Source organism: Pedobacter sandarakinus, from assembly GCF_026240095.1.
Taxonomy (GTDB): Bacteria; Bacteroidota; Bacteroidia; order Sphingobacteriales; family Sphingobacteriaceae; genus Pedobacter; species Pedobacter sandarakinus.
The window spans coordinates 115343-230685 of record NZ_JAPIVG010000004.1 but is presented as its reverse complement, the minus strand read 5'-3'; the positions used below and the strand labels follow the sequence as shown (position 1 = coordinate 230685).

The 115343-nt window shown below is 38.7% G+C and carries 112 protein-coding genes and 5 tRNA genes (2 of these 117 running past the window's edge); 65 read left to right on the top strand and 52 right to left on the bottom strand.

What is annotated here, in order from left to right:
- Positions 1 to 735, bottom strand: the 5' portion of a protein-coding gene (gene hisD, locus OQ268_RS12380; RefSeq protein ID WP_265856455.1) for a histidinol dehydrogenase. The gene continues 561 nt to the left of window position 1, outside the view; the window shows 735 of its 1296 coding nt (coding positions 1–735); its start codon is at positions 733 to 735; its stop codon lies off the left edge, out of view.
- Positions 736 to 795: 60 nt separating this feature from the next.
- Positions 796 to 1647 (bottom strand): ATP phosphoribosyltransferase, encoded by an 852-nt coding sequence (hisG, locus tag OQ268_RS12375; RefSeq protein WP_265856454.1) that lies wholly within the window; start codon positions 1645 to 1647, stop codon positions 796 to 798.
- Between the two features lie 273 nt (positions 1648 to 1920).
- Between hisG and OQ268_RS12370 the strand changes: the two genes are divergently transcribed.
- From OQ268_RS12370 to msrA, 17 genes are all read left to right on the top strand, one after another.
- A complete protein-coding gene (locus tag OQ268_RS12370) occupies positions 1921 to 3486 on the top strand; it encodes a L,D-transpeptidase family protein (RefSeq protein ID WP_407674005.1) in 1566 nt (521 codons plus the stop codon).
- Positions 3487 to 3591: 105 nt separating this feature from the next.
- Positions 3592 to 3909, top strand: a complete 318-nt coding sequence (locus tag OQ268_RS12365) for a hypothetical protein (RefSeq protein ID WP_265856452.1) — start codon at positions 3592 to 3594, stop codon at positions 3907 to 3909.
- A 59-nt stretch (positions 3910 to 3968) separates the two neighbouring features.
- Entirely contained in the window at positions 3969 to 6008 is a 2040-nt protein-coding gene (locus OQ268_RS12360) for a BatA domain-containing protein (protein ID WP_265856451.1), read from the top strand.
- Complete coding sequence (locus OQ268_RS12355) at positions 6005 to 7261, top strand: dihydroorotase (RefSeq protein WP_265856450.1); 1257 nt, start codon at positions 6005 to 6007, stop codon at positions 7259 to 7261. Before OQ268_RS12360 ends, OQ268_RS12355 begins: the two co-directional genes overlap by 4 nt.
- A gap of 92 nt (positions 7262 to 7353) precedes the next feature.
- Positions 7354 to 8022, top strand: coding sequence for a hypothetical protein (locus OQ268_RS12350; protein WP_265856449.1), 669 nt, complete (start codon positions 7354 to 7356; stop codon positions 8020 to 8022).
- A 10-nt stretch (positions 8023 to 8032) separates the two neighbouring features.
- Complete coding sequence (locus OQ268_RS12345; RefSeq protein ID WP_265856448.1) at positions 8033 to 8635, top strand: DUF4199 domain-containing protein; 603 nt, start codon at positions 8033 to 8035, stop codon at positions 8633 to 8635.
- Between the two features lie 129 nt (positions 8636 to 8764).
- On the top strand, positions 8765 to 9715 hold the full coding sequence (locus tag OQ268_RS12340) for a glycosyltransferase family 2 protein (protein ID WP_265856447.1): 951 nt from the start codon (positions 8765 to 8767) through the stop codon (positions 9713 to 9715).
- Between the two features lie 62 nt (positions 9716 to 9777).
- On the top strand, positions 9778 to 10761 hold the full coding sequence (locus OQ268_RS12335; protein ID WP_265856446.1) for a glycosyltransferase: 984 nt from the start codon (positions 9778 to 9780) through the stop codon (positions 10759 to 10761).
- A 50-nt stretch (positions 10762 to 10811) separates the two neighbouring features.
- Entirely contained in the window at positions 10812 to 11639 is an 828-nt protein-coding gene (locus OQ268_RS12330) for a hypothetical protein (protein WP_265856445.1), read from the top strand.
- A gap of 114 nt (positions 11640 to 11753) precedes the next feature.
- On the top strand, positions 11754 to 13253 hold the full coding sequence (locus tag OQ268_RS12325; protein WP_265856444.1) for a GH3 auxin-responsive promoter family protein: 1500 nt from the start codon (positions 11754 to 11756) through the stop codon (positions 13251 to 13253).
- Between the two features lie 353 nt (positions 13254 to 13606).
- Positions 13607 to 14767, top strand: coding sequence for a 1-deoxy-D-xylulose-5-phosphate reductoisomerase (locus OQ268_RS12320; protein WP_265856443.1), 1161 nt, complete (start codon positions 13607 to 13609; stop codon positions 14765 to 14767).
- A gap of 29 nt (positions 14768 to 14796) precedes the next feature.
- Positions 14797 to 16188 (top strand): RIP metalloprotease RseP, encoded by a 1392-nt coding sequence (gene rseP / locus OQ268_RS12315; protein ID WP_265856442.1) that lies wholly within the window; start codon positions 14797 to 14799, stop codon positions 16186 to 16188.
- Positions 16189 to 16267: 79 nt separating this feature from the next.
- Positions 16268 to 16807, top strand: a complete 540-nt coding sequence (locus tag OQ268_RS12310) for an iron-sulfur cluster co-chaperone HscB C-terminal domain-containing protein (protein ID WP_265856441.1) — start codon at positions 16268 to 16270, stop codon at positions 16805 to 16807.
- A gap of 98 nt (positions 16808 to 16905) precedes the next feature.
- The gene (locus tag OQ268_RS12305) at positions 16906 to 17211 is read left to right on the top strand and encodes a DUF3817 domain-containing protein (protein ID WP_265856440.1); all 306 of its coding nucleotides are present in this window, start codon (positions 16906 to 16908) and stop codon (positions 17209 to 17211) included.
- Positions 17212 to 17291: 80 nt separating this feature from the next.
- A tRNA-Leu gene (locus OQ268_RS12300) sits at positions 17292 to 17371 on the top strand.
- Between the two features lie 439 nt (positions 17372 to 17810).
- A complete protein-coding gene (gene msrB, locus OQ268_RS12295) occupies positions 17811 to 18311 on the top strand; it encodes a peptide-methionine (R)-S-oxide reductase MsrB (RefSeq protein WP_265856439.1) in 501 nt (166 codons plus the stop codon).
- A gap of 10 nt (positions 18312 to 18321) precedes the next feature.
- The gene (msrA, locus tag OQ268_RS12290) at positions 18322 to 18984 is read left to right on the top strand and encodes a peptide-methionine (S)-S-oxide reductase MsrA (protein WP_265856438.1); all 663 of its coding nucleotides are present in this window, start codon (positions 18322 to 18324) and stop codon (positions 18982 to 18984) included.
- Between the two features lie 31 nt (positions 18985 to 19015).
- Here msrA and OQ268_RS12285 read toward each other — a convergent pair whose 3' ends face one another.
- Positions 19016 to 19807 carry a molybdopterin-dependent oxidoreductase gene (locus OQ268_RS12285; protein ID WP_265856437.1) on the bottom strand — a complete coding sequence of 264 codons (792 nt, stop codon included), beginning with the start codon at positions 19805 to 19807 and terminating at the stop codon, positions 19016 to 19018.
- Positions 19785 to 20507 carry a cytochrome b/b6 domain-containing protein gene (locus OQ268_RS12280; protein WP_265856436.1) on the bottom strand — a complete coding sequence of 241 codons (723 nt, stop codon included), beginning with the start codon at positions 20505 to 20507 and terminating at the stop codon, positions 19785 to 19787. The genes OQ268_RS12285 and OQ268_RS12280 overlap by 23 nt, the downstream gene beginning before the upstream one ends.
- An 841-nt stretch (positions 20508 to 21348) precedes the next feature.
- Here OQ268_RS12280 and OQ268_RS12275 point away from each other — a divergent pair.
- On the top strand, positions 21349 to 21633 hold the full coding sequence (locus tag OQ268_RS12275; protein WP_265856435.1) for a hypothetical protein: 285 nt from the start codon (positions 21349 to 21351) through the stop codon (positions 21631 to 21633).
- Between the two features lie 234 nt (positions 21634 to 21867).
- On the opposite strand, the gene OQ268_RS12270 is transcribed toward OQ268_RS12275, so the two are convergent.
- On the bottom strand, positions 21868 to 22194 hold the full coding sequence (locus tag OQ268_RS12270; RefSeq protein WP_265856434.1) for a nuclear transport factor 2 family protein: 327 nt from the start codon (positions 22192 to 22194) through the stop codon (positions 21868 to 21870).
- Between the two features lie 461 nt (positions 22195 to 22655).
- On the opposite strand from OQ268_RS12270, the gene OQ268_RS12265 reads away from it, so the two are divergent.
- The 4 genes from OQ268_RS12265 (at position 22656) to OQ268_RS12250 (ending at position 28682) form a co-directional block, all read left to right on the top strand.
- Positions 22656 to 24317, top strand: coding sequence for a 2,6-beta-D-fructofuranosidase (locus OQ268_RS12265; RefSeq protein ID WP_265856433.1), 1662 nt, complete (start codon positions 22656 to 22658; stop codon positions 24315 to 24317).
- A 420-nt stretch (positions 24318 to 24737) separates the two neighbouring features.
- Positions 24738 to 25535: a 2Fe-2S iron-sulfur cluster-binding protein gene (locus OQ268_RS12260; RefSeq protein WP_322973996.1), complete on the top strand. Its 798-nt coding sequence runs from the start codon at positions 24738 to 24740 to the stop codon at positions 25533 to 25535.
- 5 nt (positions 25536 to 25540) lie between these two features.
- Entirely contained in the window at positions 25541 to 26533 is a 993-nt protein-coding gene (locus OQ268_RS12255; protein WP_265856432.1) for an FAD binding domain-containing protein, read from the top strand.
- A gap of 22 nt (positions 26534 to 26555) precedes the next feature.
- Positions 26556 to 28682, top strand: a complete 2127-nt coding sequence (locus OQ268_RS12250) for a xanthine dehydrogenase family protein molybdopterin-binding subunit (protein WP_265856431.1) — start codon at positions 26556 to 26558, stop codon at positions 28680 to 28682.
- Positions 28683 to 28752: 70 nt separating this feature from the next.
- Here OQ268_RS12250 and moaCB read toward each other — a convergent pair whose 3' ends face one another.
- From moaCB to OQ268_RS12200, 10 genes are all read right to left on the bottom strand, one after another.
- On the bottom strand, positions 28753 to 29661 hold the full coding sequence (gene moaCB, locus OQ268_RS12245) for a bifunctional molybdenum cofactor biosynthesis protein MoaC/MoaB (protein ID WP_265856430.1): 909 nt from the start codon (positions 29659 to 29661) through the stop codon (positions 28753 to 28755).
- A 1-nt stretch (position 29662) separates the two neighbouring features.
- Positions 29663 to 30106: a molybdenum cofactor biosynthesis protein MoaE gene (locus OQ268_RS12240; protein ID WP_265856429.1), complete on the bottom strand. Its 444-nt coding sequence runs from the start codon at positions 30104 to 30106 to the stop codon at positions 29663 to 29665.
- Positions 30103 to 31206, bottom strand: a complete 1104-nt coding sequence (locus OQ268_RS12235) for a HesA/MoeB/ThiF family protein (protein WP_265856428.1) — start codon at positions 31204 to 31206, stop codon at positions 30103 to 30105. Before OQ268_RS12235 ends, OQ268_RS12240 begins: the two co-directional genes overlap by 4 nt.
- 1 nt (position 31207) lies before the next feature.
- Positions 31208 to 31441, bottom strand: coding sequence for a MoaD/ThiS family protein (locus tag OQ268_RS12230; RefSeq protein ID WP_265856427.1), 234 nt, complete (start codon positions 31439 to 31441; stop codon positions 31208 to 31210).
- Between the two features lie 163 nt (positions 31442 to 31604).
- Positions 31605 to 32345: a sulfite exporter TauE/SafE family protein gene (locus OQ268_RS12225; RefSeq protein ID WP_265856426.1), complete on the bottom strand. Its 741-nt coding sequence runs from the start codon at positions 32343 to 32345 to the stop codon at positions 31605 to 31607.
- A gap of 5 nt (positions 32346 to 32350) precedes the next feature.
- A complete protein-coding gene (locus OQ268_RS12220) occupies positions 32351 to 33529 on the bottom strand; it encodes a molybdopterin molybdotransferase MoeA (protein WP_265856425.1) in 1179 nt (392 codons plus the stop codon).
- A gap of 3 nt (positions 33530 to 33532) precedes the next feature.
- Positions 33533 to 34513: a GTP 3',8-cyclase MoaA gene (gene moaA / locus OQ268_RS12215; RefSeq protein WP_265856424.1), complete on the bottom strand. Its 981-nt coding sequence runs from the start codon at positions 34511 to 34513 to the stop codon at positions 33533 to 33535.
- Entirely contained in the window at positions 34506 to 35099 is a 594-nt protein-coding gene (locus tag OQ268_RS12210; RefSeq protein WP_265856423.1) for a nucleotidyltransferase family protein, read from the bottom strand. Before OQ268_RS12210 ends, moaA begins: the two co-directional genes overlap by 8 nt.
- Before the next feature lie 10 nt (positions 35100 to 35109).
- Positions 35110 to 36210 (bottom strand): XdhC family protein, encoded by a 1101-nt coding sequence (locus tag OQ268_RS12205; RefSeq protein WP_265856422.1) that lies wholly within the window; start codon positions 36208 to 36210, stop codon positions 35110 to 35112.
- Positions 36211 to 36484: 274 nt separating this feature from the next.
- Complete coding sequence (locus OQ268_RS12200; protein WP_265856421.1) at positions 36485 to 40213, bottom strand: transglutaminase domain-containing protein; 3729 nt, start codon at positions 40211 to 40213, stop codon at positions 36485 to 36487.
- Between the two features lie 406 nt (positions 40214 to 40619).
- On the opposite strand from OQ268_RS12200, the gene OQ268_RS12195 reads away from it, so the two are divergent.
- From OQ268_RS12195 to OQ268_RS12185, 3 genes are all read left to right on the top strand, one after another.
- On the top strand, positions 40620 to 41072 hold the full coding sequence (locus OQ268_RS12195) for a GNAT family N-acetyltransferase (RefSeq protein WP_265856420.1): 453 nt from the start codon (positions 40620 to 40622) through the stop codon (positions 41070 to 41072).
- Positions 41073 to 41353: 281 nt separating this feature from the next.
- A complete protein-coding gene (locus OQ268_RS12190; RefSeq protein ID WP_265856419.1) occupies positions 41354 to 42175 on the top strand; it encodes a hypothetical protein in 822 nt (273 codons plus the stop codon).
- Complete coding sequence (locus tag OQ268_RS12185) at positions 42176 to 44926, top strand: CHAT domain-containing protein (RefSeq protein ID WP_265856418.1); 2751 nt, start codon at positions 42176 to 42178, stop codon at positions 44924 to 44926.
- A gap of 12 nt (positions 44927 to 44938) precedes the next feature.
- On the opposite strand, the gene OQ268_RS12180 is transcribed toward OQ268_RS12185, so the two are convergent.
- The 7 genes from OQ268_RS12180 to OQ268_RS12150 form a co-directional block, all read right to left on the bottom strand.
- Positions 44939 to 45691, bottom strand: a complete 753-nt coding sequence (locus OQ268_RS12180; RefSeq protein ID WP_265856417.1) for a hypothetical protein — start codon at positions 45689 to 45691, stop codon at positions 44939 to 44941.
- Between the two features lie 64 nt (positions 45692 to 45755).
- Positions 45756 to 46511, bottom strand: a complete 756-nt coding sequence (locus tag OQ268_RS12175; protein ID WP_265856416.1) for a tol-pal system YbgF family protein — start codon at positions 46509 to 46511, stop codon at positions 45756 to 45758.
- A complete protein-coding gene (locus tag OQ268_RS12170; protein WP_265856415.1) occupies positions 46504 to 47115 on the bottom strand; it encodes an RNA polymerase sigma factor in 612 nt (203 codons plus the stop codon). Before OQ268_RS12170 ends, OQ268_RS12175 begins: the two co-directional genes overlap by 8 nt.
- Before the next feature lie 391 nt (positions 47116 to 47506).
- Entirely contained in the window at positions 47507 to 47923 is a 417-nt protein-coding gene (locus OQ268_RS12165; protein WP_265856414.1) for a hypothetical protein, read from the bottom strand.
- 361 nt (positions 47924 to 48284) lie between these two features.
- A tRNA-Leu gene (locus OQ268_RS12160) sits at positions 48285 to 48368 on the bottom strand.
- A gap of 71 nt (positions 48369 to 48439) precedes the next feature.
- Positions 48440 to 48512: transfer RNA gene (locus OQ268_RS12155), tRNA-Gly, on the bottom strand.
- A gap of 207 nt (positions 48513 to 48719) precedes the next feature.
- Positions 48720 to 50147 (bottom strand): PQQ-dependent sugar dehydrogenase, encoded by a 1428-nt coding sequence (locus OQ268_RS12150; protein WP_265856413.1) that lies wholly within the window; start codon positions 50145 to 50147, stop codon positions 48720 to 48722.
- A gap of 313 nt (positions 50148 to 50460) precedes the next feature.
- On the opposite strand from OQ268_RS12150, the gene OQ268_RS12145 reads away from it, so the two are divergent.
- The 3 genes from OQ268_RS12145 to OQ268_RS12135 are packed head-to-tail and all read left to right on the top strand — an operon-like array spanning position 50461 to position 56164.
- Positions 50461 to 51543, top strand: coding sequence for an efflux RND transporter periplasmic adaptor subunit (locus tag OQ268_RS12145; RefSeq protein WP_265856412.1), 1083 nt, complete (start codon positions 50461 to 50463; stop codon positions 51541 to 51543).
- 24 nt (positions 51544 to 51567) lie between these two features.
- Entirely contained in the window at positions 51568 to 54738 is a 3171-nt protein-coding gene (locus tag OQ268_RS12140; RefSeq protein ID WP_265856411.1) for an efflux RND transporter permease subunit, read from the top strand.
- A complete protein-coding gene (locus OQ268_RS12135) occupies positions 54731 to 56164 on the top strand; it encodes a TolC family protein (RefSeq protein WP_265856410.1) in 1434 nt (477 codons plus the stop codon). The genes OQ268_RS12140 and OQ268_RS12135 overlap by 8 nt, the downstream gene beginning before the upstream one ends.
- 737 nt (positions 56165 to 56901) lie before the next feature.
- On the opposite strand, the gene OQ268_RS12130 is transcribed toward OQ268_RS12135, so the two are convergent.
- Complete coding sequence (locus tag OQ268_RS12130; RefSeq protein WP_265856409.1) at positions 56902 to 57858, bottom strand: GlxA family transcriptional regulator; 957 nt, start codon at positions 57856 to 57858, stop codon at positions 56902 to 56904.
- A gap of 123 nt (positions 57859 to 57981) precedes the next feature.
- Here OQ268_RS12130 and OQ268_RS12125 point away from each other — a divergent pair, with 123 nt between their 5' ends.
- The 8 genes from OQ268_RS12125 (at position 57982) to OQ268_RS12090 (ending at position 62244) form a co-directional block, all read left to right on the top strand.
- A complete protein-coding gene (locus tag OQ268_RS12125; protein WP_265856408.1) occupies positions 57982 to 58476 on the top strand; it encodes a DinB family protein in 495 nt (164 codons plus the stop codon).
- A gap of 1 nt (position 58477) precedes the next feature.
- Positions 58478 to 58987, top strand: a complete 510-nt coding sequence (locus OQ268_RS12120) for a DinB family protein (RefSeq protein ID WP_265856407.1) — start codon at positions 58478 to 58480, stop codon at positions 58985 to 58987.
- 12 nt (positions 58988 to 58999) lie between these two features.
- On the top strand, positions 59000 to 59404 hold the full coding sequence (locus OQ268_RS12115) for a hypothetical protein (protein WP_265856406.1): 405 nt from the start codon (positions 59000 to 59002) through the stop codon (positions 59402 to 59404).
- Positions 59404 to 59799: a DUF1801 domain-containing protein gene (locus OQ268_RS12110; protein WP_265856405.1), complete on the top strand. Its 396-nt coding sequence runs from the start codon at positions 59404 to 59406 to the stop codon at positions 59797 to 59799. Before OQ268_RS12115 ends, OQ268_RS12110 begins: the two co-directional genes overlap by 1 nt.
- Positions 59800 to 59825: 26 nt before the next feature.
- Positions 59826 to 60245 carry a VOC family protein gene (locus OQ268_RS12105; protein ID WP_265856404.1) on the top strand — a complete coding sequence of 140 codons (420 nt, stop codon included), beginning with the start codon at positions 59826 to 59828 and terminating at the stop codon, positions 60243 to 60245.
- A gap of 66 nt (positions 60246 to 60311) precedes the next feature.
- Positions 60312 to 60692 (top strand): DoxX family protein, encoded by a 381-nt coding sequence (locus tag OQ268_RS12100; RefSeq protein WP_265856403.1) that lies wholly within the window; start codon positions 60312 to 60314, stop codon positions 60690 to 60692.
- A 97-nt stretch (positions 60693 to 60789) separates the two neighbouring features.
- Complete coding sequence (locus tag OQ268_RS12095) at positions 60790 to 61221, top strand: DUF2147 domain-containing protein (RefSeq protein ID WP_265856402.1); 432 nt, start codon at positions 60790 to 60792, stop codon at positions 61219 to 61221.
- A 6-nt stretch (positions 61222 to 61227) separates the two neighbouring features.
- A complete protein-coding gene (locus tag OQ268_RS12090) occupies positions 61228 to 62244 on the top strand; it encodes a WD40/YVTN/BNR-like repeat-containing protein (protein ID WP_265856401.1) in 1017 nt (338 codons plus the stop codon).
- A gap of 48 nt (positions 62245 to 62292) precedes the next feature.
- Here OQ268_RS12090 and OQ268_RS12085 read toward each other — a convergent pair whose 3' ends face one another.
- The 4 genes from OQ268_RS12085 to OQ268_RS12070 all read right to left on the bottom strand — a co-directional run bounded on the left by OQ268_RS12085 (position 62293) and on the right by OQ268_RS12070 (position 64133).
- The gene (locus OQ268_RS12085; RefSeq protein ID WP_265856400.1) at positions 62293 to 63156 is read right to left on the bottom strand and encodes a dienelactone hydrolase family protein; all 864 of its coding nucleotides are present in this window, start codon (positions 63154 to 63156) and stop codon (positions 62293 to 62295) included.
- A gap of 164 nt (positions 63157 to 63320) precedes the next feature.
- Positions 63321 to 63404, bottom strand: a tRNA-Leu gene (locus OQ268_RS12080).
- Between the two features lie 74 nt (positions 63405 to 63478).
- Positions 63479 to 63551, bottom strand: a tRNA-Gly gene (locus tag OQ268_RS12075).
- Positions 63552 to 63644: 93 nt separating this feature from the next.
- Positions 63645 to 64133, bottom strand: a complete 489-nt coding sequence (locus OQ268_RS12070; protein WP_265856399.1) for a regulatory protein RecX — start codon at positions 64131 to 64133, stop codon at positions 63645 to 63647.
- Positions 64134 to 64206: 73 nt separating this feature from the next.
- On the opposite strand from OQ268_RS12070, the gene OQ268_RS12065 reads away from it, so the two are divergent.
- A complete protein-coding gene (locus OQ268_RS12065) occupies positions 64207 to 66654 on the top strand; it encodes a bifunctional UDP-N-acetylmuramoyl-tripeptide:D-alanyl-D-alanine ligase/alanine racemase (RefSeq protein ID WP_265856398.1) in 2448 nt (815 codons plus the stop codon).
- Positions 66655 to 66729: 75 nt separating this feature from the next.
- Positions 66730 to 67320 (top strand): DUF502 domain-containing protein, encoded by a 591-nt coding sequence (locus OQ268_RS12060; RefSeq protein ID WP_265856397.1) that lies wholly within the window; start codon positions 66730 to 66732, stop codon positions 67318 to 67320.
- A 60-nt stretch (positions 67321 to 67380) separates the two neighbouring features.
- Here the strand turns inward: OQ268_RS12060 and OQ268_RS12055 are convergent, their stop codons facing one another.
- The 3 genes from OQ268_RS12055 to OQ268_RS12045 form a co-directional block, all read right to left on the bottom strand.
- Entirely contained in the window at positions 67381 to 67875 is a 495-nt protein-coding gene (locus tag OQ268_RS12055) for a hypothetical protein (RefSeq protein WP_265856396.1), read from the bottom strand.
- Between the two features lie 309 nt (positions 67876 to 68184).
- Positions 68185 to 68892, bottom strand: coding sequence for an LOG family protein (locus OQ268_RS12050; protein ID WP_265856395.1), 708 nt, complete (start codon positions 68890 to 68892; stop codon positions 68185 to 68187).
- Positions 68893 to 68911: 19 nt separating this feature from the next.
- Entirely contained in the window at positions 68912 to 70420 is a 1509-nt protein-coding gene (locus OQ268_RS12045) for a sodium:solute symporter (protein WP_265856394.1), read from the bottom strand.
- A gap of 202 nt (positions 70421 to 70622) precedes the next feature.
- Between OQ268_RS12045 and recR the strand changes: the two genes are divergently transcribed.
- The 8 genes from recR (at position 70623) to tsaB (ending at position 75608) form a co-directional block, all read left to right on the top strand.
- A complete protein-coding gene (gene recR / locus OQ268_RS12040; protein ID WP_265856393.1) occupies positions 70623 to 71240 on the top strand; it encodes a recombination mediator RecR in 618 nt (205 codons plus the stop codon).
- Positions 71241 to 71978 (top strand): PI-PLC domain-containing protein, encoded by a 738-nt coding sequence (locus OQ268_RS12035; RefSeq protein ID WP_265856392.1) that lies wholly within the window; start codon positions 71241 to 71243, stop codon positions 71976 to 71978. It abuts the gene before it with no gap.
- Between the two features lie 30 nt (positions 71979 to 72008).
- Positions 72009 to 72827 (top strand): SDR family oxidoreductase, encoded by an 819-nt coding sequence (locus OQ268_RS12030; RefSeq protein WP_265856391.1) that lies wholly within the window; start codon positions 72009 to 72011, stop codon positions 72825 to 72827.
- A 164-nt stretch (positions 72828 to 72991) separates the two neighbouring features.
- Positions 72992 to 73846 (top strand): alpha/beta hydrolase, encoded by an 855-nt coding sequence (locus OQ268_RS12025; protein WP_265856390.1) that lies wholly within the window; start codon positions 72992 to 72994, stop codon positions 73844 to 73846.
- Positions 73847 to 74032: 186 nt separating this feature from the next.
- Complete coding sequence (rpmH, locus tag OQ268_RS12020; protein ID WP_010601723.1) at positions 74033 to 74191, top strand: 50S ribosomal protein L34; 159 nt, start codon at positions 74033 to 74035, stop codon at positions 74189 to 74191.
- 65 nt (positions 74192 to 74256) lie between these two features.
- Positions 74257 to 74655, top strand: a complete 399-nt coding sequence (locus OQ268_RS12015) for a ribonuclease P protein component (RefSeq protein WP_265856389.1) — start codon at positions 74257 to 74259, stop codon at positions 74653 to 74655.
- Positions 74639 to 74869 (top strand): membrane protein insertion efficiency factor YidD, encoded by a 231-nt coding sequence (gene yidD, locus OQ268_RS17885; protein WP_265856388.1) that lies wholly within the window; start codon positions 74639 to 74641, stop codon positions 74867 to 74869. The genes OQ268_RS12015 and yidD overlap by 17 nt, the downstream gene beginning before the upstream one ends.
- Before the next feature lie 52 nt (positions 74870 to 74921).
- Positions 74922 to 75608, top strand: coding sequence for a tRNA (adenosine(37)-N6)-threonylcarbamoyltransferase complex dimerization subunit type 1 TsaB (gene tsaB, locus OQ268_RS12005; protein WP_265856387.1), 687 nt, complete (start codon positions 74922 to 74924; stop codon positions 75606 to 75608).
- A 1-nt stretch (position 75609) separates the two neighbouring features.
- Here tsaB and OQ268_RS12000 read toward each other — a convergent pair whose 3' ends face one another.
- Entirely contained in the window at positions 75610 to 77016 is a 1407-nt protein-coding gene (locus OQ268_RS12000) for a DUF5723 family protein (RefSeq protein ID WP_265856386.1), read from the bottom strand.
- A 27-nt stretch (positions 77017 to 77043) separates the two neighbouring features.
- A complete protein-coding gene (locus OQ268_RS11995) occupies positions 77044 to 78612 on the bottom strand; it encodes a hypothetical protein (protein WP_265856385.1) in 1569 nt (522 codons plus the stop codon).
- An 89-nt stretch (positions 78613 to 78701) separates the two neighbouring features.
- On the opposite strand from OQ268_RS11995, the gene OQ268_RS11990 reads away from it, so the two are divergent.
- The 3 genes from OQ268_RS11990 (at position 78702) to OQ268_RS11980 (ending at position 82314) form a co-directional block, all read left to right on the top strand.
- Positions 78702 to 79088, top strand: coding sequence for a DUF423 domain-containing protein (locus tag OQ268_RS11990; RefSeq protein WP_265856384.1), 387 nt, complete (start codon positions 78702 to 78704; stop codon positions 79086 to 79088).
- Complete coding sequence (priA, locus tag OQ268_RS11985; protein WP_265856383.1) at positions 79088 to 81568, top strand: replication restart helicase PriA; 2481 nt, start codon at positions 79088 to 79090, stop codon at positions 81566 to 81568. Before OQ268_RS11990 ends, priA begins: the two co-directional genes overlap by 1 nt.
- Positions 81569 to 81657: 89 nt before the next feature.
- On the top strand, positions 81658 to 82314 hold the full coding sequence (locus OQ268_RS11980; RefSeq protein ID WP_265856382.1) for a protein-L-isoaspartate(D-aspartate) O-methyltransferase: 657 nt from the start codon (positions 81658 to 81660) through the stop codon (positions 82312 to 82314).
- A gap of 37 nt (positions 82315 to 82351) precedes the next feature.
- On the opposite strand, the gene smpB is transcribed toward OQ268_RS11980, so the two are convergent.
- Positions 82352 to 82801, bottom strand: coding sequence for an SsrA-binding protein SmpB (smpB, locus tag OQ268_RS11975; RefSeq protein WP_265856381.1), 450 nt, complete (start codon positions 82799 to 82801; stop codon positions 82352 to 82354).
- 214 nt (positions 82802 to 83015) lie between these two features.
- On the opposite strand from smpB, the gene OQ268_RS11970 reads away from it, so the two are divergent.
- Complete coding sequence (locus tag OQ268_RS11970) at positions 83016 to 83498, top strand: TlpA family protein disulfide reductase (RefSeq protein WP_265856380.1); 483 nt, start codon at positions 83016 to 83018, stop codon at positions 83496 to 83498.
- On the opposite strand, the gene OQ268_RS11965 is transcribed toward OQ268_RS11970, so the two are convergent.
- Positions 83499 to 85361, bottom strand: coding sequence for an Nramp family divalent metal transporter (locus tag OQ268_RS11965; RefSeq protein WP_265856379.1), 1863 nt, complete (start codon positions 85359 to 85361; stop codon positions 83499 to 83501).
- Positions 85348 to 86010, bottom strand: a complete 663-nt coding sequence (locus OQ268_RS11960; protein WP_265856378.1) for a metal-dependent transcriptional regulator — start codon at positions 86008 to 86010, stop codon at positions 85348 to 85350. Before OQ268_RS11960 ends, OQ268_RS11965 begins: the two co-directional genes overlap by 14 nt.
- 126 nt (positions 86011 to 86136) lie before the next feature.
- Here OQ268_RS11960 and OQ268_RS11955 point away from each other — a divergent pair, with 126 nt between their 5' ends.
- Positions 86137 to 86607 carry an Lrp/AsnC family transcriptional regulator gene (locus tag OQ268_RS11955; RefSeq protein ID WP_010602066.1) on the top strand — a complete coding sequence of 157 codons (471 nt, stop codon included), beginning with the start codon at positions 86137 to 86139 and terminating at the stop codon, positions 86605 to 86607.
- A gap of 33 nt (positions 86608 to 86640) precedes the next feature.
- Here OQ268_RS11955 and OQ268_RS11950 read toward each other — a convergent pair whose 3' ends face one another.
- From OQ268_RS11950 to OQ268_RS11940, 3 genes are all read right to left on the bottom strand, one after another.
- A complete protein-coding gene (locus OQ268_RS11950; protein ID WP_265856377.1) occupies positions 86641 to 87297 on the bottom strand; it encodes an alpha/beta fold hydrolase in 657 nt (218 codons plus the stop codon).
- On the bottom strand, positions 87297 to 87977 hold the full coding sequence (ung, locus tag OQ268_RS11945) for a uracil-DNA glycosylase (RefSeq protein WP_265856376.1): 681 nt from the start codon (positions 87975 to 87977) through the stop codon (positions 87297 to 87299). The genes OQ268_RS11950 and ung overlap by 1 nt, the downstream gene beginning before the upstream one ends.
- 70 nt (positions 87978 to 88047) lie before the next feature.
- Positions 88048 to 88566, bottom strand: coding sequence for a TlpA family protein disulfide reductase (locus OQ268_RS11940; protein WP_265856375.1), 519 nt, complete (start codon positions 88564 to 88566; stop codon positions 88048 to 88050).
- Positions 88567 to 88682: 116 nt separating this feature from the next.
- Between OQ268_RS11940 and OQ268_RS11935 the strand changes: the two genes are divergently transcribed.
- Positions 88683 to 89222, top strand: coding sequence for a DUF2892 domain-containing protein (locus OQ268_RS11935; RefSeq protein WP_265856374.1), 540 nt, complete (start codon positions 88683 to 88685; stop codon positions 89220 to 89222).
- Positions 89223 to 89507: 285 nt separating this feature from the next.
- On the top strand, positions 89508 to 90062 hold the full coding sequence (locus tag OQ268_RS11930) for a pyridoxamine 5'-phosphate oxidase family protein (protein ID WP_265856373.1): 555 nt from the start codon (positions 89508 to 89510) through the stop codon (positions 90060 to 90062).
- A gap of 33 nt (positions 90063 to 90095) precedes the next feature.
- Here OQ268_RS11930 and OQ268_RS11925 read toward each other — a convergent pair whose 3' ends face one another.
- The 7 genes from OQ268_RS11925 to OQ268_RS11895 form a co-directional block, all read right to left on the bottom strand.
- Positions 90096 to 90308, bottom strand: coding sequence for a hypothetical protein (locus OQ268_RS11925; RefSeq protein ID WP_265856372.1), 213 nt, complete (start codon positions 90306 to 90308; stop codon positions 90096 to 90098).
- A 114-nt stretch (positions 90309 to 90422) separates the two neighbouring features.
- Complete coding sequence (gene lysS, locus OQ268_RS11920; protein ID WP_265856371.1) at positions 90423 to 92132, bottom strand: lysine--tRNA ligase; 1710 nt, start codon at positions 92130 to 92132, stop codon at positions 90423 to 90425.
- Positions 92133 to 92287: 155 nt separating this feature from the next.
- Positions 92288 to 92746: a MaoC family dehydratase gene (locus tag OQ268_RS11915; RefSeq protein ID WP_265856370.1), complete on the bottom strand. Its 459-nt coding sequence runs from the start codon at positions 92744 to 92746 to the stop codon at positions 92288 to 92290.
- A 350-nt stretch (positions 92747 to 93096) separates the two neighbouring features.
- Positions 93097 to 95013: an AMP-dependent synthetase/ligase gene (locus tag OQ268_RS11910; protein WP_265856369.1), complete on the bottom strand. Its 1917-nt coding sequence runs from the start codon at positions 95011 to 95013 to the stop codon at positions 93097 to 93099.
- Between the two features lie 201 nt (positions 95014 to 95214).
- Positions 95215 to 95541, bottom strand: a complete 327-nt coding sequence (locus tag OQ268_RS11905; RefSeq protein ID WP_265856368.1) for a HesB/IscA family protein — start codon at positions 95539 to 95541, stop codon at positions 95215 to 95217.
- 74 nt (positions 95542 to 95615) lie between these two features.
- Complete coding sequence (iscU, locus tag OQ268_RS11900; protein ID WP_090496050.1) at positions 95616 to 96029, bottom strand: Fe-S cluster assembly scaffold IscU; 414 nt, start codon at positions 96027 to 96029, stop codon at positions 95616 to 95618.
- A gap of 121 nt (positions 96030 to 96150) precedes the next feature.
- Positions 96151 to 97362 carry an IscS subfamily cysteine desulfurase gene (locus OQ268_RS11895; RefSeq protein WP_265856367.1) on the bottom strand — a complete coding sequence of 404 codons (1212 nt, stop codon included), beginning with the start codon at positions 97360 to 97362 and terminating at the stop codon, positions 96151 to 96153.
- 208 nt (positions 97363 to 97570) lie between these two features.
- Here OQ268_RS11895 and mce point away from each other — a divergent pair, with 208 nt between their 5' ends.
- Both mce and OQ268_RS11885 read left to right on the top strand, forming a co-directional pair.
- Positions 97571 to 97978, top strand: coding sequence for a methylmalonyl-CoA epimerase (mce, locus tag OQ268_RS11890; protein ID WP_265856366.1), 408 nt, complete (start codon positions 97571 to 97573; stop codon positions 97976 to 97978).
- A 242-nt stretch (positions 97979 to 98220) separates the two neighbouring features.
- Positions 98221 to 98496, top strand: coding sequence for a hypothetical protein (locus tag OQ268_RS11885; protein WP_265856365.1), 276 nt, complete (start codon positions 98221 to 98223; stop codon positions 98494 to 98496).
- Positions 98497 to 98519: 23 nt separating this feature from the next.
- Here the strand turns inward: OQ268_RS11885 and OQ268_RS11880 are convergent, their stop codons facing one another.
- Complete coding sequence (locus tag OQ268_RS11880; protein ID WP_265856364.1) at positions 98520 to 100142, bottom strand: amidase; 1623 nt, start codon at positions 100140 to 100142, stop codon at positions 98520 to 98522.
- A 242-nt stretch (positions 100143 to 100384) separates the two neighbouring features.
- On the opposite strand from OQ268_RS11880, the gene OQ268_RS11875 reads away from it, so the two are divergent.
- From OQ268_RS11875 to OQ268_RS11850, 6 genes are all read left to right on the top strand, one after another.
- Entirely contained in the window at positions 100385 to 100633 is a 249-nt protein-coding gene (locus tag OQ268_RS11875) for a type B 50S ribosomal protein L31 (protein WP_010601831.1), read from the top strand.
- 156 nt (positions 100634 to 100789) lie between these two features.
- On the top strand, positions 100790 to 101956 hold the full coding sequence (locus OQ268_RS11870) for a GlmU family protein (protein ID WP_265856363.1): 1167 nt from the start codon (positions 100790 to 100792) through the stop codon (positions 101954 to 101956).
- A gap of 43 nt (positions 101957 to 101999) precedes the next feature.
- Positions 102000 to 102761 (top strand): triose-phosphate isomerase, encoded by a 762-nt coding sequence (gene tpiA, locus OQ268_RS11865; protein WP_265856362.1) that lies wholly within the window; start codon positions 102000 to 102002, stop codon positions 102759 to 102761.
- Positions 102761 to 103600, top strand: a complete 840-nt coding sequence (gene prmA, locus OQ268_RS11860; RefSeq protein ID WP_265856361.1) for a 50S ribosomal protein L11 methyltransferase — start codon at positions 102761 to 102763, stop codon at positions 103598 to 103600. Before tpiA ends, prmA begins: the two co-directional genes overlap by 1 nt.
- A 94-nt stretch (positions 103601 to 103694) precedes the next feature.
- Complete coding sequence (locus OQ268_RS11855; RefSeq protein WP_265856360.1) at positions 103695 to 105050, top strand: UDP-N-acetylmuramate--L-alanine ligase; 1356 nt, start codon at positions 103695 to 103697, stop codon at positions 105048 to 105050.
- A 60-nt stretch (positions 105051 to 105110) separates the two neighbouring features.
- Complete coding sequence (locus OQ268_RS11850; protein WP_265856359.1) at positions 105111 to 105428, top strand: helix-turn-helix domain-containing protein; 318 nt, start codon at positions 105111 to 105113, stop codon at positions 105426 to 105428.
- Between the two features lie 88 nt (positions 105429 to 105516).
- Here OQ268_RS11850 and OQ268_RS11845 read toward each other — a convergent pair whose 3' ends face one another.
- The 5 genes from OQ268_RS11845 to OQ268_RS11825 form a co-directional block, all read right to left on the bottom strand.
- Entirely contained in the window at positions 105517 to 106635 is a 1119-nt protein-coding gene (locus OQ268_RS11845) for a GNAT family N-acetyltransferase (RefSeq protein WP_265856358.1), read from the bottom strand.
- 72 nt (positions 106636 to 106707) lie between these two features.
- On the bottom strand, positions 106708 to 106899 hold the full coding sequence (locus OQ268_RS11840; RefSeq protein WP_265856357.1) for a hypothetical protein: 192 nt from the start codon (positions 106897 to 106899) through the stop codon (positions 106708 to 106710).
- 88 nt (positions 106900 to 106987) lie between these two features.
- The gene (gene scpB / locus OQ268_RS11835; RefSeq protein ID WP_265856356.1) at positions 106988 to 107554 is read right to left on the bottom strand and encodes an SMC-Scp complex subunit ScpB; all 567 of its coding nucleotides are present in this window, start codon (positions 107552 to 107554) and stop codon (positions 106988 to 106990) included.
- Positions 107555 to 107807: 253 nt separating this feature from the next.
- Positions 107808 to 110732, bottom strand: a complete 2925-nt coding sequence (locus OQ268_RS11830; protein WP_265856355.1) for a ligand-binding sensor domain-containing protein — start codon at positions 110730 to 110732, stop codon at positions 107808 to 107810.
- Positions 110733 to 110802: 70 nt separating this feature from the next.
- A complete protein-coding gene (locus tag OQ268_RS11825) occupies positions 110803 to 111588 on the bottom strand; it encodes a LytR/AlgR family response regulator transcription factor (protein ID WP_265856354.1) in 786 nt (261 codons plus the stop codon).
- 124 nt (positions 111589 to 111712) lie between these two features.
- On the opposite strand from OQ268_RS11825, the gene OQ268_RS11820 reads away from it, so the two are divergent.
- The 4 genes from OQ268_RS11820 (at position 111713) to OQ268_RS11805 (ending at position 114750) form a co-directional block, all read left to right on the top strand.
- Positions 111713 to 112435, top strand: coding sequence for a ferritin-like domain-containing protein (locus OQ268_RS11820; RefSeq protein ID WP_265856353.1), 723 nt, complete (start codon positions 111713 to 111715; stop codon positions 112433 to 112435).
- 19 nt (positions 112436 to 112454) lie between these two features.
- Entirely contained in the window at positions 112455 to 113315 is an 861-nt protein-coding gene (locus OQ268_RS11815; RefSeq protein ID WP_265856352.1) for a ferritin-like domain-containing protein, read from the top strand.
- Positions 113316 to 113678: 363 nt separating this feature from the next.
- Complete coding sequence (locus OQ268_RS11810; RefSeq protein ID WP_265856351.1) at positions 113679 to 114251, top strand: nitroreductase family protein; 573 nt, start codon at positions 113679 to 113681, stop codon at positions 114249 to 114251.
- A gap of 46 nt (positions 114252 to 114297) precedes the next feature.
- On the top strand, positions 114298 to 114750 hold the full coding sequence (locus tag OQ268_RS11805) for a 3-oxoacyl-ACP synthase (protein WP_265856350.1): 453 nt from the start codon (positions 114298 to 114300) through the stop codon (positions 114748 to 114750).
- A 22-nt stretch (positions 114751 to 114772) separates the two neighbouring features.
- On the opposite strand, the gene OQ268_RS11800 is transcribed toward OQ268_RS11805, so the two are convergent.
- Positions 114773 to 115343, bottom strand: the 3' portion of a protein-coding gene (locus OQ268_RS11800; RefSeq protein WP_265856349.1) for an RsiV family protein. Its footprint extends 599 nt past the window's final position; only the last 571 of its 1170 coding nucleotides appear in the window; its start codon lies off the right edge, out of view; its stop codon occupies positions 114773 to 114775.

Below are 115343 nucleotides of genomic sequence, written 5' to 3'. Positions count from 1 at the left end.
ATTGGCAGTCTCATCTGCTACCACTAAAACCTCTGATGGTCCCGCCGGCATGTCGATTGCAACCTTACTTTGTACCATTGTTTTTGCTGTGGTAACGTAGCGGTTTCCAGGTCCGAAAATTTTGTATACTTGCGGAATTGTTGCTGTTCCGTACGCCATTGCAGCTACTGCCTGGGCACCACCAACAAGGTAAACCTTTTCGATCCCAAGCAGTAAAGCACAGTAAGCCAAATAGCAGTTCGTTTTGCCGTCTGCCTGTGGTGGCGAACAAACTACAATTTCCTTGCATCCTGCAATAACTGCGGGAGTCGCTAACATTAAGAATGTACTGGGTAATACCGCTGTACCGCCTGGAATATAAAGCCCTACCTTTTCGATTCCTCTAGATTCTCTCCAGCAAACTACGCCAGGCATGGTTTCAACCTTGTCTTCATTTTTAAGTTGTGACTGGTGGAACTTTTGGATATTAGCATACGCCGTTTCTATAGCCTTCTTCGCTTCAGCTGGAATAGTCGATGCAATCTGCTTAATTTCAGCAGCATCAAGAAACAACTTTCCTAATTCGACCTTATCAAATTCTTTTGCAAATTTTAGAAGCGCCAAATCGCCTTCTTTTTTAACCTCTTTTATGATCGCTAAAACTCGCTCTTCGATCAATTTATCATCTCCGATTTGCCTGGAACAGATTTCCTCTACGTTGTCTTTAGATAAATCCTTGTAATTATAGACTTTCAATGCTTTATATTTTATAATTAACTATTAGTTAATTGATATTTTCATGAATTTGACTGAATTTTAAGTAATAATCTTCTCAATTGGCATTACTAAAATGCCTTCAGCGCCAGCTGCTTTTAGACTGTTTATTTTATCCCAAAAATCGGCTTCGGCAATTACAGAATGTACCGCAACCCAGTTGGGTTCATAGAGCGGAACCACCGTCGGACTTTTAACCCCGGGTAGTAAATCAACTACTTTTTGTAAATTATCTTTCGAAACATTTAGCACGACATATTTATTCGATTTGGCACTTAAAACCGAACGAATTCTTTGCAACAATTCTGCAACTTCCGGGTTATCTAAAATGGATTTATTTCCGATTAAAACAGCTTCCGATTGCATCACATCTGCGAAAGGTTTCAGGCCATTACTTTTCAACGTTCCGCCTGTAGAAACAATGTCAAAAATGGCGTCGCTTAACCCCAAGCCAGGTCCAATTTCTACCGAACCGGAGATGGTTCTGATTTCTGATTTTATTCCTTTTTCAGTCAAGAATTTTTCGAGTATTACAGGATAAGAAGTGGCGATTGCCTTCCCGTTTAAATCTTCCAGATTTTGAATTTCGCTTCCGGTTTGCACAGCTATTTTTAGGGTGCATTTTCCGAAACCTAAACGCTGTAGATATTCCACCCCAGCCTTAGTTTCAGTGATAACGTTTTCCCCAACAATCCCCAAGTCGGCGATGCCATCTTGTACATATTCTGGGATATCATCATCTCGAAGAAAAAGAATTTCCAAAGGAAAATTTTGGACAGTTGAAATTAGTGAGCTCTTATAATTCTCGAAAGAAAGACCACAGTTCTTTAATATTTCTACAGATTTTTCGTTTAACCTACCCGATTTTTGGATAGCAATTTTGAGTGTTTTCAAAGTATTGAATATAGAGTGAACAGAAAATAATTTTACGGAAAAAAAGTTTTGAAGTACAAAACAAACATATCATATCGCCTATCGGCGATGGTGTAAATGTAAGTGATGGTTCAAAGTTAAATTCATAAATTTATTTCTGCCAGTATCAATCCTTTAGCTGACTAGCGTCGGCAAATATAGTGTTTGAAACTGGAAATCAAAAAATAATGGCACTTAATTTGCCTTATTGGGTTTTAAAATTGCAATTAATTTATCTTTGTGTTAAATACCTACGTGTTGAAGAACTTACGATACATCCTTATACCCTTTATCATTACCATTTCTGCCTGTAACTGGTTTAATTCGCCCCCAGAAATTGGAAAAATTTTAGCAGAGCATTACCAAAATAAAATTTATAAAGACTTTGATACGCTTGCTTACGATAGCGTTTTTACCAAAATATTTGCCCAGCACGCTAATCATTTTATCAACCCTAAAACGATAAAGAACTTTTATGCTGGCAATAATAATGAACCTGAATTTGTAAGCAAATTTTTGATTGACGGACAGCTTGATTCGCTGACCTCTTATCTGCAAAATAGTAGAAGACATGGCATTAATCCAGCTGTATTCGATACGGAAGAGATTCAATCGCTGTTAGATACCTTAAATGCTAACCACTTTAAAACTGTTGCTGAAGCATATCCTGTTATTGCCAGACTGGAGGTTTTGAGCGCAAATGCTTATCTAAATTACACTAATTTTATGCGCTACGGACTGGTGAACCCTAGAAATATTTTCGCCAGATATTATATAAAAGTTAAGCGCCCGGATAGTGCAGGCATGGCTAGTCGCCTTGCCACCGAAAATCTTATAGATTCATTAAAGGCTGCTGAACCAAAATCCCTCCAATATAAGGCGCTTCAGGCTGCATTTTTAAAAGCAAGTGGCGCTCAGGAAAAGCGAATTCTTTCCTTGAACATGGAACGGTTCAGGTGGAAAATGCCAGTTTCTGGAAACAACTTTGTACAAGTTAATATTCCTGATTTTAGACTTACTTGGCTTGATGACCAAGACACCATTATCAGCATGAAAGTTTGTGTAGGTGGAAAGCGGGAAAACGGCTATGATGAGAAGCTTAAAACTTTTGTGAAATCTGGTAACTTAGATGATAAGCCTAAGAATCATGAAACGCCGCTCTTAGTGAGTAAAATTAATGCCATACAGGCTAATCCAATATGGAATATTCCGGTAAGTATTGCCCAAAGTGAAATTTATTGGATGGCTCGGAAAGACCCTTATTATCTTTCTAATAGCAACATTAATGTTTATTACAAAGACAAGTTGATTGGCGAGCCTGATACCATCAATTGGAATCGTTACACAAGAGATAAGTTACCATTTAAATTTAAACAAGGCTCTGGAGGGGGAAATGCTTTAGGGAAATTCAAGTTTATTTTCGATAATAGTTCCAGCATCTACCTTCACGATACAAATAATAAAAGTGGATTTGGTTTAGCCAACCGGGCCATCAGTCATGGGTGCGTACGCGTAGAGAAGCCACTCGAACTTGCAGAAAAGTTGGTTAACGATGATTATACTTACGATAAGCTTAGGGCAGAGGTAGATTTGCCACCTGTAGATACTACCCGTAGTAAATGGTATAAAAAACGTTTGGCCGCAAAAGCAGATACAACTAAAACTTTCAAACTTAAGCCTGCCTGGTTTGGTCCGAAGAAACCCGTTCCTCTAATTATTACCTATTTTACTGCATGGGCAGAAAATGATCGCATTCAATACCGTCCGGATGTTTATGATATGGACGAAAAACTTTGGACGGCAATGAAAAAATTTCGATAGAACATGTAGCTTTGCCCAATGCAGGAAAATTTAGGATTTAACCATCAAGCTGATATTGTTAATAGTGCTGTCAGATTTATCAATGCATGGTTTAAGCAATCCAAAATGATTGTAAGCGAGTTAAACGACTTTTTTATGCTCCCTGGGAATAAGATTGTAGATAAAAATCTTATCATAGCCAGGTTAAAAGGAATTTTTGGAAAAGCTGATGAATTTGTAGGTGGCAGATATGATATTATCGATGTAAATTTCGAATTACTGGATGAAGGAAAAGGAATGGGCGTTGTTGAAGGGGTTGCCGGATATAGGGCGATGATTCGTAAGCAAGGAAAAATTGTAAGTGGACCATTCAAACTTTATTTCGCATTGAGCCAGGCGGGCTGGAAGATTGTCAATATAGAATTTCCAGGTTTCGAATATTAGGTGGCAATTTATTCTTCACATTCGCCCCTTTTGAATATTTTTTCTAACTTTGGTTTTTAATGAATTTCCTTTATCCGGGCTTTCTTTTCGCGCTATTATCGGTTGCAATCCCGGTTATTATTCATTTATTTAATTTTCGTAGGTTCAAGAAAATTTATTTCTCAAATGTCCAGCTCCTGAAGGAAGTAGAACAGCAACATTCTTCAAGGGAAAAGCTAAAGAATTTACTGATTTTACTGACCAGAATTGTTGCCATTATTTTTCTTGTGTTGGCTTTTGCGCAACCATATATTCCACTGTCAGAACAAAAAAATGTTTCCTTAAATAATGTTGTCAGCGTGTTTATCGACAATTCATATAGCATGGAAACGATTAACCAAGATGGTAGTTTGCTCGATGAGGCCAAGAAAAGGGCGCAGGAAGTGGTTAAGGGATTTGGGGTAAATGACCGATTTCAATTATTAACTAATGATTTTGAAGGCAAACATCAACGGCTGTTAAACAAAGAAGCATTTATAAAGGCCCTGGAGGGGGTAAAAATATCGGCTGCAAGCCGCACATTGCAACAAATTATCAATAGGCAAGGAACTTTGCTCAGTGGTTCGTCAAATAAATATTCCTTTATCATTTCCGATTTTCAAAACAACATGGCCAGCGCAAGAAAATTAGATACCAAAAATGATACCCAATATGCACTATTAAAATTGAATGCCACTACCTTACCTAACATCGGGGTAGATAGTGTTTGGAATTTATCTCCTAACCATCAACCAGGTGGCTCCGAGAAGCTTGTTGTGCAGTTAAGAAATTATTCTATTGAGCCGGCCAACAATATCCCGATTAAGTTAACAATCAATAATCAGCAGAAAGCGTTAAGCAGTGCCAACATAAGCGGAGGAAAAACTTTTAACGATACGCTCAGCTTTTCTGGCTTGGTACCAGGCTGGCAAAAAGGTATTGTAAGCATAAAAGACTTTCCAATCACGTTTGATGACACACTGTCGTTTGCATTTAAGGTTGATCAAAATTTGCCAGTTTTAAGCATCAATGGCGCAGCCAGCGGAAATTATGTTAAGGCACTTTTTGCTGCAGATCCTTATTACCAATTAACTGAAAATCCTGAAAGCAGCATTAACTACAATGGTTTTGCGGGCTACAAGTTGATTATCCTGAACGGACTTAAAAATCCATCAACAGGGTTGGCACAGCAGCTTGCAACTTACCTTAAAAGTGGCGGTTCGGTTGTAATTTTCCCAGATTTGGATGCCGATATTGTAAACTACAATGCTTTTTTAAGCAGCCTGTCGTTGCCCTCGATTCAATCCTTAGTTACAAATGAAACAAGGGTTGATCAAATCGATCTTCAAAACCCCATCTTTAAAACAGTTTTCGAGGAAGTTCCAAAGAATATCGATTTGCCGGTTGCTAAACGTTTCTTTGCTTTCGCGGAGAATAATGCCGCCAATAAGGAATCTATTTTAACCTTTCCAGGCAGGAAGTTATTCTTAGCCAAATTTGGAATTGGCGAAGGCGCTGCTTACTTGTGCGCAATAGGCTTAAACGATAGCGATGGCAATTTGCCACGCCACCCGGTATTTGTTCCTGTTATGTATCGCATGGCGCTAAACACAGGCTACGATCCAGCGCTTTATTACCATGTGGGGGTAGATAACGCCTTACATAGTAGCAAAATAGCGGTAGGAAAAAATCAGACATTGAGATTAAAAGCGCCAGGGTTTGATGCCATTCCTGAGATAAGACAGGCTGGAGGAAAAACGTTCATTTACATTTCGGACCAAGTTAAGCAGGCTGGTTTTTATCAACTTAGTCAAGCCGATTCTATTTTAGCCGTTTACGCTTTCAATGCTGGTAGATCTGAATCTGATTTGCATTATTTAAGCAAACCAGCATTAGGCAAATTAGCAAATCAATCCAATTTTAAAGTTTTTGATACCGAGAAAGACCCTGTGAAATTAATTTCCGGTAACGATAGAATCGGACAAACTTTGTGGAAACTTTGTCTAATTTTGTCGCTGATTTTTATTGCAGCAGAAATTTTGCTTATCAAATTTTTTAACCATCCTAGAAAAACAATATGAATCTCTTAGTTAAAAATGCAACCATTGCCGATCCGCAAAGTAGTTTTAATCATCAAAAATGCGATGTAAGGGTAATAGATGGCAAAATTCAAAGCATAGGGAAACTATCTGCAGGAGAGAACGAGACTGTTTTTGATGCTGAAGGTGCGTTTTTGACACCAGGTTTTTTCGATCTGAACTGCGCTTGTGGTGATCCTGGTTTTGAGACCAAAGAAGATATTGAAACCTTAACTGCTACAGCAATGGCAGGCGGCTTTACCGGATTAGCGTTGTTGCCGCAGGCAAATCCTGTGGTGCAGTCAAAATCTCACGTAGCCTACATCGTTAACAGGGCCAAAAATAATTTGGTTGACGTTTTGCCCGTTGGAGCCATCAGCCAAAATAGGGAAGGCAAAGAACTCGCAGAGCTTTTTGATATGCAAAGGGCAGGAGCCGTTGCATTTTCTGATGGCGATAAACCTTTACAAGATGACGGCTTTATGAGCAGGGCACTCCAATATGCTAGAGGCATCGACACTTTATTGATGGTTTACCCGGAAAACAAATCGATTGCAGGCAAATCTCAGATTAATGAGAGTAAAAACGCTGTACTTTTGGGGATGAAAGGTTTGCCAGCACTGGCAGAAGAAATGCAAATTGCCAGAGATATTTTTTTGGCTACTTATAATGAAACTAAAATCCATATTAGCAGTGTTTCAACCGCCGGATCGGTTGCCCTTATTCGCAAGGCAAAAAAAGATGGCGTAAAAATATCCTGCGATGTAACTGCGCATCACCTTGTTTTTACGGAAGAACTTTTAAACGATTTTGATAGCAATTATAAAGTTAAGCCACCTTTACGCGGTAAATCTGATGTTAAGGCGCTTATTGCAGGTTTGAAAGATGGTACCATCGATGCCATAACTTCGCAACACCGACCAGAAGAAATTGAATACAAAAATGTAGAATTTGAAATTGCACATTATGGTATCATTGCGTTGCAAACGGTTCTTCCATTGTTGTTGCGTGCTGGTTTAGACGTTGGCTTAATTGCCGAAAAACTAGCCATTAATCCACGTAAATTATTAAATTTATCTATTCCAGAAATTAAGGAAGGAGCAGAAGCAAATTTTACGGTTTATCACCCTAACCAGAAATGGATGTATAATGAAGCAAGTAACTATTCAAAATCTGCAAATAACCCACTTTTAAATACAGAATTAACGGGTAGAGTGACGTTGGTGTATAATAATAGTCAGTACAAAAAAAGCTAGAGGATTATATGGAACGAACCCAGTTTATTGGATAGGAATAAATTTTTGTTCTTAAACTAAATAATTGATACTAGATACTTAATATTAAACTTATGGACAATAGAGTAAAGACGGCGCTAAGCGCATCAATCAATAAATATGCTGAAGTTGCGAAGATAAATGTTGACGGTTTTGATACGGCTTTGATTGCTACATTCGAGCTCGACATCAATTTCCTAGAAAAGGTAAAGGCTTTTGATGATGTTTTCGATTCTCATCAGAAGTTTGAAGAGCTGAGAGAAATATTTTTCGATCTTTTAATGGTGAATTTCTTCAGTAGTGATGTTCAGAAACTAGAAGATGACTATTTAGAAAGCGATGAATGGGCGAATATTGAAGAGGAAACCATTGAGCGTGGTACCGAGTTGCTTAATTTGCTGCTGTACATCAAAGAGTGTAAAGACGAAGATATTGAGCCAGAGTTAGGCGATTTCTTGAAAGAATTTTTATTGGTAGAGGATGATGAATTTCAAGATGAGTTTGAGATATACGAGGAAATGATTAGCAACCAACAACTGGCAGAAAGTAGCATCGAAGAAATTTGCAAAACTGCTCCTACTCTAAATTTAAGTGAAGAAATGCAAGAACTTTTTGTGCCATTTATGGCGTTTTTTTTAGATGTGGAGGGAAGTGCAACAACTGGGAAAGAATTAGTCCAATTTAGTAGTAACAAAGCCTTCGATGCTGCATCTTACACATTGATTACAACAATCAATAACTAAACTCAATATTATGATAACATCTAATGAAGGCAACGCTCAGCCTAAAGTTTACGAAGAAATTTTTAAAAGCGGATTAATACTTGGCATCGCCATGTTTATCTTGGGTATTTCCTTACTTTTTGTAATGCAAGGTGCAGATTCATTTTGGTCACTGGTCATTATCTATCCTGCAATATTCTTGTTTTTAGCGCCTGTTACTTTGTCGGTTTTTGTAATTAGAAGTTTAAGAAAAAATATTGGTGGATACTGGACATTTAGGCAGGCATTAAAGTCGATCTTTATTGTGTTTTTTGTAGGTTGGCTTGTATCTTTCGGGCTTAACCTCTTATACACAAAAGTAATTGATACTACTGCAACCGAGAAGATGCAAGATCACATTAAGGAACGAACGCTTACCTTTATGAAAGATAAAAATGTAGACCAGGAAGAATTAGATAAGCAGCGTGCTAATATGGATGAGCAATTTGCCAAACAGAACGAATTAACCGCAGGATCGTTATTCAAGAACATCACTATCGGTATTTCAATAATTTTTGTGTTTGCACTAATTTTTGCAGCAATTTTCAAAAAAGAGAGACCATTAAGGTTCGAAGAATTTCCGACTACAGTTTAATTATTCTAGTAATATTTTCAACGTGCAGGTTTTATCATTTAATTTGATGAAATTTGCACGTTTTATTTTAAAAGTTTTTTGTTTGAAGATGTATTCTTTTTACTTTCCACTTTTTACTTTCTACTTAAAATGGATATATCAGTTGTAGTACCCTTGTTTAATGAAGATGAATCTTTACCCGAATTAACGGCTTGGATTGACAAAGTTATGCTCGAAAATAATTTCAGCTATGAAATTATTTTGGTTGATGATGGGAGTACAGATCGCTCTTGGGAAGTGATAGAGGCACTCAGGATACAGAACCAAGCTATAAAAGGCATTAAGTTCAGAAGAAACTACGGCAAGTCGGCGGCTTTAAATGTCGGTTTTGAGGCTACAAAAGGCGATGTCATAATTACCATGGATGCCGATTTGCAGGATAGCCCAGACGAGATACCTGAATTGTATCGCCGCATTAAGGAAGAAAAGCTTGATTTAATTTCTGGCTGGAAAAAGAAACGTTACGATCCGATCACCAAAACTGTACCTACAAAATTATTTAACGCTGCCACACGTAAAATGAGCGGGATTGAATTAAATGATTTCAACTGTGGTTTAAAAGCTTACCGTAGCGACGTTGTTAAGACAATAGAAGTGTATGGCGAAATGCACCGATATATTCCGGTAATTGCCAAGTGGGCAGGTTTCAACAAAATTGCAGAACAAGTGGTGGAGCACCGTGCCCGCAAGTACGGCACTACCAAATTTGGTTTTAGCAGATTCATCAATGGGTTTTTAGATTTACTCTCCATATTTTTTGTCGGGAAATTCGGCAAGCGACCAATGCATTTTTTCGGTTCGCTAGGGGTACTCAGTTTTTTTATTGGGATTGTAATGTCCGTATATGTGTTAATTGAAAAGCAAATTCTCATTTGGAAGGGATTACCCTACCGAGATGTAACCCAACAGCCGTTATTCTATCTATCTCTTGTAGCCATAGTTGTAGGTTCACAAATGTTTCTGGCGGGTTTTATTGCGGAGCTCCTGTCGCGTAACGCACCAGAACGAAATCAATATCTAATAGAAAAGGAATTAAAGTAGGAGGTTGAAAGGTATATCCGGCCAACCTTCCAGCTTCTGTCCTCAACCCTCAAGCTTTAGCAATGTTTTTTTCCATCATTATTCCCCTTTATAATCGTCCGCAAGAAATTGACGAGCTTTTGTACACCCTAACCAAGCAAACTTATTTGCAGTTTGAGGTTTTGGTTATTGAAGATGGGTCTAAGCTCGATGCAGAAGCCATTGTAAACACTTACGCCGATAAACTGGATATCAAATACTATGTAAAGGAAAATGCTGGTCAGGGCTTTGCCCGCAATTATGCCTTTGAGCGAGCTAATGGAGATTACTTCATTATTTTCGATTCCGATATTCTAGTGCCTCCCGATTACCTGGAAATTGTAAAAAATTATTTGTACGAACACGATCTAGACGCCTTTGGCGGCCCCGATGCGGCCCATGAGAGTTTTACGCCAGTACAAAAAGCCATAAGTTATGCCATGACTTCACCTTTTACCACAGGTGGTATTCGTGGTAATAAAAAACATATGGGACAATTTCACCCACGCAGTTTTAACATGGGTCTATCCCGACAGGTATGGGAAAAAGTTGGTGGATTCATCTTAACTAGATTGGGCGAGGATATTGAATATAGCATTCGCATCCACGAAAACGGTTTTAAAATTGGCCTCATTCCAGAGGCAAAAGTTTTTCATAAGCGCCGAACAAGTTTTAGCCAGTTCTATAAACAGCTGCACTTCTTTGGAAGAGCCAGAATCAATATTTACAAACATTTTCCAAAAGAATTAAAATTGGTACATTTTTTTCCGTCAGCTTTTACAATGTTTCTGTGCTTTAGTATACTGTGCAACTTGTTCTATCTACCGCTTGCATATGTTTGTAACTTCTTATTGCTAATCTACTTTTTGTTAATATTTTTTCATTCCTGGGCTGTAAATAAAGCTGTAAAAGTTGCATTTTTGAGCATTATTTCTTCATTCATCCAACTAACAGCGTACGGCTTAGGGTTTATACAAGATTTATTTAAGCGGGTGGTTTTTAGTTGGAAGGAGAAAGTGAAAAGTTAAAAGTTTGAAACACTACTAGAAAACCAACGTCCAGAAAATTAAAAACAATAATGATCAACTATCTAAAAGAAAGTACTTTTGCAGTTAATGATGTGATTCAAAGGGCATGGGGAATCACCAGAAAACATTACTTTTCTATCGCTACGTTATGCTTTCTAATGTTTATTACCGCTAGCGCATCTAGCCTGATGGCTTTTTTTATTAAAGATGTAAGCAAAATTTTAAGTGTGGTAATGGCTATTGTATTTGTATTCTTATATTTTACTATCAATCTATCGCTTTTTAAATATATTTTTCATTTAATGGATGATGAAGAGCACGACGTTAAAATTGTAGATACCTTACCCACCAGGCAGCAAATTATCAGATTTTTAATTGCGACACTTTACTTTATCGGTTGTATATTATTCATTGGTTTAATATTATTTCCGGTGCTTTATATTTTAGATCCTGTTTTACGCTATTTGGTGCAAATTGGATGGGTAGCAAGCTTCAAAGCGACTGGAGTAATCATTACACAAGTTGCAGTAGGCGTTGCTATTTTGGCATTATTTATCACCTGGCTACGAATTTCTTTTTTCCCCTTTTTTATTATTGATAAGAATGCGGCGCCTTTCGAGTCGATTAAACTTAGCCTGGCAATTACAAAAGGCAACTTTACAAAAATTCTGTTGCTGCTACTGGTATTGGGAGGTGGATATCTAATTTACCTGCTCTTCAATTTATTGCACTGGCCTTTTATTGCGTTTATTGTTAACATTTTGAGTTCATTTATTATTGTTCCGTTATCTAGCGTGGCTTTAACGGTTGCCTATCGTAAAATTGCATCAGAGTACAAAGGCGAGCAGCACCCAGATATTTTGCATAATATTGTTTAAGCCCAAAGACTCCTAAACAGGAGATGGCCAAAATCATTTAGGGCTATGCTGGTACACAATTATAAAGTAAATATTCATATTAGAAAGGAGAAACCTGTTTAAGGTTTGTGGATTATGGGATTAAAATCGGCATTAAGTAAACCATTTGCAGCTTTTGCGGTCTGGCAGATTAATAAATGGAAGTATAACGCAGTAAATGCCCAACAACAAATCTTAAAAAGACTGGTTGCCACAGCAGCTCTTACTGCTTTCGGTAAAGACCACGATTTTTCTCATATAAAAGATTATACTGATTTCAAAAAACATGTTCCTATTCAGGACTATGAGGGATTAAAGCCTTACGTTGATCGGGTAGTGGCGGGGGAGTCTGATGTGCTTTGGACGGGCAAACCCTTGTACTTTGCCAAAACTTCTGGTACAACATCTGGCGTAAAATACATTCCACTTACTAAAGAATCGATGCCTGAGCACATTAAGGCAGCTCGAAACGCGATCTTAACTTATATTAACGAAACAGGTAAGGCAGATTTTGTTAACGGCAAAATGATTTTTCTACAAGGAAGTCCCGTACTTACCGTAAAAAATGGTATCAACGTAGGTCGCTTGTCGGGCATTGTGGCCCACCACGTTCCTGCCTATCTACAGAAAAACAGGCTTCCTTCCTATCAAACCAATATCATAGAAGATTGGGAACAGAAAGTAGATGCGATAGTGGAAGAAACCATCAGCGAGGACATGACGCTTATTTCGGGAATTCCTCCCTGGGTGCAAATGTATTTCGATAAACTTAGCGCTAAGGCTGGCGGTAAAAAGATTGCAGATTTATTTAAGAATTTTAGTCTGTTCATTTATGGCGGCGTAAATTTTGAGCCATATCGGGCGAAGATAGAACAAAGTATAGGCAGGCGGATAGATTCAATAGAGACTTATCCTGCATCCGAAGGTTTTATTGCCTACCAAGATCAGCAAGGCGATAAGGGCTTACTACTGTTAGCAAATGCGGGTATTTTTTATGAATTCATTCCGGCTGATGAATATTACAACGATCAGCCGACAAGATTATCATTAGGCGAAATTGATCTAAACACCAATTACGCTCTAATTTTAAACACTAATGCCGGCCTCTGGGGATATAGCATTGGCGATACCGTGAAGTTTGTATCTAAAAACCCCTACAAAATTGTGGTTACCGGCCGTATTAAACATTTTATTTCTGCCTTCGGCGAGCATGTTATAGGAGAGGAAGTAGAGCATGCGCTTTTAACGGTAGCCAATGAGGAAAAGGTTGAGATTACGGAATTTACTGTTGCCCCACAGGTAAACCCTAAGGCAGGAGAATTGCCTTATCACGAGTGGTTTATTGAGTTTTCTAAACCTCCACAAGATGTAATGGCATTTAGTAAAAAGGTAGATGAAGCTTTGCAAAAGAAAAATATTTATTATTTTGACCTCATTGAGGGAAGTATTTTGCAGCCGTTAATTGTTCGCACTTTACAGAAAGATGCTTTTGTAAACTACATGAAGCGTGTGGGCAAACTAGGTGGACAGAATAAAGTGCCGAGATTAAGTAATGATCGAAAATTGGCGGATGAATTAGAAAGGTATATTGTCTGATCATCAAATTGTTGTGTGAAGGCATAGCGTGATGATCTGATGATGTTTTGTTCTAGCAAAGTGTAGTTTTAAGATAAAAATAGACAGTAGATGTGGGAGAGTGGGTATTTATCACTTACATTGCTGAATAAACCCGATGGGAGTGAAAATACTTTTTTATTGTAGCGACCCTGAATAAGCTGTGATGCTGAAGTACACCTTCTTCCAATTTAGGGAAAGTATGACAGGAAGTTAAAAAAGATTGAAACGTACAGCGGGGCTTTCGAAACCGATGAGCAGCAAATTGCTTTTCTAAATATAGAAACCCAGGTATTGAAATTTATTTCCATTGAGGAAAATTGAAAAAATAAGAATTGAAAAACATAACCATATTAGGTTCAACAGGTAGCATTGGTACGCAGGCGCTCGAAGTGGTTCGGGATAACCCTGGCATATTTAAGGTTTCTGTATTATCTGCATTAAGAAATGCTGAATTACTGATTCAACAGGCAAAGGAATTTAAACCTGAGCTGGTTGTAATTTGTGATGAGACCAGGTATCTGTATGTTAAGGATGCATTATCATCTTTGAGTATTAATGTTTTGGCTGGAGAGGAAGCATTAACCGAGGTGGCTGCTTACCCCGCGAGTGATATCGTATTAACGGCTTTAATGGGTTCGGTGGGTTTAAGGCCTACTATTGCTGCTATTAAAGCAGGCAAGAACATTGCGCTAGCCAATAAAGAAACCTTGGTGGTGGCTGGCGAGTATATTACCACTTTGGCTGCGGAACACCAGGTGAAAATTCTTCCTGTTGATTCGGAGCATTCGGCTATTTTCCAGTGTTTGGTAGGAGAGGAGCAAAATGAAATTGAGAAAATTTACCTCACTGCATCTGGAGGTCCCTTTTTAGGAAAGACAAAAGAGTTTCTATCATCGGTGACTAAAGAACAGGCCCTGAAGCACCCTAATTGGGTAATGGGTGCCAAAATTACCATAGATTCGGCATCCTTAATGAACAAGGGTTTAGAGGTGATAGAGGCGAAGTGGCTTTTTAACCTGGATGTAGATCAGGTGGATGTCATTGTACACCCGCAGTCTATTATCCACTCTATTGCGCAGTTTACCGATGGCTCTATGAAAGCGCAAATGGGGGTGCCAGATATGAAACTTCCGATTCAGTATGCTTTAAATTATCCCGATAGGCTAAAAAACAATTTTAAGCGTTTTAATTTCTTAGATTATCCAAATTTTAGCTTTCAAAAGGCAGACATAGACACATTCAGGAATTTGAGTTTAGCCTTTAAATCGTTAAGAAAGGGCGGTAATATGCCTTGTATTTTAAATGCGGCGAATGAAATTGTGGTGGAAGCATTTTTACATGATAAAATAGGTTTCTTGCAAATGAGCGATGTTATTGAGCGATGCATGGAGGAAATTAGCTTCATAGAAAAACCACAATTGGCCGATTATTTAGAAACTGATAAACATAGCCGTATCTTAGCCGGCGAATTAGTAACAAAAAATATAGTTTAACATCTAACCTAAAAATTTTATAATAGAATATGAATGGATTGATTATGGCGGGGCAGTTGTTGCTCGGATTGTCTTTATTGGTAATACTCCACGAATTAGGGCATTTCCTGGCGGCTAGGGCGTTTGGTATTAAAGTAGAAAAGTTCTATTTGTTCTTCGATGCCTGGGGTTTTAAGCTATTTAGTTTTAAAAAGGGTGATGTAGAATACGGTGTGGGCTGGCTTCCTTTAGGCGGCTACGTAAAAATTGCTGGAATGATTGATGAGAGCATGGATACTGAACAGATGGCTTTGCCTGCGCAGCCCTGGGAATTCCGCTCTAAACCGGCCTGGCAGCGTTTAATTGTAATGCTTGGTGGTATTATCGTAAATGTAATTGTGGGAATCTTTATTTTCTGGATGCTTACTTTTAAATACGGACAAACCTATACGGTAAACGAAAAATTGACAGATGGAATCTCTGTAGGCAATATTGGTAAGGAAATAGGCTTGCAAAATGGCGATAGAATTTTGGCAATTAACGGCAGTAAACTGATTAAGTTTGAGGATGCCATCTCGAGCAAGGTGCTTTTCGACGGCGCCCAGCTTACTGTGCTTCGTGACAATAAAACGTTGTACGTAACGGTTCCAGATACCATTTTAAACAAAATATCTAAAAACGATAAGGAGAATTTTATTACCCCGAGGTACAAAATGGGGAGCATATCTACGGTATTGGCACCAGATGAGAAAGCAGATCGCCAGTCGTTCTTAGACAAAATCTTTGGAAGGAAGTTTGAGAAACCTGTATATCCGGCCTATGCCGCGGGAATAAAACCTGGAGATAGCATTCTAGCTGTAAATGGAAAGCCCATTACTTTTTTCGATCAGTTTAAAGAAGAGGTTGCGCAAAATAAAAATAAGCAAATTGCGATTAGTGCATTGCGTAAGGGTAAACCAATTACTTTTAACGTAAAGGTGAGTAAAGAAGGTACTGTTGGTGTAGCACAGAACTTTAGCAACATGCCTGAAACTGCGCATGTAGATTTCAACTTTGCCGAATCGTTACCAATTGGTGCCGGAATGGCTTGGAGTACTTTTGTAGATAATGCTAAAGGTATCGGGAAAATGGTTACCGGCAAGCTTAGTGCTCGGAATATTAGCAGTCCGATTGGTATTGCTAAGGTATATGGCAGCACTTTCGACTGGGTTAAATTCTGGACGCTAACTGGACTAATCTCAATGGCACTTGCATTTATGAACTTGCTTCCAATACCTGGCTTAGACGGCGGGCATGTGGTATTCTTATTAATTGAAATGGTACAACGTAAACCGGTGAGCGAAAAAGTGCTTGAAAAGGCACAAATTGTAGGTTTTGTAATTTTAATTTGTTTGATGGTATTTGCTTTTGGTAACGATATTTTAAAATCTTTCGGAAAGTAACGTCCTAGATAGTTTTATGCCGCAGGTGTGTAGGTTAATTGTAACCTAAACTACTGCGGCATTTTAATTTAATCTCTTTATGAGCGAAGAACAACAACAACCAAATTACTTTGATTTTTACGAATTGCCTGTGCAATTTAATCCAGATCAGCAGCTTATTAAAACCAAGTTCTATGCGTTAAGTAAGCAATTTCACCCCGATTTTTATGCTAACGAAAGCGAGGAAAAGCAGCAGGAGGTGTTGGAACTATCTACGCTTAACAATAAAGCGTTCCAGACTTTAAGCAATAAGCAAAAGCGCTTGAAATATGTTCTGGAGATCAATAATATTGTGAAGCCAGATGAAAGCTATCAGCTGCCGCAATCTTTTTTAATGGATATGATGGAGGTGAATGAAGCGCTGATGGATTTAGAATTCGATCCAGACCCGTCCAAAATGACCGCTATTGTTATGGAGGTTGATGAGATTGATCAATCCTTGAAAGAAGAATTAAATTCATTGATGGAACAATCTGATGCCCAGCCCAAACAGTCTGAAACTTTTTTTGCGTCTATCAAAGATTTGTATTACCGGCAAAAATATATTGCCCGCATTCGCGAACGCCTACCCAAGGTGTAGCATGGTGATAGGTTTTGCCTAACACAACATTGTCAAAACATCGCGGCCGGTTTTGTTTGGTTGTAACTAAGCACTACATTCGCACGAAAATAGTATCTATGAGTTCACTTTCATTATTTCGAAAAGTTGCTGTAGCAGAGGGTATTTCGTACCTCGCTTTGCTCTTTATTGCTATGCCCATTAAATACCTTTTGCATTACAATGAAGTGGTAAAATATACCGGGTGGGTACACGGAATATTATTTATTGCCTATGGTTCAACTTTGATTATGGCTTGGCAAGAGCAGAAATGGAAGTTTACCAAAGCACTCACCATCTTTGTGGCTTCACTTTTACCGTTTGCCCCATTTATTGTTGATAAGCGGTTGAAAGACGAACGCCCTAGAAATGCAAGTGGCATATAGTGAAAGGATTACATTTTATTTGAAAATAATTTTGTGATTTTGATAACCGTTATCTACATTTGCAACCCCGTCCAACACATGCCCAGCTGGCGGAATTGGTAGACGCGCTGGTCTCAAACACCTGTGGGAAACCGTGCCGGTTCGACTCCGGCGCTGGGTACGGTTCTTTTCTTACTTAGAAAAGAAAAAATTTAAAAGCGGCTTTAAACACTTTTAGAGCCGCTTTTATCTTAGCACAAATAATAAAAAACTAGAGTTTTGTTTAAACATTGTTCAAACACCGCGAAAAGCTTTAGTTAATCTTATTATCCTGGTTGCCATTTGCTTCACAAAAACATATAATCAGGTACGTTCATATTGGTTTTTTGAATAAAATCGCCGTAATCCCAGGCACTTGATGCTGTTATCCTTAAATCTTCCTGGAATAAATCTTCCCCAAAATACAAATCACTTATCGATCTCTTACGTATTAGGTTTACAGTTTCATGAAGAACCGCCACATAAGTTTATTCGTAACTTAATGTAGGTGAGCGCAATTAATTAAATATTTTTCGCTTGCTGTTGTAAGGATTTAAGTTTTATAACTACCAATGGGAGATATGAGAAATTTAAGATTATTAAGCACCCTTTTTCTGGGACTGGCATTAAATGCCTGTGGACAGAATAAAAGCACAGAAGCACAGACCATGTCTAGAGATATTAAAAAATATCCCGAGGCTAAAACATCAGCCGACTGGAGGAAGATACTCTCTGCAGAGGCCTATGAGATCATGGTAAATAGCGGAACGGAAACGCCATACAAAAATCCTTTTTGGAATAATCATAAGAAAGGAATTTATGTAAGTGCCGCCACGGGTAAGCCACTATTCAGTTCAGATACCAAATTTGAATCTGGTACGGGCTGGCCCAGTTTTTTTAAACCTATTGATCCGAGTGCCATCAAAATTGTTGGTGATACATCTGATGGCATGGTTAGAGACGAAGTGGTTGAGGCAAGTACTGGCCTGCATTTGGGCCACGTATTCGACGATGGTCCGAAACCTACCGGCTTACGATACTGCATGAATTCGTATGCACTTAAGTTTGTTCCTTCCAAATAATTTTAATGCCATGAAAATATATAAATTATGGTTGCTTGGATTTGTTTTCCTTGCTTCATGTACAGATGCGCAGACCACCAGAAGTCAGAAAGGGTTTGCTACGTTACCTGAGCCCAATGCCGGTGAGCAAGTGGCCACTTTTGCTGGCGGATGCTTTTGGGCCTTATCTGAAGGTATGAGCGAATTGAAAGGAGTAAATAAGGTGGTGTCTGGCTATGCTGGTGGAACCTTGAAAAATCCTACTTACGAAGAAGTTTGCTCAGATAAAACCGGCCATGCAGAATCGGTGCAGGTTTACTACGATCCAACGGTAATTAGCTATGCACAGCTTTCAGAAGCATTCTTTTATGCCCACGACCCCACCACATTAAACCGACAAGGTCCTGATGAAGGGGAGGATTATCGTTCGGTAGCATTTTATAGAACTCCTGAAGAAAAGAAAATACTACAACAGGTGGAAGCCAAGGTAAATGCCAGTCACCATTATGGTGATAAAATCGTAACGGAGATTGTACCCATCAAAGTGTTCTATCCCGCGGAAAAGTACCATCAAGATTACTACAAGCTGAATCCCAACAGCGGGTACATTCAAAATGTGTCTAGGCCGAAAGTTTTGAAATTAAGAAAAAGCATGAGCGAGCTGATTAAGCCCGCGTTTAAAGAAAAAAGTTAATACATATGGGGGATTTTTGGATCCCCCTTTTTTATAAACCGGAATAGTAATCGTAGCCCTGTTCTGCCCAGTAGTCCTTAGGCCGTTGGTCGCTAAAAGACATCACTCCAATTCTTTTCAGATTTTTAATACCATATTTTACCGGAATGATTAATCTCAATGGCGCACCATGATCATTGGTTATAGGCTTTCCGTTCATTTCATAGGCTAAAATTGTTTGAGGATGGAGCACACTGTCACGCTCAAGCCCAACATAATAGTCGCCATTTGGCGTTCCCAGTCCCATGTAGTTTTTCTTCGCCAGATTATCTAATTTATGATGGCTTAAAAACTCGCTCATTTTGACTCCACCCCAGTGCTGGATCTGATCCCAACCTTCCACGCATTTGAAACTAAAAATAAGCTCAGTTTTTGGTAATGCTTTAATCTCATCTATACCAATCTTTAGTGATTCCAGTCTATTGAGTTTAACTTCCAGTTTCCAAGTGCCGATGTCGAAATCTTGGTCGTTATTAATGCCAATTAAACTATTAACCCTAACCGTTTTTGCCGCCCGCTCTTTTGGATAGGTTTTAACCAAATGATTATTGCTAAAAAAATTCCGGAAGAAGACCTCAGTTTTATTTAGCGCCTTTCTAAGCGGTGCCTTCGCTCCACCAGTTATGCCCGCATTTTCTTCGGGCGAGTTTAGAAGCCACTTCCAGCCTGCCGCAGCACCTCCACCAAGGGCGATGAAAGCACCAAAGGAAATAAAATTTCTTCGCTTTATTTTCTCCTCGATGCTGAGGGGTTTTTTGATTTTATCTTGGTCTGTTGCTTTCATTATCTTCGTTATTTGGTATTAATGTTTCTTGCTCCTTGATGGCAGGTTCGGTTTCTACAACCTCAAATCCGGATATTACAGAACGGAAATTGTTCCATCCAGCCAGAACCACCTGAAGGATGTGTATCACGAAAAATAGGACATAGCCAATGGTTAGTGCAAAATGAATAATCCTGGCAAAGTGATAGCCACCACAAATCCAACAGAGCCAGTAGAATTGCACAGGCTTATAAATGGCCAGGCCTGTAATGATAGAGCCAGCACCCATTAAGATGATAGCACTGTAGGCAATCCGCTGGGCTGCATTGTATTTTTTTTGAGGTGGGATGGTTTTTCTGATGTGTAAGTCGTGGAGTAGTACTTGCCAAGCTTCCTTAAACGAGTTTTTGTTAGGAAGAAGTGATCTCCATGCGCCAGAGAAAATGGTGTAACTAATGTAGAGTAATCCGTTTATAAAAAAGAACCACATAAAAAGAAAATGGAATGCCATACCCTCGGCAAGCCGGTGGGGGATATGAAAATACTTATAAAACCATTCAGGAAAAAATTTGATCAGCGTAAACCCAAAAATAGAAATGCCATAAGCATCATTTGCCCAATAGATAAATAGCCCACTCCAGATCATTATTGTGAGCACTGGGAAGTTCACCCAGTGTGTCCAACGCATTAGAAATGCATGCTTTTCTTTAATTTCTTTCATCTAAATATGTTGTATCAAATTTACCTGCCTAATTTTTATTTTTTCAAACCGTTATCTGGTTGCTAATTCTTGAAGTTCTTTAAAATTTCGCATCAATTAGGCAATAACCCTATTCTTTTTGCTAAACTTGCTGGTATAGGCAAGGCCTTGGTTGTATCTTAAACTTTCACTAATAAATCTACCAGATATTCTATAATTGTTTAGGCTCTTCCATCCGCTTTACGAACATGGGTGTTCTACGCATAATAAATCCATCAGAAACATAATCTTTTTATCGATATCAAACGTTCAATTTTTCAATCCAATTTAAAGCAATCTTGCAGCAAGCAACGATGCAGCTATTTTGAACATATGCCCATGACGCATTTGTCGTTGTAATCAGAAATTCCTTACAGAAAAATAAAAAATATTTGGTGTTATTTACGTAAATAGTTGGTTGTTAGCTGCTATCTCATACGTAAGGTAATCAAATTAATAGAATAAGAAAAAATCATTATTTATAGTGGCCCAACAAGCGCCGCTAGCGTAGGTTATAGCTAACCCTGCTTTGATTGCAACTTATTGGTGAAGTGTTACCACAAGCAAATTTCACCTCATTTATTTGAAATCCGATGTATAACCCCAACATCGGATTCAATAAGGTTAATAGATTTACCAATTGCCTCTGCAATTAAGATTTGAAGTCATCGGTTGCAGCTTTGGTTCACTGGTCTGATTTAGAAAAATCGAATTGCATAGCAAATTATTGTAAGTGGACGTATCACCGAAGACAAAGTTCATAATTTTTTTTGTAAGGACCTAGCAGACGATTCGACTACGAGAGAAACAAAAACATAACAACATGGAAAATCACATTTTAAAATCGTTAGGTAAATTATTTCTTTCAGCTATGGTAGTAGTAACACTTTCTACATCAACTTTCGCAAGCAATCCGCAACAGGAGAAAGAGAAAATGTCTAAAATGAAACAAGATAAGATGGGCAAGGATAAAATGGATAAAAGTAAGATGTCTAAAATGAAAGCTGATTCAATGAAAAAAGCTAAAATGGAAAAAGCAAAAATGTCTCACAGCAAAATGTCCGACGGCAAAATGTCTGATAGCAAAGACGCTAAAGGAAAAATGTAGAAAGCGGGTAGGGAAGGTTCGCCTTTCCTACCTAAGTTTCATCAATGAAAAATGTTTAGGCTGATGTCTGGATTCATTGCAATAGACAAGCCTTCTCCATGTTCAAGTTAAGTAGATCTGATGATACCTTTAGCCAGCATGCCGCAATGATAAGCCTTTCAACCTACCCAGTATTTTTGAGTTCATTACTTTGCGGTTGTTACGATGTTATTTTCCTTCGATCTCCATTTTTCGTTATAGGCCATTTACCACGGTGTAAATATGCTTCACAAGTCCATCGAAAATGATATTATTTTCGAGATCTTTTACCTTTTGATGTACGGTAATTTCCATGGTTCCATCTTCTCTTTCCGAAAATTGTATTGGATCAACGGTTGGATTAATGGAACTCCACTGTCTGGTCCAGTAAGATCTTACTTGGCTATGCCCCTGCACATAACCACCTTCAAATGCTTTTGGCCATTCCACATCTGGGTGAAAGGTCATAAGTGCCTCGTCAATATCTCTCCGGTTAAAAGCAGCGTAAGCTTTCTCAATTAATTCCTGTTTCCCTGTTTTCATTCGTAAAGGTACTAAATGTTAGTATTGAATAATTGGTGAACCACGCAAAGTCGAACAGATTTCATATTCCTTAACGCTAAATGTCGCTCGAATATAATAGGGATCAAATCATCAATACTTCGCTATTTTGAATCTAATGATTGTATCATCTTTGTTGTTGTTATAAGAACCTGTATCATAAAATTCTATGCATAATATTTAGGCTAACAATGTTTAAGGTGCATTTTAGTTACAATCTACCGAATCAAAAACAGGAAATAAATGTGTCTAGCAAAACCCAGGTGTTTTTGATTACTATAACAAAGATTTATATTTAAAAATTAGTAGGTGTTTAATCTCGCCAAAGACTTAAAGTTGTACTGACAGCAATCAACCCTTTGGATTAGCTATTACACTATGCATTAATACAATGATATTATATTCAAAAGAAATTTTATCAAACAGGAAATAAAAAAAGTCAGATGATGATAAATACCTCAATTCTGCCGAAAGCAGTATTACTTTCCATTATTGCCTTATGCACCAGCTTTGTTGGATCTGCTTCAGAGATTAGCATAGCAATTAGTAAGAGATATCTAAACCTACCGGTTTCACACCAACAGGAGCGTAAAAAGATGGTTTTTGAAGTTAACGGTAAGCAGGAACGGTACTTTGTAATCCGTTTGGCAGCTGGCGAACCAGAATATTGGGTTTTTTGTGATGTTTCTGCGTTGAAGGGGGAAACGGTTAAAATTTCTTATGAAGGAGACGGAGCTGCTTTGAGCAAGATTTATCAGGCTGATGAAATTAACGCCCAGGCTATGCTTTATCATGAAGAAAACCGGCCTCAATTTCATTTCACCTCTAAGAGAGGATGGATTAATGATCCAAATGGAATGATTTACTATGAGGGAGAGTATCACCTTTTCTATCAACATAACCCTTTCGAAAGAGAGTGGGAAAACATGTCGTGGGGACATGCTGTAAGCAAAGACATGGTTCATTGGGAAGAATTACCAACCGCCTTGCTTCCTGATGAACATGGTACGATGTTTTCTGGTTCTACAGTTATAGATTATAACAATACTGCCGGATTTAATAAAGGTAAAACACCTGCAATGGTGGCCACATATACTGCAAATACAGCAGATAAACAAACGCAATGTATAGCATATAGTTTGGATAAGGGTAGAACATGGACTAAATATACTCAGAATCCAGTTATCGATTCGAAAGCAAAATGGAACAGTGTAGATACCCGAGATCCAAGGGTTTTTTGGTATGCGCCAGGAAATCATTGGGTAATGGTTTTAAATGAAAGGGATGGGCATTCAATCTATAATTCAACTAATTTGAAAGAATGGAATTACAAAAGCCACACAACAGGGTTTTGGGAATGCCCCGATTTATTTGAACTACCAATTGATGACGACCCCAAAAAAACAAAATGGGTAATGTATGGCGCCTCCAATACCTATATGATCGGTTCTTTTGATGGACAGAAGTTTATCCCGGAGTCTGGTAAACATTACTACGTTACCGGTTCCATCTATGCGGCCCAAACTTTTACCAATATCCCCAAGTCTGACGGCAGAAGGATACAGATAGGATGGAGTAGAATTAGTCATAAGGGGATGCCTTTCAATGGCATGATGCTGATGCCGACTGAACTTAAGCTAAAATCGACAAAAGATGGTGTTCGTTTATTCAGTGAGCCTATCAAAGAAACAAATCAGCTTTTCTCGAGCGTGAACAAATGGACCAACCTAAAAAGTGATGCTGCAAATGAGCATTTAAGAGCCTATAATAACGTGGCAACATGTCGTATCAGAACCAAGATAAAACTTTCTCATGCTACCAGTGCAGGCATCAGTTTAAACGGACAGAAGATTTTGGATTATGATATGAATTTTAACCTGGTCAATGGTGTGTTTTATTCACCGGAAGAAATGACGAGTATGGAAATTAGCGCTGACATATATATCGATAAAACTTCCATCGAAGTATTTATTGATGGCGGTGCCTACTCGTATTCAATGGAAAGGAAAGTAGACGGGAACAATAAAGATGGGTTTAAATTTTGGGGCAATAACATTAACGTTGAAACGCTGGAAGTTTTTTCAGTCAAACCCATTTGGAAATAAATCAATAAGGAAGCAGGAAGACCTGATAGGTAAAAATTGATAGTGGGATAATGTTAGCTTGTTGATAGTTTCTCCATCTGCCCTTTTCATCTCTTCAATCCATACTGAACTTTAATGTGCTTTATTTCGAAGGAAAACCAATTTAGTACTATTGTAGTACACTATCTATGCTTTATCCCTACTTAAGCTATGCTTATACTATGCTGATAGTACCCATCTCCAACTAAGACTCGGAAGCTGGTTGCACCCGAATTTTTTTCCAAACCTTTGCCAATAGCGGTGGCATTGTGCCGAAATGCATCCATCTAAATGCATTGATTAGTTACAATGCTTGGTGCCCATTTCAAAAACTAATTGCCTGAAGCCTTGTTATGATAAGGTATATTATGCCATGTGCTAAACCTACTTTCTTTGATTGATATGAACGATGAATACAAAAAAACCAAGTTGACTGAAGAGGAGAAACAACTCTTTAGTGAACTTATGCCTGAAGACCTCACAGAGATCATTGAGAAAGGTGTTAACCGCAGGCATTTTATGAAGTTAATGGGCTTTGCAGCCGGCGGTGCCCTAATTACACACCTCATAGGTGCTGAGCAAGCTTTTGCCAGATCCATTGAGTCTACAAACCCTTCAAAGCTTAACCCTTTGGCTATAGAAAACGGTGTAGATGTTACGTTTAAAGTTAACGGCGTTAGCAAAAAGGTTACGGTAGATTCACGAATGAGCCTATTAGATACACTTCGGGAAAGATTAGAACTAACAGGCTCGAAAAAAGGATGTGATCATGGTCAGTGTGGCGCATGTACCGTAATTGTTGATGACAGAAGAGTGCTCTCATGTTTAACACTGGCGGCTACTTGTACAGGAAAAGAGGTGGTAACAATTGAGGGCTTGGCAGAAGGAAATGAACTTCATCCGATGCAAATGTCATTCTTAAAACATGATGGATTTCAATGCGGTTTTTGTACTTCCGGACAAATTTGCTCAGCAGTTGCCTTAATAAAAGAAGCGAAGGATGGGCATGCGAGCTATGTAACTAAAGATGTGCGTAAACCTGTAACGACTGCGCTTTCTAAGGAAGAGATTAGAGAACGGATGTCTGGAAATATATGCCGCTGTGGTGCATATCCAAACATTGTTGCTGCAATACAAGAAATTAATAGTGGCATGCCGGTGGAACAAACCTGGCAATTTGCCGGACAATTTAAAGCATAAATGCCATGAGACCTTTTAAATTTACACCGGCGAAAGCAGTCTCCGAAGCGACAAGACTTGCCTCCAATAATTCGAACGCAAAATTCCTGGCGGGCGGAACAAATCTTATTGATCTGATGAAGGAAGATGTAGAGCGACCAGATGAATTGGTTTCTATCGACGGTATTCAATTAGATTACGTTAAAGAGTTGGCTGGCAATGGCGTTGAGCTTGGTGCTTTGGGCAAAAATACGGAAACGGCAAACCATCCACTCATCAGGCAACATTTTCCTTTACTCACACAGGCGATACTTGCCGGTGCTTCTGCGCAGATTAGAAACATGGCTACAAATGGTGGCAATTTAATGCAGCGCACTCGTTGTAGTTATTTTTACGATGTAAATATGCCCTGCAACAAGCGAGCGCCAGGTACGGGATGTGGCGCTATCGAAGGCATTAACCGCATGCATGCAATATTTGGGTGGTCAAATCAATGTATTGCGGTGTACCCATCAGACATGGCCGTTGCTTTATCTGCTTTAGAGGCTGTAGTCCATGTCCAAGGAGCGGACGGCCAAGTAAGGGCGATTGCCATCGGCGATTTTCATCGCCTTCCAGGTGATGCACCTGAAAAGGACAATTCCTTAAAATCGGGAGAAATCATTACTTCAATTAGCATTCCCAAAAATGAGATGGCAAACCATTCTTATTACCTTAAGGTGAGAGACCGGGCATCTTATGCATTCGCATTAGTTTCTGTTGGGGCTGCTCTTGCAGTTGTAAATAACAAGATTACCAAGGTACGCATAGCGATGGGTGGTGTAGCACATAAGCCATGGCGAGCATTAGCGGCGGAGAAGATGCTGATAGGAAAGTCGCCATCTGCTGCAAATTTTAAACTTGCTGCAGATGCAGAGATGAAACAGGCTAAAGGCTTTGAGCACAATCGTTTCAAGATAGAATTGGGAAGAAAGAGCATTGCGCTGGCGCTAGAAATGGCGATGAGAAAAATGGCTTAATCGTTCACATAAAAGAAATTTCATGCAAAACTTAGATCAAGTAACTGGTACCCCAATTAGCCGCATAGATGGTATCCTAAAAGTAACAGGAAAAGCTACATATGCAACAGACTACCCGATGAAAGACATGGCATATGCCGTGATTTTCAAGAGTACGATTGCTGCAGGTAAAATCACGAGCATAGACAGTTCCGCGGCAAAGGCCACTCCGGGTGTTCTGGCGATCATCACACATGAAAATGCGCCGAAATTAAATGAGAAGGGAGGTTTGAGGGGCGGGGCCTTACTGCAAAGTCCGGAGATTGTTTTCCATGGTCAACATATTGGTATGGTAGTAGCAGAAACTTTCGAGCAAGCCACACATGCTGCTAAGCTAATCAAGGTAGAATATCAAAAAGCCAACGGAAGAACTGATTTTGATGAACTGGCCAAAACAGCTGTAATGCCCAAGGATAAAGCGATGGCAGATCTTGTGAGGGGCAATGTGAAACAAGCCTATGCAAATGCAACTTATAAGATTTCTGAAGTTTATCAAACACCAATAGAACACCACCATCCCTTAGAACCTCATTCAAGTATTGCCGTGTGGGAACGTGAGAAGCTCACTTTGTATAATGCTTCTCAGATTGTAAATGGCGCACAAATGGCTGCTGCGGCAACGTTGAATATTAAACCTGAAGATGTGCGAATTATTTCTCCATTTATTGGGGGCGGATTCGGTTCAAAAGGGGGGCAATGGGCAAATATGGTGTTGGCAGCGGTTGCTGCAAAAATGGTTGATCGACCTGTTAAGCTTGCCCTTACCCGTCAGCAAATGTTCAATTCAGTAGGATTTCGTCAAAGAAATTTTCAACGCATTAGTCTGGCAGCAACCAAAGAAGGTAAATTGTTGTCTTTAGCGCATGAAACCACCACACATACCGCGATTGACAACGAGTATATAGAAGGGTGTGGCGACGGTTCGAAGATTATGTATGACACTCCCAATTCGCTAATCAGCTATCGTGTAGTGCCAATGAACTTGATTCTGCCTACATACACTCGCGGGCCGGGAAAATCTACAGGAAGTTTTGCGCTTGAATCTGCTATGGATGAACTGGCTTATCAACTCAAGATTGATCCGATTGCATTTCGAATTAAAAATGAACCCAGTAAAGATCCATCTAACAATAAGCCATGGTCATCACGCACTACGGTGCAATGTTTAGAAGAGGGGGCTAAGGCTTTCGGTTGGGAAAAACGGAAGTTCCAGCCGAGGCAGCAGCAGTCGGGTGATGAATGGATAGGCTATGGCGTTGCCTGTGGTACCTATCCGGCGAGACAGCGAGAAAGCTCGGCACTTATAAAATTAAAACGCAATGGAGATGTGGTTCTGGCAAGTGTAGCGCTGGCAGCTTCAGACTTGGGTACGGGTACGAATACAATATTGGCTCAAACTGCTGCGGATGGCTTGGGTATACCGCTGGCTAACATAACCATTTCTATTGGAGATTCTGACTTGCCCCCTGCGGCAGGTTCTGTCGGTTCTGTTGGTGCGTCCAGTTTTGCAAATGCAGTAAACGATGCCTGTATTAAAATAACAGATGAACTTTTGGCCAAATCAGATAAGCAGTTTTTCGTCCGCCCAACGGCAGCGCAGTTGATGTTGAGTGAAAACTTTCGTGAATTTGAATCGAGGGTAGATGCTAAGCCTCCTGTTAATGCAGGCGATTATTCTAGTCATAGCTTCAACGCCAATTTTGCAGAGGTTAGGGTAAACAAGTACACCGGAGTAGCCAGGGTCTCACGCTTTTTAGCCGTTACGGGTGCCGGAAAAATTTTAAACCCCAAAACAGCACGCTCTCAAATTATTGGGGGAAATGTTTGGGGAATTGGCATGGCACTTACAGAAGAATCGGTTATTGATCCACGTTGGGGCAATTTCGCTACCCGATCTTTTGGAGATTATCATGTGCCTGCAAATCTCGACATTGGCGATATTGAAACCATTTTTATCCGTGAGAACGATCCCATCCCAAACAAGATGGGTGTTAAAGGCATTGGCGAAGTCGGCATTGTTGGGGTAGCGGCAGCCGTAGCAAATGCAATCTTCAATGCTACCGGAAAGCGGGTTAGAAGTTTGCCAATTACACCAGATAAACTACTTTAGATGCTTTCACTCTCATCAGTTATCCTATAATTGATCACTGATGAGGCTTTTTGAATATACCTGGCGACGGTTAATGACCCTCGCCTTTGGCTATTTTAAACAGGTGCAAGATTTGAGGGAATAATGCATCCATACTTTCAGTCACACCACTTTTCGATCCGGGTAATGTGATAACCAAAGTATCTTTTATAAATCCTGCGACACCTCTCGATAACATGGCGTAAGGCATCCTATCTTGTCCGTACCTACGTGCTGTTTCCATAATTCCGTCGATTTTTCTATCGATAAGTGGTGCAATAGCTTCTGGGGTTACATCTCGTGGAGAGAGGCCAGTTCCGCCGGTAAATAGGAGCAGCTGATGTTCGCTGGTGGCCAGTGACGAAGCTTTTTCCCGAATGGTTTCGAGATCATCCGGAAGTACGTCGTAGCTCAGCGTTTCAATTCCAAGGCTTTCCAATCTCGCTATAATTGCTTTTCCAGAACGATCTTCTGCCTTTTTTTCAAAAACGGAATCAGAACAAACTACTACAGCAGCTTTTAGTTCTGGAAACTTTAAATGTTTCATATCGGTTTTTCCGCCAGACTTTTTAACCAAACCGATGTTTTCAATCGTGATACCTTTATCAATTGGTTTCAGCATATCATACATAGTAAGCGCCGTTACACTTGCGCCATGCATGGCTTCAACCTCCACTCCGGTTTTATAAATAGTATGGACTTCTACAGCAATCACGATTGCTAATTCGATAATTTCGAAAGTAATAGCCGTAAATTCAATAGGAAGTGGGTGGCAGTCTGGGATGACATCGCTGGTTTTTTTAACGCCAAAAAGTCCCGCTGCACGAGCAAATTCAAATACATCGCCCTTGGGTACTTTGCGTTGCACCAAGGCTTCAATCGTTTCTTGTTTAGATACCCTAACGGTTGCCGTCGCTACTGCAATGCGCAAGGTGTTTGATTTGTGTGTGATATTTACCATTCTAGCTATTTTCTTTCCATTGTATGGTTTCGTTGTCGAAAATTTCCTTACCCCAAATTGGCAATTCTGCTTTGATGCGTTCTACCAGTTCCTCGCAGGCAGCCATTGCAGCTTTTCTGCGTACCGATGAGGTAAATATAAAAAGGCAAATCTCGCCAGCATTAACCTTGCCCAGGCTATGGTACACGTGCAGGCATGTAAGCGAATATTTTTGAAACATTTCTTCCCGAATTTCATGCATTTTTGCCAGTGCAAGTTCCTGGTAAGTGGTGTACTCAATGGCTTGCACCTGATTTCCATCGATCTCATCCTGCCGCACCTGACCTAAAAAAATACTATGTGCGCCAATATTGGTTTTGCTCTGATGTTTGCTAATACTATCGGCAATAAAGGTTGGAGAAATAGTCCCTTCCTTAAAAATGTTTTTAAATTGGTGTCCGCTCATCGTGTAAGTGAATAAAAATATGGGTATCGGGCTATGCCGCCTTTTAGACTATAAATTTTTTTGGTGTTGCTGTATTTTTCCCTTAGAAGTGCCGCTGCTGCCATGCTGCGAATGCCGTGCTGGCAAATTAAAACGATATGTGGCTGGTCGATTTCAAGTGCCAATAAACCGTCTATCGCAGACATTGGGATTTTTACTATGTTAGGCAAATCTAACGCGGGCAGTTCGGTTGTTTCCCGTACATCGATTAACAAGGCCTGGCCATCTGCTGCCAGCTTAGCCAATTTCGCTGCGTCGATTTCTTCAATCTCCTCTTCTTTAGTTTGATGTATTTGGATTAATTCAGCTGCGCTGGATGGAAGGTGGTAACTCCCTGCGGGAGAAGGAATTATCGAAATTTCATATCCTTTTTGTTGAAGCAAATTGTAGGTAAGTATGCTATTGACCAAAGGCTGCCCGATGCGGGTGATCAGTTTGATCGCTTCTGCAGCCTGCATGATACCTATAATGCCTGGTAGAACGCCCAAAACTCCGTTTTCTGCACAATTGGGAATTTCTCCTTCGCCTGGAGGAATGGGAAAAATGTCTCTGTAGTTTGTTTTTTGACCGTATTGATCTTCTACACCAAAAATAGCCAGCTGACCTTCAAAACCAGAAACTGCGGCAAAAACCAATGGCTTATTTAGCAAGATGCAGGCATCATTAATCAGATATCTCGATTCGAAGTTATCTGTTCCATCCAGGATATAATCGTATTTTTCGAAAAGTTCGATGATATTGTTGGCATCAAGACGTACAGGATATTTATTAATAGAAATCTCTGGATTGAGCGCCGCTAGATGCTGTGCGGCAATGTCTACTTTGAGCCTGCCTATATCTGCCGTGGAATATAAAACCTGTCGGTGCAGGTTGCTCAATGAAATTCGATCATGATCGATAATGCCAAGTTTTCCAATGCCAGCGCCAGCAAGGTACTGCAATGCCGGACATCCGAGTCCACCAGCACCAATTACCAAAACGCTTGCTTTTGAAAGCAACTCTTGTGCTGCTACGCCGAAGCCCTCAAGAATTTCTTGCCTCTGATATCGTTCGTTCTTCATTTTATCCTCCAGAAAAGGGTGGTAAAATTGCAACTGTGGCATTTTCTGGTACCGGAACGTTTGTTTGTACCAATGCTTCATTTACAGCCAATTTATATTTAATCTGCCTCAATTCCGGAAAACGTTCCTCCAAATGATTTTTTAATTCATCAGAGTTATTGACATTGTTAACGAGCAACGTTTGGGGCTTTGCAAAGTCAGTAATTTTTCCGAAGGTGATTAAATTGATTTCCATTATACTAATTTACCTGTAAATGCTTGTTTTTTACTAATTGATCTTTAAATCTTGCAATTCGCTTGCTGTTTGGATGATATCTCTTCTAACCTATTTGAATGAAGATTTAACTCATTCCACATTTTCTAACGTTCAGATTAAGCAGGATGATCAGTACTAAATTTTATGCATGGGTGAATAATAGTTTGTAGGCCGCCAAGGCCAGTACAACTGCCAATACGTTTTTTAATACCGTTTGTGGGAATTTGAGGGCGCCGAAGTATGCACCACAAAGCCCCCCTAAAAATGCCACGCCCACGTAGGTAAGCATATCAGGACTAAAAACGAAACCTTTTACAAGCTGACCGCCAAGTCCGGCAACGGAGTTGACAAAAATGAATGCTGCACTTATCGCTGCGGCCTGTTTTTGATCAGTCCACTTCAACAGCAACAGCACTGGCGAAAGAATAATTCCACCACCAATACCAATCATCCCAGAAAGTAAACCAATAATACTTCCTATTGCCAGAGACAACGGGATGTTTGGTGTTTTTCGCTCATCCGGACCAGCATCCTTAAAGAAAAAAAAACGAATAACGGGGATGAGCAACAGTACACCCAGGATTTTTTTGTAAACAGCACTTTCGATGGCCATTGTGCCACCAATGAACGACATTGGGATAGATGCAGCTGCAAAAGGCCAAAAAGTTTTCCATCGAAAATGACCACCTCGATAAAATTGAATAAACGATACCGATGAAACAAAAAGGTTTAGCAATAATGCCGTTGGTTTCATGATTAAAGGCGAGATGGCAAAGATGGCCATCAAAGCCAGGTAGCCACTTGCACCCCCATGGCCAACCGAAGAATAGAGGAAGGCAACAATAAATAGTAATCCAAAAAAAAGTAAAAGATCTATCTGCATTGGCATTAGTGTGGTAAATGTAAAATGTTTATTTGATCGCCGGCATTGAAAATCTCGCGATCTTCTGGCAGACAGATTAAGCAATTGGCTTGGCTGAATGCAGAAAGGCGGAAAGATTCCTGTTCTGCTAATGGCGTTACTTTTCCATCGGCATAAAATCCTTTTAGAAAATGAGTAAGCCCTTTGGGTTTTTCATAGCTAGTAGTAAGTATTGCCGTTAACTCCTGTACCGAGTTCTTTTTATTTGAAAGTTGATGCAGCGTTGGCAGAACATAATTATAAAAGCAGTTAAGAACGGAGGAGGGGTTTCCCGGAAGACCAAAGACAAATTGATCGTTCTTCTTGCCTATGAATAATGGTTTTCCCGGTTTCTGTTTTACTTTATGGAAGAGTTGCTGCACCCCACAAAGCTGCGATGCTTGGATCACGAAATCGTAATCGCCTACACTTACGCCACCTGTTAATAACACTACATCCTTTGTTTCTATTGCCTGTTGCAGCACATCTCTCAGTATTTCAAGATCATCATCTGCCATCATAATTTCGATGTCATTGATGCCCGCTTGTGTGAGCGCTGTTGCGAGTGAGAAAGAATTCGCCTCATACACCTGACCAAAACTTAGCGGTTGTCCCGGTGTTTGCAATTCTTTCCCGGTAAGGATGATGGCTACGCTCGGCATCGGGTAAACGGAAACACTTTGGATACCAATCTGTGCAAGGAAGCCAATGGCCGCCGGGCTAAGCAGGGTATCTTTTTCCATTGCCAAAGTGCCATTCGTTACTTCCGCACCTGCCTTTCGAACGTTTGAACCTAATTTAAGGTGTTCATCACCAACTACCAGGAATCCGTTTTCAAAATGCACCTTTTCTTGCATAACAACCGTATCCGCTCCATTTGGTAGCGGCGCCCCCGTAAAAATCCGAGAGGCTTCCCCAGCGGCAATTTCAGTTTGTTGGCTTGTACCAGCAGCCATCTCGCCATTTAGCTTCAGATGCTGGTCTTTATCTTTGAAATTAAATGCATAGCCATCCATACTCGACTGTGAAAATGCCGGAATATCGCAAATGGCAAAAATATCTTCTGCCAATATATGCCCCCCTACCTTTTCGAGCGACAGGGTTACAGGCTTAAGGGGATTAATATTTTTAGCGAGAATGGCTTTGGCTTCTGTTACACTAATCATCAACTATCCTCCAATGGTAATCATGCTTCGATTATTGATTGCGCCTGCATCCAATTTTTCGAAATCTGTATTGAGCTGCCCGCCCAATTCTTTTGCTTTGCTCCAAATGGAAGCTTTTATCAATGGAAGAACATCTTCTCCAGCCCTTAAAGGTGCCAACAAGTTGGTTTCTCCTGCAGAAAAAAGACAGTTTTTTAATTTACCATCTGCCGTTAAACGCATCCGGTTGCAGGTGCTACAGAAAGGTTGCGTCATGGTGCTGATGATGGCGAAAGAACCTTCATGACCAGCCACCATAAAATGTTTTGCCGTATCGTTAGCCTTTGCAATTACTGGAAACACGGTATGTTTTTCCTCTATAATGGCTAAAATCTCGGCCAGCGAACACATCTTATTGCTTGTCCACCGGTTGCCACTAAAAGGCATAAACTCAATAAACCGAACCTGAATGGGGTTATGTTGTGTCCAGGCGATGAAGTCGAGGATTTCATCATCGTTCATACCCTTCATTACCACCATATTGAGTTTAACCATTATTTTATGTTGAAGCAGTAGCTCAATATTGCTTTTCACCAAGTGGAAAACATCGCGACGGGTAATCAATTTAAACTTTTCTGGTTGGAGCGTATCCAGACTGATATTGATGCTTTTGATGTTGGCAGCCAGGAGTGTCGGTAAAAGATCGTTAATTCGGGTGCCATTGGTGGTAATGGCCAATTCTACAGGAAGTTTGGCCAGCGCCAAAATAATCTCACCGGCGTCTTTTCTTACAAGTGGCTCGCCACCAGTCAGCCTGATCTTTTTTACGCCATTTTCAACAAATATGGTGGCTAGCTTTACAATTTCATCTGCCTGCATTAGGCGTGATGCTGGGGTGAAATCGTATTCCTCTTCTGGCATGCAGTAGAAGCAGCGGAAGTTGCAATTATCGGTTAGCGAAATTCGCAGATAGTCGTGAACCCTTCCGAATGAATCTTCAATCATGCTGTGTGTTTTTATAATTTATGTAATCGGCTTCCGTATCAATATCAAATGCTCCGCCCTCGAAATTTATGGTGGCAAGATCAGATCGATGTTTCTTTATCAGCTTCCTGGCACCTTCATCGCCAGCAAGCTTCAGTAGTTCATCATAATACTTTGAACTAAACAATACAGGGGTGCCCAATGTTTTACCGTATGCGGCAGAAACAATTCCTGCCTTACTTTCCGCTGCTTTCGCGACCAATTGTTCAAATACCTTTGCCGATATGTAAGGTTGATCGCATACAGCAAATATAACTTGTTTTGGCAGGTTTCCATCGTCTAGTTGCGCCAAGCCTGAAATAATACTTGTGGACATACCTTTTTGCCAATTGCTATTTACTACTATTTGTGCTTTACCAGGATTTAAGCAGGAGACCGTTTCTTCAGCTGATGCACCTACAACTACCAGAATTGGCGAAAGCTGTGCAGATTGGGCTTCATCAATTACATGTTGGAGCAAGGATTTACCACCCACTTTTAGTAGCTGCTTAGGTCGGCCGAGCCTTGAAGAACTGCCGGCGGCAAGAATAATTATTGCAGTATGCACAATATTGGTTCTAGAGGTTGTGAATTGGAGTGGTTTTGTTTTTTAGCAGTTTCGCGGAAGCACCAGAGAAAACCGCCTTTATCTCACTTACTATTGATAGGGCAATTTCTTCAGCGGTTTCTGCTCCAATATCGAGCCCAACAGGACCATGCACTTGGTTAAGATCATCGTATCTATCAAGCTTTAGATCATCGTACATGCGATGTAGCTTCTTTTTTGGACCTAGCACCCCGATGTATTTCACTTCTCTTTTTAGTAAATTTCCAAGTAATTCCAGGTCGTAGTTGTAGTTGTGTGTCATCAAAACAAAAGCTGTTTGATCATCAATCTCCACTTTATTCAGAAGTTGTTCTGCATTTGCCAACACCAGGTGGTTTGCCTTTGGGAAACGTGCCTGTGTTACTTGTGCTGGTCTGCCATCGGCAACAGTAATTTCCCAACCCAGCAGGTTTGCCATCTCTACTAATGGCTGTGCATCATTGCCTGCACCTGCAATAACCAGCGCAATAGGTGGATTAATGTACTCAATAAAAGCATCTGTTGTTTGCCCTTCCAAATCGTAAATTTTAAACTGGCTGTCTTTTTCAGCAAATACTCTTCGGGTATCTTCAAGTAACTGATCATTACTGGTATTTTCATTGGCGACGATTTGCTGCAGCCCGGTATATAGCATACTGGTGCCTGGTTGGTTAATTCCACTAAGCGAAAAGAGCGTTACCAATACGGCAGGTTGTCGCTGAGCCGAAATTTTCCTTAGCAGTTCGATGGGATTGTTTAAATTATCGTTATGAATCGGCTCAAACAAGATATGTACAATGCCGTTGCAACCCAATTGCACACCGAACTTTGCATCGTCATCATCTGTTGTATCGTAGGTAACCAGTTTATTTTTTTGTTGGAGGATTGCCGTTAGGGCTTTTCTTAACGCATCTCCTTCGAGGCAACCACCACTGATGGCGCCAGTGAGCATTCCATCTTCGGTTACCAACATCCTGGCACCAGGCCTTCGATAAGAAGAGCCCTCTACCTTCACTACCGTAGCCAAAGCACATTGTTTACGATCAATTTGTGCTTTGGCATAGCTCGATAATATTTCCCTGATTTCTTTCATGATGCTAATTAAATGCCGCAAACCTTTGTTTTGTTTGAATTGGAATCAATGAATGCTGCAATTTTTTAAAACTATAAATAATTAAGGCATATTGATATCATTTTATGATGAAAATGGTCTAAAAGATGCGGCATTAAAGGTGATAACTTTAATTACGAGATGCTATCGTGATTTAGTTCCATAGGAATTTGCCATAAAAAAGCCCCCAAATAGTGTATAACTTTTTGGGGGCAGTACAGCTTTGAACAGACTCTGAATTCCAGAGATTTATCTGCTATTTGAAGGCCAATTGTTGCTGGTCTGATTCAGCCAATTTCTTGTACAAACTGTGGAATTCCTGTACTTTATCTTTGGCAACAAAGTCTTTTTTAAGGATAAATGTCCTGTTAATAATTACTTTGTTATTTAGCGATTTGCTGCTCAATGCATATTTGAAGTATTCATTGTCGATTGTTAAAGGCTTTACTGGTTCAATTAGTTTTTTACCTGTTGGAAGTTCAAGCGCAATTTCTTCATTCGTTTTATCTGTATAAAATAGTTGGGTTAAGTCGATACCAAAGTTTCGCGGTTCGGTAATGGTTAAACCAGCAGGGTAAATAGCGGCAGACCATGGAAGTGCAAAAATAGACATTCCCGCAACGGGTTTGCATACGTTTTTAAGCGTGTAAGTAGACTTGGCAGCGATGGTATCTGATAGTGCACTTTTCGGGTCAAGGTTGGTGAAACTTAAATCTGCCACGTCATTTTCAGGATATTGAGAGGATAACTGCTCTTTCATTTTTTTGATCTGATCTTTCAATGATAGGTTGTTATAATCATTTATTAAAAAGCTTACTGCTGCACCGGTATCAAAATTCGACTCTGTAATTTCCATGTTGTTGTCGTTGATTTTGATAGCCGTCTGGTAACTCATCGCATTAACGCTTCGGTTGGTTGGGTTTAGCTTGGTTAGCGTGGATGTAGCTTTATTGATGTTTAAAATTGGCGAACTGAGATCGCTATTGTAAAAGGTTCCGAAAGGCAACGAATTTGAAGTTAGTTCTAAGTAATAATCCTGTCCGTTGATATTCGCCTTGGCAATGCAATGGTTAAAATCGATACTTGGCAGTAACAGTGTATTTTGCCCATTATCTCTAGTTTTTGCCAATACAAGTTCTGCATTTACGCCCACCTCTTTACACATGGTTACAAATAGGGTAGATACGTCTTTGCAATCGCCAATTCGGGTATTAAGTACCGTTGCCGGATTCTGAGGAATGATACCACTTTGCCTGAACGAAACCGAGCTGTAGGCAATATTTTGGGTGATGTACTTGTAAATTGTTTTTATCTTCTGCAAATCATCTCCATTTTTGCTGCCAAATAACTGATTGGTAACAGATTTTACTTCGTAGCTGCTTCGGGCTTTTGCCGCGGCAATATTATTATACCAGTCTGCAACAAATTTCCAATCAGGAATAGTAGAAACGTAAAGTATGTTTGTCACATCATCTTGTGGGGGCATCTTATCTTCATATCTAAGCGCTATTTGATTTTTAGCATGCCATACATATTTATCGAATTCATCAATGCTGATTTTTTGAACTTCGATTGGATTTTCAGAAAACTTGTAGCTAAATTTTTTATCCTTATTGATTAATAGAGAATATTTGGTGTTTACATACGAATTGCCATGAGTAAAGTAAAAACTACTCCAAAAGTGAGCGGCCAGGCTGCCGATATTGTAATTCTGTAACTTGTATCGGATGTTGATGATATCGCCAACTTCTAGATTCGTAAATACCATGTTATTGTTGTTTTGTTCAGCAGGTGTTTTCACGCCTGATGGTTTAATAACTTCGGCAACCTCTACAATCAGTGTTTGATCGCCATTGTAAGCGATATCATATTCTTTTAAACCTTCTAAACCTTTTTGGGTAAGTACTTTTGTAGTATAAAAGTGTTTTTCTTCGGAACCGCCGTTTTCATATACAACGGCTTGTACTTCTTCATTTAAAATTACGCTATGATCATCCGGATACTCTTTCAAACCCGGTGCGTTTTTAATTAACTGACTAATATCAGGCTGCTCAAAATATTCGAAAACATCTTTTTTATTGTTTAATTTCCTTAACTGTTCAAGCGCCGCATAGTTATTGGGGTTAATACTTAAGCTTTTTTTATAATTTTCATCGGCCTTTGCCTTATCTTTTTTGGCCTCGTAAATAAGGCCTAAAGTATGGTAGTAAGAACTGATATATGGCGAGAGCTTTATTGTTTTAAGCATGTACTCTTCTGCCTTATCATATTTTTGAATTTTATAGTAGACATTGGCTAAATCATTATAAATGCCTGTTGCAATAGGATCATTTTTGATTTCCTGAAGATAGATGTTGACAGCATTATTCACATCCGCTTTATCAAGATAAATCCCTGATAGGAATTTAGAATAGTTGTAGGCATCGTTTTCCGTTACATATTTTTTAACAACATTTAGCGCCTGCGCATTCTTTTTTACTTCGTTCTCTATTACATATTTCAGGTACATGAAAGTGTTGTTGTCTGGCCATTGTTTATATGCCTTCTCTGCCAGTTCAATAACTTTATCCTGGTTGTTCCTCTTGCTGGCAATTTTAATTTGTTTGGCAGTAACATTCTCTGTTTGTCCGAAGCGCTTCTCTATCCGTTGTAAAACTTCCTCAGCTTTATCGAAATTATCTTGCGAATAGTATTCTTCGAAAAGCAAATCTAAGCCAAGGGCACCTTCAGGGTCGGCAGTTTTAATTTGTTCTTGTGCAGTAGTAATTCCCGTTCTGTTTTCTTCTTTTGCATGAAGTTCTATCATCATCGCATTTAAGTAAGTGCTTTCTGGGAATTTACTTCTCAACTGCTCCAAGATATTTCTGGCCTCGAAAATGATGTCATCACGCAAGTACATCTTTGCCATTAGCACTTGGCTAAGCACATCGGAAGAGTCTTTTTTTATCGCGGTTCTAAAAAACTCGTAAGCACGGGCATCTAATCGTGCCGGTTTAAATGCGGTTTCTTTTTGATAGGGCTGATATTCGTCCACATTGGTTAGGTTACTTATGGGCTGTCCTTTTTCATCGGTTATCCGCAATAAGAAGTTAGAGCTTCCGGCATAACTTTCACCAACCTGAACTAAGATTCTATTGTAACCCGCATTCAGTTTCACTGTTGAAATATATGCGTCAAGATCATTATTTCTTTCTTCCGCCTCACTAATTAATAATTGGTCATTCACCCACACTTTTACCGAACCTGAAACACCAATTCGAAGCTGACCTTTAATTTCTGCAGGAGCATTTACAAAGGTTTGCGCAAACATAATGGCTTGATATGGGTCATCATAAAAAGTAAAATCGAACCATTTACTATGTTTTGTAGCCGGAACTTTTCTCCATCCGAACTTAAGATTGCGCTTTCCGCTAAAAACAGCATCCGCTTGTGGTTTATCTAATACATCGTAAGTTTTATCGAAGCCACTGGTAGAAATATTTTCGAAACGGCTGGTGATTTGCCAGTTGTCTATCGAACCAATTTGGGCATAAGCTTTATCCGCTTCTGCAATCTTTTTTGAACTTTCATATTTCGATCCCATAGATCCATAGGCCATGGCGTGTATCGCACCATCAAAATTTTTATTGACTGCAATTTCGTTGATTAAAGCGAAGTTAGCCGGTCCAACCTTGCTGGGTTGATCATGTATCGATGGGCTTTTCCAAAGTGCGAAGATATACGGCTCCTGGTTTTTGGAAAGGCCGTAAAATTTTTTAAAATAGTCTAGTGCATCAGCGCTCGAATAGGTCAAATCAGAGATTAAGCTTAGGCCTAAATACGCATTTTCGGCAGTTTCGGGCTTGTTAGCTAGTTCTTTAAAAGCTTTCGTGGCTTGTTCAGTATCGTTTTTAAAAAAACTTTGCCATGCAGAATTGAGGTCTTGAGCGCTAGAATAAAAAAAAGTCAATAGTAGCGCAGAGAGCAGAGAGAGAGTTTTGTTCATGTTTCAATGATAAATATTTTTTTGATAAAGATTATTTTTTTGTTGAAAAATATTTGAGTCCATCAGAAACGCTTCCAGAGCTAAAATTTAAGCCGTGGATTGGCTAAATCAAACTTATGAATGCTCGTCTTCTGATGCGCAATCAAATGGAAAGTAAGTGTTTGTGAAAATTAACCGACTGCAGAGGGGGCTCCTCTCTGTGCTCTGGCCTATTTAGGTAGCATCGAAAAAATATAGTACAAATTCGAAACTCAGGAATACTATTTGTTTTATTTGCCAACACTTTCAGTGCATCATTTTTTTAACCAAAGTATGATGCAAACTTTTATCTAAATTTTAGGGTTGTTCGGTGGTACATAATGTTAAAACTGTTAATACATTTACAAATAATATTCATCCTTAACCAATGACGACCCTTACGCAGAATCCTGAATTTGATTACCAGTTTAATCCCAACCTCGATGCCGTTGATTGGAAAAGAGTTCATCAGTTGTTTCAAAAAATAAATTGGAAACATCGTGTAGAGGAAGAGATCAAGCGAGCCTTTCAAATGAGTTCCATTACCGTTTTTATCTATCATCAAGACGTTATCATTGCTTTTGGCCGGGTGGTGGGAGACGGACGTTATTACGCCATGCTGGCAGATATCGTAGTAGACCCTGATTATCAGGGGAAAGGCCTGGGTAAATATTTAGTAACTGCGCTCAACCAGATGCTGGTTGATTATCACTTTGTGAATCTAAGTGCCGCACCCGGTGCAGATGCATTTTACAAAAGCATGGGCTGGAAGAAGCAAACTACAGCATTCATCTGGCCACAAGGTCCGAAACAGCTTAGGCAACATTGTGAACGCGATTAACTTTGCAAACGAAGGCTAATCTCTAAAGATTTGGGTGATAAGTTCTCGCTCGGATGATGGTTTTACGATTGCTTTGATTTAATATTTTATTGGTTACATTTTTTGTGTGTGCGTTTACTAACAATAAAATGCAATCGCGTAAACAGTTATTAGGCGCAGAAATATTTTATAGTATTTTTAAACCTCAATGATTAATCTTGGAATCAAAGCTTAAATTTGTTAGAGATTAATGCTTAAATTTAGTTTGTGGCAGGCGACTCATTTTATTATTCATATTTAACATGTTAGGTAGAAATTTTAATACGGCGTGGGTTTTTATTCTGGTATTTTGCTTTGGGGCTTGTAAAAAATCAAGTAAAAATATAGATGAACCTACAGTCCAGAGCCAGAAATTATATCCAGATTCTATCTTCTACATTCAAAGTAGTAATGTGGTTGTAAAACCTGTTCAGGCTTTATCTGGTAGTTATGTTTCTCTACCAGAGGGGTTAAAGATTGATAAGAGAACTGGCTACATCGATGTTAACCAAAGCGAAACTGGCTTGCGTTACCTGGTGCTGTTCACGCCAGATGGTTCTACAGAAACTCAGAAGAGTTACCTCACCATTTCGGGTATCAACTATGCCGATAAAATTTTTAATCTTGCTTTGGGTGATTCTATTGCAAGGCCAATATACAACGCTGATGCAAAGTTATCATTTCCCAATGCTGGCAAAAACAATGTTTTTGATGAAGGTGGCAGTTGCAAGAAGGCCGGTATTGTTTTGAATGGAGAGAACGGGGTAATTAATCTTGCACAATCTATAAGAAACCAAGCGATTGATACAGGTGCTACAGAACAGGTTAAGCTTGTTTACCGATTAAATGATGGTAGTAACCGGACTGTTAATGGCATTAACATAAAAATTTACTTTTACCGCAATGCCGGAGAAATTCCGAAATATTTAACGGAACTGCTTGCCACCAGAAGAACCACGGTATTGGCAGCGGGCACAGATGCGCAAAGCACAGCAACCAGTACCCAGAACTTACTCAGTTTAGCTTCAAAATCAGTAAGTTTGGCCAGGCCTAGACCACCGTGCATCATTGTTGTCGGAAATTAAATGGTTAAAAATCTTCTCTTTGTACTATCGCTTTTTATGTTGGCCGCAAATGCGGAAGCACAATCGCTTTCGTACAAACAACAATATTCACTGGCAGCCAGGTATGCTAATTCGACATCTCCAACTGACGCCACCGATGCCCTTGCGCTAAAGCACTACCTTAGCGTGATTGGGATTTTAACCAACAAACAGTCAGACAATTTGTTCTTACTTAAAACCTACATCGAAGTTGGCGCTTTTATGCAGGTGTTAGATAGGCAAGATGAAGCCATTGGTTTTTTTAAGCAATCCTTTGAACTTAAGCCTAAGATTGGCGGACTAAATGACTCCATTCTTTTTGCACCATATGTTTACTGCGGTAATAGTTATTTTAGAAAGGATAAGCTAGACTCTGCTCAACTCTTTTATCTCAAGGCGAAGAAAATAGCCGATAAATTTCCGAAAGTAGATCAACAAGAAAGGCTGTTTAATACGCTTGGAGTCATTGCTTATTCTACCGGAAATTATAATACAAGTGTATCCTATTACGAAAAAGCCATTTCAGTACTCGAAAGTAATGCCCGTCTCGACCGGGATTTGCTTTTAACCTATCAGAGTAACTTGGCCTCTGCCTTTAGGAAATTAAAACGCTTTCGAGAAGCTTTCGTTATCTATAAAGACCTGTTGCATTATAAAATCGAAACCACAAAAATCTATCATAACCTAGGTTCGGCCTATCTGGCGGTGAACAAGCCTGATAGTGCGATATATTATTTTGAGAAAATAAAAGATAAAAGTGCTAAACTATTAAATGATCTGGCGGCCGCGTACCTGTTAAAAAAACAGCCTGATGTTGCGCTCAACTATTTGCGGTTGAGCAGAAGCCTAACGAAAGATAAAGGTTTCAATAGTATCCTAGGTAATAATTTGAAACTTACAGGGGATGGATGGGCAATGAAAAAAGAGTTGATCAAGGCCATATCGTTTTATCAGTATGCGATCAGGTGTTTTTATCCGGAATTTAATCCGAAGTACATCAATCAAAACCCAATGCACTTTTCAGGCGTTTTTAATACCATCGATTTGATGGAAACCTTTGTTGCCAAAGCAAAAATTCAGACATTGCTCTATCAACAGGGGCGAAAGGTAGCTCATTTGGACGGCGCATTAAATACTTACCAGGCTTTCTACAACCTGGCAGATCAGGTCACCAGATTTTATGATAATGACGAAGCTCGATTATTAATTAGCGACCGAAAATATACCGTCCATAAAAATGCAATTGCGGTTTGCTTGCAGCTTTTTGAGTTAACTCACAATACAGCATATCTGGAGAAAGCTTTCGTCCTGGATGAGGAGAACAAAGCTTCTATCCTGAGTTTATCCAGAGCAGCGGTGCAACTGGGCGCCAGCAGCAAGGTTTCAGGTAAACTTTTGTCGCTTGAAGATGCACTTAAAACCCGTATTACCCGCATTTCAATTAGCGCATCAGTTGAAGCTGATACCGCCAAGTTAAGCGTTTTTAAGCGGGAACTAAACGATAACATCCTTAAGCTTACAGATATCCAACAGAAAATAAGGGCAGCAGACAATCATCAAGAGCTTGCGTCGCATTCCGAGGCATTATCTCTCGCCGCTTTCCAGAGAAGTATACCTGCTTCCTCAGCCGTGTTGTCTTATCATATCGGGAATAAGAGTGTATTGTGTTTTGTCATCACAAATAACAGCTTCCATACATTTAGTAGCGCAATAGATGCCAATTTCTTTGCAGTATTAAACCGTTTCGAAAAACTTCTTCGCTTAAAGGATGGAAATCATAATAGAGAAGTGATGGTGCTCAGTCAGAAAATTTATCGTTCGCTGGTGAAGCCTGCTAAGGCAAATATTTCGGCGAAACACCACTTATATATTATTCCAGATGATGAGTTGAATAAAATTCCTTTCGAGGTGCTGGCAGATGATGAAGGAAACACCGTAATTAGTCAGTTTTCAGTGACTTATAATTACGCTTGCAGGTTGCTATTAGATGAGAACCATAATTTCGATTATCATAAAGCTAAAATGCTTGGCGTGGCACCATTTAATGCAAGTGGAAGTGCGGATTGGCCGGCATTGCCCTCTTCTCCAAAAGAAATAGCACGTCCTATCGGGATGAAGTTGCTAGGAAGATCAGCAAGTAAAAGTAATTTCCTAAAGCTATCTTCAAACTATGGCTTAATACATTTGGCCACCCATGCCACGGTCGATAATGACTCTCCAAACAAATCTTACATTGCTTTCTATCCTGATGCAGATGTTTCGGACTTGGAAAAAAAGCTGTACTTGCCAGAAATTTATAATTTAAAACTTCGCAATACGGGGCTGGTGATTTTAAGTGCTTGTGAGAGTGGAACAGGAGCGAGCGTACATGGAGAAGGATTAATGAGTTTAGCCAGGGCTTTTTCTTACGCAGGATGTGATAACATTATAACATCGATGTGGAATGCGGATGATGCTTCGACAGCGGCGGTTTTGGATAAATTTCACCTTTATAATGCCAAAGGTTTTGCTATTTCTAAGGCTTTACAAAAAGCCCAACTAGACTACCTGTCCGATGATAACATTTCACCCACTCGAAAAACCCAAGCCTATTGGGCGCATCTACGCGTCATTGGCAGCTTCGAAAAGGACGCTATCGATCAGAAAATTTGGATCTATTTCTTAATGATTCCGATCTGTATTGCACTTGCAATAATCTCCCGGAAACTTTTTGCAAAGTTCCGGGAGGGTTAGAATTGACCGGTGTTAACCGTGTCCGGGACCATCTTCTTGCTTTCCGCTTCTGTGTTCACTTTCCATTTTTGCAGCAGCAATATTTTGTAGATTAGTTTTTATTTTATTGTACAAGGCGGTATTAGATGTGTTGCTGATTAAGACTTTACCAGCCGTTTTTGTTGCAACGTTAAGCTCAGCCACGCCAATACCTTGAAGTATTTTGTTTACGCCCAGTACGAAAGTTGCTTTGAGATCTGTAGCGGCATCGATTTTAACATTTTCTACCTCAACTTTTAATGTTAAGTCCTCGTTTACGCTAATTTCAACAGGTGTGGCGCCATCCGTTCCCGCAAATGTTCCCTTAAAGGCAAGTGGAATTGTGCCGTTCGTCGATTTACTTAAAACCAGTTTGAGCGATATCTCGCGGTAAGTACCAGTATCAATTACCGATTTAACCACTTCAGGATTGATTGCGAAAAGGTTAATATTAGTTAAACCCTTTACCTCTATTTCTTTCTCAACAAGCCCTTTCTTCGCTTCAAATTCGAACTTGGTAACGTTAGCTGTTCCTTCTGTCCAGTTTATTGTTGCACTGGCAGTTCCTGTAGGCAAACTTACGCCGTTGGTACTGTTGCTTGTTGCAGTCAAATCTCCCTTTACGCTGAAAGTAATCTGCGACTCCGGATTTAAGTTAGCGTTACCTTCTTTTTTGCAACTGCTGAAGCTTAATAATGCTAAGCCAACTACGCCTAATCCGATACGTGTTTGTTTTAAACTTTTCATAATATCTGTATTTATATTAATGAGTAACTACAGACAAAAGGAATGTAACCAGCTTTTTTAAAAATTATCCTTTTAATTTCAGCAACCTTAATTTTAAGAGCGTAGTGGAAGAGACTTTTTCATGATAAATATGTGTTTTATCTTGATGAATCTTTTCGAATATGAGGATTGCTTCTTGATAAGCATGCTTAGATAAATATATTAAGGCCAGGTAATATTCTGCATCATCGTGGTAATTGCCTTCGGTACCATCCTTTTTAAGTATTTGTGAAAGAAGGTTTTCAGCATTTTTGAAGTCGCGAAGATTGTAGTAAGCTAGAGCCGAAAGAAAATCATCTTTGGCAGATGTAGATTTTCCTTCTTCATAATACCGAACCGCAGATTTATAATCCAGCTTCTGATAAGCGTTTGCTATTGCGCTAAGGCGACCGATGCCCCTGTCTGCAGTCGTGGTGTAGGCAATGTATTGTTCATTATGGATTTTATCTGGATTAAGCGTAATAAACTGGTATAAAAGCCCCAGGAAAAGAATAAGTACAATAGCGGCGGCAATTTTAAAACCAAGATTGCTAAATAAACCTTGCCTCACGCTCAAGGGTGATTTTTGGAGTACTTTCATCATATCCTGGTGCACAGCAGCAACATCAGCCTTTAAGCCATAATGTCTTAGGGTTATTGCAGCCGTTTGCAAGCGATCGAATTCTTGCTGCAAAAGCTCATCAGATTGCAGGTCTCTCTCAAAATTTGATTGTTCACTTGCAGTCATTTCGCCATCAATATATTTTATGATGCGATCGTCGTTTTCTTCCTGTCTATTCATAAGTTAAGGCAGCTTTAAATTTTTTTGCCAGTAATGGATCCTTAGAAAGTATTGTTCCCAGGTGTTTCATGCACTTACTTTTTTTATTGCGCAAAGTTTGTTCATTTTCGAACTCAACTTGCGTTAGAATCTCTTTCATGGGCAGGTTTTCATAATAATAAGCCAGCAAAATTTTTTTGCACACCGCACCAAGTAAATCAATGGTAGCATAAATTAAATTCTTTTCTTCGCGGTGCACCATCAATTTACTTACATCAGGTTCGGCATCTCCTAAAGCGGTTTGATAATTTTGTTCTCTTATGGCAGATTTATTGCGTTTTCTAAGTTCGTTTAGCCACGTGAAACGGTTTAAGCTAAACAAAAATGTGCTTATGCTAGAGTCGCCTCTAAATTTGCCAGCCCTTATAATTTCTATAAAATTTACAATTACCTCCTGAAAGATATCTTCTGCATCTTGCGGAGCACCCTGGTTTTGCAAAATATATCCGCTTAAAACCGAAAAATGATTCTGGTATAAAGCACCAATAGCTTCACTACTGAAAGTTTGTTTGCTAAGCATTTCTATAATTTCGGAATCAGAAAGTTTTACTGATGATTTTCTCATCTTATATAGTTAGGTAAATACAAGGGGCAATTTTGTAACCAATTTAGGTGAAACATTTTGGTGGGCAAAATAATATATTGAAATTTTGAAGCTTAAGTTTTTAGAAAATTAGATCTTCAATTTCCTAAAAAAAATTGCCATTAGCTTTAAAGCCGGATGGATTTTGCATAGAGCAGTTTCTCTAAGCTCATAATTCATCACCAGCTCAAATAGTATCGGTTTTAAAAAAGAACCAAATTAAATTACTGTCGTTTGTGAGGCATCATGATGTTAAAGCGTATTCAAATGCTAGATTGCTAACTAAAAGCTGTAGTGATTTATTTGGTAAATTAAGAGATGGATGATATCTTCAAACGTTCTATCTTGGTATAGTTGAGTTAACATTCACAAGCTATGAATTGTCGCGGTTTAGGTTTCTCCTCTCTTTAGAAATCATTAAATTGATAGTTTTGGCAAAGGATTCGAAAGCAACAGGTTTTATCAAAATTCCATTTCCATTTTCATCGAATATATCCAGCGTATTCTCGTTGTCATTAGTGATAATTATCAGATGTTTCACCCGTTTGCCAAAATTCGCCATAATATTCTTTCGCGATATTTCCATACCGATGTCTAGAATAAGAAAATCAATGGGTTCTTCGTCAAGGAAGTCGATGGTGGAAGGAACAGAAGTAAGGAAACTACCAGACAATTTCATTTTTGGAATTAGGGAAATATATTCTTTCAGTAAGATTAAAAAGCGAAATTCATCACCCACAATTACACAGCTATATTTTCCATTAGATGTTATCATTTTACTAAGTCTCATTAGTTTTGCCCAGCTTAAGATAGGGATTTTGATATCTCGTTTTAAAAGGTTGCATCGATATAAAAAAATGCTAAGCGGGCGATTGAAAGGTCCTGAATAGGTACATTGTTATATACCATACATTTAAAGAAATTTTTTCATGTACTTCTCTCATGTAAAAATAATATAAAATTCTGAAAAGCGAGATATGTAATAAGCCTTGTCTATCTAACAGGATTCGAAATGGTTGAATAAATAGCAAGACAATCTGCACTTATGATTATGACTTCTGGGAGGTCCTTAGCGGATATAATTAGCGAGTTAAAAGGAAAAGAAATAAGAAAGCCAATCAGTACGATCGGCTTTAATTTCGATTACGAAGTACTCGGGGCGGGAATCGAACCCGCACGCCTTTGAAAGCACAGGATTTTAAGTCCTGCGTGTCTACCAGTTCCACCACCCGAGCATTAATCAAATTCAATAATGAAAATGAAAAAGCTTTTAAAATTAAATGCCTTCTGGTAGGAAGGCATTTAGAGCGAAAGACGAGATTCGAACTCGCGACCCCGACCTTGGCAAGGTCGTGCTCTACCAACTGAGCTACTTTCGCATTAACAATACAATCGCTGTATTCCCTTTGGGGTTGCAAATATATTAATATAAATATCACTAACAAAAAAAATGAAAAAAATATTCTGGGCTCGAAACTATCCCAAATTAGCATTTAGGCCGCTATTATTTATTCCGAAACTGGCAAATCAATTATCAGCTATGCTGCTGTTTTTCCTGGCATCTATGGGTTAACGTATATGTTTACTTACTTCTTTTTGGCAGCCGCAATAATGTAATCCGCCAGTTTATCAATATCTTTTTTATCAATAGCGCCATTCCAGGCGGGCATTCCCTTTTCAACAATTCCGTTGGTGATGTTTGTTACAATAGATTTCTTATCGGATCCATATAAAAACTTAGTATTTATAAAACCTTTAGCTGTGTTTGTGCCCTGCAATTTATCTCCATGGCAAGATGCACAAAGTTGTTGATAGCGTCCTGGGGTGCCGTTTACTACTGCCGACTGCTGCAGTTTAGCTTTTGCGTTGTTTGATGTGTAAGCCAGCGTAGTACCCGATGGTCTTAATCTTAAAATCATATCATCGTGTGCATCTCTAGGATGCCCTTCGCCGGGGTCGTGCATAGAAGTTGAGAGATAGATATAGCCATCCGGACCGGTAACCATAGATCTTACTCTACCAAATTGCTTTTGAAAAAGTGTTATTTGATTCGTTATTTTTTCTTTCTCGATGCTAAAGCTATACACTGCTTCACCGCGAAGGCAGGCTACCAAAAGTTTATTTCTTAACGCCGGGAATTGATTGCCGGTATAAAACATCGCTTCGCCCGGACCGATAGAAGGTGTATATTGGATTAATGGCGATACCATTCCTGGCTTGGCAATATCATGATGGGCAACTGGCCATCCGTAATTGCTTCCTTTTTTGATGATATTGATTTCATCACCACCGGTAGGGCCGTGTTCACTTTCATATAAAGCACCGCTTCCAGACTGGAATGCTAAGCCTTGAGGGTTTCGATGCCCGTACGACCAAATTTCCTTGCGTGCGGTATCATTTTTAAAGAATGGATTATCGGCTGGAATCGTTCCATCATCGTTCATTCTTAATATTTTTCCGTTGTAAGCTTTTAAATCTTGCGCCAGCATGGGTTGATCGGCATCGCCAGTAGTGATATAGAGTTTCCTATCGGGGCCAAATACCAACCTACAGCCGGTATGGTTCTGGCTTGCAGGTAAATCTTTCAGCATAATTAGTGGGTTAATTAAGCTATCGCCCGTAAATTTGTAGCGGACAATGCGAAGCCTCATTCTGTTTTCCAGTAAATAATTGCTGGCCAAATAAACTATCCCATTTTCTGCAAAAGCAGGATGCAGGCAAAGCCCGAGGGCGCCAGTTTTATTTCTCAGCGCAATATCATTAAGGTTAAAAATAGGTTTTGCAACTAGCTTTCCTTCCTTTATTAATCTAACGCGACCTTCTCTTTCTGTAAAGAGAATATCTTTATTTGGTAAAAAAACAATTTCCCAAGGTACCCGAAGGTTTTCGGCCAACGTATCGATCTCGTAGCCAGTTTCTGCATTTGCTTTATGGTATGGGCGATTGATAAAAGCAGCAGCCAGTATCCAGCAAGAAATTAATAAGAAGGCGAGTATTTTGTATCTAGCGAGCACAATAAAAGGTTTTATTTTCGAAGTTACTCAATATTTGCGCTAAACTTATGTTTTTACTTAAAGACACCAATCTTCATTAAATGTTTTTCAATGTGAGTGATCGAAGTCACTGATCTTGAGCTTATTTAATGCGCTATCGCATCATCCAGGTTATTTTATCGAATATCTGATGCGTTTTCAACTTCATTATAACTTCATAAATCTGTAGTTATTTCGTATCGGTATTAATCGAATAGGGGAGGATTGTAAAACGCTCTTAATCCTAAATACGAATGCAAAAATTAAAATCAGATAAAAACTATTCAGAAACGAAATGAAAAGAAATGTCGTTTGCCTCGCATTGAGTGCATTGGTCTATGTAACTGGCTGTACAGCTAAAAAAGAAGAGAAAGAAGAAGTAGTAACTTATGCGGTTACTACGCCGATAAAAATCGATACTTCTTTTACCAAAGAATATGTATCGCAAATTAAGTCGGTACGCAATATCGAAATTAGAGCCCAGGAGAAAGGGTATTTGCAAAATATTTTTGTGGATGAAGGGCAGCATGTAAAGGCCGGGCAATTGCTGTTTAAGATTATGCCGAAAATGGCACAGGCAGAATTGCTTAAAGCCGAAGCTGAAACCAAGGCCGCAGAGATAGAATTGCAAAACACTAAGCTTCTTACCGATAAAAACGTGGTATCTAAAAATGAACTTGCCATGGCTAAAGCGAAACTTCAACAGGCCAATGCCGAAACATCGCTAGCAAAAATGCACCTGGCTTTTACCGAAATAAGGGCACCATTTGATGGTACGATAGACAGGATTCCACTCAAGTTAGGTAGCTTGGTAGATGAGGGTGCATTGTTAACCAGCTTATCAGACAATTCTCAGATCTTCGCTTACTTCAACGTATCAGAACCAGAATACCTCAATTACCAAAGCACAGCCAAGGCAAAAGGGGAGCAAGAAGTTGGTTTGCTTTTAGCCAATAACGAATTGTTAAAATCAAAAGGTAAGGTAGAAGTAATTGAAAGCGAGTTTGATAGTGAAACCGGAAATATAGCCTTTAGAGCTCGTTTTAATAACACAAATAACTTGCTTAGAAACGGCGAAACCGGTAAAATTCAAATGGTAGTTCCACTAAAAAATGCGATTGTAATACCTCAAAAGGCAACATACGATATTCAGGATAAAACGTATGTATTTGTTGTGGATAAGAATAATAAGGTTCACTCTAAGGCCATTACAATTGCGGGTGATCTGCCAGATTTGTACATCGTTGGCGATGGACTGAACATGAACGATAAGATTATGTTAGAGGGCGTTCAAAAAGTTAAAGATGATGATCAGATTAAGTTCACATTTCAGCAGCCTCAGCAAGTAATCAATCAATTAAGATTAAAAACCGAATAATTCCACTCATTCACACCGATTTTTATGTTTAGTAAATTCATACAAAGGCCTGTCCTTTCTATTGTGATATCGCTTATCATCGTGTTTTTGGGTGTGCTGGCTATTAGCTACTTACCCGTAACACAATTTCCATCCATCTCGCCACCAAAAGTTAATATTACGGCAGAATACCCTGGTGCAAATAACGAGCTCTTAATCAAATCAGTGGTTATTCCGTTAGAAAGGGCGCTGAATGGCGTTCCAGGGATGAAGTACATTGCCTCTGATGCCGGAAATGATGGTGAAGCATCCATTCAGGTGGTATTTAACCTGGGTACCGACCCCAACCAAGCCTCGTTAAATGTTCAGAACAGGGTTGCCGCGGTAACCAATAAACTTCCGCCCCTAGTGGTTAGAGAAGGCGTTAAAATTAGTAGGGAAGAATCTAACATGTTGATGTACATCAATTTGTATAGTAAAGACCCTAAAATGAACCAGAACTTTCTTTATAATTTTGCCGATATCAACCTGCTTTCTGAATTAAAAAGGATTGATGGTGTAGGCTTCGCTGATATTTTGGGAGACCGCGATTATGCCATGAGAATTTGGCTCAAACCTGATCGGATGCAGGCATATAAAATATCTGTAGATGAGGTGATGAAAGCGCTTGATGAACAAAGTTTAGAAGCATCTCCCGGAAAAACCGGAGAGAGTTCGGGCAGACGATCACAAGCATTTGAATATGTATTAAAATATTCTGGACGATTTAATACTAAAGAAGGATACGAAAATATTATTTTAAGGGCAAGTGCTAACGGCGAGCTATTGCGTTTAAAGGATGTAGCTGATGTAGATTTTAGTAGTGCTGCTTATAACTTGTACTCTACCCTGAATGGCAGGGCATCGGCAGCCATTGTGCTTAAACAATCTTATGGTAGTAATGCCACGCAAGTAATTAAAGATGTTAAAGCCAAAATGGCCGAAATTAAAGCTAGCTCATTTCCTAAAGGGTTAGATTATGAAGTGAGTTACGATGTTTCAAAGTTCTTAGATGCATCTATTGAAAAGGTAGTTCATACACTGGTTGAGGCATTTATTCTGGTGGGTTTGGTCGTGTTCTTATTTTTGGGCGATTGGCGTTCCACAGTGATTCCGGCGATTGCGGTTCCGGTATCTCTCATTGGAACCTTTGTATTCATGCAGTTTTTTGGCATCACCCTTAACTTAATCACTTTGTTTGCATTGGTTCTGGCAATTGGTGTTGTAGTAGATGATGCCATTGTCGTAATCGAAGCGGTGCATGCCAAGATGGAAAATAACCATCGGCTCTCGGTGCTTAAAGCTACTCAGCAAGCCATGAAAGAGATTGGAGGCGCCATTATTGCCATTACCTTCCTTATGGCCTCAGTATTCATTCCTGTTGCATTCATGTCTGGTCCGGTTGGTATTTTTTATCGCCAGTTTTCCATCACTATGGCTACGGCTATCATTCTTTCTGGTATCGTGGCGCTTACCTTAACGCCTGCCTTGTGCGCCATTATGCTAAAAAACCATCATGGTAAAGTGATCAAAAAGACAATAGTAGATAGATTTTTAGATAGCTTCAATCGGGGTTTCAACAAATTATCCGGCAGGTACGAATTCGTATTATCAAAGGTGGTAAGCCGCCGCCTGCTCACCTTCGGGATTCTTGCCGCATTTTGTGTGGGTATCTGGGGTTTAAGTTCGAGCGTTCCATCGGGCTTTATACCTAATGAAGATCAAGGTATGGTATACGCCATTATCCAAACTCCTCCCGGTTCAACCCTCGAGCGTACTGACCAAATTGCAGAGCGACTGCAAAAAATGTGCGAAGATATCGATGGTGTAAAATCTGTCTCATCATTAGCTGGGTACGAGATTTTGACCGAGGGTACAGGCTCAAACTCCGGAACCTGTCTTATCAATCTTAAAGACTGGAACGATCGGAAACATTCTGCTCAGGAAATCATCAAAGAGCTGGAAGAAAAGTCTAAGTCAATTCCTGGAGCGACGATAGAATTTTTCCAACCTCCGGCGGTGCCGGGTTATGGTGCAGCGGGCGGTTTTGAGCTACGACTCTTAGATAAGGCCGGTAGTGGCGACTATAAACGGATGGAAACAGTGGCTAATGATTTCGTTAAAGAACTCAACAAACGCAAAGAATTATCGTCTGTATTTACTTTCTATAGCGCCAGTTTCCCACAATATATGTTAAAGATAGATAATGATATTGCGCAGCAAAAGGGCATTACTATAGATAATGCGATGAACACGCTATCTACCTTTGTAGGCAGTAACTACGAAACAAGCTTTATTAAATACGATAGGCAATACAAGGTGATGGTGCAAGCCTTGCCACAATACCGGGCCCTGCCAGAAGACATTTTAAAATTATCCGTTAAAAACGATAAAGATGAAATGGTGCCCTTTGCGGCCTTTATGAAAATGGAAAGGGTTTATGGTTTATCAGAAATAACCAGGCACAATATGTATAACGCTTCCGAGATTAGTGGCCAATCGGCACCGGGTTACAGCTCTGGTGAGGCGATTAAAGCCATAACGGAAGTAGCCCAGAAAACGCTACCAAGAGGTTTTGGTATCGATTGGGCGGGTATTTCTAAAGATGAAGTTTCTCGTGGCAACGAAGCGATATATATATTTCTAATTTGTTTAGGGTTTGTTTACTTGGTTCTGGCTGCGCAATACGAAAGTTTTATTTTGCCACTATCGGTAATTCTATCTCTTCCTGCCGGAATATTTGGAGCCTTTCTTTTTCTGAAATTATTGGGGCTCGAGAATAACATCTATGCACAGGTAGCCATGGTGATGCTTATCGGTTTGCTTGGAAAAAATGCGGTATTAATTGTAGAGTTTGCTACGCAACGTCATAGCCAGGGTGCCTCGGTTTTAAAAGCCGCATTGGAAGGCGCAAGTGTTCGTTTCAGACCTATTTTAATGACCTCCTTTGCCTTTATTGCAGGTTTAATTCCATTAATGATTGCAAGTGGCCCAGGTAAGATCGGAAACCGAACCATTGGTTCAGCAGCAGCAGGTGGTATGCTCTTCGGAACTATTTTCGGTGTGATTGTTATTCCTGGTTTGTATTTCATTTTCGGGAAAATAGCAGAGAAATTCAAATTGATAAAAATTGAAGAAGAACATCCATTAACAGAAGAAGTAGAAAACAATGTTTAAAAATAATTCATTTAAAATCCTTGTTTTAGGATGTGTATGCGCCATCTATAGTGCATGCAAAATACCCGATGTTGCGCAACGTGAAGCGCATAAAATGGTTCCTGGCAGTTATTCGAATTCGGCAGACACGGTAAATAGCGCTAAAATGAATTGGCGGACCTTTTTCACCGATCCAAATCTGGTTGCGCTAATTGATACAGCTTTAAAAAATAATCAGGAACTTAACGTTACCCTGCAAGATATTGAAATTGCCAGAAATGAGATTGGAGCAAGGAAAGGCGAACTGTTGCCGATAGTGGGCTATGGTGTTGGTGCAGGGTTAGACAAGGTTGGACGTTATACCAGTGCAGGCGCAGGCGATGCTTCTACAGAAATCACACCAGGAAAGGGCGTGCCAGATATACTTCCTGATTATAGATTTGGATTACAAGCTACATGGGAAGCTGATATTTGGCACAAGCTCCGCAATGCTAAAAAGGCTGCGGTTGCACATTATCTGTCAACAATTGCTGGTAAAAACTTCGTCGTAACTAACCTGGTCGCCGAAGTGGCTAATTCTTACTACGAATTGCTTGCATTAGACAATCAATTGGCTATTGTGCAGCAAAACATTAAGCTCCAAAGCGATGCCTTAGCGTTAATGAAGATCCAGAAAGAAGCAACAAGGGTTACCGAACTTGCCGTAAGAAAATTTCAGGCTGAAGTGTTCAACTCAAAAAGCTTAGAGTTCGACATACAGCAGGGCATAACGGAAACCGAAAACAGGATTAACTTCCTTTTGGGCCGCTTCCCCCAGCATATTAGCCGAAGTACTGTAAATTTTACCGACTTGGTACCTCAAAAAATACAATTCGGTATCCCACAGCAGCTACTAGATAATCGCCCGGATATTAAACAGGCTGAGTTAGAATTAGAAGCAGCGAAATTGGATGTTAAGGTTGCCAGATCACAATTTTATCCTGCATTGGGTATTTCGGCAACGCTAGGATATCAGGCTTTCAATCCCAGTTACTTATTGCGTACACCAGAATCGCTTATCTATTCGCTGGCCGGAGATTTAGCTGGGCCAATCATTAATAAAAGTGCAATAAAGGCGGCCTACTCTACAGCAAATGCGAAGCAGCTTCAGGCAGTGTTCGATTATGAGAAAACAATTTTGAATGCCTATATTGATGTCGCTAATCAGCTGTCGAATATTAACAACTTACAGAAAAGCTACGACTTAAAGCAGCAAGAAGTTAATGCTCTTACCGAATCAATAGATATTTCAAATGCGCTTTTTAAATCCGCAAGAGCAGATTATTTTGAAGTATTGATGACGCAGAGAGACGCCCTTCAATCTAAGCTCGAGCTTATTGAAACCAAAAAGAAGCAATTAAATGCCATGGTTAATATCTATCATGCCTTGGGCGGTGGATGGAATTGAGTTATTTAGTGGATGAGATCACAATAAAAATCGGTCTGCAGGTTCAACTTGCAGGCCTTTTTTTTGCTTTCAGCACTTTAGTTATTTCTACTTCGGACAACCTCAGCTTGTTCAGTAAGTGCTCAAAAAATTATTGCAAACTTTTTTTTTATTGTTACGTTTAAAAGTTAGTTTTGTATTACTAACCAAATATATTTTATGAGCAATATATCTAATCCGAAACCTTTTAAAAGGTTCGATGAGATGGAATCTGAGCATAATAATCTTAACAAAACTTACGTTCCACCCTCGAAGCACAAGTTTGAGGGATGGCCAATTTTGTGGATTTTAGTCGTTATATTAATAGTATCTATAATTTTATGGTACACCGGTCTTGGATCAGTGTTTATGAAATGGCTAGATAACAACAAGAAATAATTCTGGTAGTGGCTATTTTAGGTCGTTAGATTTTTTTTAGAAGTGTTGTAATGGAAGAGCGCTAACTTAGATTAGAATTTTTCATCATCGCTTGGTATTTGTTCAGCGGAGAAATAACAGTATAGCATTGTTGAAAATGATCCAATAAAAAATACTGCAGTGATAACAAGGATAGTGCTCATAACATAATTAATTTGGTTAGTGTAATATTAACAATAAGTTATTGTAAATACCAGCGTTAATTCAAAGTTTTTAATTAAAAATTATTAACAATTCTAAAAAGGCTGTTGAAAACTAATTTATTAGTTTAATTGGCTAAGCTATTGTTTAAACTTTTCTCTGTATTGCGTTGGGGTCATTCCGACTGTTTTTCGAAATACTTTTCTAAATGCCTTAGGGTCTGTGTATCCCGATTGATAAATGACTTCACTCATTTGCTCGCCCGTTTGTTCTAATAGTCTTTTCGCAGCCTCAATCCGTGTTTGTTGTAAGTATTCAATAGGTGTAATGCCAACAACTTGCTTAAAGCGACGCACGATATTTCTTCGGCTAGACGGAATATCTTTAATCATTTCTTCAATAGTAGCTAAATCATGGAAACTGCTTTCTATCTTTTGCTGCGCAGATGCTACCAAAGCATCATTGTGTAATCTCGCTGGTTTAAATGTGCTGAAGTAAAGCTGATTTTCTCTGTTCATATCAATAGCAAAAATTTTAGCAGTTTTAACGGCAACTTCCTTTCCACAATGGATTTGAAGCAAATACAAAAGCAAGTGAAAGGTTGAAGTGGCGCCACCACTTGTATATAGCCGGCCATCATGCGTAACAATTTTATCAGCTTTTATTTTTACCGAAGGAAATGCTTTTGCGAAATTTGTGCATGCATCTACGTGGGTAGTGGCAGCCTTTCCGTCCAATAAGCCGGTAGCGGCCAAAAGAAATACGCCTGTACAGAATGTAGCGATTTCCGCACCCTCAGCATAATTTTTCTGCAGCCATGGCAAAAATTCACGATTAGCATAGATCGAATCTTGCATATCCGCGGTTGCAAAGGAGGGAATAAATATCAAATCGAATCCCCCGGCCTCGCTTACGCTTTCATGTGGATGATCGCTTACGCGGTTTTGCGAATTATTTATCGTAACCATTCTCAGTTCAAATGGGTTTGGTAAATCCATTGCGGCATACAGGCCGTTAACAGTATCCATTACATCCAATATTGCCGCTACACTTAGCAGGCGATAGTTTTGGGGAAGCAAGAGTCCGATTTTTAGCATTACTTTTTATTTGATCTTTAGTAAATATATGAATTTGTCGCAAATGCACCCTAACATTGACTTCTAAGGCAAGTATCACTTTACTCATTAACACCTAAATTTAAATTCCAAACTAAATAGACAATGAATAATGACCCCCAAAGCCATAGAATGTATGGCATTCTGGTACTGTTTGATATGCAGACCGACTTTTTGTTAAAGGCACTTGATGGCATTAGTCAAGAAGATGCCCAAAAACGTTTAAACACCCAGGCCAATCATATTGCGTGGATTACTGGTAGCATAGTTGCCGGACGCTACTATTTGGCAGACCAACTGGGTATTTCTAAGTCTTCAGTAACTGATGATTTGTTTAAAGACAATAGAGGCCTTATTGAGGATGCTACATATCCAACTTTATCCGCTCTTAAGGCCGATTGGTTGGAAATTACACCACCGCTGAAAGAAGCGCTAACTGCTGCTGATGAGCAAACCCTAAATCAGCTGGTTAAAATGCCGAATATGGAATTTCCGTTGTTTGATATGATCACATTTACGTGCTACCGCGAGGCAAATTGCATAGGACAGATCGCACTTTGGCGAAGATTATTAAATTATCAGGCAATGAAATACATGTAATATGGAACACTTAGTTAATGAAGTAGATAGCGCCTTTGATGCGCTGATTCAAACCTTAGCAACCGTTGAGGACGATCAACTAAATAAAATTTCGACTAGCGGAAGTTGGTCTGCCGGACAGGTGGCCCAACATCTCGTGCTTGCAAATGAAAGTTTTATTAACCTGTTGAGTGGGGAAGTTGATGATACAAGTAGACCAATAGACTTAATGCAGGCAAAGCTTAAAGAAATATTGCTAGATTTATCACTGAAGATGGACGCTCCGCCCTTTGTTTATCCCGAACCAAGCGACTATGACAAAAATCTATTGTTAGCTAAGCTTCAAGATTTGAAAATGAAGCTAATAGATGAGGTTAAGTCTCTTGATTTATCGAAAACATGTAAAGGTTTCGAGTTACCCGGTATGGGATTTATCACCCGTTTAGAAGCTATCTATTTTATGATTTACCATACCCAACGTCACACATCTCAATTGGCTAACATAATGCATGCAACAAAGGTTATTGTTTAATTTGCCATGCGATTGCCTAAATTAGAAGTATTGCAAGTGCTGGTAGGAACCTGGATAGTAAGCGGCTTAGCCGCTGAGAAATACATTACGTTGGGTAAAATAACCTATAGGTGGATGGAAGGAAGGTTTTTTATGCTCCGAGAAGTAGATTTAAGTCTTGAAAATCAACAACATAGTTCGCTATCTATAATACATTATGATGATCTTGAAGACGTTTTTCGGATGCAGACTTTTGATAATAATGGCGTGATTTCCATTTCAGACATGAATGTTGAGGGAGATGCTATATATATTCATGGAGATGAAAACCGTTTCAGCGGGAAGGTATCTGAGGAAGTGATGGTGCTGCAATGGGAAAAACGCCAAAGCTACAAGTGGCATAATTGGATGGAGCTTAAGCTTACGAAGACAGTTTGATGGGCACTAAGAGCGTAAAGCCCTCTGGAAAAGAGGAAGTAGATGCATATATGAGTAAGCTTGAGCATCCATATAAGGCAGAAATTGAGCAATTGCGTGGGATCATTTTAAATGCAAGTTCGGAAATGGCAGAGCGAATAAAATGGAACGCTCCGAGCTTTTACATGCACAAAGATTTTGCTGCTTTCAACCTCAGACAGCGGTCATTTTTGCAGGTTGTATTCGTATTTTATGACGGCTTTATTTATGATGATGCAACCTTTTTGCAAGGCGCCTGGATAGATAGGAGGGTAGCAGCATTTAATAGTATGGATGATGTGTTGAGCAAGCAAAGTGCCATCGAAGCTTTTGTTCACGAATGGATCAAATCAATTAAGAAAACAGCAAATATTTAATCGCCGAAAGGCAAAAAAAAACCATTATGGCTAAACTAAATACCTACCTCAACTTCAATGGAAACACCGAAGAAGTTTTCGAGTTTTACAAGTCCGTTTTTGGCGGAGAATTTCTTACGGTTCAGCGGTACAAAGACACCCAAGGGTCCGAAAAAATGAAGCCAGAAGATCAACACAAGATTATGCATATCGCATTACCTATTGGCGGCAATGTTTTAATGGGTACCGATATTACCCATCCTATGCAGCCGGTAACGCTTGGTACAGCAACGTTTCTTTCCATTGATGCAGACAGTGAGGAACATGCACATCAACTATACAGCGATTTGTCTGCCGGAGGAACAGCCAATATGCCTCTAGAGAAAATGTTCTGGGGCGCACTATTTGGTATGCTCACGGATAAATTTGGTGTACAATGGATGGTTAATTACGACTACAAACAATAGTTGTTCACCAGGCGGTTAACGATAATAAATTTAATTTTTTTAACAATTTAATGCTTCAATAATAATATGAAAATCGCAATAATAATAGTTAGGGTCCTTTTGGCTGCTATGTTTCTGTTCGCATCTGTACCTTTTTTTCTAAATATTACGATGGGCCCCATGCCAAAAATGAGTGCCGAGCAAACCACCTTTATGACAGGGCTTACAGTGTCAAAGTACCTATTGCCTCTTATCAAAGGTACTGAGTTAGTTTCCGGCATCTTGTTACTCATCAACAGAACTGCAGCTTTGGGAACGATCGTAATATTTCCGGTAACGCTGAACATTTTCCTTTACCATGCATTTTTGGGTCCCGAACAACTGCCAATGGTGGGGGCAATGTTATTGTGTAACCTGTTTTTAATTTATGCTTATAGAGAAAAGTATCTGCCTATTTTATCCAGATAAATTCGAAATTGAAAGATTTTTATACTTTTTAACCTTATTTACTTTTTAGATAGACATGCATTTTACTATCTTTAAAAACTAACTATAGATAAAAAATATGAGAAAGTTCCAGTTATTCATGTTCCTTTTTGTAGCGATGTCTTTTTCGGCATTGGCACAAAGTAAGGATGCCATTGTCGGTAAATGGCTTAATCCTTCAGGAGAAGGGCAGATTGAAATTTACAAAAAAGGCGATAAGTATTTTGGTAAGCTTGCTTGGATAAAGGAACCAAATATTAATGGAAAGCCAAAATTAGATGTGCAAAATCCGAGTGCATCATTAAAAAGTCGGCCGCTTTTAAACCTTGAGATTTTAAAAAACTTTGTTTACGAAGATGGAAAATGGACAGACGGAACCATTTATGACCCCAAGAGTGGTAAAACTTACAGCTGTAATATGAGTTTGAAAGGCAATGATATGTTAAATATTCGTGGTTATGTAGGCATATCGCTCTTAGGAAGATCGGAAACTTTTAAACGGGTAAAATAAGAGCGAATGAAGAGAATATTATGGTGCCTTTTGTGGGCACCTTTTTTTTGTGCAGCCCAGTTGTACGAGATAAAGCCATTAAATGATCAAACAAAAACTAGTTTAAGGGGTTTGAGCGTTGTTTCCAACAACGTAATTTGGGTAAGCGGCAGCAACGGATCTGTAGGCAAAAGCGTTGATGGTGGAAAAAACTGGGTTTGGTTTCATCCGGCAGGATATGAGAAACTCGACTTTAGAGATATCGAGGCCTTTAATGAAAACGAGGCTGTTATTGTAAATGCCGGTTCACCTGCTTATATTCTAAAAACGAAAGATGGTGGTAAAACCTGGAGCCAATGCTATAGAAATGATGATGCAGCAATCTTTTTAGATGGATTTTCATTTTGGAACAGGGATAGGGGTATTGTCTTTGGAGATCCTATTGCCAATAGAATGCAGTTACTAACCACCCAAGATGGAGGTGTAACCTGGAAAGATATTTCAGCAAATCTTAAGCAAAGCCTTGCTGATGGAGAAGCGGCCTTTGCAGCGAGTGGAACCACCATTAAAACCTTAAGCAATGGTAAAGTGTGGATTGCTACGGGTGGAACAATTTCTAATATTTATTTCTCTGCAGATTATGGTAACACCTGGAAGACTTATAAGTGCCCGATTTGGCAGGGAGAACCAAGCACCGGCCCGTTCTCTATGGATTTTTACGATGCTAACACTGGCGTTGTAGTGGGTGGAAATTATGTAAAAGATAAGATCAGCAACCGCAATGCTTTAACCACTACAGATGGAGGAAAGACATGGAATTTACCAGCGCAATCGGTATTTGGTTACAGATCTGGTGTAACTTTTATAAGCAAAAAGATGTTGGTTGCTACAGGCACTTCAGGTACTGATATTTCAAAGGATGGTGGTGCAAACTGGACGCACATCTCTGATAAAAGTTATAATGCAGTGCAGAAAGCGAAAAATGGCAATCTCATCATTTTAGCTGGAGAAAATGGCACGATTTCAAACCTTCAAACTAAATAGTATCAAAATGGTCTTATAGCGTTTAACCAGCTATAAAACCATTTAAATCTACCGACTTAAAAGCGCTAGCTTATTCTTAAAAAGTTCCATGCTGCGGCTCCATGCTAGTTTGGCTGCAGCTTCATTGTACCGTGTAGGCGATGTATTGTTATTGAAGGCATGGTTAACTCCTTCGTAAATAAATATTTTATAATCTTTGTTATTCTCTTTCAACGCTTTTTCGTAAGCAGGTATTCCGGCATTAATGCGCTCATCCAATCCGCCGTAGTGCAGCATTACACTCGCTTTAATCTTTGGCACTTCCGCTACATTTGGTTGTGCGCCATAGTAGGCAACAGCGGCTTGTAATTCAGGATCGCTAACAGCAAGCTTATTCGCCATGCCTCCTCCCCAACAAAAGCCCATGCAGGCTACTTTGCCATTGGCATCTTTTCGGCTTCTCAAATAAGATAAGCCTTTCAGGTAATTTTGAAGATTTTTTCCAGGATCTAGCTGGCCTATTAATGTTCTACCTTTATCCTCATCAGTTGGTGTCCCGCCTAACGGCGACAGCGCATCAACACCTAAGGCAATAAATCCCTCGGCCGCTACGCGTTTTGTAACGTCAATAATATGTGGATTTAGCCCTCGGTTTTCGTGGATAACCAATACGCAGCCAAGCTTTTTCTTTCCTTTTGGTCTGGCGAGAACGGCTTTCATATCGCCTTCAACGCCAGGATAGGTAATATTTTCAACGGTTATCTCATCGCTGGAAAAAGCCGCGGCTGCGGCATAATTGTTTTCGAGCAACGGCAAAATGGTTAGTGCCATCGCCGTACCTCCAGCAAGAAGCGCTAGTTTCTTCATAAAATCTTTGCGGCTAACCTGGCTGTGCGTATACTCATCGTATAACGTTATAATTTTCTGATCCATTATCTGACTGATTTATCAAGTACAAGATAATCATCGATAAGCAAATATGATAGCCATTGCTTAAATGTTACACGAATAATGGTTTGGATAATTTGCCCATGGACCTACTCGGTACGCACAAAAAAAGCCAATCTGATAGATTGGCTTTAAGTTCGATTTTTATGTACTCGGGGCGGGAATCGAACCCGCACGCCTTTGAAAGCACAGGATTTTAAGTCCTGCGTGTCTACCAGTTCCACCACCCGAGCATTAGCCTTTTCCGAAATCCTTCGGTAGGTTAATGTTTTTAAAACAAATGCTTTCTGGTAGGAAAGCATTTTTGAGCGAAAGACGAGATTCGAACTCGCGACCCCGACCTTGGCAAGGTCGTGCTCTACCAACTGAGCTACTTTCGCATGAACAAAACCGATGTGCTGTTTCGTTTTGGTGATGCAAATATAGACAGATTTATATTTCTGTCAAGTTATTTCGTGCTAAAATTTTAATATTTAATTTAAATTGCTGTCTTTCAGGGCAAGTAAAATTAAATCATTTTCAAATCCCCTACCTTGCAGATAGGTCATTAACTTCATTTTTCTTTTCAGTGGATTTGTTTCATTCAGAGCATTCGCTTTTTTGAGTGCCAAATTTCGTAAAGTTTGCATGTAATCATCGTCATCCAAACTATATAATGCTTTCTGTAAAATACGCTCGGGAACTCCCTTCAACTTCAGCCCCTGTTTTATTTTTATTCTTCCCCATTTTTTGATGTTAAATTTACCTGATGCATAGGCCTTGGCGAAACGTTCTTCATTTAAAAAGTTATTCATAATCAGTTCTGAAAGAATCTCCTCTAATTCATCACCCCGCATTCCCCATTCCACTAATTTGTATCTCACCTCTTTCTGCGACCGTTCCTGGTAAACACAAAAACTTTCTGCTTTTGCAAGTGCCTGTTTTTTGTCTAAAATTGCTGCCGCTTGTTTACCACTTTTCATAATTATTTGCTGAAATTCGTAAAAATAAAACGATTACCATATCTTCTACTAATTAATTCGAACGCAAAGCCCGATGTATACCATATCCAAATTAGCTGAAATTTTAAGTTCAGAAAGTAAATTCGTTGATGGACAGTCGGTTATTACACATTTGGTGGTTGATAGTCGTTCGATAGTATTTCCGGAGAATTCCTTATTTTTTGCCTTATCGTCACATCGTGATGGTCATGATTTTATTGCTGATGCCTATCGTAAAGGAATTCGAAATTTTGTGATTACAGATAAAAAATACTTGGATTTTGCAAGCGATTGCAATTTCGTTCTTGTGGACGATGCCTTGCTCGCCTTACAAAACATAGCCACTGCACATCGCAACGCCTTCAAGCTAAAAACGATTGGCATTACTGGAAGTAACGGAAAAACCATTGTAAAAGAGTGGCTATTTCAATTGTTGGCACAAGATTACCAGATTGTTAGAAGCCCTAAAAGCTATAATTCTCAGATTGGTGTAGCGCTTTCTGTGTGGCAAATTGATGAAAAGCATAATCTGGGCATTTTCGAGGCTGGGATATCGGCTCAAAATGAAATGCATCCCCTGGCTAAAATGATTAAGCCAGAAATCGGTATCCTTACCAATATTGGCGAGGCCCATGCGGAGGGTTTTTCTTCAAAAAAACAAAAGTTAATAGAAAAATTAAAGCTGTTCGCGAATGCATCCTTATTTATCTATTCTCCAGATTATGTGGAGGCAGTTATCCCAGCACAAATACCTGGTAGGGCTAAGTTTACCTGGAGTTGTACCCAGCCTGCAGATTTACGCATAAACACCATAGAAGTTGGAGCAGTTAAGAGTATTTTAAAGGCGACATTTAGGGGGGATAGTATCCATTGTACACTACCGTTTATTGATAAAGCATCGATAGAAAATGGCATTATTTGCTGGGCAACCTTACTTGCAATGGGATACCTTCCTGAACAAGCAAGTTTTAGGTTATCGAAATTGAGTCCGGTAAGTATGCGCTTGTCGTTAAAACATGGCATTAACCAATGCTCCATTATAGACGATTCCTATAGCGCTGACATATCTTCTCTGTCCATCGCCCTCGATTTTTTGAATCAACAAAACCAACACCCCAAAAAAACTGTAATTCTATCCGAATTATTTGAAACGGGTAAGGATGATCGCTTACTCTATGCAGAAATTGCCGAACTCCTGGAACAGAAAAAAGTAAATCGGATTATTGGTATCGGATCGCATCTTGCCGTCTCGGCAAATATGTTTAACATCGAGGCAGAATTCTTTGATGACACCGCCGCTTTCATTAAGGCATTTCCACACATAAAGTTCGATCATGAAACCATTTTGGTCAAAGGTGCACGCCGTTTTGATTTCAGCAAGATTAGTAAGTTATTAACCCAAAAAGTTCACGATACCGTTTTAGAAATTGATCTAAATGCCTTGGTTGGTAATCTGCAGTTCTATCGCTCCCAATTAAAGCCCGGCGTAAAAATTATGGCCATGGTTAAAGCATTTTCTTATGGCAGTGGAAGTTTCGAGATTGCCAATTTGTTGCAGTTTCACAAAGTGGATTATTTGGCCGTAGCCTATGCCGATGAGGGTATTGCCCTGCGAAAGGCGGGGATTAACTTACCAATTATGGTGATGAGTCCTGAAGAATCGGCTTTCGAAGCTATTATCAAGTACAAATTAGAGCCTGAGTTGTACAGCCCAGATATCCTCAAGGGTTTTTTGAATGCACTACCTAACGATTGTGTAGATTTTCCAATTCATTTAAAAATAGATACGGGGATGCATCGACTGGGTTTTGATGGTAGGGAAATTGAAGAATTAATTCAAATTATTTCTCAAAACAAACAAGCTCAGGTTAAAAGTATTTTTTCACATCTAGTGGCGAGCAGCGAGGTGGCTCATGATGATTTTACTCAAGGTCAAATTGAAAAATTTGAGTCAATAGCTACTTCGATAATTGATGTTTTAGGATATAGGCCGCTTTTGCACATTGCAAATACTGGTGCAATAAGCCGTTGGCCGGCTAGCCAGCTAGATATGGTGCGTTTAGGCATTGGTTTATATGGTTTTGATGCTGCATTGAAAAATAATGTGGGTTTGCAAACTTCCATGGTACTTAAAACAACGGTTACTCAAGTCAAAACAATATCTCCAGGAGATAGTGTAGGCTACAGCCGACGGGGAATCATGCCTGGCGGGGGTACAATTGCTACCGTAAAAATTGGTTATGCTGATGGATATAATCGGACATTTGGCAATGGTGTTGGTAAAATGTTAATCAATGGTCACCTGGTTCCAACGATCGGCTCAATCTGTATGGATATGACAATGTTAGATGTAACAGGCATAGAGGTTAAAGCGGGTGATGAAGCTATCGTTTTTAATCACCAACACACCATTGCAGATCTGGCTGCGCAAATAAATACCATCCCTTATGAAATTTTGACGAGCATCTCGCAACGCGTAAAGCGGGTTTATTTTTATGAATAAAACCAAGTATTTATTAAAATCTATTCCAGGATGATAGATTCCTCGTTTTCTAAGAATTTTCGATAAGTTTGCAGCATGAATAGAGTAGGTAAAGCCATTTTAAACTATTTAATAAAAGGTTTATTAATTGTTGTACCCATAGCCGTGAGTATATTCATCGTTGTTTGGGCAGTTACCACAGTAGATAGCTGGCTGAACGTTAATAATATTCTGGGCGTAAATCCCCGAACTGGAGAAAGCCGTAACATTCCAGGTTTAGGTTTGCTTACCGTGTTAACCATTATTTTATTGGCTGGCATTTTCGTAACCAATCTGGTTACTGAACCGATGTACAATTGGTTTCAACGATTAATGCATCGGCTACCCTTGCTTAATTTCATCTATTCATCTATTAAAGATTTAACCGAGGCCTTTGTAGGCGATGAAAAAAAGTTTAATCACCCGGTATTGGTAGAGGTAGAGGGCGGGCTAAAGAAAATTGGTTTCCTCACACAAAACGACTTGAGTAAGTTGGGACTAACGGATGAAGTAGCGGTTTATTTCCCCTTATCTTATTCCTTTGCAGGGCAACTTTGTATCGTAAAGCGTGATAAGGTAACAGATTTAAATATGAGTGCCGGAGACGCTATGAAGTTGGTTGTAAGCGGTGGTGTAAGTGGACTTTAATTCGTTTTAATCCATTTCAAAGTTTTCTGAAGGATAAAACCATACTTTGTTTTGGGCCTTCTAGAAAATGCTCCTGCTCGTAAATAGCACAGTAACTAGTAACATAAATGCAACAAGTAGTCTACTGTAGTACTCTTTTATGAACAAGCCAACTATTATCAATAATTCGTTTTCGACATTGCTATGTATTAAGCCATTACTTGTTGAAGAATTATAGATAATTTGCTGATCAGTGTGGTTATTGATAGACCACCTGCTCAACCAGCTATTTTGAAAACTCCATTCGAACGTTTCTCCATTTTTAAGGAATATTCTTGCCTTGAAATTCAGCCATTCGTATTGAATTGTTCCGATTATCTCGTTTGTTTCATCTAAAATTTTTGTTTCTGGCTTGGTATAGCCCTCACTCTTAAGGCTAAAGATCGCACCTTTTGTTGTTGCAAAAGCTGTGTTTGTGAACGTATTGAAATTGATAGAAAACTTCAGTAGTGAATGCTCAAAAACCTGGTAATTACTATCAAACAATCCTTTCCTCCAACTTAAAACCTGTTCCATATTTGAATGATGCTTATGCTTCTAAAAGCGTAAAAGTGCTTTTTTGTTTTAGTTTAGATATAACATTGAATCATATGTTACAATGCTGCTTTGATGAAAGCATGGAATGCTGGAAGTAATTTTGGGCAAGAATTCTCGGCGTTGATTTTAAGCGATTGTCACGCTGAGCTTGTCGAAGTCTACGATAAGATCTGCGACAAGCTGAGGTTTACAAGAAACATTAACGATTAACAGATAACTGTTAACTTACGTTCCAAAATTGCTTTTGGTAGTGTTAATTGTAGTGTGGCGTAACAACGATGCTTAAGGTTAAAAGTTTGGTTTTAGCACATATTTATCATAGAATCTAAAGATATGTTCGGCAGCTTCTTCGGCGGTATCTACCAATCTAAATAGATTCAAATCTTCCTCATGAATATTGTGCTCTTGTTGTAACATGGTGCCTTTAATCCAGTCGATTAGGCCGCTCCAATAGTCTTTCCCCAATAACACAATTGGGAAACGTGCAATCTTCCCTGTCTGAATCAAGGTGAGTGCTTCGAAGAGTTCATCCATTGTTCCAAACCCGCCAGGTAATACAACAAATCCCTGACTGTATTTCATGAACATTACTTTGCGAACGAAAAAGTAATCGAATTCCAAAAGTTTATTGTGATCGATGTATTTATTATGAAGTTGCTCAAATGGCAACTCAATGTTTAAGCCAACAGATTTACCTCCATTAGTGTGTGCGCCCTTGTTACCGGCTTCCATAATGCCCGGACCACCTCCTGTAATTACACCGTAACCACGGTCTGTAAGTAATTTACCACACTGCTCTGCAAGTTGGTAATACCTGTTGGTTTCTGCGGTGCGTGCAGAACCATAAATGGTAACACATGGACCAATTTTTGCCAGTTTTTCAAAACCATCTACAAACTCTGCCATTATTTTAAAAATTTGCCAGGAGTCGGTTACTTTAATCTCCTGCCAATCTTTATTTTCAAAGGCACTTCTAATTTTTTCTTCACTCGTCATATATTCTGTATTCTATTATTTAAAATCTGGTTTGCGCATCGGTCTTTTTGCTGATTAAAAGCAAACCCAAAAAGGTGATTAAGCCATTAACTAAAATGAGCTCGACACTAAAAACGTATCCGCCAAGTAAGCTAGCAGAATTCGTTGCAAGCAAGTAACATAAAAAAGGTGATAAAATGCAAACGATAGGTACTAATTTATCGTGTAGGCCACGTTTTTTTACAAATAATCCAAAACTGTAAAGCCCTAATAACGGCCCGTATGTATAAGATGCAATGGTGAAAATTAAACTCACTACTGAGGCACTGTTTAAAGCATTAATCACCAGAATTACCAAAAAGATTAATATTGAAAACGCGATATGAACGGTATGGCGTTTCTTTACTGCGTCTTTAGCGTTTGCATTCTCTGCTTTTGCCATACCTAAAAAATCTACACAAAAAGAAGTGGTTAATGCAGTTAGGGCAGAATCTGTGGTTGCAAAGGTGGCAGCGGTTAAGCCCAGCATAAATATAATAGCAGGAACAGCACCAAGGTTATTTAGCGCAATTTCAGGAAACAGTAAATCAGTTCTTGGTTTTCCGGTAAGATGATCCAAAGGGATATCAATTCCTTTTTGAGCAGCGAAAATGTACAGCAAGGCGCCAACACTTAGAAAAAAAACATTAAGCACAACAAAAACTCCAGTAAAAGTGAACATGTTTTTCTTAGCTTCTTTAATTGTACTCATGCTTAGGTTTTTCTGCATCAAATCCTGATCTAAACCTGTCATTGCGATGGTTACAAAAATTCCCCCAATAAATTGTTTGCTAAAATGGAACTTGTTGATGGAAAAATCATCAAGAAAAAATATTTTTGAATAGGTGCTATCTTTTATCGTTTCAAAAGCCTGTGCAATATTAAAGTCTAACTTGTTGCAGATAAAATAAATCGTTAGAAATACCGATAATACGAGGAAAAATGTCTGCAAAGTATCGGTGATGATAATCGTTTTTAATCCGCCTTTAAACGTGTAAGACCAGATTAATCCCAGTGATATTAAAACCGTTAACCAAAACGGGATATGATAGGTATCAAATATAAACCGTTGCAGCACGATAACAACAAGGTATAACCTGGTGGCCGAGCCAAGTGTTCTGCTGAGCAAAAAGATCGATGCAGCAGTTTTGTAGCTATAGTGCCCAAGTCTTTGCTCAATATAACTATAAATGGAAGTTAAATTCATTCGATAGTATAGTGGCAATAGCACGGTAGCAATTATGATAAAGCCCACAGCATTTCCTAAAACAAATTGAAAATATTGAAATTGGTTACCTGCGGGTGCGCCAACCTCGCCGGGAACTGATATAAAAGTGACACCGGAAAGTGCGGTACCTATCATGCCAAAAGCTACCAAGTACCACTTCGAATTCTTATTTGCAACAAAAAAAGTGTTGTTATCTGACGATTCTTTCGAGGTAACAATAGAAATAATAATCAGCACTAAAAAGTAACCGATAAGAAAACATAATAAAATTGTTGGCGACATAATTAAAATTTAAGCTGCTAAATGTAAGAAAATACAAATAAATGTCAAGGGTTTATGGTGTTGCTAAATATTTCATGAAAAACAAATAAGCTAAGACATAAACATGGCAATTTTCAATTACAATGCAAAATAATGCGTCAGGCAATTTTAAACATAACTGTTAAACAATTTTTCCTATCAAACTTTTAGTATATTTTTGTACATGAATTTTTCATCCAAACTGCTTGAAGATGCAGTAAACGAATTCTCTAAGTTACCAGGTATTGGGCAAAAGACTGCCCTTAGGTTGGTGTTACATTTACTAAATAAGGAGCAGGAAGAAGTTAATCAGTTTGGAAACACATTAATTAAACTTAAAACGCAGATTAAAAATTGTAGCATTTGCTATAATATATCTGATTATCCCATTTGTGAGATTTGCACTTCCCATAAGCGGGATAGAGAAACGATCTGTGTGGTTGAAGATACCCGTGATGTAATGGCTATTGAGAATACAGGCCAGTATTTCGGCGTTTATCATGTACTCGGTGGGCTTATTTCTCCAATGGACGGCATTGGTCCGTCTGATTTGCATATTGATGGACTAGTTGGCAGGGTGTCTGGTGGAGAGACCAAAGAAATTATTCTGGCATTAAGCCCGAACATGGAGGGTGATACAACGCTATTTTATCTATATAAGAGATTAAAAGAATATAACGTACCCATTACCACCATTGCTCGTGGAATCGCTTTTGGTGGTGAATTGGAATACACTGATGAAATTACACTTGGCCGATCGATTGTTACTCGCGTACCTTACGAAAACGCAATGATGAAATAGATGATGAAAAAATACCTGGCTTTATTTGTTTTAGTATGCTTTGGGTTTGCTGTGCATGCTCAAATTAAAATTCACTCCCACAATGATTACAGCCACAAAGAACCATTTTATGATGCTATTGCTCACCATGCTTTTTCTATCGAAGCGGATGTATTCTTACAGGGCGATTCGCTTATGGTTGCCCATAGCAGGAACGAAATTAAAGCGGGAAGAACACTAGAGCGCCTATATCTCAAGCCCCTATCAACATTTTCTAAAACCAAAAGCTACTACAAATTTTCCTTACTAATTGATATTAAAGATGGTTGGGACGAAAGTAAGGAAGTCCTTTTAAACACCTTACTTAAATACAAGAAATATGTGGGCAGTAATGGGCAGACTGTAGATATTGTAATTACCGGCCATCGGCCAGATTCCAACTTTTATTGGGATAACTTATATTTTGATGGCTTACCTCATGTAAATTACAATGCAAAGGATTTAAAAAAGATTTCGATGATTAGCGATAACTTTGCTAAATATTCTAAATGGAAAGGCGAAGGGGAAATATCTGACGCAGATAAAACCAAACTTAAAACTTTGGTTGATGATGCCCATGCATTGGGAAAACCCTTTCGTTTTTGGGGTGCCCCAGATAATGCAGCCTGTTGGCTGTTGTTAAAGCAATTAGGTGTAGATATTATTAATACCGATCTGGTTGGGGCTGCAACAGAATATTTCAAAAATCATCAGCCATAACTAATTTTTACAACACATTTTACTTAAAAAATGAATCTTAAAGATAAAGTCGTCATCATCACCGGCGCATCAAGCGGCATTGGCAAAGCCTGTGCTATGGAATTTGCCAAACGCGGTGCTAATCTAGTACTGGCGGCCAGGCAATATGTTACGCTTTGCCAAATTACAGCAGATTTAGAACAATCCTATGGTATAAGAGCGGTGGCAGTGCAAGCTGACGTAAGTAAGGAAAATGATTGTGAGCTTATTATTAAACAAACCTTAGTGTCTTTTGGCAAAATTGATGTTTTGGTGAACAATGCCGGACTTTCTATGAGGGCGTTGTTCAGTGATCTCGACTTATCAGTGCTGAAAAATTTAATGGATGTTAATTTTTGGGGAACTGTTTATTGTACTAAATACGCCCTGCCAGAGATTTTAAAAACAAAAGGTACTGTAGTCGGAATTTCATCTATTGCCGGTTACCGGGGCTTACCCGGCAGAACAGGTTATTCGGCATCTAAATTCGCCATGAATGGTTTTATGGAGTCGTTGCGTACCGAATTATTGCATACAGGTGTGAATGTGATGGTGGCATGCCCTGGCTTTACTGCATCGAACATTAGAGTAACTGCCCTTTCTAAAGATGGGGCTGCACATGGGGAAACAAGTATGGATGAAGGTAAGATGATGACATCAGAAGAGGTGGCTGCCATTATTGCTGAGGGTATTGAGAAACGTAAACGTACATTGATTATGACCGGACAGGGGAAACTTGCCGTTTGGATGAACAAATTGTTTCCTTCATTTGTAGATAAGAAAGTTTTTGATTTGTTTGCCAAGGAGAAAAACCCGTTAATTAAAGCATAGTTATTAGCGGGAACGGTTGTTTATTCTAGCCGAGTGTATTTATAATGCCTTAGCTGTATTAGTAGAACAATGTACTGTTAATGTAATCTAAACATATGAGCTTACACAAATTAAATCCGCCATTATAAATATTACGTTTGTTACGCTTAAGAAGAAAATTCTTTATGTATAAAAAATTAGTATTAATCATGCTTTTGTTCCAAACCATCCTCGCAAGTGCGCAAGTAAAAAAGGCAAAGAACATTAGTTATGTCGATAATAAAGAAGAGAAAAATACCCTGAATGTTTTTTACAAAGATGATGGCGTAAACGATAAACCTGTTATTGTTTTTATTCATGGCGGCTCTTGGAGTAGTGGAAAGAAAGAAACTTACTGGTGGTTGGGTAGAAACTTTGCCCGTAAAGGTGTAGTAACGGTAATTATTAACTACCCATTGGCGCCAAATGCTGGTTACGAAAAAATGGCAGATGATTGCGCATTGGCTGTAAAGTGGGTTAAAGAAAACATAGCTAGCTACCAAGGGAGTGGAGAAAAAATTTTTGTAATGGGCCATTCTGCCGGAGCACATTTAGGCGAGTTGATTAATGCCGATCCACAGTATTTTAAACATGCAGGCATTAAAAATCCCATTAAAGGATTGATTTTGAATGATCCTTTTGGATTAGATATTCATGAGTATTTAACTGAAGCAGAGAAAGATGATTATTATTTTGATTTTCTGAGAACTTTTACTGATCAGCCAAATGTTTGGAAACTGGCATCGCCACTTGCTTACGTTAACAATGTTAAAAATGCTCACCTGCTATTCTACGGGAGTAAAACCTATGGCGCAATAAAAATACAAACCCCTCGGTTTTACGAAAAGTTAAAAGCCAATGGGGTTGATGTAGCCTTACATGAAATTAAAGGCAAGAGCCACGTACCAATGATAACCCAGATGATTTTTGGTGCCAACGACTTATACCCTACGATTTTGGCATTTATTGAGCGGGTAAGTGGCACTAAACTTGGTGAATAAACCCGACCTTAACGAGATGCCCCCGATTTTTCTTCGGGGCAGAAGTGGGGGCGGGGCTGCATTTAAATAAGAATTACTACATTTGCTTTTCAAATAAAAATAATAATTAAACAGACTTGCATTTGTAGAGAAATCGCTTTATATTTGCACCTCTTAATTTTAAAATTAATAAGATAATATACAGTCATGAAAAGAACATACCAACCTTCGCAAAGAAAGAGAAGAAACAAACACGGCTTCCGCGAAAGAATGGCAACAGCTAACGGCAGACGAGTATTAGCATCACGTCGTGCTAAAGGAAGAAAAAGATTAACAGTTTCTGACGAACGCAAGCATAAAGCATAATTTTTGATTGCTTTTCCGGCTTCGGAATTGGCAGATCGAAATCTGCAATCATCAATCAAAAATATATGTATACATTTCAAAAAGAAGAACGGTTATGCAGCAGAAAATATTTAGATCTGCTGTTTAAAAACGGTTCTTCTTTTTTATTATATCCTTTTCGGATTTCTTACTTATTTGTAGATGAACCTTTAGTTGTACCTGCACAAGTAGTTATTAATGTACCAAAGAAAAGATATAAGCGAGCGGTAGATCGCAATCTTCTCAAGCGTCGCATCCGCGAGGCTTATCGTTTAAATAAACAAGACCACTTTTATAAAAAAATCCCTACCGAAAAGGGTGCGTTGCTTTTTTCCATTCAATACGTTGGAAAAGAGAAATATGAGTTTGCTTTTATCGAAAAGAAACTTACGCAGGCTTTTAAACGGTTTTTGAATTTAGTTTTAACCAATGGGGCTGGTAAATAAATTGTTTTCGTGGTTTTTCCTGGTGTTAATCAGGATTTACCAGTATGCAATTTCACCAATGTTAGGTGCGAATTGTAGGTTTACACCCACTTGCTCACAGTATGGTATCGAGGCCATCCGCAAACATGGTCCATTTAAAGGCGGTTGGCTGGCACTGAAACGCATTGGGCGTTGCCACCCTTGGGGTAAGCATGGACACGACCCAGTACCATGATAATATCACCTTACCTTTTCTAAAAAGCTGTTACCTTTTTTATCTTTGCAGTATGACTAAGATACTCCAAATAGAAACGGCTACGCAAGTTTGTTCAGTTGCACTCGCTGTCGATGGTGAAACTATTTCGCTAAAAGAGGAAAGCGGGCAAAATTTGCATGCGAGTAACCTTACACTTTTTATTGATGAGGTGATGAAGTCTGCCGGTTTAACTTATCCTGATTTAGATGCGATTGCCGTGAGTAAAGGACCTGGTTCTTACACGGGTCTGCGTATTGGTGTTTCTAGCGCTAAGGGTTTGTGTTATGCGTTAGGAAAACCGCTTCTTGCCATAGAAACATTGGAAATGATGGCTGCAGGATTTATTGAGCAGAACCCAGGGTATAGCGGTTTAATTTGCCCGATGATTGATGCACGAAGGATGGAGGTATATACAGCTTTATTTAATCACAACCTGGAGGTATTAGAATCAACAGCTGCTAAAATAATTGATGAGGAGAGTTTCCAAAGTCTCCTTGCAGCAAACCATATTACATTTATTGGTGATGGGGCATTGAAATGTGCTACCACCATTGGAGATAGCAATACAACATTTCTAGGTTTAAATTATAATTCAGCGGCATACATGTCAACTTTAGCCGCTAAAGCATTTACATCCGGCAAATTTGAAGACGTGGCGTATTTCGAGCCCTTTTACCTGAAGGATTTTGTAATTACCCAATCCAAGAAGAAAGTTTAGATTATCGTCTTCTGAATACCGAAAATAGGTTCTTGAAGAAACTTCCGCCCTCATTATCATTAATGCCCGGCATTACATCACTAAACTGAGGGTGATTAACGATGTCGCCAAATTTAATCCCTATGCCCATGTAAAACGACCCTCCATTTGGTCCGGCACCAAAAGTAGCGTCTTTTTTCAATGTTCCAATAGCCTGATACCCTGTTGCCAGCACATTATCTGTTCCCATAAAAAATTCGAAATTAGGCGTTTGGTATTTCGCCTGCAACCCAACCATAAAAATATCGTTGAAATTGTATGCCGGATTGATACTCCCAGAGAAATTATTGGCGATCAGTTCATTGATAAAAACAGCATCTCCACCACGGTAAAATAGGTTTTTAGACACAGCTAAAGCAGGTTTGTAAAAGCCAAATCGTTTAGAAGCGTAAACATCAATTTTAGCATTCGTGGGCGCAAGAAATTTTCCATCTTGCTTCGCCAAAGTAAAAATATCAGTTATCTCCTGTTCTACATTAGGGTTTGTTGAGAGGTTTCCGATAACCTTAGCTTGGTTAACGGTAGTTTGTTGGGTATTATTACGCCACCAAATAAAACCAAGGTCTTTAACATTTGCCATCAAGAACAGTCCCTTTTTACTTGTGTAGTTGGTTCCAAAACTAACTGAAGCTCCGGGATTCTTGAAGGTTGGGAAAAACGTATTTTTGTCAACCTCATTAAATTCGTTGAAATTACTGTTATACGTGCCTGCCAAACCAACTAACATCGCGTCGGCCTCTTCATCTACATATAAATAAGAGTTGGTAACATTAAGTTTGTTATATAAGACACCGCTTAACAAACTAACTTTAGCACCGAAAGCCAGTTGCTTATTCCAGTTTTCGCGGTATGTAAAACTAAACTGATGGTAGGTTTGCTCATAACCTTTTGTATTGAAGACATTGGTATATTGTTGACCTGAGTTAAATCTGGTGAAAGAATCAAAAATTGCAAGCGTCTCGTTTGTGTAGTCGATTATGGCATCTGATCTTACTTGCCATGCAAATCCCATTTCTTTCTGATACTTGTAAGATTTAAATAACCTAAAGGTAGCAAGATAGATGTTACTGCTCTGATAGAAGTGATTGATTTCTCCTGTACCTAAGGGTAACGTCCTCGTGTCCCAAACCCCTTCCTGTGTTAATTTCCTCAAAGTAAACTTAGATGTTCCTTTATTTAAGGCTGTAACACCAAAGTATGGAAGAAAGAAATTGGATGAAAATTTGCGGGAAGAATCTAATGTGAATGATTTTTGGGAAGGATTTTCAAACGCATCGAACATCGTTTTACTACCAAAAAGCGCATATTGTTGAGCATTAACTGCGCTGTTGCTGGCTAAAGCCAGAATTAAAAATAAAAGTTTCTTCATGTATCTTAATTTGTGGCTCGTGGTTTATTAACGATTACGTAGCGAATCTGGTATTTCGGTCGGCAAATATTTGTTTAAAAGCACGTTGGTTAAAAACTTATTTCCATCTGCACTCATCTGGTAGTAAAAGGTATCAAAATTGGCTAACCCACCTGAGTCGGTAACTTGCTTAAAATAGGATGGTGAAAGGTTGCCTTTGAGGATACCTTTGGAATTTTTTAAATTAACATAGTAGCTAACATTTGCTGTATTAGCCAATTGATTTAACGCATCTAGGTATGCCGCCTGGCGGGTCAGAAGGAGATTTTGCCTGTAACTCCTTAGAAATGAGGCAACGGTACTAGCATTATTAGCCATAATGATATAATTATCTGTTATGGTATAAAAAGGCCGACTAAATTTTTGCAATGGTTCGCCAAAGTAGCTATACAGGATATCTGATGACTTAAATATTTTAATGTCTTCGCTATAGTCTGCACTTACATCAAGCAGCAGTTGTTTCACCTTTTCGCCATTATTTAATTTTATAGCAGCTAATTTTTCACCTGTACTAAGTTGGAAGGTTGCAAATTCATTTTTTGCGTAAAGCGGAAATATCTGGTCTAAATCTGTTCGGTATTGCACTTTAACGCTTTTTATTACTTGCTCTCTTTTGACATCTACCTTGGTCTTTATCTGCCAGTTGGATAATTTTTGTCTGAAAGAAGAATAGGTATCGTATGCGTAAATAACATAGTTGGCGGTATTCGCTGGTAAAACATTTTGTATATCGCTGGTTTGCGGCGAGGTTTGTTCAAAAAGCTTGAGGTAATTATCAGGAGATTTGATTTCAGTATTGCCGTTAAAAAGAATTTTCTCTTTGCTAAAGTTATAGCTCAAAGTAGCATAACTATCTTGGTGATTAAGGATGGCTAGTTCACCACTTAGCTTTGTCGAAAGGATATTCTTAAGGAGCAATGGCGCTTGGTTAAAATTAATGTAAATATTGGCTAGAATATTTTTGTTTACCTGGTTAGCTGCTTTTATATAATCCGTAAATGGGTTTTCAACACGACGAACCGCTGCATCTTTAACCAATTTTAGGGATGCGGAAATGGTAACAACTTCACCCTGAATGCCGAGATAAAGACTTAAACTGTCGTTAACCTGGCTGCGATAGACATTTTTTTCTACGCTGATAAAGCTTTTCTGAAAAGCCTGCTGCCTGCTAAGCAGATTTATATCTTGGTCGGCATTCATCTGCACGGTGAATAGAAAGTTGAGTTTCTTATTGGTATCAGGTAAAATGCTGATGTAAACTTGCTGATCGTGGATAAATCTGTTAAATGCACCATTGTCAATAAATTGAGACTTTACCTGGTTTAGCATGTCAGACTTCTCTTTGCCAATTACCTGCTGAATTAGATTTTGGCCGCTGATGATATCGTAGAAGCCTTTGTCGTTTTTAAACGAAAAAAGTAGGGCAGCATTATTGGTTGCAGATTGTAAGGCCAGATCTTTTGCATCGTTATCATTACCTAATTTTGAGAAATACAGGTATGCCATTAGGGCAACTGCAATAAATAATGTGCTAACTAAAATTATAATCTTTCTCATTCGCTGTGCAACAAATTTAATTTATTACATTGATTAGTGAGAAGTTCTTTGTCATTTTATTAATTTAGCGATTGTTTCGAGCAAAATTTATGAATAAACGAATAATATTAACCGCTTCATTTTTTGGATTTATTGCTGTTTTATTAGGTGCGTTCGGTGCTCATAGCTTAAAAACTCTTGTAGATGCTTCATCCTTAGATATTTGGCAGAAAGGTGTAGACTACCAGTTTTATCATACTTTCGCATTGTTGTATTTATCAACCTTCGCCCGATATAGAAACAAGTTGGTAAACATTGCATATTTTTGTTTCACTTTTGGCATTGTGTTGTTTTCGGGGTCGCTCTATCTACTGGCAACCAGAAGTATTTTACACCTGTCTTTTGTAGATCTAATCGGACCAGTAACGCCAATTGGTGGTTTACTGTTTGTTTTAGGATGGGTAATGCTTTTTTTCGCAGCTGTTAAAGATAAATAATGGATAATTTGAACAACGATTTTTTTGCAGAAAGAGAAACACTTTTTGTGGAAGTTATCTTGCCTTTATCTTTAGCAAAAAACTACACGTATAGGGTTCCTTTCGATCTGAACAGTTTGGTAGAGGTGGGCAAAAGGGTAGTGGTGCAGTTTGGAAAGCACAAAATCTATACGGCGCTTATTGCTAGTATTTCAAAAGATCCGCCAGGTGCGTACGAAGCGAAATATATTATCGATGTAATTGATGGATCGCCTATAGTTACCGCTACACAGCTAGATTTCTGGAAATGGATGACCAGCTATTACATGTGCAACGAGGGCGATGTAATGGCTGCAGCTTTACCAGCCAGCTTAAAATTAGCAAGTGAAACCATTTTGATTTTGCGTGAAGATTTTAGTAACGATGTTCAGCTGACCGAGAAGGAAGAAATTATCCTCCAGGCATTAAAGAATCAGCAGAAACTTACGGTGAACGATGTCTCTAAGCTTTTAGGGCAGAAAACGGTTTATCCCCTAATTAGCGCCTTGCTAGAAAAAGAACTGATTTACGTAGCCGAGGAGGTGGTACAGAAATACAAGCCTTTGCTAAAATCTTTTGTTCTACTAAATGAGTTTTACCAAGAAGAAGCAAATTTGAAGGCGCTGTTTGCACTATTGGAAAAAGCGCCAAAACAACTTGATGCACTACTGGGATACCTGAAATTACAGAAGCAAAACCTACCGATCTCTAAAGAGCAGTTATTGGAGGAGAGCAATTGCGGGCCGGCGGCTTTAAAGGCATTAACAGATAAAGAAGTGTTCGTTGTTTTGAAGCGGCCGGTAAGTAGGTTAGGTTCGCATGACGATGAATTCAGCATCAATTTTCAACTTAATTCATCGCAAGCGCATGCGCTGTCGCTTATTGAAAAGGGCCTCGAAGAAAAAGATGTTGTGTTGCTGCATGGCGTTACGGCCTCTGGCAAAACGCAAGTGTACATCAAACTAATCGAACAAATTATAGCCAAAACTGATGGGCAAGTGCTTTTTTTATTGCCAGAGATTGCTTTAACCACCCAGATAGTAGAACGTATTAAACGCTATTTCGGTAATGCTATTGGCGTTTATCATTCCAAATTTAATAATAGCGAGCGGGTAGAAATCTGGAACAAAGTGCGTACAGGTTCCTATAAAGTAGTTTTAGGGGCCAGATCTGCAGTTTTTTTACCGTTTCAGCAACTAAAATTAATTGTTGTTGATGAAGAACATGAGGCTTCTTATAAACAATACGATCCAGCACCAAGATATCAAGCCAGGGATGCTGCTATTTACCTCGCACATTTGCATGGCGCAAAAGTAATTCTTGGCTCTGCAACGCCGTCCCTGGAGAGCTATTATAATGCTTTGAATGGTAAATATGTTCTTGTGGAGATGAATGAGCGATTTGGAGGTGTTCAGTTGCCAAATCAGCAGGTGGTCAGCATTTCTGAGGAGACGAAAAAGAAAACCATGGTTTCTTATTTTTCCAGTGTTTTAATTAAAGATATTGATCAGGCGCTGGCTAAAAAAGAACAAATTGTGCTATTCCAGAATAGAAGAGGCTATGCTACCATTTTGATTTGCGCCACCTGCGGATATACCCCGAAATGCATTAACTGCGATGTAAGCTTAACTTACCATAAGAGCAGTGGTAAACTCCATTGCCATTACTGTGGATATCAACAGAGTACGGTCAATATCTGTCCTGCTTGTGGTTCAGTTCACGTATCGCAAAAAGGTTTCGGCACCGAGCGGATCGAAGAAGAATTGAAGTTGCTTTATCCTGAAGTAACAGTTGCCCGCCTCGATATGGATAGTACGCGTAACAAGAACAGTTTGCAGCAAATCTTAAACGATTTCCAGGAGAAGAAGACTGATATTTTAATTGGAACGCAAATGGTGGCAAAAGGTCTGGATTTCGATAACTTAAACCTGATTGGTGTAATAAATGCTGATACACTGTTGGGCTATCCGGATTTTAGAGCCTATGAACGCAGTTACCAACTATTGGCGCAGGTAGCTGGTAGAGCGGGGCGGAGGGCCGATCAAGGCAACGTATGTATCCAAACCTATGATGCTGAAAATCGAATTATTAAACAGGTTGTAGATAACGACTATAAAGGGATGTACCAGGATGAAATTGCAGAGAGGGAAAGGTTCCTTTATCCGCCTTTTTCAAGAATGATTTTTCTTTATGTAAAACACAAGGATGCCCAGGTTTTAGATCATGCAGCTTTCAACCTCGCCAATATCCTTAAAGCTAAATTCGGTCAACGTGTATTGGGTCCCGAACAACCACTCGTAAGCAGGGTACGCAACTTATACATTAAACAGATTATTATTAAGGCAGATAGGCATACGGCCATTCAGAAGGTTAAAGATGTTCTTCGGCAAACGCTTACAGAATTTAATGCAACGAAAGAATTTAAAGGCGTTTTTACGCAGGTAGACGTCGATCCTTACTAAATAATTAATGTTTTAATTTTCTGTTACTTACGAAATTGTTAATTTCTTTATCTTGAATCGCCGTTTAAAAAAACTAATTTTGAGACTTCATGGCTTATAAATTTGTTGATAATTACCGAGAACGTGGTGCGAGAAAAAAGCTAGTTGAATTGCTAAAATCTCGCGGAATTGAAGATAAGCATGTATTGGCAGCGATTGGAAAAGTTCCGCGTCATTTCTTCTTCGACGAAACTTTTTGGAACCAAGCTTATAAGGATATTGCTTTCCCTATTGGTGATGGGCAAACCATTTCCCAGCCTTATACTGTCGCTTACCAAAGCGAGCTATTACACATTAAACCTGGCGATAAGGTTTTGGAAATTGGCACCGGATCGGGTTACCAAACCTGTGTATTAATGGAGCTAGGTGCGCAGGTAACCACCATTGAAAGGCAGCAAAATATTTATAACCGTACCATTCAAGTGTTGCCTGGAATGGGATATAAGCCAATTTTTTATTGTGGCGACGGATCTAAGGGGGTTGCCGAACATGCGCCTTATGATAAGATTATTGTAACCGCCGGGGCACCGTTAGTGCCAGAAATTTTATTGAAACAACTTAAAATAGGCGGAATTCTTGTCATCCCGGTGGGTGATGAAAAAACGCAAAAAATGGTTACGGTAATTAGGGTTAGTGATACCGATTATGAAAAGATTGTATTAGATACTTTCAGGTTTGTACCATTGGTTGGCGATCAGGCCTGGTAAACACGAACTCATTGGCACCAAGGGTTGCAGATGGTTGTTAACGCTTCATTGCCCGGTCTAACTCCCTTTTGGTGTCCCTGTCCTTAATGCTATCGCGTTTATCAAATTCTTTTTTTCCCTGTGCTAATGCGATCTCAATTTTAGCGAAACCCCTTTCGTTTACAAAAATTCGAAGCGGTACTATGGTGTAACCTTTTTCTTCTCCTTTTAACCTAAGCTTTCTAAGTTCCTTTTTTTGGAGAAGTAGCGCCCGGTCTCGTTTAATATCGTGATGATAAAAGGAGCTGTGGCTATATTCAGATACATGTAAGTTTCGTACATAGAGGTTTGGTCCAATAAAGGTGCAGAAGGCATCAGTCATGTTTGCTTTGCCTTGCCTGATAGCCTTGATCTCGGTGCCTAAAAGTGCAATACCTGCTACATATTTATCCAGTAAATTGTAGTCAAAATATGCTCGCTTGTTTTTTATATTGATGTCGTTTTTCAAACCTTAAATGCTGTTATATGGATGTAGATTTTTCATCTACACTTAAATGGCGTTAATTCCTGGGTTGCAAATATCCTAAAAATTGATGTTATTTTAGATTTAATTAGCTTCATATTTGCCATTAGCAGTAACAAAGTAGAAATTCATCTGTTTGTAAAAGCTGCCAGAATATTATTTATTTATTAGATATTGCCTATTTTTGATATTTAAAATGATGATGAAGTTAAAACACCTACTCGCTATTATACTCTTTTGTGTCAGCTTTCAAGGGTTGGCACAGCAGCCAAAAATACTACCTCAATTCACCTTTTTCAAGCTTGATGGTAAATCCTTTACCAATAAAGACTTAAAAACAGATAAAGACAATTTGTTGATCTTATTTGATTGTACTTGCGAGCATTGCCAAAGAGAGCTAAAATTGTTAAATGCTAATTATGCTCAATTCAAGAACACCAATATTTATTTAATCACTTTGGATGAGGCTTACATCATTCCTCAATTTTTCCAAACCTACGCCAAGGGTTTAAATACGAAACCAAACGTTACGGTTTTGCAAGACAAAAACCATTTGTTTATCCTCACTTTCTTGCCATCGGTATATCCGGCCATGTATCTTTACTCGAAGGCTAATAAACTAATTACGTACCACTCTGGCGATGGGAGTATAAAAAAAATACTTCCTGCAGTTAAAAAGTAATTACCTAATGATGAGAACCGGTATGTTTACTTTGTGTCTAACCGAGTCTACAGTGGTTCCGAAGATTAAGTCTTTTAAGCCTTTATGACCATGTGCGCCCATAACCAGGAGCTCAATTCTATTTCTATTACTAATTTCGGCGATGGATTTAGCCGTGCTTCCAAACCCAATAAATGGTGTGGCATCGTAGCCTAAATCTGCCAGGTTCATTCTATATTTCTCCAAATTCATTGCATCGCTTTCAGTTTCATGATCCATAACTTCTTGGCCATGATACCTTGCTGCAGCCGTTTCTACAACATGGATAAGGTAATAATGTGCGTCTTTACCGCCTTGTATTAATGCATGTCTGATGGTATTCCGATCATTTTTTGAAAAATCTACTGCAATTCCAATCTTCGTGTAGCTCATCTTCTCAATTTCTCCGATGTCTAAGGCGTCCCCATGGGGAACAAGTTGCCTTAGTAAATCTTTCTTTTGTAGTAAGGGATGGAAGAAAACGTAGAATAGCAAAAACACAACAAACAGTAGCGTCGGAATGACGATGACATAAATCCACCAGTTGTTAGCTTCTGCTGCCCAGCCCGATATTTCTTCGATTACCAACTTAACGTTTAATGCGATAATGGCAGCAGCACTTGCCCAAGCCAATACTTTAACCCAGGTCTTTATGGCAAAATCTTTCATCAGTTTTTTATCTGATGTAAAGTGAATTAGCGGAATGATGGCGAAGCCTAACTGCAAACTTAACACCACCTGACTTAGCACCAATAATCCGCCCAGGGCATCGTCGCCATAATGCAGGATGGTGAAAAATGCTGGAGCAATGGCAAGCAATCTGGTAATTAACCTCCTAAGCCAGGGTTGAATACGCAGGTTAATGTGTCCTTCCATAATAATCTGACCCGCCAAAGTTCCCGTTACAGTGGAGCTTTGCCCGGCTGCAATTAAAGCGATGGCAAATAAAGTAGGTGCGATGTTGCCGAAAATGTTAGTTAAAAGCTTATGTGCATCTTGAATCTCTGCAACCTGATGCATGCCGTTTTTATAAAATGCTGCGGCTGCAAGTATTAAAATTGCCGCGTTTACGAAGAATGCCAGGTTTAGTGCAATTGAGGTATCAATAAGGTTAAATTTCAATGCTTCTTTAATGCCTTTATTGGTTTTTTCAATTTTGCGGGTTTGTACTAAGGATGAATGAAGATAGAGGTTGTGTGGCATTACTGTTGCCCCAATAATTCCGATGGCGATGTAAAGGGCATCGCCATTGAGTATCGATGGTTCAAAGCCTTTCGCAATTTCTCTTAGCGAAGGTTCTACGATAAACATTTCTATCAAAAATGAGAGCCCTACAATAAATACCATTGAAACAATAAAGCCCTCCATAGCCCGCATACCCTTGTTTAAAAGGAAAAGCAGAAGAATTGTATCGAAAATAGTTATTGAAATTCCCCAGATTAATGGCAAGCCAAATAGCAATTGTAAACCGATGGCCATGCCAATAATCTCCGCAAGGTCGCAAGCAATGATTGCCGTTTGTGCCAAACCAAATAATGGAATGTTTGCCCAACGTGGATAAGCCTGTTTGGATGCCTGTGCCAGATCTAAACCCCGAACAATACCAAGTCTCGCACTCAGCGATTGCAAAAGCAGTGCGATGAGGTTAGACATGAGTAAGACCCATATTAACTGATACCCGAATTTACTTCCCCCGGCTAAATCGGTAGCCCAGTTGCCTGGGTCCATATAACCAACACTAATCAGGTAGGCAGGGCCAATGAATGCTAAAATACGGCGCCAGCCTTTTCGTTTATCGGTGCTTACACTTTGGTGAACTTCGCTAAGTGATTCAGTTTTTGCCATTATTGCTAATTAAAATGTGTTTTGCAACTTCTCTGCTTATGTTAATGTGTTTTTCGCCTACCAATATTTCCACAGAACCGTCGAAATCAGTAACGTCGGTTAGGGTTAACTCTTTTCCAAGTGTTAAACCCAATTTTTCCAGGTGCTTTAAGAATGCCGAACTATGCTGACTAACACCAGTAATGGTACCTGTATCACCAATAGCCAACTCAATTAATTTAGTAAACTGGGTTTTAGCAAACCGGCCATTTTTATCTGGAATAGGGTCTCCATGCGGATCAGACTTCGGAAAACCCAAAAATTCATCAAGACGTTCGATTAAGGCCTTAGATTTAATATGCTCTAATTCTTCTGCTACATCATGCACCTCATCCCATTTGAAATTGAGCTTATCAACTAAAAATACTTCCCATAGTCTATGTTTTCTTACAATATCTATTGCTGCATTTTTGCCTTTTTCAGTAAGTGTAACACCTTGGTATTTAACATAGTCTACAAACCCTTTATCTGCCAGTTTTTTAATCATATCGGTAACCGAGGCAGGTTTAGTCTGCATTTGCTCTGCAATGGCGTTTGTTTGCACATTATTTGTCTGCGCTGCAAGGTGATAGATAATTTTAAGATAGTTCTCTTCTGTAAAGCTTTGCATTTTTATGTACCTAATTTAATTTTTAGGTAAATCTAAAAATTATTTGTTAGAATATATTAGATAAATTATGTTAAAATTTAGAATATAATTTGGTTATGTTTGTCTTACAAATCCCTTTGAATTAATATGGCATCAGAATTAGATAAGATTGATTTTAAAATCTTAAGAATTTTACAAGAAAACGGTAGAATTACGAACCTACTATTATCACAAGAAATTGGCTTGTCTCCTGCGCCAACGCTAGAGCGTGTGCGCAAATTAGAGATGGCAGGTTACATCAAAAGCTATCATGCTTTAGTTGACGAGGAAAAGCTAGGTCTTGGAATTAAAACCTTTATACAAATTCAATTAGATTTTCATAAAAACAATACGATCCAGATCTTTTTAGACGAAGTAAACCAGATTAAAGAGATTACGGAGTGTCACCATGTAACCGGACAGGCAGATTTTTTGTTGAAGGTATATGTGAAAGATATCAAATCGTACGAGCGATTGATAATGGAAAAAATTAGCAAGATATCTGTTGTTAAGACTTTCCAAACCATGATGATTATGTCTACAACAAAGAAAGAGCCGATAGTGCCTTTAGAATATTAGTAAATTCTTACTTAATCATCCCCTATAAATCATTCATCGAATCCCTGATACCAGCTCACTGATGATTTTTGATATCTGATCAGCTTTTTGGTATACCATGAAGTGCGTTCCTTCTTCTATCCAAAAGTCTGGTTTCGATTGTTTTGAATATAAAATGCGGTCGGCTTTGCCGTGGATAAGATGCAGATTTTCGGGACGAGTTTGATTTTGCCAGGTAACAATGCTGCTAATTGCCCATTTCAGGAACATAGGATCAGTATCGTTTACTATTGTCTTCAGCAACTTTTTCTCTTGCTTAGTTTTGGTTCCGAAGAAAAAGTTTTGGGTGAATTTATTGGCGGATTTGAACAGTGAAGAAGGGATGAACTGGGTTAGATTCAGTCGACCAACGATCCGGTAAGTAAGCGGTAAATGTTTGCTGTAAATGGTGCTGGATATGATGATGGTTAGTATCGGCTTAAATATTTTGGCTATTTCTACAGCCAACATTCCCCCAAATGATACACCAATTAGAATAAATGGACGTTTAGTATCGATGGCATTACTAAGCCTGGCAGCATAGTCGGATAATTTTTCTCCACTATTTGGCGTAATCCATTCTATATGGCTTATTTCAATATGTGAGGGCAATGCTAACTTGGCGAAAATTCTGCTATCTGCACCAAGTCCGCTGATGAGGTAAGCCTTCATTAGTCAGATAATTTCCAGTCAATCGGGCTGATGTTGTCTTGAACAAGCAATTGGTTGGCTTTGGAGAAGTGTTTAGACCCTAAGAATCCATTATAGGCTGAAAAAGGAGAAGGGTGGGCTGCAGTTAAAATATGGTGTTTCTTCTGATCTATTAACGCAGCTTTTTGTTGTGCATATTTTCCCCAAAGTAGGAATACAATATTTTTCTTTTTCTCTGAAATTGATTTAATAATTTCATCGGTGAAGATCTCCCAACCTCGGTTTTGATGCGAACCCGCTTCTGATGCACGTACGGTGAGCGTTGCATTTAGCAGCAGCACACCTTGGGTTGCCCATTGAGTCAAGTTACCATGCCTCGGTGCAATAAAACCATCGATATCTGTTTCCAGTTCTTTATAAATATTTTTTAAGGATGGTGGTATTGCAATACCTTTTTGTACTGAAAACGATAGTCCATGCGCCTGCCCAATTCCATGATAAGGATCCTGACCCAGAATAACCACTTTAACTTCATCAAAAGGGGTGGTGTTTAAAGCATTGAAGATATCACTGCCTTTCGGATAAACTAAAGCACCAGCGTCCTTTTCTTGTTTTAAAAAAGCTTTAAGGCTTTTCATGTAATCTTTTTCAAACTCTTGGTGTAAAACGGCTAACCAACCCGGCTCTAATGCTACAGACATACAATATTTTTAAACAACAATTTAATTTCAAACAATGATATTTACTTAACCAAAGTTGGGTCTTAATAGTTTAAGGTTTCTTTTTATAGATTGCCAATAGATCTCCCTCTAATGTCGTTGTTGGTCCTTCGATAATGCGGCCCAGTTCCTTTCCTTTATTATCGAACACGATGAATGTGGGTACTCTTTGAATATCTAGTCCGTCTAGGATTCCATTTTCTGCCTTTTTATGCCCATCTACAGCAACAATCTCAACGTTCTTTTCTTTAAAATTTAACAAATCCAGAATCTTGAAGAAATGTGGAACATTTACTTTACTATCGCCACACCATGTGCCAAAAACAATTTTTATTTTCTCTTTTTTAACTACTTTTTTAAGTGCTACGATCGTTGCTGAATCTGGTGTATAGGATTCGTAAAGCGGATCGTACATTTCTTTGAACTCCGGAAAACTCGTAACTCCATCTCTGGTGCACCGGTTGATTAATATGTCTTTGCTCTTGGCCTGATCGTGGATTTTTTTGTTTACTTCTTGTGCAGAAACGGTCATTGCGAATACAATTAGGGTTAGTGATAAAAGAATTTTCATATGGATATAATGAATTGTTTTGTCTGTGAAATTTTTAATGAAATTATTATTTTAAAATCTAATTTGTGCCATTTAAAAACGATATTTGCAGAAAAAAATATTTACAATAGAAATTTATGCCAAATTTTATCAGATTAATTGTGGGGTTTGCTTTACTGGGTGGCGCAGTAGCTTTATTTATATTTGGGTTTTGGCCTTGGGGAATATTGGCCGTTTTATTAAGCTTAATTGTATTGGTAACTTATTTCTTTAATGAGAACATGCTTTTGGCACAATGGTTTCTTAGAAAAGATAATATGTATAAGGCCAAAATGTACTTAGATCGGATTACAAATTACGAACGCCAGCTTATTAAGGTACAACATGGTTATTACAATTTATTGGTGGGACTAATTGAAAGCAGAACTTCGCCAATGAAATCGGAAAAATATTTTAAAACAGCCTTAAACTTAGGGATGCAAATGGAACACAATGTTGCTTTAGCAAAATTGAGTTTAGCAGGTATAGCAATGGCCAAACGCAATAAACGCGAAGCAACGATGTACCTTGCAGAAGCCAAAAAGGCCGATAAAAACAAATTGCTGGCCGACCAGATTAAACAAATGAAAGACCAACTTGGGATGTTTGATAAACAACAACAAGTAAGATATAGATAGTATTGATAAGTAATAAGCCGATTAACGATCGGCTTTTTTTATGCCCTGCCAGTAAAGCTTCTTTGGGCGATAGCACGGTTTAGTTTGTACAAGCCTCTTCCTTTAAACCTGATAGAGCGCTTATACTTTTTGTTGCAGCAAACTTCAAAGGCTTTTACCTACGAGCACAAAAAGATAATAGCGATAGCAGGTCTTGCTTTGTTTATTGGTAGAAATTTGCTTTTCTAAAAGAAAAATAAAAACCAAACGGCGCTTTGTATTGTAGTTTAAAGAAAACACATACCCATGGCAACATCGCAAGAAGGAAGTACCAACAATACTCAAGAACAAGACAATATTAAAGATTTGGGCGGCGAAGCTGCCGTAAGCAAGTTGAAAGAACTGGCAGATAAAGCTGAAAGTTGCTTTTTTTGTACGAACATTAAAACAGGAGTACCTTTATCTGTAAGGCCTATGGCCATACAACAAGTAGATGATGAAGGAAATATCTGGTTTATGAGTATGAAAGATAGCCACAAGAACGATGAGATTGGTAGCGATCCATTTACGCACTTAATGTTTCAAGCAGGCGCACACTCTGGTTTTGTGAATATTTACGGCATTTCTGAAATTAGTAGAGATCAGGCCAAAATTGATGAACTTTGGAGCCCGTTTATTAAAACCTGGTTCCAGGGTGGTAAAGACGATCCGAATATTACGTTAATTAAAGTGATTCCATCTGAAGGTTATTACTGGGATACTAAACACGGCACAGCAGTAGCATTTTTGAAAATGGCTGCCTCGGTAATAAGTGGCAAAACGATGGATGATTCTGTGGAAGGTACCTTAGATGTAGATTAAGGATTTGCATCGCTAAATAACTACGGAGCGAATCTATTTGTCGCCTAAATAATCAAATCCTTCAAAATCTTCTCTTTCGGCACGTTTGCTTAGAATGTCATCTTCTTCAGCTTGCACTTTGGAAAAGAAGAAGGCTTCTGCTTGTATGCGTTTAATTAACTGGCGCACCAAGGTAAGATCGAAGGCGTCTTTATTTAATTTGATGCAATATTCTCTTTCGTTAATTTCTAGACTGGAAATACTCATAATTAATGGTAATTATTTAAATTCCAGTAAATATAGAAAAGGCTTGCTAAACTATTGTTAGCAAGCCTTTTAAGTTTATGTTATTTTTGTGTTAAGATGAATTAGATTCGATCTTTATTTATGGGATAAAAACAAACCTTCTTCCGTTTTATTTACTTTTAGTACTCCCTTTCCTGTTAGTGCTTTAAGCGTTGTATCCCATTTTTTATTGCTCCAATCTGCTAATTGAGCTTTAATGTCACTAAGCAAATATTGCTCACCTTCTTTTACCAAGTTAAATAATTGGGCTTCATCTGCATTAAGTTCGATTTTCTTTTTCTCGGGGCGCATTTGCGGGAAGAATAATACCTCTTGAATGGTGCTTTGGTTGGTCATTAACATCACCAATCTATCGATACCAATTCCTAAACCAGATGTTGGTGGCATGCCGTATTCTAAAGCACGTACGAAATCATCGTCCATAGCCATTGCTTCATCATCTCCACGGGCGGCTAGCTTTAACTGATCTTCGAAACGCTCTTTCTGATCTATAGGGTCATTTAGCTCTGAATAAGCGTTTGCAATTTCCTTACCATTTACAAAAAGCTCGAAACGTTCTACTAAGCCTTCTTCCGTACGGTGTTTTTTAGCCAGAGGTGTCATTTCCAAAGGGTAATCGGTGATGTATGTGGGTTGGATCAAATTTGCTTCTACTTTAGCGCCAAATATCTCGTCGATTAATTTACCGCGGCCCATAGTGGTATCTATTTCGATACCTAAATTTCTGCAGGTTTGCGCAATTTCATCCTCACTCATTGCAGAAACATCTATTCCGGTATATTTCTGGATGGATTCGTACATTGTTAGTTTTTCGTACGGCCCTTCGAAGTTAATTTCGTGTTCGCCAACTTTTACCACAGCAGAACCATTTGTAGCAATGGCCACTTTCTCTAAACATTCTTCCACCATGGCCATCATCCAGATATAATCTTTGTAAGCTACATAAATTTCCATTGATGTAAACTCTGGATTGTGCGTACGGTCCATGCCTTCATTACGGAACATTTTACCGAATTCATAAACTCCATCAAACCCTGCTACAATCAAACGCTTTAAGTAAAGCTCGTTCGCAATGCGCAGGTAAAGTGGCATATCGAGCGTATTGTGATGCGTTGCAAACGGACGTGCTGCAGCGCCTCCATGGATGGGTTGCAAGATTGGTGTTTCAACTTCCATCCAGCCTTGGTTATCGAAATAATTCCGCATGGTGTTGATCACCTTGCTGCGTTTAATGAAAATCTGTTTATAATCGGGATTAACCGTCAAATCTACATAACGCATTCTATAACGCAGCTCTGGGTTAGTAAATCCGTCGTACACATTACCATCATCATCGCGTTTTACAATTGGCAATGGGCGCAGTGATTTAGATAGCACTTTAAGCTCGGTTACGTGGATAGAAATTTCTCCTGTTTGTGTTGTAAAAACGTAACCCTTAATGCCGATAAAATCACCTATATCTAATAGTTTCTTAAAAACAGTGTTGTATAAAGTTTTATCTTCTGTAGGACAAAGTTCATCGCGTTTCAAATAAATTTGAATTCTTGCAGTGGCGTCTTGCAGCTCAGCGAATGATGCAGCACCCATAATGTTACGACCCATAATCCGGCCGGCTAAACTAACTGTCTTATAAGCAGTTTTATCTTTCTCGTAATTGGCCAAAATATCTGCGGCGCTTACGTTTATATCGTAAGATTCTGCAGGATATGGCTCAATACCAAGTTCACGTAATTGTTTTAACGACTCACGTCGTAATATTTCTTGTTCTGATAAACCTATGCTCATTGTGGGTATTTTTTGCAAAAGTAATGATTTTGCAAGTTGTTTAATAATAGTAATTGCTATTGCTTGAAGTGATTAGCAATTTTTAATAGAAATAGACTTTGTGATGTTTGTTTGGTATGCAGCTCATGCCTTAATCTATAATTACAGCGCCATTCCTAGTTGAAATGGTAGAGAAAAATAACGTTACCGGTGTATGCCGTTTTAGTTTCACCTTTTATGTTCAGGTTGGCCTCAATGGTTACCTTAGTAATTCCTCTTAAATCGCAAATGGATATCAGTTTTGCAGTAAGCTGAACTTCGTCGTCTACCCGAACGGCTTTGTTGAATTTAAATTTTTCAATGCCGTAATTTACTTCCATCTTAACGTTTTGAATGTCTGCTATTTGTTTCCACAAGTAGGGGATTAGCGATAAGGTTAAGTATCCGTGGGCAATAGTGGTTCCAAAAGGACTATCAGCTTTAGCTTTCTTCTGGTCGAGATGAATCCATTGAAAATCTAGCGTAGCGGCTGCAAATTTATTTACCTGTTCCTGATCGATTTGATGCCACTGAGACAAACCTATTTGCTTTCCTAGATAAGCTTTATACTCCTCAAAACTATTAATGATAACCATATCCTACTATTCAAAATCGCATTGGTGGCAAATACAATTTTGCCAACGAATTAGTAAGATAGATAATTTTACGGAATTATGAAGATTTTAAATGATCTGATGCTAAATTTCAAATGCTATCCCGCTGTAAGAAAGCATAGAATCTAAAAAGGTGGTACAGAATCACTCCTAAAACGTACCACCTAATATTGAAGGAAATGAATGCAGTCATTCCTCATTGTTTAGTTCACAATATTAATCCTAAACTTTGAAAAATCTACTACACCGCATTCATTTGAACGCCAGTTGTAAATCTGGCACAAATTAGTTCACAATCGACAATTGATGTTGCTTTTGTCAAGCATTTACCTCTAAGAGTCTGCTTCTACTCCTTCTTCATACATTTCATCAATAGCATCAGCATATTTCTTTTCTACCACCCTACGCTTCACTTTAAGGGTAGGGGTAATTTCCCCTGCGTCAATATCGAATGGATTTCTCTTGATTTTAAAGTTTTTAATGCGCTCGAATTTGGCCAGTTCGTTGGAAATCTTTTTTATATCCTGTGACAACCAGTCGATTATTTTGGGATCTCGGATAAACGGATCTTCTTCATCAAAAAAAGCAGCCTTAAGCCCGAAAGTTTCTTCAAGTGTTTCCCTATTTGGGATAATGATTGCCGTAATAAATTCGCGTTTATCGCCAATTAAAAATAACTGATCGATTTTAGGGCTCTTAAGATAGATATTCTCAACAGGGGTTGGATACACATTTTTACCATAAGCATTTACAATCATGTTTTTTAAACGATCGGTGATTTGAAGATTACCCTTATAAAATCTACCAATATCGCCCGTATGAAACCACATGTTGTTATCAATGGCTTCAGCTGTTTCTGCAGGCTTGTTAAAGTAGCCTTTCATTACACAATGGCCTCTTACAATCACTTCGCCTTCGGCACATTCAAACTCTTCGTTAAAGGTATGGTGGGTTTGTATGTTAATAATTTCTTTACTTTCAACATCTTGTATGGCCACTTCGATACCTGGTATAATACGGCCTACGGTTCCATATACTTGTCGGTGGTATTCTGTAACCGACATTACCGGAGAAGTTTCCGTTAGGCCAAAGCCTTCGAGAATTTTGATGCCTAAATCTCCAAAAAATTCGCCCACGTTTTTAGGAAGCGCCGCACCACCAGAAATCATAAACTTTAAGCGGCCACCTGTTTTTTCTTTTATTTTACTGAATACCAATTTCTCGGCAATAGCTTTCTTACCTGTAAGGATAAGCCCGGGATTTTTTCCCATCTCTTTGGCAACCCGATAATTTTTTCCTGTTTCTAAAGCCCAGGTAAATATTTTGGCTTTTGTACCGCCCGCAGAAGTACCAGATTTTATGGCTTTGTCGTGAATACGCTCTAAAAGCCGGGGAACACAACTCATAACCGTTGGTTTAACTTCGCCCATGTTTTTAGCTAAGAGCTCTAGGCTCTGCGCAAATGCAATTTTACATCCCTGGGCGCAACATACGTGGTAGGTAGCTGTGCGCTCAAACACGTGGGAGAGCGGTAGAAAAGATAAAAATGTTTCATTCTGATCGATCACCGGAATTTGTTGTAAACAGACTTCGACATTCTTAACAAAATTATAATGGGTAAGCATTACGCCTTTGGGCGTTCCAGTTGTGCCAGAAGTATAAATTAATGACGAGACATCATGCGGCTCAATTAAACTTCTGCATTGATCGATTTCGGCACGTTCAGATGCGGTTGGCTGGTGTTTCAAAGCCAGTATATCAGAGAAAGCGATTACCTCAACATTTACATCAACGGGTATGGAAACCTTCTCGAAATCTTTGAACGTTGGAATAATATATTTAAGCGCTTTGCAGTTGGCAGCAACCTTTAAAACTTTCCGGTAAAGGAAATTATTTCCTACCAAAATGGCCTTTATACCAGAATCATTCATGATATAAGCAACTTCCTGCTCAGATAAGGTAGGATATATCGATACATTAATCACACCGATCTGTTGGATTCCTTGATCAAAATATACATATTCAGGTGAGTTCTCTATCATTAACCCCAACCGATCGCCCTTTTTTACGCCTTTTTCAAGGAAAAAAGCAGATACTGCATCCGCTCTTTTCAAAGTATCCTCGAAAGATATTTCTTTCCATTCTGTACCTTGTTTGTGGATGAGGAAAGTTTCTTCTGGTTTATGAATGTTTTTTACAACATTTCTCAATAAGGTTGGAACTGTCGAAAATTCGTTAATTAATGGCATTGCTCTTTATTTGGTATTCATTTAATCAACAATAATAATGTTTTTTGGTTTAAAAAAGGAAAATACGGAGGTTTGCCACAGCTACACGCCCAGAAAGTTTCTATACATGTTTTCTCGCACCTTCTATTTGATAAAAACAAAATGCTTAAATACGCAAAAAGGCCCCACAATTTGGAGCCTTAGTATATTAAAAATAATTTTTTAAACCGAGAAGCTTTCGCCACAACCACAAGTACGGCTTGCATTCGGATTTACGAAATTAAAACCTTTACCATTTAATCCATCCGTAAAATCTAATTCGGTTCCGGCCAGGTAAAGGAACGACTTCATATCTAATGCAATCTTTATTCCTTTATCTTCAAAAAACTGGTCGCCTTTCTGTTCCTCGTTATCAAAATCAAGATTGTAAGACAAACCAGAACAGCCACCACCTTTTACAGAAACCCGTAAAAAGTAATCAGCTCCCATTTCAGAATCCTGCATTAAATGCGTGATTTTTTCTTTTGCTTTATCTGTAATAGTTATCATCTTATTTAAGATTTCAGACTTATAATTTCAGATTTCAACGAATACAAATCCTAATTCGTTAATCTAAATTCTGTTTAGTGGTGCGATTTTTCTAACGCAATTGCTTCTAAGCCATTTTTAACGCGGTAGTCGTTTATGGCAGATTTAATAGCATCTTCTGCTAACACCGAGCAGTGGATTTTAACCGGAGGTAAAGCTAATTCTTCAACAATATCCATATTGTCAATAGATAAGGCCTCGTCAATTGTTTTTCCCTTTAACCATTCTGTAGCTAAGGAAGAAGATGCGATAGCAGAACCACAACCAAAGGTTTTAAACTTAGCATCGGTAATTACGTTATCTTCTCCAACTTCAATTTGTAAACGCATTACATCGCCGCATTCTGGCGCACCAACTAGTCCAGTTCCAACAAATTTGCTGTCTTTATTTAATGTACCTACATTACGTGGGTTGTTGTAATGGTCAATTACTTTTTCTGAATATGCCATAATATTTTAGATTTTAGATTTACGACTCTGGTTTTCACCTTCATTCGTAAATTATTAAACTTTATTTTTATTTGATTGAGATTTGAATTTGTAATTCGTCAATCTACAATCGTAACTCCAATTAGTGTTCTGCCCACTCAATCTTGCTTAAATCAATACCTTCTTTAAACATTTCCCAAAGCGGAGAAAGTTCTCTTAAGTGATTAACTGCCTTTTGCGTAATTTCAATTGCGTGGTCAATATCCTCTTCAGTTGTAAATCTACCTAAACCGTAACGGATAGAAGAATGTGCTAAATCATCAGATAAGCCTAAGCTTTTCAATACGTACGATGGTTCTAAAGATGCGGAGGTACAAGCAGATCCAGACGAAACAGCCAAATCACTCATCGCCATCATTAAGCCTTCACCTTCCACATATTTGAATGAAATATTAGCTACATGAGGTAAACGGTATTGCGTATTACCATTAACATAGCTCTCTTCCATTTTGTTTAGCGTGGTTTCTAAACGGTCGCGAAGTGCCGACAGGCGTGCTGCTTCACTTTCCATTTCTACGCGACAAAGCTCGCAAGCTTTACCCAATCCAACAATACCCGGAACATTTAAAGTGCCAGAACGCATTCCACGCTCATGGCCACCGCCATCCATTTGCGATGTAACTTTAACTCTTGGGTTTTTTCTGCGTACATAAAGTGCACCAACACCTTTAGGTCCGTACATTTTGTGCGCACTAAAAGCCATTAGGTCTATACCATCAGCGTTCACATCTACAGGTATTTTTCCAACCGCTTGGGTAGCATCTGTCATAAACAATGCACCATGTTTATGTGCAATAGCAGAGATTTCTTTTACTGGTTGAATTACGCCAATTTCATTATTTCCATACATAATCGAAACCAAGATCGTTTCGGGAGTCATGGCAGCCTCTAATTCTGCTAAGTCGATTAAACCATCTTCTTTAACGCCCAGGTAAGTTACCCTTGCACCATTTTTTTCCAAATGTTTGCAGGTATCTAATACCGCCTTGTGTTCCGTAACGGCAGTAATTATATGGTTACCTTTATCTTTGTACATCTCAAACACACCTTTAATGGCTAAGTTATCGGCCTCGGTAGCGCCAGATGTAAAAATCACTTCTTTTTCAGTACAGCCGATTAGTTTGGCTACCTGCTCACGAGCGTAATCTACTCCCTCTTCAGCCACCCAACCAAAAGCGTGGTTACGGCTTGCTGCATTCCCAAATTTCTCAGTAAAGTAAGGTAGCATCGCTTCTAAAACTCTAGGGTCTAGAGGCGTCGTGGCGTTATTATCTAAATATATCGGCTGTTTCATTCTTCAAATTGTTTTAAAATTAAGCAGGTGGGTTAACGACCGAAAGTTAAAACCTGCATTTATAACTTCAGGTTTCAAGCTAATGGCTTTCGCTTTTCTGCTTTACGTTGTACAAAGATACAAAAAAACTTTCCTAACAATTGTACTTTCTAGCTATGAGGTTAGCGATAAAACATGCATTTTTACATTTAACCAACCTTTTTAATCCATGAACAAGATAGAACATATTGGAATTGCCGTTAATAGTTTAAGTAACTCGGTTCCACTCTACGAAATTCTGCTCAATGCATCCTGTTATAAAACTGAAAATGTTGCCTCTGAATATGTAAATACAGCTTTTTTTAAAACCGGCGACAATAAAGTAGAGTTATTGGAGGCAACATCAGATGATAGTGCTATAGCGAAGTTTTTAGCCAAAAAAGGGGAGGGAATTCATCATATTGCTTTTGCCGTAGATAATATTTTACAAGAAATGGAGCGTTTAAAAGCCGCTGGGTTTACCTTGCTAAATGATGCGCCAAAGAAAGGGGCAGATAATAAAATGGTTTGTTTTCTGCATCCTAAAAATACAAATGGGGTGTTAATAGAACTCTGTCAGGAAATTGCATGGGTTTAAATCAGCTATGAAAATCGATTTTGTATTTCGATGTTTGAATTCATCACGTTTGTAAATAGGTGAGATTTTTATGAAAACGGACGCTCGGCCTGTTATCGCTTTGTGTAGTCCTGCTAACCGCTTTACTTCGCTTTCAGCCGAAAAGGCTTTCGCTTCGTGTTCGCTTTTATCAGGTTTATTGCACTTTGGGCGGTAGTCCTTAGTATTTATCGTATTGCCCAGGCCATCTGAAATTATTATTTATGTTGCTCATAAAAATTGTAAGCAAAGATTTCGATCTTAATGAAAACCTATCTGAGAACGATTTACGCAGCGTGTTGGTAGCAGAATTCGAATACCTCATTGATCATGATTTTCCGAAACTCGTCCAGATTTTATACAAAGCCGATGTAGATCAGTACCAAGTGAAAACCCTTCTGGAAAATGCAGAAGGGCAGAGCGCTGCCGATATCATTACTGAGGTATACATTAAGCGGCAGCTTGCCAAAGTAGAAACATGGAAGAAATACAGCAAATGATTTTGCAAACGATATCCCCCCGCTTAAATCCCAGAAGAAAAATTTGATGATTTGATGAATTTAGGTGCGCTTCTATGTTTTGTTGCTTGCTCGTAGGCATAGGCGAGGGCTAACACTTTAGATTCTTCGTATGCCAAACCCATTATAGATAAACCTACAGGTAACTCGTATATTCTTCCCATTGGCACCGTAATATGTGGAAAACCTGCCATAGCCGCTGGCGAGCAGAAATAGAAACCATTGCTATAGTCGCCATTAAACAGATCGATACCCGATGGAATACCATAACTTGTTCCAGCAATCGCGTCTAACTTGTTTTTCGCCATAATGTCTTCAATAATTTTTCTCGATGACAGGACTTTTTCCAGCGCACCAGCATATTCACTGCTCTTTAAATCAGGTGCTTTATTGCTGCTTTCTAAGGTTTCCTGTTTAAAATAAGGCATCGCAGTAGTTTCGTTGGCTTTGTTGAAAGCGATAACATCTGTTAAAGTTTTTACTTTTGCATTTGCTTTAGATAGATAAGCATTAACACCATCTTTAAATTCGCATTGTAAAAGAGTAAAACTCGCAGATCCAATTACCCTCAACTCTTTTAAAAGTTCTATCTCAACAACCTGGGCGCCAAGCGCTTTCAACTTTGCTATTGCATCTTTATACAGGTTAACCACACCTTCATGCCCAGTTAGAAACGATTTCTCAATACCTATTATTTTTCCGTTGAGTGCGTCTGCTTTTAGAAAGGCCGTATAATCAGTTTCGATTTTTCCTTTACTGTTTTTTGTTACTTCGTCATTTTCATCTACACCGGCCAAGGCTGTCAATAAAATAGCAACGTCTGTTACGCTTCTACCCATCGGTCCGGCGGTATCCTGTGTTTTAGAGATAGGAATAATTCCGCTCCTACTCAGCAAGCCAACAGTAGGTTTAAACCCAACCAGGCCATTATAAGATGATGGTGCAATTATAGATCCATTTGTTTCCGTGCCAATAGCTATAGCACAGAGGTTAGCAGAGGCTGCAGCACCAGAACCAGAGCTCGAACCACTTGGGCTCCTGTCTAATATAAATGGATTTTTTGTCTGTCCGCCTCGGCTACTCCATCCGCTGCACGATCTTGTAGAGCGAAAATTAGCCCATTCGCTTAAATTTGTTTTCCCTAAAATTACCGCACCTGCAGCTCTTAGTTTTTTTACAATAAAGGCATCTTCGGTGGCTATGTTACCAGCCAATGCCAGGGCGCCTGCCGTAGTTTGCATTTTATCAGCAGTATTAATATTATCTTTTATTAACACCGGAATTCCATGCAACATGCCTCTTATTTTACCATTTTTCCTTTCATCATCCATGGCGGTAGCTATTGTCAAAGCATCAGGGTTAATTTCAATCACCGCGTTAAGCTTAATACCATTCCTGTCAATTTGCTCAATTCTTTTTAAATATGCTTTCGTTAAGGCTTTCGATGATGTTTTGCCAGTCTTCATAAAATCTTGCAACTGCGAAATTGTCATTTCGTTCAAATCAAAATCGTCACGAAAATCGTTACTTTCCGAATGCTCATTAATCAATGAGGCAGATGCCGGTACAGCAATAGTTGCAAGTAAACCTGCCGCAGAACTGCTCTTAATAAAGTTTCTTCTGTTCATTACAATGAAGGGAATGGTTAAAACAATAAATATAAAAGATAAATGTTTAAAATAAACCGGAAGTTCAAAATCGGCTAATTTAAATTTCTATTTTGCTCTTGTATTTAAGAAATAAAATTAAGATATTTGCATCCTCTAAAATAGAGATAAAAAAGACTAACAGGAAGGTCATAAGCGTTGTTGCCAGCAAATTGCAAAAATGTTCTTGATGCTTTCACTTAAATAACTAAAATAATATTCAAATGAAAAAAGATTTGCACCCATCAAGCTACAGACCAGTTGTTTTTAAAGACATGTCTAACGAATATGCTTTCTTAACAAAATCTTGCGTAGATACTAAAGAAACTATCAAATGGGAAGATGGTAACGAATATCCACTTTATAAGTTGGAGATTTCACACACCTCACACCCTTTTTATACTGGTAAAATGAAATTGGTTGATACAGCTGGACGTATCGATAAATTCAAAAACCGTTACGCTAAGAAATAATTTTAGCCGTAAAAAGCATTTTTTAAAGTCCCTTTGCCAAAAGCATCGGGACTTTTTTTATTTTTGCTGCTTATGACACCATCATAATTTTTCACACGTTCAAAAACTATATTAAATTATGATAGCTTCATTTCCATTGAAAACGACTTTACGCAAATGAAAATCAATCTATTTGATGATTTTAGTTGGGCATCTCTCCGCCCCCTTACTTTTACAAGGCCTGTGGCCGATCTACGAATTGGAATTTTAACCATTGCAGAAAAATGGGCGAAGAATTTAAATGCCGATTTTGGCTTTGCTACTCAAGATTATCTTTCGGCTAAATATGCTTCGATTACTCAGGCCAATTTTTTTATCAATGGTTCTATTTGTCCTGATGAAGGTTTGCTTTCTGCAGTGAGCAAATTAAGTGGGGGTGAAGTCTTATTGAAAGATGATGTTGTTATTGCTTACTTAGGCGAAAAGTACGACCTGATCTACGCCAGGACACTTAAGCCAATAAATTATCCAAATCCTATTTTAAAGATTAACTATCCTGAAGATATTTTCACCCACAATGGTAGTGAAATAAGAAAAGATTTTGCATTGCTAACCAAGGGTAAAACATCTGCCAGTTTAAGCAGTACAAACACTTTTTTAGGTGACGATATTTTTGTTGAAGAAGGCGCTACAGCTGAGTGTTCCATTTTTAATAGTAAACAAGGGCCAATTTACCTAGGGAAAGATAGCCAGGTTTGGGAAGGTAGTATTATTAGGGGTTCTTTTGCCCTTTGCCAGGGTTCATCGGTAAAGATGGGTGCTAAAATCTACCCAAATACCACTATAGGCCCGTTTAGTAGGGTTGGTGGCGAAATTAATAATGCCGTAATTTGGGGGTATTCCTCAAAAGGCCATGAGGGCTACTTGGGCAATGCAGTGCTGGGCCAATGGTGTAATATCGGTGCAGACAGTAATAACTCTAACCTAAAAAACAATTATGCAGACGTAAGACTCTGGGATTATGAAAAGGAAAGTTTCCGAAAAACAGGTCTTCAATTTTGCGGCTTAATTATGGGCGATCATGCCAAATGTGGCATCAACACCATGTTTAATACCGGAACAGTTGCGGGTGTTAGTGCCAACATCTTTGGTGCTGGTTTTCCACGTAATTTTATACCAGATTTTGCTTGGGGTGGAGCGAGTGGATTTGAGGTTTACAGTATCACAAAAATGTTCGAGACGGCAGAAAAGGTGTTTGCAAGGCGAGAATTGCCTTTTGATAATATCGAAAAGGAAATTTTAAAAGCGGTGTTTGACAGCACGCAACAACACAGAAGATTTTAATATTAACCCATAACCTTGTTTAAGGTTGTAAAAATAAAATATAATGAGAAAAAAAATCGTAGCTGGTAACTGGAAAATGAATTTAGACTATAACGAAGGTGTTTCGTTATTTAGTGAGATCGTAAACATGGTTAAAGATGAACGCAAAGGCGATCAGTTGGCTATTATATGCTCACCATTTATTCATTTAAACAGTTTGGCTAAACTTGGTGGTAACGATGTTAAAATCGGTGCACAAAATATCAGTGATAAAGAAAGCGGCGCTTTTACTGGCGAAACATCTGCAAAGATGGTTAAATCAGTTGGTGCAGAATATGTTATTCTAGGACACTCAGAACGCAGACAGTATTTCGCAGAAAATAATACTTTGTTAGCCGAGAAGACAAAGGTAGCGTTAGCTAATGGCTTAACTCCAATTTTTTGTATCGGAGAAACGTTAGACGAGCGCAATAACGGCAGCTATTACGAAGTATTAAAAAAGCAATTGGTTGAGGGGGTTTTTAGCCTAAGCGATGCAGATTTCTCGAAAATCGTTATCGCTTACGAACCTGTTTGGGCTATTGGAACCGGCTTAACGGCCTCACCAGAACAAGCACAAGACATTCATGCTTTTATTCGTTCTGAAATTGAAGCTAATTACGGTTTTAATATTGCAGATGATACTACCATCCTTTATGGCGGAAGTTGTAATCCAGGTAATGCAGCCAGCTTGTTTTCGCAGAAAGACATCGATGGTGGTTTAATTGGCGGCGCTTCTTTAAAGTCACGCGATTTTACCGATATAATTAAAGCATTAAATAACTAATGCAGTACATAAAAGCAATATTCAAATTTAAAGGTATTGAAGAATATCAGCAGGATTTACTTATTAGTGATCTTGCTGATTTAGGTTTCGACACTTTTGAAGATAGTGAAGATGGTTTCACGGCTTTTGTCATCAAAGATCATTTCCAGGAAGCCGAAATGAAGGCTTTATTAGAAAGTTATGCGAATGATTTTGAGTCGGTTTACCATCTAAAAGAAGTAGCAGACGAAAATTGGAATGCGGAATGGGAGAAGAATTTCAGCCCGCTGATTATTGATGATGTGTGTTACGTTAGGGCAACATTTCATCAACCACAGCCTACTTTTCCATACGAAATAATAATCGACCCGAAGATGTCATTCGGAACTGGTCATCATCAAACCACCACAATGATGATGCAGTACATCCTATCTGCCGATATAAAGGATAAAACCGTTTTAGATATGGGTTGCGGCACAGCAATCTTAGCCATTTTAGCAGCAAAACTCGGCGCAGCGTACCTGGTAGCAATAGATTATGACGATGTTTGTTACCAGAGTACTATTGAAAATGCAGCACTCAACCAGGTAACAAATCTAAAGGCGCTATGTGGTAGTAAAGAGGTTATTCCAGATGAAGAATATGATATCATCTTTGCCAACATTAATAGAAACATATTGCTTGATCAAATTCATCGATATGCAGCGGTATTGAAACCGACAGGAAGGATATTTTTTAGCGGTTTTTATTTAGAGCCAGATTTGGCGATGATTACTGCAGCATGTGCCGAATATGGCATCAGATATATTGATCATAAACAAAATGGCGAATGGGTAGCGGCGCAGTTTGAAAAGAATTAGTGAATTATCAAATCTTATTTTCATTGCAGCGTTGGGTTTTGGTTTTGAGTAATGTTTATTGATAGGATCCATCCACATTGAATAGTTAAAAATTATGCGTATACATTTTATTGCAATTGGTGGAAGCGCCATGCACAACCTGGCCATTGCTTTACATAAGAAAGGATATCAAATTACAGGCGCTGATGATGTGATTTTCGAACCTGCAAAATCTCGCTTAGAAGGATATGGTTTACTCCCAAGCAAAATGGGGTGGGACGACAGCCGGATTTCACCGGCTCTAGATGCTGTTATTTTAGGAATGCATGCCAGAATCGATAATCCGGAATTGATAAAAGCTCAGGCGCTTGGCTTAAAAATATTTTCTTATCCGGAATATATTTATGAGCAAAGCAAAAATAAGCTCCGTGTCGTTATTGGTGGCAGTCATGGTAAAACCACCATCACCAGCATGATTTTGCATGTACTCAATTATTATAATCGTGAATTCGACTACCTGGTTGGTGCACAACTGGCTGGTTTCGAAACGATGGTGAAAGTTACAGAAGATGCTCCAATTATGATTATTGAAGGAGATGAATACCTTTCATCACCAATAGATAGGAGGCCTAAATTTCATCTCTACAAGGCTAATGTTGCTGTAATTAGCGGCATCGCCTGGGATCACATTAACGTATTCCCCACTTATGCAGATTACACAGCCCAATTTGATCAGTTTATCGATACTATTACAGCCGATGGCACATTAATTTATTGCCAGGAAGATCGGGATTTGAATGACATTGTAACTAGATCAACTGCCAGAGTGAATAAGCTCAGTTACGGAATACCAGAACACGAAATTGTGCATGGTGTAACTTACCTCTTACCGCAGGGCACACCCTTAAAGGTTTTTGGAGATCATAATCTAATGAATCTAAATGCAGCCCGATTGGTCTGTGAAACACTAGGCATTATGCAAACCGAGTTCGATGCGGCAATAACGTCGTTCACGGGTGCGGCAAAGCGCCTGGAAGTCATCAGCGCAGATGAATCTACCAATGTTTATAAAGATTTCGCACACTCCCCATCGAAATTAAAAGCTACTATTGATGCCGTTAGAAGCCAGTTTACTAATCGAAAATTAATTGCGTGTATTGAGCTGCATACTTTCAGTAGTTTAAACAAAGATTTTTTAAAGGAATACGCTGGAGCCATGGATCAGGCAGACGATGCCATCGTGTTCATAGATCTTAAAAGTTTTGAATTGAAGAGCATGGTACCCTTTTCTGAAGAAGACGTACGCACAGCTTTTGCAAACCCAAAATTGAAGTTTTTTAACGATTCGAATAGCCTCAAAAAGTATCTGCTAAATTTGAATTATAAAAACGCAAACCTGCTCATGATGAGTTCTGGAAATTATGCTGGTTTTGATTTGCCAGAATTAGCGGCAGCCTTAGAACGAAACTAATTCTTTTCTGTGTAGACCAATCATTATCATTTACCGGGCACATTAAAAAAATTAAATCATTTGGACAACGTAGGTGAGCACATTAAACAGCGGAGAATTGCATTGGGTTTAAGCCAGGCAGAGGCAGCAAGTCTATTGCAGATATCAACACCAGCGCTCTGTAAAATCGAAACAGGACAAACTGATTTGAATTTATCGAGACTCTTTCAAATTGCCGAGGCTTTCAGAACTAACGCTACTTTGCTCATTAATGGCAACCATAAAGATGCGGAAGGCGATGGAATTATCGAATTGAAAAAGCAAATTGCCGAAAAAGACGAAGAGATCAATAAACTTAGGAAAAAGGTTATTGATCTCTATGAAAAATTAGGTATTTAAATAAGTTTTTGTGCGATCCCTTGTGCACCATCAGGATGTTCCAAACTAAAATCTAGCGATCTTGATGCCTACTATCTGGGGTAAACCGTTAGAATATTTTCCGCATAGTAAGGTGTTTTTTCCCGAACGTTGCACCCGTAGCCTTGTGTATAGCCAGCATTTGATCGTTAAAGTCACCTACCCAACTTAACTCTAGTTCTTTGTATTGGTTTTTTGGTAACACGTACTCTCCAAGCCTGATAAACAACACAGACTCGAGACCATGTTTTTGGAATTTAGGTTTTGTACCCATTACTATTGCCCTCATGCGTGTAACGCCAACCCAGCGACGGTATGCAAATTTTACTTTTTCAAGCAAGCCAAGTTTTCCATCAAATCCTTTAATCATCTGGTTTGCGTCGGGTATTAGCACTACAAAAGAAGCGGGTTCACCGTTAAAGTAGGCGAACTGAATGAGGTGTTCATCCATAATAGGCTCCATGCTTTTGAAACTTTCTTGCAAGGTCTCCTTTTTGATCGGAACAAAATTTTCAAAGTCTTGCCAGCCGTCATTGTAGATCTCCATCAGATCGTTGATGTACTTTTCAGAATTAGCTTTGCTGAAGTATTCGAAAGTATATCCGGGTTTATTTCTTACCCAATTGGCAATTTTTGTAAACCGCTCTGGAAAGGGAATAGTTAGGTTAATATGGTTAGTTAGCTGCTCGTATTCCGTTTTAAAGCCATAAGCAGTGAAGAACTTTTCATAGTAAGGAAAATTATAATTCATTCCGAAAGAAGGAGGGGTAAAACCATCTACCAGTAAGCCCCAAAAAGAATCGTTTTCACCGAAGTTTATCGGCCCATCCATTGCTTGCATGCCGTTTTCTGTAAGCCATTGTTTGGCGGTATCAAACAATAAAAAGGCTGCTTCCTGGCTATCAATACATTCGAAAAATCCAATTCCACCTGTAGGTTGATCATAGTTAAATGCTTTTTTCTCATTAATGAATGCCGCAACGCGACCAATTAGATTTCCCGCATCGTCTTTTAAAACCCACCTCACACATTTGCCGTGGTTAAAAAAATTGTTTTTTTGAGGATTGAAAACATTTTCTACTTCGCTATCTAGTGGACAAATCCAGTTTTTATCGTATTTGTAGAGAATTTTAGGAACGGATAGAAAAGCTTTCTTTTGTGTAGAATCTAATACTGATATGATTTGCATGGGCTTTTGTAAAATTAAAAAGCATCCAAACCAAAGGTTAGGATGCTTTTTCAAATATATGTTTTTTAAATATTAAAAGTCGTCGTCGTCATCTTCATAATTGTCGAAAGTGTCCAGATCATCCAGGGGAAGATCAAAATCATCCTCGTCTTCTTCTATAGCTTTCTTTTTTGTCAACTGAATATCGTCATCTTCAAGATCATCATCTTCATCTACTTGTTTTTTTGTAGTTGGCTTTGTAGGGAGTTTCTTTGGCGCTTTCATATCACAAAAATAAAAATTGCATTTATAGTTTAAAAATACAAAAAAAACTTTTTTATTAACAAGCTGAGATAAAAGAAATTAAAATAATCTACTCGGCAATTTCACCTACGGCGTTTTCTTCCCTGGCAATGTCTTTAAGCTGTGGAAGTTGGTTTAAATTGTTTAAACCAAAGTAATCCATAAATAAAGAACTGGTAGTATAAAGAATCGGTCTGCCGGGTGTTTCAGCTTTCCCTTCAATACTGATCAATTCTTTTTCAAGTAGCCGCTGTACAGAATAATCGGAATTTACACCCCTAATTTGTTCGATTTCTAATTTAGTTATTGGTTGGCGATATGCGATGATGGCCAAGGTTTCCATTGCTGCCTGGCTAAGTTTTTTCTTGGAACGATGCAGTTGAAGTTGATTAACGGTTTCGTGATAAGCCGGCTTTGTAAGGAATTGATACCCGCTATTAACATTTACCAGCGCCATCGCAAATCCATCGCTTGCATATTTTGATTTTAGTTCATCAAGTGCATCGAAAATTTGGGTTTCAGTGTGCTCCTTATTAAAAACAGCATTCAACGCCAATATTATTTCCTGCACCGTAATGCTTTGAACGGATGAGAAAATGAGGGCTTCTATGTGTGGCGTAATTTCAGTTTGAGGCATATACAAAAATAAAATTTTCGGGCATAAAAAAAGCGGTCTCGCTTTTTAAAAAACAAGACCGCTTTCAACACACAAATGAAACCTGAATTAAGATATAGTTTTAGGTTAGGTTATTAAATATCTATATCAATTCTATAAGAACGTCTTTGATAAACACTATCGTTTATTTCTAAGACAAGTTTAAGGCTAAAAGCCGCTTATCGTGAATGATATTTAGTAAGTGGTAGCAATAATTGAGTAAACGGTAAAAATGCTACTTTAATGGTATAGATATAGATACAGTTGTACCTTTTACAGTATTTTGGAATACTTTTAAATGTATAGGTTTTGCACCAATTTGACCTAAAAGGCTTAGGCGCTCTTTTGTTAGCTGCATACCCTTACTGATGTGTGTTTCGGTTTTGTTCTTCAACGAGTTATCTATTCCAATGCCGTCATCAACAATCTCAATATGAAGATACGAAACATCCATTAGATTAATTTTTAGGTTAATCTTTCCGCCCGCTTCCTGTGGCATAATGCCATGCCAAATGGCATTTTCTATGTATGGTTGCAGTAGCATTGAGGGAATAAATGTCTCCTCCTGATCAATTTGAGGATCGATTAAAAAGGAGTATTGCAATTTATCCCCAAATCTGTTTTTTTCCAGTTTCAGATATAAATTTAGGTATTCTAATTCCTCCTCTAAAGAAATGTAGCTCTTGGTACAAATTTCCAGGTTTTTTCTGATGAGGCGTGCAAAACCAGTTAAAATTTTATTAGCAGAGGCTGTATTTTGTGTATTGATGTAATGTTGAATCGAATTCATTACGTTAAACACAAAATGTGGGTTCATCATGGCTTGCAGGGCTTGTTGCTCTAACATCAGCACCTTATTTTTGAGTAGGAGTTGTGCTTGCTCCTTATCTTTTTGTCGTCTGGTGATAAATACCGCAACTTTATAGAAAATATATGCCACCAGTAAAATGATGATGGATAGGAACCACAAGCTTTGCCAGAAATGCTTTTCGATGGTAAATGCTATTTTAGCTGATGGCCCCCAATTTCCGTTCTGGCTTTTCGCTGCTACCTCAAAAACATAATCTCCGGGTTGCAATGAAGAAAAATCTAATCGCCGGGTACGCGTTTCTACCCAAACTGATTTTTCACTTAACCGATAGCGATAGGAGATATCACTTGTTGTAAAATCCACTGCGCTAAATGTAAAAAATATGTTGTTATCGCCGGTTTTGAAATTAAAATTTTTCTGGTTTACCGGTAACCGTTCATTGTCTTTTATAATCGATGTTACATAAACTTTTGGAAGGTTTCGGCTAATGTTTTTGTTATTGTATTTAAATAAAATTAAACCTTTATTGGTAGCGAAATAGGCGGTACTATCATCAATAAAAAGGTTATTGATATCATCGCTAAGTAAGTCTTTACCATAGTCGAAGTTGGCCACCATAGGGTTTTCCGGGTAATTGGTAATTTTATTTACGCCTTTATTGGTGAGCACCCAAATTTCATTGTTTTTAACAAATATTTTGGAACATACATTATTGGTCAGTCCATCTTTTTGGGTAATCTGTTTTTTGATTTGATTGTTTTTGTAGAAGATTAAGCCGTAGCCGTCTGTTGCCAAAATCAGTGTGCCATCATTTAATTGCTGGATATCGTTGATCCTTTTCGTAAGCAAATCATTTTTTTCTGCATGTTTGATAAGTTGGCCATTTGTAAATTGCGATAGTCCGTTTATGTTAGAGAACCACAAGCTGCCCGCTTTATCATAAAAAACATGGTAAGATCTATCTTTGAAGAAATCTTCTTTTTCGCGATATTTTAAAGAGTTGAACTCAAATTTATTTATCCGATCTGAAAGAAAAACCACACCTGAAGAGAGCGCCAGAGCCAAATGATTGTCATTAGTACCTAAACTAAAGTGCTTAATTACAAACATGGAATTGTTACTTTCCTTAAGGTATTTTACGTCGTCGGTGCTGCGGTAAATATTTTTAAAGACACCCATTCCATAATCAGAAGCAAAGTAAATGGCTTGATTTTTTTGATCAAACGAAATCTGTTTAATTGTTTTGTATTTCTTGAAATCATCTAAACCAACCTCGCTAACCTGATAATTTTTTATAGTTAAAATATCAATAACTGCATCATCTGTACCCAGCCATAAACGGTTTTTTCCATCTTTGGTTATACTTTTTATCACATTACTACTCAGACCCGATTCCGCATCAATGATAGATAAACGGTTATTGATGTTGGGTAACATGTAAATACCCACATTCGTAGCAAACCACATGTTTTGGTTGTTGTCTTTAATAATTTGGTTTACCGTTATATCTTGTAGGTATTGCACGGTTTTTCCACTTTTATCAAGTACAAAAGCACCGTTTGCATTAGAAAGCCAAACCTGTTTCTGCGTTTCATCATAGAAAAAGTAGCCCGACATGTTCTTGATTAAGTTCTGTGGAATTGAAACCAGGTCTGTGATGTTTCCTTGTTTAAGCGCTTTTAATCCGCCACTGTCGAGATAAACAAGCGATCCATTTGGCTGGTTGTTCGCCGTCATATATGAGATGGGCTTCACACGAGAGCTGACTACCGAGAAAGTTTTTCCATCGAATTTCTGCACACTTAAATCGCTATAAGCGAAAATTGTCCCTTGCTCATCTTCATGGATAAATGCATTGATAAATTTGTCGTCAACGTTTGGCGAAACAAACTTTTTAATCACTTTTCCGTCATAGCAAACAATCATATTCGAGTTGGTACCCAGCCAGATCCGACCCTTTTTATCCATTAGGAAAGAAACAATTACAGTATTAAAGCTTAGCTTTTTAAGCAATTGATCGTTATCCTGATTGTAAAACTTGCCATCCTTTAGGTAGCTAAGCTGCCCATTAAGCGAAAAAAACCAAATTTTGCCAACCCTATCTTCTTTCATTTGAAGAATCTGTGTGTCTGGCAAACCATCCTCTATTGTAAAGTTTTGGAAATTTGTTCCGTCAAAACGGCTTAAACCATTATCGGTAGCAATCCAAATGAAGCCATTCTTATCTTGTAAAATATAATAGCAATTGTTACTTGCCAGACCGTTTTTAGAACTGTAATGTGGCAAATATGTAGTTTGTGCGGCTACCTTGTTAAGTACAGCAACGCAAAGGAATGTAGTTAAAAACAAAAGCTTAGTTAAGCGTTTGCACCCCGCTAATTTATTACAGAGATTACGGTTTATAGCGATATATAGCTGATCAATGATCACTTCCTGGCTTGATAAAAAGTTTTATTTTCTCGAAAAAATCACTTGCTCTCCGTCTTGAAATATTGATGCTTTCTCCATTTTTCAAGTAAACCTGAAGGCCATTTTTAGAATTATATTCTTTTAAGTGATTAAGATTGATGATGCTTGATTTATGCACCCTTACAAACTGATCAGAAGGGAGCAATTCTTCGAACTCCCTTAGTACTTTGGAGACCGTAATTTTATCTTCATTGGCTAAATGCACAACAGAGTAGTTGCTGTCTGCTTCGATGTAAATAATTTCATCAACATCTATCATTTTAAACCCCTGGCCATGGGGTAAGGTAAGCTTTCTAATGTCTGTTCTGGTAGTTAAACTTGTTGCAAGGTTATGGATGCGTTCATCATTCAGGTTCTGGCTTTGTAACAATTTCAAATGTTGTTCAACCTTATCTACTGCAATTTTAAGTTCTTCAATATCAATAGGTTTTAACAAATAATCAAGTGCGTTTGCTTTAATGGCTTTGAGTGCATATTGATCGTAAGCTGTAGTAAAAATTACTGCTGCGTTTTGTTTTTGAGCATCTGGTATCAACTCGAATCCATTTCCGCCCGGCATTGCAATATCAAGAAAAATTAAGTCGATTTGATGATGGGCCAAAATATCTTTAGCCTCACTCACCGAACGCCCAATTCCGGTAATTTCTATCTGCGGACAATTCTGTTGCAACAGGAAGAATAGCGACGATCTGGCAAACTCTTCATCATCAACAATAATGGCTTTCAATTTTGTCATATTAATAGGTTGGTGAATGTATTAAAATCACCTTATAAAAAAAAATCGAAAAATAAAAAACCACATCATCCTTTGTCACGTATGTATCATCAAACGAATTCAAAAAACCCTAAACATAGTTACTATGAAAAACAATGGACTAGAAACAAAAAGTGAACTTCAAGATGAAAGTTTATTCAAAGGCTCGCTAGGCAGAAGATCTTTTCTTCAGTATGCAGGAGCCAGTGCTGCAGGTATTGCCTTAATTGCAGCTGGTTGTAAAAAAGACCGTGGCATCGATGTGCCAATGACCGGTGCAACTTTAGATTTTAAAGATGATTTCGGTGTATTAAATTATGCTTATGCGCTAGAGCAACTAGAAGCAGCATTTTATGTTAAGGTAGCTTCTGCTCCACCTTCGTCATTCACAACTGCTCAAAAAGCTTATTTCCAAGATATTCAGTTCCACGAAATTGCACACAGAGAGTTTTTCAAAAATGCTTTAGGTACTGCAGCTATTGGTAGCCTAGAAGTAGATTTTTCTTCTATCGATTTTACAAATGCTACAAGCGTTTTAGGTGCTGCGATGGCTTTTGAAGATTTAGGTGTATCTGCGTACAATGGTGCAGGTGTTCGTATCAAAACTGATGCTTATTTAGTTTTGGCTGGTAAAATTGTTTCTGTAGAAGCTCGTCATGCGGCTTACATTAGAGATATCATTTCTAACGGAACATTTGCAGATTTAAACAGTCTTGCTTCTTTAGGTGCAGATAACGCTAAAGGACTAGATGCATCACTTACGCCAGACAAAGTTTTAGCAGCAGCTGGTAAATACATCAAAACCAAAATTAACGTAATTAACCTTTAATCTTTAAAACTCAGCAATCATGAATATCTTAAATATATTAGACGAAATAGAAAAAGTTGATGGAGAGATCTATGAAAGATTAAATCCAAGACGTAAGGCCATGCAAGATTTTTTCAACGTTGGAAAGAAAATTTCTATGGCAGCATTGCCACTGGCTTTAGGTTCTATGTTCAAAAAAGCATATGGCCAAACTAACCCAGCAAATGTAAACGAAGTATTAGGTTTTGCCCTTGCTTTAGAGTATTTGGAATATAATTATTATAACCACGCTTTAACGCTTGCAACCACTACATATATTCCTGATGGACCGGCTAGACAAGCTATTACAACCATTAGAAACCACGAACGTGCACACGTAGATTTGTTAAAAGGTGCCTTGGGCATTACTGGTGCAGATCAGTATGTTTATGCAGATTTCGATTTTAAAGCTGGTGGTGCATTCGCTGATGTTGATACCAACTATCAAACTTTCTTAAAAGTTGCTACAGCTTTCGAAGATACTGGTGTTAGAGCTTACAAAGGTCAGGCGCCAGTGTTAAAAGGTATGCCTGTTTTAACTACAGCTTTACAAATTCACTCTGTAGAGGCTCGTCACGCGGCGCATTTACGCCAAATGGTTGCAGCTAACGTAACAGGTGCATCTGCTTTAAAACCATGGATTGCTTATACAGCTAATGGTAACGATACAGGTGTAACCGCTGCAGATGCTGTTTATGCAGGTGAGCAAAACACAACTCAAGCTAACATCCAGATCACTGGAATCAATGGAACAGCAGTAACACAATCTCAAGCAGCAGAATCGTTTGATGAATTTTTAACTGGTTCTGATGTTAAGAAAATTGCGAACTTATTCATCGTTCCTGCAAAAAGATTAACATAAAAAAAGATTAGCATTATTGATTAGGTAATGTTTAGTTTAAGGTAGGGAGGCAGAACTGAGTTCTGTTTCCCTTTTTTTATGCCTTAAAAATTTCGATTTATTCTTTGGAAAGCAAGGTTCGGTGCTACGCTCTTCGGTAGCCCCACTTTCCGCTTCAATTTTTTTGTTGCCGGCAGCTATTAAGCGAAATAACTGCAACAAAAAAGATTTTCGCTTCAATTGGGTTTAATCTTCAGGCTCATTCGTACTTGGTGAGCTAAGTTCCCTCAATTTAAATTTTAAAGCATTGAAAAAACAAGCTGGCGTGAGCTAAAATTTCTTAACCATTTATCACGATTGTTCATTTTACCTTATCTTTACGGGATGGGTAATTATGAAATTGTATCTCAAGTAATAAAAGAACGTCGCAGCATTTTTCCTGCCAGCTATATTAAAAAAGAAATTCCTGTTACAGTAATTCAACAAATTTTAGAAACAGCAAATTATGCCCCAACTCATAAACTAACACAGCCGTGGCGTTTTACAGTTATCAGGAAAGGAGGCTTACCAAAACTAGGGCAAGCGCTTGGTAAGTTATATCAGGAGCATATTTCGCCAGCGCAATTTTTGCAAAAAAAGCTCGATAGTTTTGCCGAAAAAACCAGTCAGGCAGATTGCATTATTGCCATTAATATGCGTGTAAGTGGTAAAATTCCGGAGTGGGAAGAGCTTGCAGCTGTTTCTTGTGCGGTACAGAATATGGCTTTAACAGCAGAGAGTCTTAAAGTAGGTGCATATTGGAGTTCGCCTCCACTGATTGCTCATTTAGGTGAATTTTTAAGTCTTAGTAATGATGAAAAGTGTATCGGCTTATTTTACATGGGCTACCATAATGAGCAACCCTGGGCGCCCAACAGAACGCCAATTGCAGACAAAGTTCAATGGATAGAAGATTAACTGCATCTTTAATTGTTCATTACAACGTTATAATTTTACTTCATTTATGTCTGCAATAAAGTCTCGTCTTTTTCAATTGTGTTTAACCTTTATCCAGAACAGGATCGATAATATTTCGTATGCCATGCTACAGGCAAGGCAGGCATCTAACGATGATACCAAAAGCAGCGCTGGCGATAAATACGAAACTACCCGCGAAATGATGCAGCAGGAAATGGACCGCAACAGTAAATTAATATACGAGGCTGGTCAACAAAAAATTGCTTTGCAGCAAATAGAACATGTAGATATATCAAAAGAGGTAAAAAACGGCAGTTTAGTCATGACCACAAACGGTAACTTTTACATCAGCATTAGTGCCGGTGAAATAAAATTGGGTACAGAAACTTACGTGGCCGTCTCTCAAGCGTCGCCAATTGGTAGGTTATTTATGAGCCGGCAGGTTGGTCACGAAGTTAGTTTCAATGGTAAACAGTACCGTATTGAAGAAATTCTTTAACCCCAATAGCCAATGTTAGACCTTAAATGCCCATTCGCTTTGCGAAATCGGGTACCAAATATGGCTTAAGCTGCGTAAAAGGTATATACACAACTATTTGCCCCTGCGCATAACTGGCAACTTCATAAGGATTGTACATAAAGGCTAATCCATTACTGTTAAAATAGAAATTCTTATTTGGTTTCAAAAAATCATCAAAGAGCACAGTGCTAATGGCAGCTCCACTTCTGATGTTGTATTGCTTTCTTAAGTTTTGTTCAAGCAAAGATTGCATCCTATTGGAGTCGATTCTAACAACGTCATCTAACACCAGGCGTTTTCTATTTTTTACATCCAGGCAAACCATTTCGCTCCCGTAGTTTCCATGTGCTCCACCAGTGTAATCATCTGCCAGAAAATCTACCACCACATAACCATTATTGTTGTACACCACCGTTTGTTGCGTATTGCTGGTGTAATTCATCCAGGCTTGGTAGCCATCGTTTCGGCCATTACGTTGTTGTTCTTTTATCTGGTTTTTATAATCTATGAAATACTGGCTTGCAGCCTTTTTGAATCCAACACTACGTTCTTCACTCGTTTTCAAATCGTCA

Bases quoted from the DNA above. Each gene is read 5' to 3' on its own strand.
- OQ268_RS12000 (WP_265856386.1), bottom strand. From the start codon at position 77,016: ATGAAGAAACTTTTATTTTTAATTCTGGCTTTAGCCAGCAACAGCGCA.
- OQ268_RS11820 (WP_265856353.1), top strand. From the start codon at position 111,713: ATGAAAAACAATGGACTAGAAACAAAAAGTGAACTTCAAGATGAAAGT.
- OQ268_RS11810 (WP_265856351.1), top strand. From the start codon at position 113,679: ATGGGTAATTATGAAATTGTATCTCAAGTAATAAAAGAACGTCGCAGC.
- mce (WP_265856366.1), top strand. From the start codon at position 97,571: ATGAACAAGATAGAACATATTGGAATTGCCGTTAATAGTTTAAGTAAC.
- OQ268_RS11870 (WP_265856363.1), top strand. From the start codon at position 100,790: ATGAAAATCAATCTATTTGATGATTTTAGTTGGGCATCTCTCCGCCCC.
- OQ268_RS12310 (WP_265856441.1), top strand. From the start codon at position 16,268: ATGAGCGAAGAACAACAACAACCAAATTACTTTGATTTTTACGAATTG.
- OQ268_RS12350 (WP_265856449.1), top strand. From the start codon at position 7,354: ATGGACAATAGAGTAAAGACGGCGCTAAGCGCATCAATCAATAAATAT.
- OQ268_RS12185 (WP_265856418.1), top strand. From the start codon at position 42,176: ATGGTTAAAAATCTTCTCTTTGTACTATCGCTTTTTATGTTGGCCGCA.
- OQ268_RS11965 (WP_265856379.1), bottom strand. From the start codon at position 85,361: ATGGCAAAAACTGAATCACTTAGCGAAGTTCACCAAAGTGTAAGCACC.
- OQ268_RS12195 (WP_265856420.1), top strand. From the start codon at position 40,620: ATGACGACCCTTACGCAGAATCCTGAATTTGATTACCAGTTTAATCCC.
- ung (WP_265856376.1), bottom strand. From the start codon at position 87,977: ATGTCTGTAGCATTAGAGCCGGGTTGGTTAGCCGTTTTACACCAAGAG.
- OQ268_RS12140 (WP_265856411.1), top strand. From the start codon at position 51,568: ATGTTTAGTAAATTCATACAAAGGCCTGTCCTTTCTATTGTGATATCG.
- OQ268_RS11880 (WP_265856364.1), bottom strand. From the start codon at position 100,142: ATGAACAGAAGAAACTTTATTAAGAGCAGTTCTGCGGCAGGTTTACTT.
- rpmH (WP_010601723.1), top strand. From the start codon at position 74,033: ATGAAAAGAACATACCAACCTTCGCAAAGAAAGAGAAGAAACAAACAC.
- scpB (WP_265856356.1), bottom strand. From the start codon at position 107,554: ATGCCTCAAACTGAAATTACGCCACACATAGAAGCCCTCATTTTCTCA.
- OQ268_RS12025 (WP_265856390.1), top strand. From the start codon at position 72,992: ATGTATAAAAAATTAGTATTAATCATGCTTTTGTTCCAAACCATCCTC.
- tsaB (WP_265856387.1), top strand. From the start codon at position 74,922: ATGACTAAGATACTCCAAATAGAAACGGCTACGCAAGTTTGTTCAGTT.
- OQ268_RS12070 (WP_265856399.1), bottom strand. From the start codon at position 64,133: ATGAAAAGTGGTAAACAAGCGGCAGCAATTTTAGACAAAAAACAGGCA.
- OQ268_RS12110 (WP_265856405.1), top strand. From the start codon at position 59,404: ATGGGCACTAAGAGCGTAAAGCCCTCTGGAAAAGAGGAAGTAGATGCA.
- msrA (WP_265856438.1), top strand. From the start codon at position 18,322: ATGAAAATATATAAATTATGGTTGCTTGGATTTGTTTTCCTTGCTTCA.
- OQ268_RS12175 (WP_265856416.1), bottom strand. From the start codon at position 46,511: ATGAATAGACAGGAAGAAAACGACGATCGCATCATAAAATATATTGAT.
- OQ268_RS11885 (WP_265856365.1), top strand. From the start codon at position 98,221: ATGTTGCTCATAAAAATTGTAAGCAAAGATTTCGATCTTAATGAAAAC.
- OQ268_RS12330 (WP_265856445.1), top strand. From the start codon at position 10,812: ATGATCAACTATCTAAAAGAAAGTACTTTTGCAGTTAATGATGTGATT.
- OQ268_RS12265 (WP_265856433.1), top strand. From the start codon at position 22,656: ATGATGATAAATACCTCAATTCTGCCGAAAGCAGTATTACTTTCCATT.
- OQ268_RS12030 (WP_265856391.1), top strand. From the start codon at position 72,009: ATGAATCTTAAAGATAAAGTCGTCATCATCACCGGCGCATCAAGCGGC.
- OQ268_RS12165 (WP_265856414.1), bottom strand. From the start codon at position 47,923: ATGAGACTTAGTAAAATGATAACATCTAATGGAAAATATAGCTGTGTA.
- OQ268_RS12130 (WP_265856409.1), bottom strand. From the start codon at position 57,858: ATGCTAAAAATCGGACTCTTGCTTCCCCAAAACTATCGCCTGCTAAGT.
- prmA (WP_265856361.1), top strand. From the start codon at position 102,761: ATGCAGTACATAAAAGCAATATTCAAATTTAAAGGTATTGAAGAATAT.
- yidD (WP_265856388.1), top strand. From the start codon at position 74,639: ATGGGGCTGGTAAATAAATTGTTTTCGTGGTTTTTCCTGGTGTTAATC.
- moaCB (WP_265856430.1), bottom strand. From the start codon at position 29,661: ATGGTAAATATCACACACAAATCAAACACCTTGCGCATTGCAGTAGCG.
- OQ268_RS11940 (WP_265856375.1), bottom strand. From the start codon at position 88,566: ATGAAAATTCTTTTATCACTAACCCTAATTGTATTCGCAATGACCGTT.
- OQ268_RS12240 (WP_265856429.1), bottom strand. From the start codon at position 30,106: ATGAGCGGACACCAATTTAAAAACATTTTTAAGGAAGGGACTATTTCT.
- OQ268_RS11980 (WP_265856382.1), top strand. From the start codon at position 81,658: ATGGCTTATAAATTTGTTGATAATTACCGAGAACGTGGTGCGAGAAAA.
- OQ268_RS11855 (WP_265856360.1), top strand. From the start codon at position 103,695: ATGCGTATACATTTTATTGCAATTGGTGGAAGCGCCATGCACAACCTG.
- OQ268_RS11960 (WP_265856378.1), bottom strand. From the start codon at position 86,010: ATGCAAAGCTTTACAGAAGAGAACTATCTTAAAATTATCTATCACCTT.
- OQ268_RS12050 (WP_265856395.1), bottom strand. From the start codon at position 68,892: ATGACGAGTGAAGAAAAAATTAGAAGTGCCTTTGAAAATAAAGATTGG.
- OQ268_RS12325 (WP_265856444.1), top strand. From the start codon at position 11,754: ATGGGATTAAAATCGGCATTAAGTAAACCATTTGCAGCTTTTGCGGTC.
- rseP (WP_265856442.1), top strand. From the start codon at position 14,797: ATGAATGGATTGATTATGGCGGGGCAGTTGTTGCTCGGATTGTCTTTA.
- OQ268_RS12090 (WP_265856401.1), top strand. From the start codon at position 61,228: ATGAAGAGAATATTATGGTGCCTTTTGTGGGCACCTTTTTTTTGTGCA.
- OQ268_RS12365 (WP_265856452.1), top strand. From the start codon at position 3,592: ATGATTGTAAGCGAGTTAAACGACTTTTTTATGCTCCCTGGGAATAAG.
- OQ268_RS12200 (WP_265856421.1), bottom strand. From the start codon at position 40,213: ATGAACAAAACTCTCTCTCTGCTCTCTGCGCTACTATTGACTTTTTTT.
- OQ268_RS12190 (WP_265856419.1), top strand. From the start codon at position 41,354: ATGTTAGGTAGAAATTTTAATACGGCGTGGGTTTTTATTCTGGTATTT.
- OQ268_RS11840 (WP_265856357.1), bottom strand. From the start codon at position 106,899: ATGAAAGCGCCAAAGAAACTCCCTACAAAGCCAACTACAAAAAAACAA.
- OQ268_RS11910 (WP_265856369.1), bottom strand. From the start codon at position 95,013: ATGCCATTAATTAACGAATTTTCGACAGTTCCAACCTTATTGAGAAAT.
- recR (WP_265856393.1), top strand. From the start codon at position 70,623: ATGAATTTTTCATCCAAACTGCTTGAAGATGCAGTAAACGAATTCTCT.
- OQ268_RS12220 (WP_265856425.1), bottom strand. From the start codon at position 33,529: ATGATTAGTGTAACAGAAGCCAAAGCCATTCTCGCTAAAAATATTAAT.
- OQ268_RS11905 (WP_265856368.1), bottom strand. From the start codon at position 95,541: ATGATAACTATTACAGATAAAGCAAAAGAAAAAATCACGCATTTAATG.
- OQ268_RS12275 (WP_265856435.1), top strand. From the start codon at position 21,349: ATGGAAAATCACATTTTAAAATCGTTAGGTAAATTATTTCTTTCAGCT.
- OQ268_RS11970 (WP_265856380.1), top strand. From the start codon at position 83,016: ATGATGAAGTTAAAACACCTACTCGCTATTATACTCTTTTGTGTCAGC.
- OQ268_RS12235 (WP_265856428.1), bottom strand. From the start codon at position 31,206: ATGAAGAACGAACGATATCAGAGGCAAGAAATTCTTGAGGGCTTCGGC.
- OQ268_RS12035 (WP_265856392.1), top strand. From the start codon at position 71,241: ATGATGAAAAAATACCTGGCTTTATTTGTTTTAGTATGCTTTGGGTTT.
- OQ268_RS12205 (WP_265856422.1), bottom strand. From the start codon at position 36,210: ATGAAAGAAATCAGGGAAATATTATCGAGCTATGCCAAAGCACAAATT.
- OQ268_RS12145 (WP_265856412.1), top strand. From the start codon at position 50,461: ATGAAAAGAAATGTCGTTTGCCTCGCATTGAGTGCATTGGTCTATGTA.
- OQ268_RS11895 (WP_265856367.1), bottom strand. From the start codon at position 97,362: ATGAAACAGCCGATATATTTAGATAATAACGCCACGACGCCTCTAGAC.
- OQ268_RS12180 (WP_265856417.1), bottom strand. From the start codon at position 45,691: ATGAAAAGTTTAAAACAAACACGTATCGGATTAGGCGTAGTTGGCTTA.
- priA (WP_265856383.1), top strand. From the start codon at position 79,088: ATGGATAATTTGAACAACGATTTTTTTGCAGAAAGAGAAACACTTTTT.
- OQ268_RS12260 (WP_322973996.1), top strand. From the start codon at position 24,738: ATGAACGATGAATACAAAAAAACCAAGTTGACTGAAGAGGAGAAACAA.
- moaA (WP_265856424.1), bottom strand. From the start codon at position 34,513: ATGATTGAAGATTCATTCGGAAGGGTTCACGACTATCTGCGAATTTCG.
- OQ268_RS12270 (WP_265856434.1), bottom strand. From the start codon at position 22,194: ATGAAAACAGGGAAACAGGAATTAATTGAGAAAGCTTACGCTGCTTTT.
- OQ268_RS11930 (WP_265856373.1), top strand. From the start codon at position 89,508: ATGGCAACATCGCAAGAAGGAAGTACCAACAATACTCAAGAACAAGAC.
- OQ268_RS12045 (WP_265856394.1), bottom strand. From the start codon at position 70,420: ATGTCGCCAACAATTTTATTATGTTTTCTTATCGGTTACTTTTTAGTG.
- OQ268_RS12280 (WP_265856436.1), bottom strand. From the start codon at position 20,507: ATGAAAGAAATTAAAGAAAAGCATGCATTTCTAATGCGTTGGACACAC.
- OQ268_RS11875 (WP_010601831.1), top strand. From the start codon at position 100,385: ATGAAAAAAGATTTGCACCCATCAAGCTACAGACCAGTTGTTTTTAAA.
- OQ268_RS11995 (WP_265856385.1), bottom strand. From the start codon at position 78,612: ATGAGAAAGATTATAATTTTAGTTAGCACATTATTTATTGCAGTTGCC.
- OQ268_RS11935 (WP_265856374.1), top strand. From the start codon at position 88,683: ATGCCAAATTTTATCAGATTAATTGTGGGGTTTGCTTTACTGGGTGGC.
- OQ268_RS12305 (WP_265856440.1), top strand. From the start codon at position 16,906: ATGAGTTCACTTTCATTATTTCGAAAAGTTGCTGTAGCAGAGGGTATT.
- OQ268_RS12120 (WP_265856407.1), top strand. From the start codon at position 58,478: ATGGAACACTTAGTTAATGAAGTAGATAGCGCCTTTGATGCGCTGATT.
- OQ268_RS12065 (WP_265856398.1), top strand. From the start codon at position 64,207: ATGTATACCATATCCAAATTAGCTGAAATTTTAAGTTCAGAAAGTAAA.
- OQ268_RS12015 (WP_265856389.1), top strand. From the start codon at position 74,257: ATGTATACATTTCAAAAAGAAGAACGGTTATGCAGCAGAAAATATTTA.
- OQ268_RS12285 (WP_265856437.1), bottom strand. From the start codon at position 19,807: ATGAAAGCAACAGACCAAGATAAAATCAAAAAACCCCTCAGCATCGAG.
- OQ268_RS12230 (WP_265856427.1), bottom strand. From the start codon at position 31,441: ATGGAAATCAATTTAATCACCTTCGGAAAAATTACTGACTTTGCAAAG.
- OQ268_RS12055 (WP_265856396.1), bottom strand. From the start codon at position 67,875: ATGGAACAGGTTTTAAGTTGGAGGAAAGGATTGTTTGATAGTAATTAC.
- OQ268_RS11950 (WP_265856377.1), bottom strand. From the start codon at position 87,297: ATGAAGGCTTACCTCATCAGCGGACTTGGTGCAGATAGCAGAATTTTC.
- OQ268_RS12355 (WP_265856450.1), top strand. From the start codon at position 6,005: ATGAATCTCTTAGTTAAAAATGCAACCATTGCCGATCCGCAAAGTAGT.
- OQ268_RS12335 (WP_265856446.1), top strand. From the start codon at position 9,778: ATGTTTTTTTCCATCATTATTCCCCTTTATAATCGTCCGCAAGAAATT.
- OQ268_RS12255 (WP_265856432.1), top strand. From the start codon at position 25,541: ATGAGACCTTTTAAATTTACACCGGCGAAAGCAGTCTCCGAAGCGACA.
- OQ268_RS11990 (WP_265856384.1), top strand. From the start codon at position 78,702: ATGAATAAACGAATAATATTAACCGCTTCATTTTTTGGATTTATTGCT.
- msrB (WP_265856439.1), top strand. From the start codon at position 17,811: ATGAGAAATTTAAGATTATTAAGCACCCTTTTTCTGGGACTGGCATTA.
- OQ268_RS12100 (WP_265856403.1), top strand. From the start codon at position 60,312: ATGAAAATCGCAATAATAATAGTTAGGGTCCTTTTGGCTGCTATGTTT.
- OQ268_RS11915 (WP_265856370.1), bottom strand. From the start codon at position 92,746: ATGGTTATCATTAATAGTTTTGAGGAGTATAAAGCTTATCTAGGAAAG.
- iscU (WP_090496050.1), bottom strand. From the start codon at position 96,029: ATGGCATATTCAGAAAAAGTAATTGACCATTACAACAACCCACGTAAT.
- OQ268_RS11925 (WP_265856372.1), bottom strand. From the start codon at position 90,308: ATGAGTATTTCCAGTCTAGAAATTAACGAAAGAGAATATTGCATCAAA.
- OQ268_RS12250 (WP_265856431.1), top strand. From the start codon at position 26,556: ATGCAAAACTTAGATCAAGTAACTGGTACCCCAATTAGCCGCATAGAT.
- OQ268_RS11825 (WP_265856354.1), bottom strand. From the start codon at position 111,588: ATGACAAAATTGAAAGCCATTATTGTTGATGATGAAGAGTTTGCCAGA.
- OQ268_RS12085 (WP_265856400.1), bottom strand. From the start codon at position 63,156: ATGGATCAGAAAATTATAACGTTATACGATGAGTATACGCACAGCCAG.
- lysS (WP_265856371.1), bottom strand. From the start codon at position 92,132: ATGAGCATAGGTTTATCAGAACAAGAAATATTACGACGTGAGTCGTTA.
- OQ268_RS12135 (WP_265856410.1), top strand. From the start codon at position 54,731: ATGTTTAAAAATAATTCATTTAAAATCCTTGTTTTAGGATGTGTATGC.
- OQ268_RS12345 (WP_265856448.1), top strand. From the start codon at position 8,033: ATGATAACATCTAATGAAGGCAACGCTCAGCCTAAAGTTTACGAAGAA.
- tpiA (WP_265856362.1), top strand. From the start codon at position 102,000: ATGAGAAAAAAAATCGTAGCTGGTAACTGGAAAATGAATTTAGACTAT.
- OQ268_RS12170 (WP_265856415.1), bottom strand. From the start codon at position 47,115: ATGAGAAAATCATCAGTAAAACTTTCTGATTCCGAAATTATAGAAATG.
- OQ268_RS11805 (WP_265856350.1), top strand. From the start codon at position 114,298: ATGTCTGCAATAAAGTCTCGTCTTTTTCAATTGTGTTTAACCTTTATC.
- OQ268_RS12060 (WP_265856397.1), top strand. From the start codon at position 66,730: ATGAATAGAGTAGGTAAAGCCATTTTAAACTATTTAATAAAAGGTTTA.
- OQ268_RS11955 (WP_010602066.1), top strand. From the start codon at position 86,137: ATGGCATCAGAATTAGATAAGATTGATTTTAAAATCTTAAGAATTTTA.
- OQ268_RS12360 (WP_265856451.1), top strand. From the start codon at position 3,969: ATGAATTTCCTTTATCCGGGCTTTCTTTTCGCGCTATTATCGGTTGCA.
- OQ268_RS11815 (WP_265856352.1), top strand. From the start codon at position 112,455: ATGAATATCTTAAATATATTAGACGAAATAGAAAAAGTTGATGGAGAG.
- OQ268_RS12105 (WP_265856404.1), top strand. From the start codon at position 59,826: ATGGCTAAACTAAATACCTACCTCAACTTCAATGGAAACACCGAAGAA.
- OQ268_RS12095 (WP_265856402.1), top strand. From the start codon at position 60,790: ATGAGAAAGTTCCAGTTATTCATGTTCCTTTTTGTAGCGATGTCTTTT.
- OQ268_RS11845 (WP_265856358.1), bottom strand. From the start codon at position 106,635: ATGCAAATCATATCAGTATTAGATTCTACACAAAAGAAAGCTTTTCTA.
- OQ268_RS12125 (WP_265856408.1), top strand. From the start codon at position 57,982: ATGAATAATGACCCCCAAAGCCATAGAATGTATGGCATTCTGGTACTG.
- OQ268_RS12225 (WP_265856426.1), bottom strand. From the start codon at position 32,345: ATGCAGATAGATCTTTTACTTTTTTTTGGATTACTATTTATTGTTGCC.
- OQ268_RS12340 (WP_265856447.1), top strand. From the start codon at position 8,765: ATGGATATATCAGTTGTAGTACCCTTGTTTAATGAAGATGAATCTTTA.